The sequence below is a fragment of the Rathayibacter sp. AY1C4 genome, from assembly GCF_002932195.1.
Taxonomy (GTDB): Bacteria; Actinomycetota; Actinomycetes; order Actinomycetales; family Microbacteriaceae; genus Rathayibacter.
Map to the genome: position 1 here is coordinate 172,385 of NZ_PSWE01000001.1, position 84,898 is coordinate 257,282.

The following is an 84,898-nucleotide window of genomic DNA, read 5'->3' on the forward strand; positions in this document are numbered from 1 at the left end:
CCGTTGCGGACCTCGATGTCGATGTCGCCGTCGAGGTCGCAGATGTCGAGGAACTCCTCGATGTAGTCGGCGGCGACGTCGCCCTCGTCCTCGAGCTGCGAGAGCGTGGACTCGGGCGCCTCGTCGACGGCGGACGCGTCCACGTCCGCGGGTGCGGACGCGTCGTCGGTGATGGTCTGCATCGGATCGGTCATGGCGGCTCTACTTCTTTCCGGCTTGCTTCTTGGAGCGGTTCTTGCTCACGGGCTGCGTGCGCTGCACGGCCTTCTTCTCGACGAGGGTGACGTCGCCGGCGGCCGTGGTCTCCTCGACCAGCTTGCCCTTGCGGCGCAGGCGCTCCTCGCGGGCCTTGGCGGCCTCGCTGCCCGGGGTCGGCATGTTCCGGATGACGATGAACTGCTGGATCATCGTCCAGATGTTCGAGGTCAGCCAGTAGAACATGACGCCGAGGGGGAACGCGAAGCCCGAGAAGGCGAAGACGAGGGGGAGAATGTAGAGCAGGATCCGCTGCTGCTTGAACGTCGGCGAGGCCTTCGCCTCGGGCGACATGTTCTTCGAGACGATCTGCAGCTGCGTGATGAACTGCGACGCCGTCATCAGGACGACCATGATCACCGCGATGATGATGACCGGCTCCTGGCCGCCCTCGGCGAGTGCGCCCTGGATCGACTGGTGCAGCGGTGCGACGCCGAAGAGGTTCGCCTCGCCGAACTGGCGGGCGAGCGTCTCGTCGAGCGGGCCCACGCCCTTCTGGCTGTGCTGCGCCGCGTTCAGCACCGAGAACAGGCTGAAGAAGATCGGCATCTGGATCAGCAGGGGCAGGCAGGAGGCGAGCGGGTTGGTGCCCGTCTTCTTGTAGAGCTCCATGGTCTCGCGGGACATCGCCTCGCGGGACAGCTGGTCGCGCTTGCCCTTGTACTTGTCCTGGATCTTCTTGAGCTGGGGCGCGACCTCGAGCATCCGACGCTGGCTCTTGATCTGCTTGACGAAGATCGGGATGAGCGCGGCGCGGATGACGATGACCAGGCCGACGATCGAGAGGACCCAGGTGATTCCCGCGGCCGCCTCCATGCCGGTGAAGGTCAGCAGCTGGTGGAAGGCGACGAGGAGCAGCTCGACCACCCACTTGAGGGGCCAGAGGATCGTGCCGAGGAGGTCCATGGAGTGGGGTCAGTCCTTTCGAGGGCCCACGACGAACCCGGCTCGCGTCACGGCGAAGCGGGTCCGGCCGGAAGCCGGTCGGTGCAGGGGGATCGAGGTCGGGACGTCGTCGATGCCGCCGGCCGCCCACGGGTGGCAGCGGAGCAGACGGCGGGCCGCGAGGACGGAGCCGAGGACGAGCCCGTGGAACTGGACCGCCTGGAGCGCGTACGCGGAGCACGAGGGGTAGTAGCGGCAGACGTCCCCGTAGAGAGGGGACACGACCGCCCGGTAGACGATCAGGAGCAGGACGCCGATGTTCCGCGGCAGCAGGAGGATCGCCCACCCGAGCCGGGCGAACGGCGCCTCGCGGCGGGGGAGCACGGCGGTCACGAGGACGCCCCGCTCTTCCGCGCGGCTCGCGCCATCGCGGACCACACCTCGGAGCGCAGCTCCGACCAGGGGGCGTCGGCGCTGCCGGGCAGCGCGCGGACGACGACCTGGGTGCCGGGGTCGATCTCGGGGACGAGCTCGAACGCCACGGCCTTGAGCCGGCGGCGGACGGTGTTGCGCGTCACCGCGGTGCCGACCGTCTTGGCGACGATGAACCCGAACCGCGCCGGATCGCCCGCGGAGGACCGGCGGACATACGTGACGGTGTGCGGTCCTGTGGACCGCACACCGCGACGGACGACTGTCCGGTACTCGCCTCCGTGGACGATGCGATTGGCTCTGGCCAGCACCGCTGGTCGGTACCGCTCGCTGCTAGGCGGAGAGCTCGGTGCGCCCCTTGGCGCGGCGCGCGCTGAGGATGCCGCGGCCGGCACGGGTGCGCATGCGCAGACGGAAGCCGTGCACCTTGGCGCGACGACGGTTGTTCGGCTGGAAGGTTCGCTTGCTCATAATCAGATCTCCACGTACGTGTTCCGCGGCGCGAACCGGCACCACCCGCTCGGGCGGAGACTCGGATCCTCCGGGAAGAAGGGGTGCCCGGCTGCGGAATCCGCTCGGCCTGCGAGGGCCGCACGGACGACACCGGGCAGGCGTCAACTGATTTAAACTACGGCCTGTTCCGTCACCGGTCAAATGTGGACGGCGCGAAACCTCGATCATGCACACGGGACACGGGGTTCCGCGCATTGACACGCGGGTGTCGCTGTGGTGGATTTGTCTCCCGTCGGCTCCGTTCGTTACGGTGTTGAGCCGCAGTTATCCACAGGTGGGATCCGCGTCCTCCCGCGCCCGCACAGGCATCGCTCGAGGCCGGTGGACAACCCTGTGGAGAGAGCGGCACTCGAGACCCGGCTCCGCGCCCGGTCCGCGACGCCCCTGCAGCGGGCGGCGACGGGTCCGGCGGAGACGGCGATCCCGCAGCGACTTCACAGCGACAGCACCCAGGACCGGAGACAGATGGCAGACGACACGTCGATGGTCGACGCGTGGAACGTGATCCTCGGCGCACTGTCCCGGGACGAGCGGATCACCGCTCCCCTCTACGGGTTCGTCTCGCTCGTGGAGCCCAAGGGCATCATGGCGGGCACCTTCTACCTGGAGGTCCCGAACGAGTTCACCCGCGGGATGCTCGAGCAGCGCGTGCGCGTGCCCCTGCTCAGCGCGATCGGGACGCTCGACGACTCCTTCGGCGTCACGACGTTCGCCTTCGTGGTGAACCCCGACATCGAGCACGAGCCCCTCAGCTCCCCGTCGTCGCAGGAGTCGATGAACCCGTTCGAGCCGATCACCGCCTCCTCGGCGACGGTCGCGCCGACCCGCGGGGTCGAGGAGCTGCGGACCGTGCCGGCGACCGACACCCGGCTGAACCCGAAGTACAGCTTCGACAACTTCGTCATCGGAGGCTCCAACCGGTTCGCGCACGCCGCGGCCGTCGCGGTCGCCGAGGCTCCCGCCAAGGCCTACAACCCGCTCTTCGTCTACGGCGACTCCGGGCTCGGCAAGACGCACCTCCTCCACGCCATCGGCCACTACGCGATGAGCCTCTACCCGGGGATCCGCGTGCGGTACGTCTCGAGCGAGGAGTTCACGAACGACTTCATCAACTCGATCGCGAACAACCGGGGCAACGCCTTCCACGGCCGCTACCGCAACGTCGACATCCTCCTGATCGACGACATCCAGTTCCTGCAGGGGAAGGCGGAGACGCAGGAGGCGTTCTTCCACACCTTCAACCAGCTGCACGACCACAACAAGCAGGTCGTGATCACGTCCGATCTGCCGCCGAAGGCCCTGACGGGCTTCGAGGACCGGATGCGCTCGCGCTTCGAGTGGGGCCTCATCACCGATGTGCAGGCTCCCGACCTCGAGACCCGCATCGCGATCCTCCGCAAGAAGGCGGTCAGCGAGAAGCTGCTCGTGCCCGACGACATCCTCGAGTTCATGGCGTCGAAGGTGTCGAGCAACATCCGCGAGCTCGAGGGGACGCTCATCCGCGTCACCGCGTTCGCGAGCCTGAACCGCACGCCGGTCGACATGTCGCTCGTGCAGACCGTGCTGAAGGACCTGATCACGCTCGACGAGGACAACGTCATTTCGCCGGTCGACATCATCAACCACACCGCGGACTACTTCAAGCTCACGGTCGACGACCTCTACGGCTCGTCGCGCTCGCAGGCCGTCGCCACCGCGCGCCAGATCGCCATGTACCTGTGCCGCGAGCTGACGAACCTCTCGCTGCCCAAGATCGGCCAGCTGTTCGGCAACCGCGACCACACCACGGTCATGTACGCGAACAAGAAGATCTCGGAGCTCATGAAGGAGCGCCGCAGCATCTACAACCAGGTCACCGAGCTGACCACCCGCATCAAGACGAACCGCTAGTCGGTAGTCGTACGGTCCCCGGGACCACCTGTCCCGGGTGACGTGTCCGGGGGTCCATCGGCGTCCGTGCGCGGTGGTCGGGTAGTCGCTCCCCTCTCTTCGTGTGAGGGGAGGCGACGGGGATCGCGGCGCGAGCAGCAGGGCGTCGGTGTCGGCGCGCGTCGAGATCGGGCGAAGGCGCTGGCGGGGGTCTCGATACGGCTCGCTGGGGCTACTCGACCAGCATGAACCGCACGTGCTCAAGGGGTCCGGGTGAGCGGATGAGCGGCCGGCGTGCGATCGGACGGTGTCGATCCGCCGAGCGACGGCCAGGAGAGCAGCGCAGGGGAGAGGGAGCGCGCATCGTCTTCCGCGCCGCTCGGACGGCGCGAGCCGCGTTCGACAGTCTCCGTCGTGACCCGGAGACGTCGTCGACGGACTCCTCGACCCACTGCGCGGGCCTCGGACACGCCGCCTCGCGCGCCTCGGAGGGCCGATTTCCACAGTGTGAGGAACCTGTGGATAACTGTGGACAACCGCCTCGGGACTGTGCGCCGGGAGAGCCCGCCTGTGGAGGGCGACCGGTCGGCTCGGATCGCTCCACAGGGCGTCCACGGGCCCGCTCACACTCCCTCCACAGGGGCGGGTCCCTCCGATCCCACCCAGGAGTAGGGGTCCGAAGCGTTTTCCACAGTTTCCACACGTGTTAACACTGTTAACGCAGTTCTCTCTTTAATGAAGCCTCGACCGGCAACCTCTCCACAGCGGCTCGGGAGTGCTCGGCGGTCCACCCCCTTCCGAGCTCGTCGAGCCCGGCGGGTACGATGGGCGACGGTCTTCGTCCGCGACTCGTCAGGGGTGTACTCGTGAGGTTCCAAGCCAACCGCGATGTCTTCAGCGAGGCGGTGTCCTTCGCGGTCAAGCTGCTTCCGCAGCGCACGACCCTGCCGATCCTCTCCGGAGTCCTCATCGAGGCGACCTCCGAGGGTCTGACGCTGTCCTCCTTCGACTACGAGGTGTCCGCGCAGACGCAGATCGCGGCCGACGTGGAGGAGACGGGGACCGTGCTCGTCTCGGGCCGTCTGCTCGCCGACATCGCGAACCGCCTCCCCAACGCTCCCGTGCGCATCGCCACGGAGGAGTCGCGCGTCTCGGTCTCGGCCGGCTCGGCGCACTTCACGCTCCTGCAGATGCCCGTGGAGGAGTACCCGAGCATCCCCGAGATCGATGCCTCCACCGGCCTCGTCCCGGCCGACGCCTTCGCGGCCGCCGTCTCGCAGGTGGCGGTCGCCGCCTCCCGCGACGACGTGACCCCCGTCATCACCGGCGTGCAGCTCGAGATCACCGAGAACACGATCGGCCTCGTCGCGACGGACCGCTACCGCGTCGCCGTCCGCGAGATCGACTGGGACAACGGGGACAACCCCGCGCCCACCCAGCCGCTCACCGCCCTCGTGCCCGCGCGCACGCTGCAGGAGGTCGGCAAGACCTTCGGCCACTCCGGCACCGTCTCCGTCGCGATCACCAACCGCGACGAGCGCGAGCTGATCGCCTTCACCGCGGACCGCAAGACCGTCACGTCGCTGCTGATCAAGGGCAACTTCCCGCCCGTGAAGCGCCTCTTCCCCGCCTCCGTCGAGAACTACGCGGTCATGTCGACCAGCGACCTCATCGAGGCCACCCGCCGCGTCTCGCTCGTGCTCGAGCGAGAGGCGGCCCTCCGCTTCAGCTTCAGCAGCGACGGCCTCACCCTCGAGGCCATCGGCTCCGAGCAGGCGCAGGCGTCCGAGAGCATCGACGCGATCGTGACCGGCGACGACGTGGTCGTCTCGCTCAAGCCGCAGTTCCTGCTCGACGGCCTCGCCGCCGTCCACTCGGAGTTCGTGCGCATCGCGTTCACGAAGACCGAGAACCCCAACAAGCCCGGCCCCGTCCTGATCACCGCGCAGACCTCGCGGGAGCAGCCCGGCAGCGACAGCTACCGCTACCTGCTCCAGCCCAACCTGCTGCTGCGCTGACCACTCGCCGGATCGCAGAGCCGCGACCGCCCCGCTCCCGACGAGCGCCCGCCCGCCGGACAACGAATCCAGGAAGGTTCACCATGCACATCGGACTCGTCGGCCTCGGCAAGATGGGCGACAACATGCGCTCCCGCCTCCGCTCCAAGGGGCTCGAGGTCACCGGCTACGACCGCAATCCCGACGTCTCGGACGCGGCCTCTCTCGACGAGATGATCGCCGCACTCCCCTCGCCCCGCATCGTCTGGGTGATGGTGCCGGCCGGCGAGATCACCGACGCGGTCGTCAAGGACCTGTCGGAGAAGCTCAGCGAGGGCGACCTCGTCATCGACGGCGGCAACTCCCGCTTCACCGAGGACTTCAAGCACGACGCGCTGCTGAAGCCCAAGGGCATCCACTACATCGACGCGGGAGTCTCCGGCGGCGTCTGGGGACTCCAGAACGGCTACGGCCTGATGGTCGGCGGCCCGAAGGAGCTCGTCGAGTACGCCATGCCCGTCTTCGACGCGCTGCGCCCGGAGGGCCCCCGCGAGGAGGGCTTCGTCCACGTCGGCGAGGTCGGCGCCGGCCACTACGCGAAGATGGTCCACAACGGCATCGAGTACGCCCTGATGCAGGCGTTCGCCGAGGGCTACGAGCTGCTCGAGACCCGCAGCGACATCATCAAGGACGTCACCGGCACCTTCAAGGCCTGGCAGCGCGGCACGGTCGTGCGCTCCTGGCTGCTCGAGCTCCTCGTCCGCGCCCTCGAGCAGGACCCGGACTTCAAGAACATCGAGGGCTACGTGCAGGACTCGGGCGAGGGCCGCTGGACCATCGAGGAGGCCATCAACAACGCCGTCCCGGTGCCCACGATCAGCGCCTCGATCTTCGCCCGCTTCGTCTCCCGCCAGGAGGACTCCCCCGCGATGAAGGCCGTCGCAGCGCTCCGCAACCAGTTCGGCGGGCACTCCGTCAAGGCCGTCGACTGAGTGGGCTGGTGAGGACTGCCTCCGGCAGTCCTCACGGCGGTCGGCTTCCCGAGGGGGGCGCGTTCCGTAGAGCCGGTGACGGACGGCGGACTGCGGCCCGCCGCCCCCGTGAGGCAGGGATGCTCTCACGGAGGCGGCGGGCCTCCGGCCGCCTCCACCCTGCTACCGGCGTCGGGCGGCGAGCCTGCGGCCGCCTTCACGGGCAGGGACGGGGCTCGGCCGATCATGGTGAGCGAGTAGTGGCCCCGGAGGGGCGTATCGGGATCCGCGTCCCGGACGGTTCCGCCGCCGTGCCGGTCGAGTAGCCCGAAGGGGTGTGTCGAGACCGGGGGCGCAGGCCAGGCCGGCAGGGGGAGAGCGGGCCGCAGGCGCCGGAGCGGGTGGATCGGCCGATCGGGACGGGCGAGGAGCCCGCAGGGGTGCAGGGAAGGCCCGCGACGACGGGTGGAGGAGAGGAGCGCGACGTGCAGGTGACGCAGCTGGCGCTCAGCGACTTCCGGAACTACGAGTCGGTCGACGTCGATCTCGTGCCCGGACCGAACCTCTTCGTCGGCCGCAACGGCCAGGGCAAGACGAACCTCGTCGAGTCGCTCGGCTACCTCTCCACCCTGGGCTCGCACCGCGTGTCGAGCGACCAGGCGCTCATCCGCGCCGGCCGGGACAGTGCCGTGGTGCGCGCCCGCCTCCGCAACGGCGAGCGCGACCTGCTGGCCGAGGTGCAGATCAACCGCTCCTCCCCCAACCGCGCGCAGATCAACCGCGGCGGGATCAAGCCGCGCGAGCTCCCCCGCTTCTTCTCCAGCGTCCTCTTCGCGCCGGAGGACCTCCTCCTCATCCGCGGCGACCCGTCGGCCCGCCGCCGCTTCCTCGACCAGCTGGTGATCCTCCGCTCCCCGCGGATGAGCGCCGTCCAGGCCGACTACGAGCGGGTGCTGCGCCAGCGCAACTCGCTGCTCAAGTCCGCACGGGCGAGCGGCGTCCGCGACCCCTCGAAGCTCGGGACCCTCGACATCTGGGACGAGCGCCTGATCGCGCTCGGGACCGAGATCATGCAGTCGCGCCTCACCCTGGTGGAGGAGCTGAGCGGACCGGTGCGCGCCGCGTACGAGGCGGTCGCCGGTGCCGACCAGCGTCCGGTGCTCCGCTCCCGCCTGAGCATCGAGGGCGCGGTCGACGACGACGGCGAGCCCGTGGAGCAGCCGGGCGCCGCGTCACCGGCGGCGGGCGAGGGACTGGCGGAGGCGTTCGCGTCCGCGCTGGCCGGGGTGCGACGCCGCGAGCTCGACCGGGGCGTCTCCCTCGTCGGCCCGCACCGCGACGACGTGCAGTTCGAGCTGAACGCGCTGCCGGCCAAGGGCTACGCCAGCCACGGCGAGAGCTGGTCGTTCGCCCTGGCGCTGAAGCTGGGCGCCGCGGAGCTGCTCCGGCGCGACTCCCCCATGGGCGATCCGGTGCTGATGCTCGACGACGTCTTCGCCGAGCTGGACGCGCGCCGGCGCGAGCGCCTCGCCTCGGTGGTCGCCGACTACGAGCAGGTCCTGATCACCGCGGCCGTCTTCGACGACGTCCCGGAGGCGCTGGCCGCGCACACCGTGCGGATCGAGGCCGGCCGGATCGTCGGCACGGGCGCCACTGCCGCGCCGATCGCCGTGCCGGAGCCGATCGCACCCGACTCCGCCTCGTCCGATCCTGTGTCCTCCGACTCCCCTCCTCCCGGTCCCGAGTCCTCCCGCTCCTCTTCTCCCGATCCGGTCTCGTCCGTTTCCCCTTCTCCTGGCGCCGTCTCCTCCGCCGCGGCGTCCTCCGCGGAGCCCGCGTCCCCAGCGCCGGCGTCCACAGATCCCGCGTCCCCGGAGCCGCCCGCCCCGTCGGAGCCGTCCGATGGCTGACTCCCCCCGCCGCGGAGCCCCCGCACCCGACTCCGAGGCCGCCCGCGTCTACCGCCACCTCAAGGAGGTGTTCGGCGCCGACGGCCCGCGCCGCATCCGGAAGACCGTCGAGCGCGCCGAGCCCAAGGGCGACGCGATCCCGTTCGGCAAGGGCCGCGACCCGCACGACCTCGGCGACGTCCTCGACTCCCTCACCGTGAAGCTCGGCTGGACGGCACCGCTGGCGCAGGGCGACCTGATGTCGTCGTGGACGGCGATCGCCGGCGAGGAGACCGCGAAGCACTCAACTCCGGTGGGCGTCGTCGACGGCGTGCTGACGGTCGCGTGCGAGTCCACGGCGTGGTCGACCCAGCTCCGGCTGATGCGGATCGAGATCATGAACCACATCGCGGTGAACTTCCCCGACGCGGGCATCGCGTCGATCCGTTTCCAGGGCCCGGACGTCCCGAACTGGAAAAAGGGTCCCAGGTCGATTCCAGGGCGTGGTCCGCGCGACACCTACGGCTGAGGACGCATTTTCGGTCGACCGCCGATCTTTCGCGCCTCAGATCGCCGTCCAGCGCTTCGGATCGACCCGGCACGCGGTAGAATGGAGGGCCGCCGAACCGCAGTGACGCCGCCGCGCGGGCGATCTCCAGATCACCGTGCGCGTCGCGACGGACCGTCAGAGGAGAACTCCACAGCTATGACTCACGAGCCGAACGACTCCACGTCACCCGCAGCGAACGACCTGGACGCGAACGGCTCAGCAGCCCCCTCCGCTCCGCACGAGAGCATGTCGACCAAGTCGTCCGGTGACTACGGCGCGAACCAGATCCAGGTCCTCGAGGGCCTCGAGGCGGTCCGCAAGCGCCCCGGCATGTACATCGGATCCACGGGTCCGCGCGGTCTGCACCACCTGGTCTACGAGATCGTCGACAACGCCGTCGACGAGGCGCTCGCGGGCTACTGCGACAACATCGAGATCCTGATGCGCGCCGACGGAGGCGTCACCGTCTCCGACAACGGCCGCGGCATCCCGGTCGACATGCACCCGACCGAGGGCATCTCCACGGTCGAGCTGGTCCTCACCGTGCTGCACGCCGGCGGCAAGTTCGGCGGCGGCGGCTACGCGGTCTCCGGCGGCCTGCACGGCGTCGGCTCCTCCGTGGTCAACGCGCTGTCGACGCGACTCGACGTCGAGGTCAAGCGCCAGGGCGCCGTGTACCGGATGAGCTTCACCGACGGAGTGCCGGACGCCCCGCTCGAGAAGGGCGAGGCCAGCGACGAGACCGGCACGACGATCACCTTCTGGCCCAACGCCGGCATCTTCGAGACGGTCGAGTTCGACTACGAGACCCTGCGCGCGCGCTTCCAGCAGATGGCGTTCCTCAACAAGGGCCTGCGCATCGCGCTGACCGACCAGAACGAGGTCGAGTTCGAGGGGGAGGGCGAGAACGAGACCGAGGGCGACCGGACCGACGTCTTCCACTACGAGAAGGGCCTCGTCGACTACGTCGAGTACATCAACTCGCTGAAGAAGTCGGACCTCGTGCACTCCGAGATCATCGACTTCGAGTCCGAGGACACCGAGCGCCGCATCTCGCTCGAGGTCGCCATGCAGTGGACCACGGCCTACACCGAGAGCGTCCACACCTACGCGAACACCATCAACACCCACGAGGGCGGCACCCACGAGGAGGGCTTCCGCGCCGCGCTGACCACTCTGGTCAACCGCTACGCGCGCGCGAACAACCTGCTCAAGGAGAAGGACGAGAACCTCTCGGGCGACGACATCCGCGAGGGCCTCACCGCCGTCGTGTCGATCAAGCTCGGCGAGCCGCAGTTCGAGGGCCAGACCAAGACGAAGCTCGGCAACACCGAGGCGAAGGCGTTCGTGCAGCGCGTGGCCGGCGAGCAGCTGGCCGACTGGTTCGACCGCAACCCGAGCCAGGCCAAGGACATCATCCGCAAGGCGATCCAGGCGGCCTCGGCCCGCATGGCGGCGCGCAAGGCGCGCGAGACCGCCCGCCGCAAGGGCCTGCTCGAGGGCGGCGGCATGCCGGGCAAGCTCAAGGACTGCCAGTCCAAGGACCCGTCGATCTCCGAGATCTTCATCGTCGAGGGCGACTCGGCGGGAGGATCCGCGGTGCAGGGCCGCAATCCCGAGACGCAGGCGATCCTCCCCCTCCGCGGGAAGATCCTCAACGTCGAGAAGGCCCGGCTCGACCGCGCTCTCGGCAACAACGAGGTCCAGGCGATGATCACGGCGTTCGGCGCCGGCATCGGCGAGGACTTCAACCCCGACAAGGCGCGGTACCACAAGATCATCCTGATGGCCGACGCCGACGTCGACGGCCAGCACATCACGACGCTGCTGCTGACGCTCCTCTTCCGCTACATGCGCCCGCTGATCGACCTCGGCTACGTGTACCTCGCGCAGCCGCCGCTGTACCGCCTCAAGTGGTCGAACTCCCCGCACGAGTACGTCTACAGCGACCGCGAGCGCGACGCCCTGATCGCGCACGGCTCGGCGACCAACAAGCGCATGCCCAAGGAGAACGGCATCCAGCGCTACAAGGGCCTCGGCGAGATGGACTACAAGGAGCTGTGGGAGACCACGATGGACCCCGCCACGCGGACCCTCCTCCAGGTCACGCTCGACGACGCGGCCGCGGCCGACGAGATCTTCTCCACTCTCATGGGCGAGGACGTCGAGTCCCGCCGTTCCTTCATCCAGAAGAATGCGAAGGACGTGCGCTTTCTCGACATCTAGTGGTCGAGGAAGCGGACGTCCTTCGAAAGACGGCGGCCGGGCGGTCCAGTGGACCGTCCTCGCGACCACCTCGAACACGTGACGGCGGCCCTCGATGGGCCGCATCCTCGACCAGAACACGACAGAGGCCCTCACCGGCCCGCACACCGACGACACACCTGACACCCAGCGCGACCGCCGCCCCCGCTTCTCCGGGGCACGGACCCACCTGAGAGACCAGAGATCATGGCAGAAGAATCCACCACCCCCACCGGCCCGGACGAGAGCGACGACATCGTCACCGAGACCGGTGTGGTGATCCACGGTCACGACAAGATCGAGCCGGTCGACCTGCAGCTCGAGATGCAGCGCTCCTACCTCGACTACGCGATGAGCGTCATCGTCGGGCGAGCCCTGCCGGAGGTGCGCGACGGCCTGAAGCCCGTGCACCGCCGCGTGATCTACGCCATGTACGACGGCGGCTACCGTCCCGACAAGGCGTTCTCGAAGTGCTCGCGCGTCGTCGGCGACGTGATGGGCCAGTTCCACCCGCACGGCGACTCCGCGATCTACGACGCGCTGGTCCGCCTGGTGCAGCCGTGGAGCCTCCGCTACCCGCTCGCGCTCGGGCAGGGCAACTTCGGCTCCCCCGGCAACGACGGCGCCGCCGCCCCCCGGTACACCGAGACCAAGATGGCGCCGCTCGCGCTCGAGATGGTCCGCGACATCGACAAGAACACCGTCGACTTCCAGGACAACTACGACGGCCGCACGCGCGAGCCGGCGATCCTGCCGGCCCGGTTCCCGAACCTGCTCGTCAACGGCTCCGTCGGCATCGCGGTCGGCATGGCGACCAACATCCCGCCGCACAACCTGCGCGAGGTCGCCGCCGGCGCGAAGTGGGCGCTCGAGAACCCGGACGCGACGCGCGAGGAGCTCCTCGAGGCGCTGCTGCAGCGGATCAAGGGACCCGACTTCCCCACCGGTGCGCAGATCCTCGGCGTCCGCGGCATCCAGGACGCGTACCGCACCGGCCGCGGCTCGATCACGATGCGCGCCGTCGTCTCCATCGAGGAGATCCAGGGCCGCACCTGCCTCGTCGTCACCGAGCTGCCGTACCAGGTGAACCCGGACAACCTGGCGATCAAGATCGCCGAGCTGGTCAAGGACGGGCGCGTCTCGGGCATCGCGGACATCCGCGACGAGACCTCCGGTCGCACCGGCCAGCGCCTCGTCGTCGTCCTCAAGCGCGACGCCGTGGCGAAGGTGGTGCTGAACAACCTCTACAAGCACACGCCGCTTCAGGAGAACTTCGGCGCGAACATGCTCGCGATCGTCGACGGCATCCCGCGCACCCTCTCGCTCGACGGCTTCATCCGCGCCTGGGTCGACCACCAGGTCGAGGTCATCGTGCGCCGCACCCAGTACCTCCTCGACGAGGCGGAGGCGCGGATCCACATCCTGCGCGGCTACCTCAAGGCGCTCGACGCGCTCGACGAGGTCATCGCCCTCATCCGCCGCTCCCCCACCGTGGAGGAGGCGCGCGACGGTCTGATGGAGCTGCTCGACATCGACGAGGTGCAGTCCCGCGCCATCCTCGACATGCAGCTGCGCCGCCTCGCGGCCCTCGAGCGCCAGAAGATCATCGACGAGCACGACCGGATCCAGGCCGAGATCGAGGACTACAAGTCGATCCTCGCGAGCCCCGAGCGCCAGCGCACGATCATCTCGGACGAGCTCGACGAGATCGTCGACCGCTTCGGCGACGACCGCCGCACCGAGATCCTCTTCGGGTTCGACGGAGACATGAGCGTCGAGGACCTGATCCCCGAGGAGGAGATGGTCGTCACCGTCACCCGAGGCGGTTACCTCAAGCGCACCCGGAGCGACTCCTACCGGGCCCAGCACCGCGGCGGCCGCGGCGTGCGCGGCGCGCAGCTCAAGGCCGACGACATCGTCGAGCACTTCTTCGTCACCACCACGCACCACTGGCTGCTGTTCTTCACGAACACCGGTCGCGTGTACCGCGCCAAGACCTACGAGCTGCAGGAGGCCGGCCGCGACGCCAAGGGCCAGCACATCGCGAACCTGCTCGCGCTCGAGCCGGGGGAGCAGATCGCGCAGATCCTCGACATCCGCGACTACGAGGCGGCCCGCTACCTCGTGCTCGCCACGCGCGACGGCCTCGTGAAGAAGACGGCCCTCTCGGAGTACGACACGAACCGCTCCGGCGGCATCATCGCGATCAAGCTGCGCGACGGCGACGAGCTCGTCTCGGCGCTCCTGGTCGAGGAGGACAGCGACGTGCTGCTGGTCTCCCGCAAGGGCATGTCGATCCGCTTCACCGCGTCCGACGAGGCGCTGCGTCCGATGGGCCGCTCCACCTCCGGAGTCCGCGGCATGTCGTTCCGCGGAGAGGACCGCCTCCTCGACGCCAACGTCGTCAGCGACGAGGGCTTCGTGTTCGTGGTCACCGAGGGCGGCTACGCCAAGCGCACCGCGGTCGACCAGTACCGCCTCCAGGGACGCGGCGGGCTGGGCATCAAGGTGGCCAAGCTGGAGGAGAAGCGCGGCGACCTCGTGGGCGCCATCATCACCGGAGAGGACGACGAGGTGCTCGTCGTGCTCGCCAGCGGCAAGGTGGTACGCTCTGCGGTGGCCGAGGTACCGGCCAAGGGTCGCGACACCATGGGAGTCGTCTTCGCACGATTCGCTGAGGACGACCGCATCATCGCACTCGCCAAGAACACCGAACGCAATCTCGACGCCCAGGACGAGGATCCCGACGCCGCGGCGCCGGGCGAGTCCGCTCCGGTGTCGGAGGAGGATGGGTCCGTAGATGAGTAGCACCGTCGCCGAGAAGCTCGCCAGGAAGTCCGCGAAGAGCCCGGCGGCGAAGCAGGTCCGCCTGAAGCTCGTCTACGTCGACTTCTGGTCGGCCGTGAAGCTCTCGTTCCTGCTGGGCCTGACGCTCGCGATCATCACGATCGTCGTCGTCTACCTGGTCTACACGGTCCTGGCCCAGACGGGAGTGTTCGACGAGGTCAACGGCCTCGTGCAGGACATCGCCGGCGCCGAGGCGTTCGACCTCAACACGATCATCTCGCTGCCGCAGGTCATGGGCTTCGCGATCGTCGTCGCGGTGCTGAACACCATCGTCACCACCGCGCTCGGCGCGATCGTGGCGCTGCTGTACAACCTCAGCGTCAAGATCACCGGCGGCCTCCTGGTGGGCTTCACCAACCAGTAGGGCGCACGGTCCGGCCGATTGGGATTCCTGCTCGATGTCGGGTAGAGTCTCCTCTGGCCATTCCGGGGGTATAGCTCAGGCGGTTAGAGCGCTTCACTGATAATGAAGAGGTCCCAGGTTCAAGTCCTGGTACCCCCACCCGGTCCGAACGGCCCGTCACCTCGCGGTGGCGGGCCGTTCGACTCTCGGAGACGGATCGCCCCGTCTCCGGCCCGGGGCCTTAGCTCAGTTGGTAGAGCGCCTGCTTTGCAAGCAGGATGTCAGGAGTTCGAATCTCCTAGGCTCCACACTTCCTCCCCTCTCGCGGGTGCTCCCCCTTCGTCGGCCCTTCTGGTCCACCGGCCGACATCCGGGGTGGTCCCGCGTGTCGGCACTCTCGTCGGCGTGATCGCCGGCGGCCTCTCCTGTCGCGGACCGTGCGGTCCCCGCGATCGAGGTCGCCACTCGGACGGCCGAGTCGCCCGCTCAGCGGTCCACGCAGGCGAGGCCGAGGAACTGCTGGACCGAGAGGGTCTCGGACGTGCCGTCGCGGATGTCGCCGACGATGATCTCGCCGACGGAGAGCGTGTCGAACTGCTCGGCCGTGAAGACGACCGGGCGGGCGAGCACGGAGCGGTCGGTCGCGTAGGCGCCCAGCGCGAGGTCGACGCCGAGCGGGAACCGCTCGATCACTGTGTCGGCCGGCCAGACCGTGGATCCGGAGAGGTCGGTCGCGCCCAGCTGCGTGACCGGTGACGGGGAGACCCAGCGGGTGACCCTCCGCAGCCCGTCGCCGATGGTCAGGGGGGCGGAGTCGGAGGCGGCGAGGTCGAGGCCGTCGACGGACCCCGAGCACACGACGACGACCCCGAGGACCTCTCCTCGCTCGCCGCCCCGTCCGAGCCCGACCGCGGCCGTGGTCACCGGCTCCTCGGAGGCGCACCCCGAGAGCGCGAGGGCGCCGAGCAGAACGACGGTGCTCGCGAGCGCAGCGCGACGGTGCATGGGTCCTCCCGCGGCCACCCTACGCGGGCAGGGCGAGGGCCAGAGCGGCGAGAGCCTGCGGAAGGGAGGGAGCGCCCTCCGACCGGAAGACCACCTCTCCGGCCGTATCGCGCACGACGACGGTGGGGGTCGAGCGGATGCCGGCGGCCTCGGCCTCGATGGGGTGGAAGGCCACGTCGCGCTCGCGGATCTCGGCGGCGGGGACGAGCTCCGCGGCGCGCTCCAGCACCGAGCGCGCGGCATGGCAGGCGCCGCAGAAGGCGGAGGTGTAGAGCTCGACGATCACGACGAAGGGAACACCGGGGCGCGGCCGGGGATTCCCGGCCACCGTCAGCGGAGGAGCCAGGCCTCGTTCATTGTGAGGGCCGCGTCGACGAGCTCGACGCGCTCCAGCTCCTCGACGTCGCTCAGGGGGAACCAGGCGACGGCGTCCGTGGAGCCGTCCACCTCGTGCGTGAGCTCGCCGCCCACGATGCGGGCGCGGTACACGACGCGGATGGCGTGCAGGGGGCCGGCCTCGGGGTCGCTGCGGCGGTGCGCGGGGATCACGTGCGAGTCCACGCCGATGAGGGCCTCGAGCTCGGCACGGTAGCCCGTCTCCTCGAAGATCTCGCGGACCGCGGCGTCGGCCGGCGACTCGCCCTCGTCGATCCCGCCGCCCGGAAGCGTCCAGGCCGACCAGGGGCCCTGGCTCCAGTGCGCGAGCAGCATCCGCTCACCGTCGATGATCACGCCGTACGCGGCGACCCGGATGTCCACCGCAGAAGCCTAACCCGGGCATGCGAAGGAGCCGGACCCCCTGAGGGGCCCGGCTCCAGCGACGAGAAGGTCAGGAAGCGGTCGAGGCCGCGTTCTGCGCGGCGCTCTGCGGCTCGTCCTCGGCGACCCACAGCTCGTCGTCGGCGCGGAACGTCTGCCAGACGGCGTAGCCGATGCCGCCGACGGCGACCAGCGCGGCGCCGATCGCGAAGACCGTGCCGACCTTGCTCTTCTTCTTCGGCGGAGTGGTGAGCTCCTCCCAGCGCGCCTTCGAGATCTCGGCGAGCTTCGCGCGGTTCTTCGAGTCCTTGGCGGCCTCGAAGGCGGCGGCGGCCGTGCCGCCCACAGCGGCGAAGGTCGGGACGACCTTGTGCTTGTAGGCGTTGCGTGCCGAGGAGTACGTGCCCTCGACGGCCGAGACGCCGTTGTCGTAGACCGGCTTGACGCGCGAGTCGTACGTGTCCTTGACGAAGGGGACGAGCTCCTTCTTGGCGTACTTCGACGCGTGGCGGCGGCTCTTCTCGAGCACGGAGGCCGCGTGCGCCAGCACCTCCTGCTGCTCGCCCCAGACCGCCTCGGCGTTCTTGCGAAGACGCTTGAGGTCCTTCTTGTGCTTACGTGACAGACCCATGTTGGTCCTCCATCGGCTACGAGCAGCGAACGCCTCAATACTGCCACTCATCGATCGGCGTCCGCATCGCGCACCCAGCGCATTGACACCGGGCGTTGCAGGGGCCTACAGACGCGCTGTGCGAGAATCCGAGCATGCCTTTGCACACCGCAGTCGCGACGTTCCACACCAACAAGGGCGACATCGTCGTCAACCTCTACGGGAACCACGCTCCCAAGACGGTCCGCAACTTCGTCGGTCTCGCGACCGGCGACATCGAGTGGACCCACCCCGCCACGGGTGCGAAGACGAAGGAGCCGCTCTACAACGGCACCGTCTTCCACCGCATCATCCCCGACTTCATGCTCCAGGGCGGCGACCCGCTCGGGCAGGGCATCGGCGGCCCGGGCTACCAGTTCGACGACGAGATCAACTCGGAGCTCGACTTCACCCAGCCCTACATCCTCGCGATGGCGAACGCCGGCAAGCAGGCGGGCCGCGGCACCAACGGCTCGCAGTTCTTCATCACCGTGGCGCCGACGACCTGGCTCCAGGGCAAGCACACCATCTTCGGCGCCGTCGCCGACGAGGAGTCGAAGAAGCTCGTGCAGTCGCTCTCGGCGGTCCCCACCGACGGCCGTGACAAGCCGCTCGAGGACGTCGTGATCGAGAGCGTCGAGATCACCGAGGTCTAATCGCCTCATCCACCACTCATTCGAGGGCCGGGTCCGTCAGGGCCCGGCCCTCGTTCTCCCCGGAGGCACGTCCGTGACCCAGGTCCCGCCGAGCAGCACCTACTCCTGCTACCGACACCCCGACCGGCAGAGCTTCGTGCGCTGCCAGCGGTGCGGCCGCACCATCTGCGGCGAGTGCCAGACGCCGGCTCCGGTCGGCGTGATCTGCCCGGACGACATGGCGCAGCAGCGCGCCACCGCGCCGCGCACCCGCGGTCCCCTCCTCTCCCGCGTGCGGGCCATGACCCGTGCCGACCAGCCGACGGTGACCTACGCGATCATCGCGCTCTGCATCGTGCTGTGGATCGTCGAGATCCTCCCCTTCGTCGGCGGGCCGGCGGTCAACGCGCTCCTGTACGCCCCCGCCTACACGCTCCCCGGCTTCGGCGCCGGCTTCGAGCCGTGGCGGATGCTCACTTCGGTGTTCCTCCACAGCACGTCGCTCTTCATCGTCATCCCGTTCCACCTGGTGCTGAACATGTACACGCTGTGGGTGTTCGGCATGGTGCTCGAGCGCATGCTGGGCCGCGGGCGCTACCTCACCCTCTTCCTCCTGAGCGGTTTCGCCGGGTCGGTGGGCGTCCTGCTCCTCGCGAACCCGCTGACCCCGGTGATCGGCGCCTCCGGTGCGATCTTCGGGCTGATGGGCGCGTACCTGGTGATCCTCCGGCACCTGGGCGGTCAGGCGTCGCAGCTGCTGGTGCTGGTCGGACTGAACCTCGTCATCGGCTTCCTGCCCGGGATGAACGTGGCGTGGCAGGCGCACGTCGGCGGTCTGGTGGCCGGCGCGCTCATCGGGCTGGTCTTCACGAAGACCCGGCAGCGCGCCCAGCGGCGCACGCAGAACCTCCTCGTCGGGCTCATCGGAGTCGGACTGGTGGCGATCACCGCGGGCGCCTACGTCCTCGGCTGATCCCGTCCCCTCCCGCAGCGGCGGGTCCGGCAGTGCCTCGCGCACTCCCGGGCCCGCCGCTTCGTCGTTCCCGCGGTGACCGTCTCCACCGCTGTCCACAGGTGCTCTCAACAGGTGGGGAGGAAGTTATCCACAGAGTTGTTAACACTGGGGAGAACGTCCCGGGTGTCCTCCTCGGGAGGACGATCCGGGGACGGCGGCGCGTCCGAGAACCGGCGGGCTGGTGCCGATCGGGGCCCTCCGCGCCTCGAGCAGGCCAGCGCGGCGGGGACCGCGGAGTTCTCCACAGGGGATTCCACAGCTGGGGATAATTACAGCGGTGTAGTTCTCCGGCGGACGGCCACCAGGGCCGTCGCCTCACGGTCGTTGTCGCGGTGCAGCGAGGTGGCGAACCCGGCCGCCTGGAACGCCGAGGCACTCGCCGCGGCCTGATCCGCGCCGACCTCGATCACGACGACGCCGTGGGGTGCGAGCCACGCCCCCGCCTCCTGAGCGATACGGCGGTGCAGGGCGAGCCCATCCGACCCGCCGTCGAGCGTGAGCATCGGCTCGTGCACCCGGGCCTCCGGCGGCATGAGCGCGATCGCCGCGGTGGGGACGTAGGGGGCGTTGACGACCACGACGTCGATCCGCCCGCGCTCACTCCGGGGGAGCGCGTCGAAGAGGTCGCCCTCGTGGACGTCGCCGCGGCCTGCGAGCGTGCGGCGCGCGCAGGCGACGGCGGCGGGGGAGAGGTCGGCCGCGAGCAGGCGGACGTCCGGCCGCTCCTCCGCGATCGACCGGGCGAGCGCGCCGGATCCGCAGCAGAGGTCGAGCAACACCGCGCCGTCCGGGAGGACCTCCAGGGCGCAGTCGACCAGCCACTCGGTGCGCACGCGGGGCACGAAGACGCCGGGTGCGACGGGGACGCGCAGGCCGCGGAAGGCGACCCAGCCGAGGATCTGCTCGAGGGGCTCGCCCGTCTCGCGGCGACGGAGCAGCAGCTCGAGGTCGGAGGGGGAGTCGGCGGCCTCCTCGAGCAGGCCCGCCTCCTCCTCAGCGAAGACGCAGCCGGCGGTGCGCAGACGCTTCACCGACGACGAACGCCCCGTCGGCGGACCGGACGGGGCGTCGTTCACGACTGGGGGAGGCTCAGCGCCAGCGCGTCGTCATCAGGAAGCCGATGAACGCGATGCCGAAGCCGATCAGGATGTTGAGGTTGCCGAGATCGGGGATCGGCAGGGTGCCCTGGCTCACGTAGAAGACGATGATCCAGGCGAGTCCGAGCAACATGAAGCCGAACATCACCGGCTTGAACCAGACCGGATTCGGTGCGTTCTCGCCGGTCCGGGCCTCGTCGCGCTCGGGCTTCGGGCTCTTCGTCGCTCGTGCCATGCCGACCACTGTACCTGGCGGAGGCTCCGGGCCGGGAGCACCGGGGCTGCGCGGGTGCTGTGCGGACTCGCGGAGCGGCCGGTGCAGGCGCTCGAGTGGTCCCATCGGCCCTCCTCAGGCGGCGACTCGGGAGGGCTCTCCACAGGTCCGGATCATGCGCCACAGCCGGTCACGGCTCGCGCCTAGACTCGTCGCATGACCGCCCAGAACCCCGACGGGGCGGCTCTGCGGCCGCGAGCGAAGCGACGGAGGGCCCGCCCGGTCCGACGACTCTCGTTCTTCGGAGTCGTCGGCGAGCTCCTGATGACCGCCGGCGTCCTGGTCCTGCTCTTCCTGGCCTGGCAGCTCTGGTGGAACGACGCGGTGATCGCGGGCCGGCAGACGACGCAGGCGGCGGAGCTCCGCGAGACCTGGGGCGACTCCTCTCCGGCACCGCAGCCGACCGAGGCCGCCCCGACGGAGCCGGTCGTCGCGTCGGTCGCCGCCCTCGACACCTCCTTCGGCAACCTCTACATCCCGCGCTACGGCGAGGGGTGGGTGCGCACGATCGCCGAGGGCATCGACGCCGAGAACGTGCTCGACGAGGGGAGCATCGGCCACTACCCCGGGACGCAGATGCCCGGCCAGGCCGGCAACTTCGCGCTCGCCGCGCACCGCAGCGCGTACGGCGGAGGCATGCACCTGATCGACGAGCTCCAGCTCGGCGACCCGATCTACATCGAGACGGCGGACGGCTGGTACACCTACCGCTTCCGCAACCTCGAGTACGTCCAGCCCTCCGACGTCCAGGTGATCGACCCGGTCCCGTGGACTCCGGACGCGGCTCCGACCGACCGCCTGATCACGCTGACGAGCTGCAACCCGCTCTACTCGACGGCCGAGCGGATCATCGCGTACGGCGTCTTCGACTCGTTCCAGCCGCGGTCCGCGGGCGCCCCCGCCGAGATCGCCGCCTCGCTGGCTCAGGAGGGCTGACCGTGTACGCAGCGCTGTGGCGGCTTCTGCCCGGGCCGTGGTGGGTCCGGCTCCTGATCGTCCTCGTCCTCGTCGCGGCGGTCCTGGTCGCGCTCGACGAGTGGGTGTTCCCCTGGGTGCAGTCGCTCGTGCTCGACCGGAACGTGACCGTCGGCTCGTGACCGGCGGCGCGGCCCCGCGGATCCTGGTCGTCGACCACCACGACAGCTTCGTCTTCACGCTCGTCTCGTATCTCCGCGAGCTCGGTGCCGAGGTCGACGTGGTCGAGGGCGACGAGCTCGGGACCACGGCGCTCCTGGCTCGTGCGGAGGAGGCGGACGGAGTCCTGGTCTCACCCGGACCGGGCCGCCCCGAGGACGTCCCCGCGTCGACGGCGCTCGTGCAGCGGGCGGAGGCGACCGGGCGGCCGCTGCTCGGAGTCTGCCTCGGCCACCAGGTGCTCGCCCACGCTCTCGGCGCACGCGTCACGGAGGCGCCGGAGCTGCTGCACGGCCGGACGTCCGCGGTCCTCCACGACGGAGATCCGCTCTTCGACGGCCTGCCCTCCGGATTCGCCGCGATGCGGTACCACTCGCTCGCGGTCGACGGTGAGAGCCTTCCCGAGGAGCTGCGGGTGACGGCGCGGACACCGGAGGGAGTGGTCATGGCCGTCCGGCACCGGAGTGCTCCGCTCGTGGGCGTGCAGTTCCATCCGGAGTCGGTCCTCACCGAGGGCGGGCGGCGCCTTCTCGAGAACTGGCTGCGCGAGGTGACGTCGATCGGGTCGTCCGTATCGGCAGACGACACGCCCGGACTCTCGATCCCGGCTCGATGAATGGGAATTCGCCGGGCTTATCGGGCTCGTTATCGAGTCGAGAGCATTGAGAATGATCAGCGACCACCGTCCCCCGAACGGGGATGCCGCCCTGAGTGCGTTCTCACGTAGAAATCCGCCATCTGACGGCTAAATGACGGCGGGCGGAGGAGAACGCCGCGACAGGGTATGGGCGTGACCTTGTCCACCCCCTTGCGCACCCCCCGATCAGGTGGCGGGATTTGACGGGCTCCCGGCGGAGGATGCGGCTTCTTTTCCCTGCATAATCAGAGGGCGCCGACAGGGGGTCGGCGCCGCAGAAGAGAAGTCCGGGGGGACCTCATGGTCGCATCGATCTCCTGGGCTTTCTCGGGAATCCGAGAACTCGAGAATCTCGGACCGCGCATCGTCGTCAAACCCGGCACCGTTCCGAGCATCACCGGTTCGGGATTCGGCACCGCCGATCTGAGCGTCGTGCTGATGACGGTCTCGCCGTTGCGCGTCCTCCGCGGGACGTGGCCGGCCGACGACACCTCCTTCCTCACCTTCAGCTTCCTCATCGACGGCTTCGTGCGCATGGTCGCCCCGGACCGAACGGTGCTGCTGCGTCCGGGCTCGATCTCGTACCAGCAGGGGACGACGACTTTCACGACCGAGTCGACGACTCCGGCCACGATCCTCCACCTCTCGCTGCGCGCCGACGAGATGCGCCGCTACGGCTTCGACACGTCGGCCCTGGTCTACGCGCTCGATCCCGACGCCCGGTCCACCCGCGCCGCATACGCCTTCACGACCGCCTTCGCCCTCGCGGCGGAGTCCGGGACGGGGCTGCCCGGCGAGGGCGAGGTCACCGGCTTCGCCCACGTTGTCAAGCAGCTCCTCACCAGCGCGTTCCTCGCGGCGGCGAGCTCGCAGCCCGGCACCACGAGCGTCCGGGCCGCCACGCTCGGGCGCGCGCGCACGGTCATCGACCGGACGCACCGCACACCGCGCTGCACCCCGGAGGCGGTGGCCGACGCGGTCAACGTGTCCACCCGCTCCCTCCAGCGGCTCTTCGAGGACGCGGGCACCACGGTCGCGAGCGAGATCGAGCGCTCCCGGGTCGCCAGCGCCGTGGAGCTCCTGCGCCGCCGCCCGCGGGAGGTCCCGCTCGAGGCGATCGCCACCGCGTCCGGATTCTCCTCGGCGGACCACCTCCGCCGTGCGCTCAAGCGCCGCGAGGGGCTCACCCCGAGCGACATCCGCGGCAGGATCGCACGTCCCGCCGACGGATCGGCAGCCGGCGAGGTCGTGCGGCTCCAGCCCCCGCTCGCCGACGCGCGCCGGGCGTAGCCGTTCACCTCGGCGCCGTCGGCTCCGTGGAGCATCGACCCCGACGAGCAACGTCCCGACGAGCCCTTCTCGGCGCGCAGAGCAGCGGCCCGGCCTCCACCGGGCGCCGTCGGTCGACGCCGCAGCCGCAGCGGGCTGCAGGCCGGGTCAGCCCGCGCAGTATCCGAGCTGGACGGTCGATCCCTGCGGGACGTCGCCCGGAGCCAGGGACTGGGTCGTGATGGGCGGGTTCGCCCGGGTCGCGTCGCAGGTCTCGTCCGGGACCTCGACCCCCACGAGTTGCAGCTTCTCGGAGGCGAGGGTGGCCAGCGCGCTGCTGAGGGACGTCCCGACGAGGTCGGGGAGCGTGACCTGGCCGGAGGAGACGGTGAGGTCGACCGGCGTGCCCGGGGCGACCTGCTGGCCCGCTCCGGGGGAGGCGGAGAGCACGACGTCGCCCGGGACGGTCGGCGAGTTCTCGCGGGTCTGAGAGCCCTCGACGAAGCCGACGGCGGTGAGCGCGTCGATGGCCTCAGCGAGGCTCTGCCCGACGGTGTCCGGCACGGCGACGGGCTGCGGGCCCTGGGACACGACGATGCGGATGACCGTCTCGGGTGCGACGATCGTGCCCGAGCCCGGATCCGTGCGGATCACCTCGCCCTCGGGGACGGTCGAGCTGTACTCCGCGACTTGGCTCGGCACGAGGTCGAGCTCGGTCAGGGTCGACTGGGCGCTGTCGTAGGTGGTCTCGGTGAGGGTGGGGACCTCGCGCGACTGCGACGGGAGGGTCGACGCGGGCTGGAGCGTCAGCACCCAGATCACGAGTGCGGCGACGATCACGGCCAGCACGACGATCGAGGACCAGATCCAGAGGACCGGCGGGCGGCGCTGGGTGCGGACGATCGAGTTGTCCTCGGCCAGCTGGCGGAGGGCGAGCTCGGAGTCGTTGACTCCACCCTGGCTGCGGGCCGCGAAGAGCGAGGTGGTCAGCTCGTCGATCGGGCGGTGGTCGGGGAGGCGTCCGGCGGCGGCGTCGCGCAGGTCGTCGCGGAACTCCGCAGCTCCCTGGAAGCGCTCGTAGCGGTCCTTGGAGAGTGCTCGGGCGACGACCGCGTCGAGCGCCGGCGTGACGGCCGGGTTGATGGAGCTCGGCGCCGGCGGCGTCTCGCTGACGTGCTGGTAGGCGACGGCCACCGGGGTGTCGCCGCGGAAGGGCGCACGGCCGGTGAGGAGCTCGAAGAGCACGATGCCGGCGGAGTAGAGGTCGCTGCGGGCGTCGACCTGCTCGCCCTTCGCCTGCTCGGGGGAGAAGTAGGCCGCGGTGCCGAGGATCGCCGTGGTCTGAGCGACCGTGGCGGCGGAGTCGGAGACGGCGCGGGCGATCCCGAAGTCCATCACCTTCACCTGGCCCGACGGGGTCAGCATGATGTTGCCGGGCTTGATGTCGCGGTGGACGACGCCTGCGCGGTGCGAGTACTCGAGGGCGGTGAGGATGCCCTCCGTGATGCGGACGGCCTCGTCCACGTCGAGGGGGCCCTCGGCGATCAGGTCCTTGAGGAGGCGGCCCTCGATGTGCTCCATGACGATGAAGGGCCGGCGCGACTCGGCGCCGTTGTCGTCGAGCGAGACCTCCTCGCCCGCATCGAAGACCCGGACGATCGTGGGGTGCGACATGCGCGATGCGGACTGCGCCTCCTGGCGGAACCGCAGGCGGAAGGCGGAGTCGGAGGAGAGGGAGAGCTTCAGCTCCTTGATGGCGACGGTGCGGCCGAGCCGGGTGTCGGTGCCGAGGTACACCTCGGACATCCCGCCGCGGCCGAGCCGGGGCCCGACCTGGTACCGTCCCGCGATCAGGCGACCCTCATCCGTCACGCGCACGCTCCCGCCCTGTACTTCCGTGTGGTGCGGCCCCGAGGAGCCACGGCAAGTGTACCTATGGGCCCCTCGTGTTCCGGGCGGGGGCGCGACGCGACGGCCGCGAGGCGCCGGGCCGGAGCGGTGCCCCGGCCCGGCGCGCCGCCGCTACTCGGAGGGGGTGGGCGTCGAGGTGGCCTTCGAGGTGGGCGTCGGCGCCGGGGTCGGAGCCGGTTCCTCGACGGTGACGGAGAGGGTGGGCGAGGCCGCCGACTCCGACTCGCCGCAGAGCACGGTGTACGTGACGTCGATCGTGCCGGCCGTGGTGCCGGCCTGGATCGTCGCGGTCGTCGAGTTCGACGGGTTGGTGCTCGTCACGTTCGCGCCCTCACCAGTCGCGGTCACCCGGTAACCGCTCACGGAGGTTCCGCTCGGGCACTGGTTGTAGTTGCTCCAGGTGACGTTGAACGTCGCGCCCGCCTCGACGCTGGAGGCGGCGGGGGTGACGGTCGGCACGGCGGTCGGTGCGTCCGGGGTCGCGACCTCGGTGAAGACGGAGACCTCGATGGTCGTGCCCTTCACCACGTTCGCGGTGGGGTTCACGTCCTCGACGAGTCCGACCTGCTCGGCGGTGGGGGCGCTCGGGCCGTCCGCGCGGCGGACGCCCATGCCCAGGGCCTCGAGCTCGGTCTCGACGTCGTCGAAGGAGCGCCCGACGTAGTCGGCCTTGTCGATGACGACCGTGTTCGAGGTCGGCGTCGGCGTGGGACTCGGAGTCTCGGACGGCGTCGGCGACGGGGCAGTGCTGGTCGTCGCGGTGGGGGAGGCGGCCGGGTCGCTGCTCCCGCCGGTCGTCAGGGCGAAGATCGTGCCCGCGATGACGACGGCGAGGATCACGATGAGGGCGATCAGCGGCCAGGTCCAGGGGCTGCGCCTGCGCGGCTCCTCGGAGGCCTCGAGCGGCTCCTCGATCGGCACGAACGGAGCGGCGGCCGCGGCCGCGGGCGCGCCGGAGGGGAGCACCGTGGTCGCCTGCGTCGCGCCCTGGTTGGAGGGGAGGACCGTGGTCGCCTGCGTCGCGGGCAGGTCGCTGAGGACCGCGGGGACGGCCAGCGCCGCTCCGCGCACGTCGCCCGAGCGCAGCGCCTGGGCCGCCCGCGCGAGGTGCGCGGCGGTGGCGGGGCGGTCGGCCGGCTTTTTGGCGATGCAGGAGTAGACGAGATTGCGCACCGGCTCCGCGACCGTGACCGGCAGCTCCGGCGGGGTGTCGTTGATCTGCGCCATCGCGATGGCGACCTGCGACTCGCCCGTGAAGGGGCGGCGCCCGGCCAGGCACTCGTACGCGACGATGCCCAGCGAGTAGATGTCGGTGGCGGGGGAGGCGGGCTGGCCGCTCGCCTGCTCCGGGGACAGGTACTGGACCGTGCCCATGACCTGGCCGGTCGCCGTCAGCGGGACCTGGTCGGCGATGCGCGCGATGCCGAAGTCGGTGATCTTGACGCGGCCGTCCGGCGTGATGAGCAGGTTGCCCGGCTTCACGTCGCGGTGCACGAGGCCCGCGGCGTGCGCGGCGTGCAGGGCGAGCGCGGTCTGCGCGACGATGTCGAGGACCTTGTCGGTCGACAGGACGCGCTCGCGCTCGAGGACGGTCGAGAGCGCCTCGCCGGGGACGAGCTCCATGACCAGGTAGGCCGAGCCGTCCTCCTCGCCGTAGTCGTAGACGTTGGCGATGCCCTCGTGGTTGACCAGCGCCGCGTGGCGGGCCTCGGCGCGGAAGCGCTCGAGGAAGCCGGGGTCGCCGAGGTACTCGTCCTTCAGGATCTTGATCGCGATGGTGCGGCCGATGACGAGATCGGTCGCCTGCCACACCTCTCCCATGCCGCCGATGGCGATCCGGGACTGCAGCTCGTAGCGTCCCCCGAAGGTGAGGCCTGTCGTGGGTCTCATTTGTTCAGCACCGCCTCTAGTACCTGTTGTCCGATGGGTGCGGCGATCAGGTTGCCGTACCCGGTCTGGCCGAGCCCTCCACCGTTCTCCACGAGCACGGTGATGGCGTACTGCGGGTCGTCCGCAGGCGCGAAGCCGGTGAACCAGAGGGTGTACGGGTCGTCCCCGCCGTTCTCGGCGGTACCGGTCTTACCGGCCACAGTGACGCCCCCTATTGTTGCATTCGTCGCCGCGCCGCCCTGGACGCTGGCGACCATCATCGCCTTGACGGCGTCCGCGGTCTGCGTGCTCACCGCCCGGCCGAGCGACTTCTCCTGGAACTGCTGCAGCACGCTGAGGTCCTGCGAGCGGATCGAGTCGACCAGGTTCGGCTGCATCACCTCGCCGCCGTTCGCGATCGCCGCGGAGACCATGGCGATCTGCAGCGGCGTCGCACGCACCTCGTACTGTCCGAAGGCGGTGAGGGCCGTCTGGGCGTCGTCCGTCTTCGTCGGGTACGTGCTCGCCTCGACCGACATCGGGATCTCGAGCTCGGTGTCGAAGCCGAACTTCTCGGCCTGCGAGCGGATCGCGTCCGCTCCCAGCTGCACGCCCATCTCGGCCATCGGGACGTTGCAGGAGAGCGAGACGGCGGTGGCCAGCGTGACCGTCTCTCCGGAGCCGCAGAGACCGCCTCCGGAGTTGATCACCTGCGACGAGGAGCCGGGCAGCGTGTACGACTCGACGTTGGGGAAGCTCGAGTCGGCGGTGAAGCGGCCGGACTCGAGGGCGGCCGAGGCCACGACGAGCTTGAAGACGGAGCCGGGCGGGTTGAGCGAGCCGCCGATGGCCCGGTTCACGAGGGGCTCGGAGGAGTCGTCGTTCAGCGCCCGGTAGGCGGCGAGGACGTCGTCGGTGTCGTGGGAGGCCAGCGCGGTGGGGTCGAAGGTGGGCTTCGAGACCATCGCGAGGATGCGGCCGGTGGCCGGCTCGGTCACGACGACGGCCCCCGTGTAGTCGCCGAGCGCGTCGAAGGCGGCCTGCTGGGCGACCGGGTCGATCGAGAGCTCGACCGACGCGCCCTTCGGGTCCTGGCCCGTGACGAGGTTGTTGATCTCGTCGAAGAACTGCGAGTTCGAGGTGCCCGAGAGGTAGTCGTTGAGCGTGCGCTCGATGCCGGTGGTGCCCTGGTTCAGGGTGAAGTAGCCGGTCACGGCGGAGTAGAGCGGGCCGTTCGCGTACTGCCGCTGGAACTTGTAGAGGTCGTCCGACGGCGTCGAGGAGGCGATCGGCTGACCGCCGGCGAGGATCGCACCGCGCTCGGTCGAGAAGCTCTCGTAGAGGGTCCGCGTGTTGCGGCCGTCCTCGTCGAGGGAGTCGGCCTGGATCACCTGGATGGTGGTGGTGGAGAGGAAGAGGGCCACGAACATCGTCAGCACGACGAGGCTCACCCGTTTGAGTTCTCGGTTCATCGACGGATCACACCACCAGACGAGGCTGACTGCGGACTGTGTCGGACAGGCGCAGCAGCACCGCCACGATCATCCAGTTCGCCACGAGGGAGGAGCCGCCGGCGGCGAGGAACGGCGTGGTCAGGCCGGTCAGCGGGATGACGCGGGTGACGCCTCCGATGACGATGAAGCACTGCAGGGCGATCACGAACGAGAGGCCGACTCCCAGGAGGCGCCCGAAGTCGTCCTGCCCGGCGAAGCCGATGCGGAACCCGCGCGAGACCAGCAGGAGGTAGAGCCCGAAGATCGCGAAGAGCCCGGCGAGGCCCAGCTCCTCGCCCAGGCTGGCGATGATGTAGTCGGACTGCGGGACCGGCGTGAGATCCGGCATCCCCTGGCCGAGGCCCGTGCCGAGCAGCCCGCCGTGCGCGAGGCCGAAGAGGCCCTGCACGAGCTGGTAGCTGCCGCCCGGATCCGCCCCGTAGCGCTCGGCGCTGAAGGGCTCGAGCCAGTTGGCGAAGCGGTTGCCCACGTAGTCGAGCGTCTGGCTCGCCAGCAGCGCGCCGCCGAGGAACAGGCCGACGCCGATGAGGACCCAGCCGGTGCGCCCGGTCGCGACGTAGAGCATGACCAGGAACAGGCCGAAGTAGAGCAGCGCCGTCCCCAGGTCGCGCTGGAAGACGATGACGCCCATCGTGACCGCCCAGACCACCAGGATCGGGCCGAGGTCGCGCAGGCGCGGGAAGCGCATCCCGAGGACGGTGCGGCCCACCATCGAGAGGGAGTCGCGGTTGCGCACGAGGTAGCCGGCGAAGAAGACCGCGAGGGCGATCTTGGCGATCTCGCCGGGCTGGAAGCTCGCCACGTCGCCGATCCCGATCCACACGCGCGCGCCGCTGACCTCGCGGCCGATGAAGGGCAGGAGCGGCAGCAGGAGCAGCACGATCGCCGCGAACCCGGCGACGTAGGTGTAGCGGAACAGCACGCGGTGGTTGCGGATGACCAGCAGCACCACGATCGCCGCCACGACGGCCAGGGCGCTCCAGAAGATCTGCCGCACCGCCACCGACTCCCAGCCGGTCGCGCCGTCGGCGATGTCGATCCGGTAGATCTCGGCGACGCCCAGGCCGTTCAGCACGGTGGCGATCGGGAGGAGGAAGGGGTCGGCCGCCGGGGCCGCGAAGCGCAGCACGACGTGCACGGCGAGCACGAGCGCCGAGAGGCCGGCGCCCAGCGAGACCAGCGTGGTGTCGATCGAGCCGAGGGCGCCGAGCTGCACGAGCACGATCGCGCCGGCGTCGATCAGGCATGCGCCGATCAAGAGCAGGAGCTCGAGATTGCGCAGCTTCTGGCGGAAGAAGCCCTGCCGCTCGGGGGCGGGGCGGGCGGTGGCCGTGGCGGCGTCCGTCATGGTGCTCCGTTCGCGTCCGTGAGGCGCTCGACGATGTCGACCGCGCCGGCGTAGGAGTCGGCGCTGATCGTCTGCTCCAGCTGCTCGACGTCGTAGGCGCGGAGGGAGTCGAGCGGGATGCCCGTGTCCTCCTTCACCTCCGAGAGCGAGAGCGGGCCGACCGACTGCTGGATGCCCTGGTAGATGATCACGGTGTCCCCGTCGGTGCCGACGTAGAAGCGCGACTGCGTCCAGTCGTAGGCGAAGAGGATCCCGAGGAATCCGATGATGAGCACGAGGGACAGGCCGACGAGCCAGGTGATGCGGCGGCGCAGGTGCCGGCGGCGGTCCTCCTCGATCAGCTCGTCGAGGTAGTCCTCGGACGCGGGCTCGAAGTGGGTGGGGCCCTGCGCGGCGGGAGCCCGGGTGTGCAGGCGGAGGCCGGGGATCCGGACGCGGTTCTGCGAGTCGTCGGTGCTGAAAGGCGTGGGCGCGGCGGCGGATCCGACGACCACCGGCTCCTCCACGGGGGCGAGGATGCGCGCGGTGTCGCCCGCCCCGGGGATGTCGAGGACGACGACGGTGACGTTGTCCGGGGCGCCGTGCGAGAGGCTGTCGCGGATCAGGCGGTCGGCCACCTCCTGCGCGGTCTCGTCGCGGCTGAGCTCCTTGAGGATCTCGTCGTGCGGGACGACGCCGGAGAGGCCGTCGGAGCAGATCAGCCAGCGGTCGTGCGGCTCGGTCTCGAGCGTGAGCGTGTCGATCTCGGGGTTGGTGTGCACGTCGCCGAGGACCCGCATCAGGACGGAGCGGCGCGGATGCGTCATCGCCTCCTCCTCCGTGATGCGGCCGGAGTCGACCAGGCGCTGCACGAAGGTGTGGTCGGTCGTGACCTGCTCGAGCCGGCCGTCGCGGAGGACGTAGATGCGGGAGTCGCCGATGTGCGCGATCGCCACCGACTCGCCGACGCGGGCGATCGCGCTGACGGTGGTGCCCATGCCGGTGAGCTCGGGGTGGTCGACCACGGCGTCGGCCAGCAGGGTGTTGGCCGCCAGCAGGGTGCGCTTGAGCTCGTCCTCGGCCTCGTAGGTGGAGGCGTAGACGCGGTCCGCCTCCGCGATGCGCTTGATCGCGATGGAGGAGGCGACGTCGCCGCCCGCGTGGCCGCCCATGCCGTCGGCGACGACGAAGAGCTGCCGGCCCGCGTAGCCGGAGTCCTGGTTGTTCGAGCGGATCCTGCCGACGTGCGAGACGGCGGCGCTCTCGCGCACCGCGCCGTGGCCGGAGCCGCTCTCCGGAGTGGGGGCCACGCGCTACGACCGCCGCAGTTCGAAGGTGGTGGTGCCGACCTTCACGGGCGTGTCCAGCGGCACCTTGGTGGGTGCGCCGACGCGGCGGCCGTCGAGGAAGGTGCCGTTGGTGGAGTCGAGGTCCTGGATCATCCACTCGTCGTTCCAGAGGAGCAGGCGCGCGTGGTGGGTCGAGGTGTAGTCGTCGCGGATGACCAGCGTCGACTCCGCGGAGCGGCCGATCGTCAGCGGGTCGCCGGTCAGCTCGAGCTCGGTGCCCCGCTTGGGGCCCGAGGTGATCACGAGGCGCTGCGCCGTGTGGACCGTGGCGGCGCCTCCCTGCTCGGCGCGCTCGGCGGCGGCCTCTCGGCTCCTCCGGGCCGAGGGGGCCGACGGAGAGGCGGGCTGCGCGGGCGTGGGAGCCGCGGCGGCCGCGGCGACCACGGGCTGGGCCGCCGTCACGAACGGGGCCTCGGGGGACGCGGCCTGCGCGCCGGGCGGCAGCTTGCGCACGCGCTGCCCGAACAGGTCGGAGCGCAGCGCGTAGACGATGCCGAACACGAAGAACCACAGCAGCGCGAGGAACGCGATGCGCAGGAGGAAGAGAGTGAGCTCGCTCATAGCCGGTCGTCCCAGAATCCCTCGGAGCCGCGTCCGGCTGCCCTGCCGGACGACGGGCGGTCGGTGCGTGCGGGCGCGGAGCCCTGCACGACGCGGTAGACGATCGAGGTGCGCCCGATCGTGATGGTCTGCTCGGGGGCCAGGGGCGCCTGCGTGACGGGCCGGCCGTCGAGCTTGGAGCCGTTCGTGGACCCGAGGTCGTGCACCTGGGCGCGGGAGCCGTCCCAGAGGATCTCGACGTGCTTGCGGGACGTGCCCGAGTCGTCGACGGTGATGTCGGCGTCGCTGCCGCGGCCGATGACGGTGCGCGCCTTCGTGATCGGGTGGCGCCGGCCGTCGATGTCGAGGACGGGCGTGTAGGCGACGGTGCCCTTCACGCTGCGGGAGTCGACCTCGACCATGCCGTCGCTGAGCGCCGGATCGACGGCGAGGGAGATGTCGATCGGGCCGGGGAAGCGGAAGCCCTGCTTGGTGGCGTGCTCGGTGGCGACCGTGGTGAGCTCGTCGATCAGGGTGGCGCCGAGGCGCTGCATCCGGTCGAGGTCGGTCGCGGACATCCGCAGGACGAGGCTGTTGGGGACGAGGATGCGGTCGCGGCTGACCACGGCGGCGGAGGTGTCGAGCTCCCGGCGGAGGGCGGAGGCGAGCTCGACCGGCTGCAGACCCGACTTGAAGGTCCGCGCGAACGCGCCGTTGACGACGCGCTCGAGTCCCTTCTCGAAGTTGTCCAGTATGCCCACAGTCTTCCGATCTTCCGGTTCTTCGCCTTCTCGGCGGTCGCGCACGGATCGAGATGTCTGCGCGCCCGTCGCCGCTTCCTCTTCTTGGTCTGCGCCGCGCACGGCTACGGGCATGTTACTGGGATGGTCTGGATGCGCGATCCTCCGCGGTGGTTTCGCGGCCGGAGTGCCGTGTGCGCGCTCTCACCGGCACGGCCCGGTGGCGGCTCCCGGGGGAGCTCCGGCCCGGGGCGGCGGGTGCCGGTTCGGCTCCGGGGCCGGGGGATGCTACGATTTCTCGTCGGCGCTTCGGTGCCGCTGGTGAGCGCGAGTGGCGGAATAGGCAGACGCGCACGGTTCAGGTCCGTGTGCCCGAAAGGGCGTGGGGGTTCAACTCCCCCCTCGCGCACCAGAGTTCACGAGAACCGGAGTTCGAGAGAACCGGGTTCGAGAGAACCAGAGGAGAAGCCCCCGATCGGATGTCCGGTCGGGGGCTTCTCCCGTTCCCGGGTGCGGTGCGCCGCGGGGCGGGCTCCTGTCGTGTCGTTCTCGCGGGCGGCGTCCCGCGGAGGGGCGGTGTTCACCGGGAGGTCGGCGCGAGGTCGTCCGGCGCGGGCACGCTCGCGGGGTGATCGCCCTCCGTGCCGACGTGTCCGCCCTCGATACGCAGGCGCTGCCCGAGCTGCTCCGACGCCTCCGGCGGCACCGGAGCGTGCAGGTGGGGGAGTGCCAGTGGATCGCGGTGCTGCCCGGATCGGGCCCGGTGCTGCTGACGGCCGGCGACCGGCTCGTGCTCGACCTGCTGATCGAGCGGCGCGCGCTGCTCCCCGTGGTGATCGACGCGCTCGAGGCGGAGCTGCGCAGCGGCGGCTTCCGCGAGCGGATCGCGCTGAGCTGGAGCACGCCGGACACGGTGCCCGTGCTGCTGCGCTGACGGCTCGCGGTCAGCGGCGGGTGAGCTCCACGACCGGGATGATGCGGGCGGTGCGCTTCTCGTAGTCGAGGAAGCCGGCGGAGGCGGTGGTGAAGCGGGCCCAGCCGGCGTCGCGCTCCTCCCCGGCGAGGACGCGCGCCCGGACGTCGACGGTGCCGTCGTCGGGGGTCTCGATCGCCAGGTCCGGGTGGGCGATCATGTTGTGGAACCAGGCGGGGTGCTTGGGCGCACCGGCGGCGGACGCGGCGAGCAGCCAGACGTCCTCGGAGGGGTGCAGCGCCATCAGGGGAGTCACGCGCTCCTCACCGGAGCGGGCGCCGCGGTGGTGCACCAGCACGAGGCTCCTCCCGAAGCCGCCCGTGGTCACGGTCCCGCCGTTCGCGCGGAACTCCTCGATGATCGTGTCGTTCCAGTCGGCCATGCTCGTCCTCCTCGACGCGGTGCCGGCACTCGAGTGCCGGGGTCAGGCGCGGGCGCCCAGAGCGTCCTCGCGGCTGCTGCTCCCACCCGGCGGCTGTGCGCCCCCGGTGACGGCGGCGGGATCCGCCAGCGCCCGCCGCCAGGGTAGCTCCGCGGCGCCGACGAGTTCCAGCCTCGAGCGCAGGGCCGCGCGCTCGATCCGCACGCCGCGCGCGAGGTCGCTCAGGGCGCGGGCCGAGACGCGGGCGGCGAGGCGCTCGCGGTCGACGGTGAGCAGCGAGCCGAGGAAGCCGCCGAGCACGACCGCGGTGGGGTTGAAGAGGTTGATGTAGGTGGACAGGCCCTCCGAGAGCAGGTCGACCTGGCGGGCGACCTCGCCCAGGACGGCGGGGTCGCGGGAGGTGCCCAGGGCGATGTCGAGCTCGTCCTGGTCGAGGACGCGGGCGCCGAGGACGTCGAGGAGGGAGCGCATCCGGACCTCGGCCTCGAGGCAGCCGCGCCGGCCGCAGCCGCAGAGGCGGCCGTTCGTGGCGACGAGGGTGTGGCCCAGCTCGGCCGCGAACCCCGAGGAGCCCTGGAGCGGGACGCCGCCGATGATGACTCCTCCGCCGATGCCGCCCGCGCCGCCGGTGACGTAGACGACGTCGGCCACGCCGTGCGCGGCTCCGAAGAGGGACTCGCCGATGGCGCCGAGGGTCGCGTCGTTGCCGACGGCGACCGGGAGGTCGAGGGCGCGGCTCAGCTGGGTGGCGAGGTCGACGTCGCGCCAGCCCAGGTGCGGGGCGCGGTGGACGAAGCCGGAGTCGGCCTGGACGAGGCCGGGGACGGCGACGCCCGCGCCGACCAGCGTGCGGAGCGACTCCCGCTCGGAGCGGAAGCCCTCGACGATCCCGGTGACGACGCGGACCACCGTGGCCGGGCTCGCGGGCTTGGGGGTGTCGAAGCGGACGCGGCGCAGCAGCTCGCCGTGCAGCCCGACCAGGCCGACGATGATCGCATCGGTGTCGAGGTGGACGCCCACGGCCGCGAACCGGTCGCCGGGGACGACGGTGGCGCTGGGGCGGCCGATGCGGCCGTCCGGTGCGGTGGTCTCCTCCGCCACCCAGCCGAGCTCGCTCAGCTCGCCGACCAGGTTCGCGACGGCGGAGCGGTTCAGCCCGGTGAGGCGGCCGAGCTCGGCGCGGCTGGTGGGACCGGAGCGGTGCACCAGGGTCGCGAGGCTCGCGAGGTTCGTGCGGCGCAGCAGCGCGTTGCTGGAGGCTCCGACTGCTCCTGCCATGATCGCCTGCCTGTCGCTGGACCCCGACGGGTCTCGGATGCACTCGGGCGCGGCTCCCCCGAGGAGAAGCCGCGCCCGAGAACTGTAGAAGAGAAGGACGAGGAGCGCTGCTGGGCGGCGCCCGGCGTTCGCCTAGCGGCCGCCGGCGCGGCGCTTGTTGAAGATGTCGAACGCCACCGCGAGCAGGAGCACGAAGCCCTTGATCGCCATCTGCCAGGCCGCGTCGACCGAGAGGATGGACAGGCCCATGTTGAGCACGCCCATCACGAGTCCGCCGATGACGGCTCCGACGACGGTGCCCACGCCTCCCTGGACGGCGGCGCCGCCGATGAAGACCGCGGCGATCGCGTCCAGCTCGTAGTTCTGTCCGGCCGAGGCGACCGCACCGCCGGCGCGGGCGGTGCTGACGATGCCCGCGACTCCGGCCAGTGCGCCCATGTTGACGAAGATGAAGAAGTTGACCCACTTCGTCTTGACGCCGGACATCATCGCGGCGAACAGGTTGCCGCCCATCGCGTAGATGTGGCGGCCGAAGACCGTCCGGCCGAGCACGAAGCTGTAGGCGAGGATCAGCACGGCGAGCACGATCAGGATGATCGGGGTTCCGCTGTAGCCGGCGAGCAGCCAGGAGAGGGCCATGATCGCGATGACGGCGATGGCCGACTTCGCCACCAGCGAGCCGATGGGCTCGCGGGGCAGCTCGAGGCGGCGGAGGGTCGCACGGCTGCGGAGCTGCTGGGCCACGAGGACGACGCAGACGATCAGGCCGAGGACCAGGGTGAGCGCGTCGCGCCCGGCGATGCCGCCGAGGACGCCCGGGAGCCAGCCGGCGCCGATCGCGGTGAACTCGGTGGGGAGGCCGTTGATCGTTCCGCCGGTGAGGAGGACGAGGGTGAAGCCGCGGAAGATCAGCATGCCAGCGAGGGTCACGATGAATGCCGGTATGCCGACGAAGGCGACCCAGAAGCCCTGCCATGCTCCGACGGCGGCGCCGGTGACGAGGGCGACGACGACGGCCGCCCACCAGGGCAGGCCCCAGTTGTTCATCGCGATCGCCGAGATGGCGCCGACCATCGCCACGACCGAGCCGACCGAGAGGTCGATGTGGCCGGCGATGATGACCATCACCATGCCGATCGCGAGGATCAGCACGTAGGCGTTCTGCTGGATCAGGTTGTTGACGTTGCCGGGCAGGAGCAGGCGCCCGCCGGTCAGCACCTGGAAGAGCAGGATGATGATGGCCAGCGCGGCGAGGATGCCGTACTGCCGGAGGTTGATGTTCAGCCGGCGCGAGCGCTTGGGCGGGGTGGAGGGCGTGTTGGCGGGCGTGTCCGCCGGCGCTGTGGTGGTCGTGGCGCTCATCGGGCCTGTTCCTTTCCGGCGGTCATGTAGTGCATGAGGTGCTCCTGGGTGGCGTCGGCGCGATCGATCTCGCCCGTGATCCGTCCCTCGGAGATGGTGTAGATGCGGTCGGCGAGGCCGATCAGCTCGGGCAGCTCGGACGAGATGACGACGACCGCCTTGCCCTGGGCCGCGAGCTCGTTGATGATCCCGTAGATCTCGTACTTGGCTCCCACGTCGATGCCGCGGGTGGGCTCGTCGAGGATCAGCACGTCGGGACCGGAGAAGATCCACTTCGAGAGGACGACCTTCTGCTGGTTGCCGCCGGAGAGCTTCCCCGTGACGGCCGAGACGGTCGGCGCCTTGATGTTCATCTTCGATCGGTACGAGTCGGCGACCTTGTACTCGCGGTGCTTGTCGATCACGCCGAGCCGGGCCAGGCGCGAGAGCGCGGCGGCCGAGACGTTGACGGTGATGTCGCCGATGAGGTTGAGCCCGTAGCGCTTGCGGTCCTCGGTCGCGTAGGCGAGGCCGTTGCGGATCGCCTCGTCGACGGTGCGGGTCTGGATCTCCTCGCCGTCCTTGTAGACGCGGCCGGAGATGCCGGTGCCGTAGCTCCTCCCGAAGATGCTCATCGCGAGCTCGGTGCGTCCGGCGCCCATCAGGCCCGCGAAGCCGACGATCTCGCCGGCGCGGACGGTGAAGGAGGCGTCGTCGACGACCACGCGGTTGATGTCGACGGGGTGGTGGACCGTCCAGTTCTCGACGCGCAGCTTCTCCTCGCCGATCTGCGGGTCGCGCGGCGGGAACATGCTGTTGAGGTCGCGGCCGACCATCGCGCGGATGATCCGGCTCTCGGACGCCTCCTCGCCGGCCATCGGGAAGCTCTCGATGGTGCGGCCGTCGCGGATGATCGTGACGGTGTCCGCGATGGCGCGGATCTCCTTCAGCTTGTGGCTGATGATGATGCAGGTGATGCCCTGCTTGCGGAGCTGGTCGATCAGGCCGAGCAGGTGGTCGCTGTCCTCGTCGTTGAGGGCGGCGGTGGGCTCGTCGAGGATGAGGAGCTTCACCTCCTTGGCGAGGGCCTTGGCGATCTCGACGAGCTGCTGCTTGCCGACGCCGAGCTCGAGGATCTTGGTCGCGGGGCTCTCGGCGAGGCCGACGCGGGCGAGCAGCTTGGCCGCCTCCGCGTTGGTCGCGTTCCAGTTGATGACGCCGCGGGTCGACTTCTCGTTGCCGAGGAAGATGTTCTCGGCGATGGAGAGGTAGGGGCTGAGGGCGAGCTCCTGGTGGATGATCACGATGCCGTCGGCCTCGCTGTCGTTGATCGACCGGTACTGCGCCTCCTCGCCCTCGAACTCGATGGTGCCCTCGAAGCTGCCGTACGGGTACACGCCGGAGAGGACTTTCATCAGGGTCGACTTGCCGGCGCCGTTCTCGCCGCAGATGGCGTGGACCTCGCCGGGCTGGACCGAGAGCGAGACGCCGTCGAGGGCGCGGACGCCGCCGCCGAACTCCTTGACGATGTCGCGCATGATGAGGATGGGACTGGCCAACAGGGCCTCACTTCGTTGGGGGGAGTGGTGTGCGGACGGGGAGGCGGGGGCGGGGAGGATCGCTCCTCCCCGCCCCCGCCCGACGGATCAGAGTCCGACGTCGCCGGCCTTGAGGAAGCCGGAGTCGACGAGGACCGACTGCACGTCGTCCTTCGTGACGACCTGCGGCTCCAGCAGGTAGGACGGGACGACCTTCTCGCCGTTGTCGTAGGTCTCGGTGTCGTTGACCTCGGGCTCCTCGCCCGCGACGATCGACTGCACCATCTGGAAGACGCGGTCGCCGAGGGTGCGGGTGTCCTTCCAGACCGTCATGGACTGCTCGTCGGCGAGGATCGCCTTGACGTTGGCCTTGTCGGCGTCCTGGCCGGTGATGACCGGGTAGTCGGCGCCGGGGGTGTAGCCGGCCGACTTCAGCGAGGCCTCGATGCCGATGGCCAGGCTGTCGTTGGGGGAGAGCACGACGTCGACCTTCTGGCCGCCGGTGTAGAAGGACGAGAGGCGGTTGTCCATCTCGGACTGCGCCTTGTCGGAGGCCCAGCCCTGGATGCCGATCGAGGCCCAGTCGTCGTCCGACGCGGGCGACTTGCCCGAGGGGACGGTGAGCTTGCCGCTCTCGATGTAAGGCTGCAGGACGTCCCACGCGCCGGAGAAGAAGAACTTCGCGTTGTTGTCGTCGGGGCTGCCGGCGAAGGGCTCGAGGGTGAAGGGACCCGCGGCGTTCTTCAGGTCGAGGGTCGACTCGATGTACTGGCCCTGGAGCTGGCCGACCTTGTAGTTGTCGAAGGTCGCGTAGTAGTCGACGTCCGCGGTGCCGTTGATGAGACGGTCGTAGGCGATGACGGTGGCGTTCTGCTTCTTCGCCTCGGCGAGGACGGGCGCGAGCGCCTCGCCGTCGATCGCGGCGATGACCAGGATCTTGGAGCCGCCGGCGATCTGGTTCTGGATCTGCGAGATCTGCTGATCGGTCTTGTTGTCGGCGTACTGGAGGTCGACGGTGCAGCCGTCGCCCTCGAGCTGCGACTGGAGGCCTTCGCCGTCGTTGATCCAGCGCTCGAGGCTGCGCGTGGGCATCGAGATGCCGACGGTGCAGTCGCCTTCCGCGCCGGCGCCGGCAGCGGCGCCTCCGGAGTTGGCGGGGCTCGCGGAACAGGCCGCGAGGCCGAGGGAGATGATGCCGGCGGCGGCCAGCGTGGTGATGCCGCGGGAGAACTTCATGGAGTGCATTCCTCTCTGAAAGCAGTGTCCGAGGGAGAGGACGACAAGAGGCGTGCACGTGTGGCGCACGTCGTCGTGTCGTCGCCCGGGAGGGCGGGAGAGCCCCGAGGGGCTTTGTCCACGGAGAGAACATATTCCTTCGATCGGGGGGAGTAAAGCGCGGGCGGCGAATTTGTCCAGGCGATGCCGAAATGTGATCTTCGGGACGTCGACCCCCGCCGTTGCTGGGGGAGAACGCTCTCACCGCTCGGCTCCCGCCCGGCTCGCGCCCCTCCGCCGGGCGCCCGCCGCCGTCCGCGTGAGGGAAACGCGAGGACTCCGGGCCGGGCCGTAGGGGAACCGTGAGGACCGCTCCGAGGGGCCCCCGCGAGGTGTTGCATCGCTTCCTGTGCCGCTTCCCGGCAGGCGTCCGGTCCCGGGCGTCGTCCGCTCCCCGGATGGAGTCCTCCGTGCTCGACCTCGCCTACCTCCTCGGCGTGCTCGCCCTCTTCTCGCTCATCGCTCTCGCCGCGAAGGGGGTCGAGCGGCTGGGCGGACCGCCCCCCTCGGCGACCCGCGGGACCCGCGAGAAGGAGGCGGGCCGGTGATCGTCTTCGACGCCCTCGCGGCCGTGCTGGCGCTCGCCGCCGTCGTCTACCTCGTCGCGGCCCTGATCCGACCGGAGCGCTTCTGATGGATCCGCTCCTCGCCGTCCTCCAGGTCGCGACCGTCGGCCTGGCCGTCGCCCTCCTCCACCGCCCCCTCGGCGACCACATGTTCCGCGTCTACACCTCGACGCGCGACCTCGCCCTCGAGCGCGGCGTCTACCGCCTCATCGGCGTCGACTCCGCGGGCGAGCAGAGCTGGCGCGCCTACCTCCGGGCCGTGCTGGCCTTCTCGCTCGTCGGCGTGCTCCTGCTCTACGGGATGCAGCGCCTCCAGGCGGTCCTGCCCGGCTCCCTCGGCCTGCCCGCGGTGCCGGAGGGGCTGGCGTTCAACACCGCCGTCTCGTTCGTCACCAACACCAACTGGCAGTCCTACTCCCCGGAGGCGACCCTCGGCTTCGCGGTGCAGCTCGGCGGCCTCGCCGTGCAGAACTTCGTCTCGGCGGCCGTGGGCCTGGCCGTGGCGGTGGCGCTGATCCGCGGATTCGCGCGCCGCTCCTCCGGAACGCTCGGCAACTTCTGGGTCGACCTCGTGCGCGGCACGCTGCGCCTCCTGCTGCCCCTCGCGGTGGCGGCAGCGGTCGTGATGATCGCGGGCGGCGTGATCCAGAACCTGAACGGCCCGCTGACGGTGACCACGCTCACCGGCGGCGAGCAGAGCATCCCGGGCGGCGCGGTGGCCTCGCAGGAGGCGATCAAGCTGCTCGGCACCAACGGCGGCGGCTACTTCAACGCCAACTCCGCGCACCCGTTCGAGAACCCCTCGGCGTGGGTGTCGCTGCTGCAGATCGTGCTGATCCTCGCGATCCCGTTCTCGCTGCCGCGCACCTTCGGCCGGATGGTCGGCGACGTGCGGCAGGGCCGCGCGATCCTCGCGGCGATGGCGACGATCTTCGTCGTGTCGCTCGCGGCCCTCACCGCGCTGGAGGCGGCGGGCGGCGGATCCGCGGCGCAGGCCGCCGGAGCCGCGATGGAGGGCAAGGAGACGCGCTTCGGCATCGCCGGCTCCGCCCTCTACGCGACCGCCTCGACGCTCACCTCGACCGGCGCCGTCAACGCGATGCACGACTCCTTCACCGCGCTCGGCGGCATGCTGCCGATGCTCAACATGATGCTCGGCGAGGTCGCCCCCGGCGGCGTCGGCTCGGGCCTCTACGGGATGCTCGTGCTCGCGGTGCTGGCAGTGTTCGTCGGCGGGCTGCTGGTCGGCCGGACGCCCGAGTACCTGGGCAAGAAGCTCGGCCCGCGCGAGATCAAGCTCGCGAGCCTCTACATCCTCGTGACGCCGACGCTCGTGCTGGCCGGCACGGCCCTGAGCTTCGCGATCCCGGCGGTGCGGGAGGACGTGGAGAGCACGTCGATCCTGAACCCCGGGCTGCACGGGCTCTCGGAGGTGCTCTACGCCTTCACCTCCGCGTCCAACAACAACGGCTCGGCGTTCGCGGGGCTGACGGCGAACACGCCCTGGCTCAACACGGCGCTCGGCGTCGCGATGCTCCTCGGCCGCTTCCTCCCGATCCTGCTGGTGCTCGCCCTGGCCGGCTCGCTCGCGGCGCAGTCGCCGGTGCCCTCCAGCGCCGGCACGCTGCCCACCCACCGGCCGCAGTTCGTCGGCCTCCTCGTGGGCGTCACGGTCGTCGTGACCGCGCTCACCTACTTCCCCGTACTCGCGCTGGGCCCCCTGGCGGAAGGACTGCGACTCCGATGACCACTGCACTCACCGAGGCCCCCGCGGAACCCGCGCGCCCCACCCGCGCCGCCCTCGGGCCGCGCCAGCTCGCCGCCGCGCTCCCCGGAGCGCTGCGCAAGCTCGATCCGCGCCTGATGTGGCGCAACCCCGTGATGTTCATCGTCGAGGTCGGCGCGGTGCTGACCACGGTGCTGGCGATCGCTGAGCCGTTCCTCGGGGGGCCGGAGGAGTCGGGCGGATCGACGGTGCCCGTCACCTTCACGGCCGGCATCGCGATCTGGCTCTGGCTCACCGTGGTGTTCGCGAACCTCGCGGAGTCGGTGGCCGAGGGCCGCGGCAAGGCCCAGGCCGAGAGCCTGCGCGCCACCCGGACCAGCACTCCGGCCCGGCGCGTGGCCGACTACGACCCCGCGGACCCCTCCGCCCTGTCGGCCCGCCTGGTCGAGGTCTCCTCGGCCGAGCTGCAGCTGGGCGACGTGGTCGTGGCGGAGGCGGGCGACCTCGTCCCCGGCGACGGCGACATCGTCTGGGGCATCGCCTCCATCGACGAGTCGGCGATCACGGGCGAGTCGGCGCCGGTCGTCCGCGAGAGCGGGGGCGACCGCAGCGCGGTGACGGGCGGCACGCGAGTGCTCTCGGACCGGATCGTGGTGCGCATCACCTCGCGGCCGGGCGAGACCTTCGTCGACCGGATGATCGGCCTGGTCGAGGGCGCGTCGCGGCAGAAGACGCCGAACGAGATCGCGCTCGACATCCTCCTGGCGAGCCTCTCGATCGTGTTCGTCGTGGTCGTGCTGACCCTGAACCCGATCGCCTCGTTCGCGGGAGCCTCCGTGAGCGTCCCGGTGCTGGTCGCCCTGCTCGTCTGCCTCATCCCGACCACCATCGGCGCCCTCCTCTCGGCCATCGGCATCGCCGGCATGGACCGGCTCGTGCAGCGCAACGTGCTCGCGATGTCCGGCCGGGCCGTGGAGGCGGCGGGCGACGTCACGACGCTCCTGCTCGACAAGACGGGGACGATCACCTACGGCAACCGCCGGGCGGTGGCGTTCCTCCCGCTCGACGGAGTGGCGCAGGCCGCCCTCGTCGACGCGGCCGCCTCCTCGTCGCTCAGCGACCCGACGCCCGAGGGGAAGTCGATCGTCGACCTCGCGGGCGACTCGGGCCGCCCCGCCGTCGAGCCCGCTCAGGCCGCCGTGGTGCCGTTCACCGCGCAGACCCGGATGAGCGGGCTCGACCTCCCCGACGGCTCCTCCATCCGCAAGGGCGCCGGCTCGGCCGTGCGCGCCTGGGTGGAGGAGGAGGGGCCGCTGCCGTCCGCGGTCGCGGCGCGCCTCACGGTGCTCGTCGACGGCGTCTCGGAGAGCGGCGGCACGCCCCTGGTCGTCGCAGTGAAGGACGCCCACGGCGCCCGCCTGCTCGGCGTCGTGCACCTGAAGGACGTGGTGAAGGACGGGCTCGCCGAGCGCTTCTCGGAGCTGCGCGCGATGGGCATCCGCACCGTGATGATCACGGGCGACAACCCGCTGACCGCGAAGGCGATCGCGGCGGAGGCGGGAGTCGACGACTACCTCGCCGAGGCGACCCCCGAGGACAAGCTCGCCCTGATCCGGCGCGAGCAGGAGGGCGGCGCGCTGGTCGCGATGACCGGCGACGGCACCAACGACGCCCCGGCCCTCGCGCAGGCCGACGTGGGCGTGGCGATGAACACCGGCACCTCGGCGGCGAAGGAGGCGGGCAACATGGTCGACCTCGACTCCGACCCCACCAAGCTCATCGACATCGTGCGGATCGGCAAGCAGCTGCTGATCACCCGCGGCGCGCTCACCACGTTCTCGATCGCGAACGACGTGGCGAAGTACTTCGCGATCATCCCGGCGATGTTCGCGGGGGTCTTCCCCGGGCTCGCGGTGCTGAACGTGATGCAGCTGCACTCGCCGGCCTCGGCGATCCTCTCGGCGATCGTGTTCAACGCGCTGGTGATCGTCGTGCTGATCCCGCTCGCGCTGCGGGGAGTGGCGTACCGCCCGGTCGCCGCCTCGCGCATCCTCAGCCGCAACCTCCTGGTCTACGGGCTGGGCGGAGTGATCGCTCCGTTCCTCGGGATCAAGCTCGTCGACCTGATCGTCGCCGCGATCCCCGGCTTCTGACCCGCCCGTCCCGACCACCGAAGACAGAGAGAAGAGACCATGTTCCGTCCCTACGGTGTCGCGCTGCGCGCGATGATCGTGCTCACCGTGCTGCTGGGAGCGGCGTACCCGCTCGCGGTGCTCGGGATCGGGCAGCTCGCCCTGCCCGCCCAGGCGAACGGCTCGCTGCTGCGCCAGGACGGCGCGGTGATCGGCTCGTCGCTGATCGGCCAGTCGTTCACGGACGCCGACGGAGCGCCCCTGCCCGAGTGGTTCCAGTCGCGTCCCTCCGCCGCGGGCTACGACGCCGCGGCCTCGACCGGCAGCAACCTCGGCCCCGAGAACGCCGACCTGGTCGCGTCCGTCGAGGAGCGCCGGGCCGCGATCGCCGCCTTCGAGGGCGTCGACCCGGCCGCGGTGCCGGCCGATGCGCTGACCGCCTCCGCCTCGGGGCTCGACCCCGCGATCAGCCCCGCCTACGCGCAGCTGCAGGCGCCCCGCGTCGCCGCCGCCCGCGGGCTCGACGTGAGCGCCGTGCGCGCGCTGGTCGAGGAGCACACCGCGGGCCGCGAGCTCGGGTACCTCGGCGAGCCGACGGTGGACGTGCTCGAGCTCAACGCCGCTCTCGCGCGGCTGTGACCGCTCCGGTGGCGCCTCCGGCTCGTAGAATCGCGATCGGCTCGTCGCGACCGTCCGATCGAGCGGATCGACGCCGGTCCCGCGAGCCCGGGGCGCCCCGGAGCCGCGAGCACGAGGGGAGGCCGGGAGCATGACGAAGGGCCGCCTGCGCGTGCTCCTCGGAGCCGCGCCCGGAGTGGGCAAGACCTACACGATGCTCGAGGAGGGCCGCCGGCTCGCCGCCGAGGGCCGCGACGTCGTGGTGGCCGTGGTCGAGACGCACGGCCGCTCCGCCACCGCCGCGATGGTCGAGGGGCTGGAGGTCGTGCCGAGGAGGGCCGTCGAGCACCGCGGTGTGCTGCTCGACGAGATGGACCTCGACGCGGTGCTCGCCCGCCGGCCCGACGTCGCGCTGGTCGACGAGCTCGCGCACACCAACGCCCCCGGCTCCCGGCACGAGAAGCGCTGGGAGGACGTGCGGACGCTCCTCGACGCCGGCATCACCGTCTTCTCGACCGTGAACATCCAGCACATCGAGTCGCTCAACGACGTGGTGCACGCGATCACCGGAGCGCCGCAGCGCGAGACGATCCCGGACGCGGTCCTCCGCGCCGCCGATCAGATCGAGGTCGTCGACCTGGCGCCCCAGGCGCTGCGCGACCGCCTCGCCGACGGCCGGGTCTACCCGCCCGAGCGCATCGACGCGGCGCTGTCCAACTACTTCCGGCTCGGCAACCTGACCGCCCTGCGCGAGCTCGCGCTGCTCTGGCTCGCCGACGAGGTCGACAGCGCGCTCCGCGACTACCGCGTCGAGCACGGCATCGACAGCACCTGGGAGGCGCGCGAGCGCGTGGTCGTGACCCTCACCGGCGGCCCGGAGGGGGAGACCCTGCTGCGGCGCGGCGCGCGGATCGCGGCCCGCGCCTCCGGGGGCGACCTGCTCGCCGTGCACGTGGTGACCCCCGACGGCCTCCGCACTCCCCGGCCGCACGTGCTCGAGGCGCAGCGGGTGCTGGTCGAGAAGCTCGGCGGCAGCTACCACCAGGTGGTCGGCGAGGACGTGCCGCGCACGCTGGTCGAGTTCGCCCGCTCGGTGAACGCGACGCAGCTGGTGATCGGCGTGAGCAGGCGGAGCCGCCTCGCCTCGGCGCTGACGCCCGGCACGGCGTCGACGGTGATCCGCGAGTCCGGCAACATCGACGTGCACATCGTCAGCCACTCCGCCGCCGGGCGCACCGCGGTGCTGCCGAGGCTCGACGGGGCCCTGACGCTGCGGCGCCGCCTCCTGGGACTGGCCCTCGCCCTCGTGGGCGGCCCGCTGGTGACCTGGCTGCTCTCGAGCCTCCGCAGCGACGAGTCGATCACGAGCGACGTGCTCTCGTACCAGCTGCTGGTGGTGGTGGTCGCGCTGGTCGGCGGGCTCTGGCCGGCCCTCTTCGCGGCCGTGCTCTCGGGGCTGACCCTCGACTTCTTCTTCGTCGATCCGCTCTACACGATCACCGTCGACGAGCCTCTGCACGCGCTGGCGCTGGTGCTCTACGTGCTGAACGCGGCGCTCGTCAGCGCCGTGGTCGACCGCGCGGCCCGGCGGGCGCGGGCCGCCAAGCGGTCGGGGGCGGAGTCGGAGCTGCTGGCGACGATCGCGGGCGGCGTGATCCGCGGGCAGGGGGCGCTGCAGGCGATCCTCGAGCGCTCGCGCGAGGCGTTCGGGCTGACCGGCGTGCGGCTGCTGCGCGGCGGCGAGCTCGTCGCGGCCGACGGCGAGCCGCAGCCGGAGGGCGATCCCGCGCGCATCGCGGTGGGCGAGGGCGCGGTGCTCGAGCTGCACGGCCGCGAGCTGGAGGGGAGCGAGCGGCGGCTGCTCCAGGTCGTCGCCGCCCAGCTGGACTCGGTGCTCGAGAACGCGGCTCTCAGCGAGACGGCCAGCTCCCTCGCTCCGCTGGCCGAGACCGACCGGGTGCGCAGCGCCCTGCTCTCGGCCGTCAGCCACGACCTGCGCCGGCCCCTCGCCGCGGCCACCGCGGCCGTCAGCGGACTGCGCTCGCCCGAGGTGGTCTGGAGCGAGCGCGACCGGGAGGAGCTGCTCGCCACCGCCGACGAGAGCCTCACCGTGCTCGCCGCGCTGGTCACCGACCTGCTCGACGTGACGCGGCTGGAGGCGGGGGCGCTCGCCGTGGCGCTCGCTCCGCTCGACGCCGCCGACGTGGTGCTCCCCGCGCTCGACGAGCTCGGGCTCGGTCCCGGCGAGGTCGACCTCGACCTCGATCCGGAGGGCCCGGCGCTGCTCGCCGACGCCGTGCTGCTGCAGCGCGTCGTGGTCAACCTGCTCGCGAACGCCGTCCGCTACGCGCCGTCCGGCACCCGGGTGCGCGTGGCCGCCAGCGCCTTCGGCGGGAGCGCGCAGCTGCGGATCGTCGACCACGGCCCCGGGGTGCCCGAGGAGCGCCGCGCCGAGATCTTCGTGCCGTTCCAGCGACTCGGCGACGACGACAACCTCACGGGCCTGGGCCTCGGCCTCGCGCTCTCGAAGGGGTTCACGGAGGGGATGGGCGGCACGCTCGAGACGGAGGACACTCCGGGGGGCGGGCTGACGATGGTGGTGACGCTGCCGCTGGCGAAGGAGACTGCTGCCGCTGCTCCTGCGGCTCACGTCGCTCCTCCCGCCCCGCACGACGGCGGGTCGGGCACCGCTCCGCACGAGGACTCCGGAGGAGCCGCATGAAGATCCTGATCGCCGACGACGACCCGCAGATCCTGCGCGCCCTGCGCATCACCCTCACCGCCCGCGGATACGACGTGGTGACGGCCGGCGACGGCACCGAGGCGATCAACCGCGCGGTGGACGAGCATCCGGACCTCTACATGATCGACCTCGGCATGCCCCGGCTCGACGGGGTCGAGGTCATCCACGGACTGCGCGGCTGGACGAGCGCGCCGATCCTGGTGGTGTCGGGGCGGACGGGCGCGGCCGACAAGGTGGGCGCGCTCGACGCCGGCGCGGACGACTACGTGACCAAGCCGTTCTCGATGGACGAGGTGCTCGCGCGCATCCGAGCCCTCTCTCGGCGGGTGCAGCCGGCGGACGGCGAGCCGCTGGTCGTGATCGGCGAGGTGACCGTGGACCTGGTGGCCAAGAGCGCGACGCGGGACGGCGTCTCCGTGCGGCTGACTCCGACGGAGTGGCAGGTGCTCGAGATCCTCATCCGCAACGCCGGCAAGCTGGTCACCCGCCGCTCGCTGCTGGCCGAGATCTGGGGCCCCGCGCACGTCACCGACACCGGCTACCTGCGCCTCTACCTCGCGCAGCTGCGCAAGAAGCTCGAGCCCGACCCCGCGCATCCGCGCCACCTGCTGACCGAGGCGGGCATGGGCTACCGCTTCGTGCCCTGACCGGCCTGTGCTCGGCGGGGGAACCCCGGACCGTCGAGGGGGCCCGCTGGTCGTGGCTCCCGCGACGGTCCGGGATCGCCTCGGCGGAGGGGGGCAGGTCACCAGTCGTGGACGGTGCCGTCGGCGAGTCGGTTGAAGGGCAGGTACGCGCGCACGTAGGGGTACTTCCCGGCGGCGTCGACGTCGAGCTCCACGCCCAGACCGGGGGCGTCGCCCGGGTGCAACCGTCCCTCGCTCCAGGTGAACGACTGCTGGAAGACGCTGTCGGTCCGCTCGCCGTGCTTCATGTACTCCTGGATCCCGAAGTTGTGGATCGCCAGGCCCAGGTGCATCGCGGCCGCCATGCCCACCGGGGAGACGTCGGTGGGTCCGTGCATCCCGGACTTGATCTGGTACTGCGCGGCGTGGTCGAGGATCCTCCGGAGGTGGGAGACGCCTCCGGTGTGCGTGACCGCGCTCCGGATGTAGTCGATCAGCTGCTCGCGGATGAGGAGCTGGTAGTCCCAGACGGTGTTGAAGACCTCGCCGATCGCCAGGGGCGTGGTGGTGTGCTGCCGGACGAGGCGGAGGGCCTCCTGGTTCTCGGCGGGCGTGCAGTCCTCGAGCCAGAAGAGGTCGTACGGCTCGAGGGACTTGCCGAGGGCCGCGGCCTGGATCGGCGTCATCCGGTGGTGGCCGTCGTGGAGGAGGGGGAGCCCCGGTCCGAACTCGTTGCGGACGGCCTCGAAGACGCGGGGGACGTGGCGCAGGTAGGCGCGGGTGTCCCAGTCCTCCTCGGTCGGCAGGCCGCCGCGCTGCGCCGGCTCGTGGTCGTAGCGCACGCCGGCGTTGCCCTCGAGGACGGCGTTGGAGGCGATGCCGTAGATCGAGGTCAGTCCCGGCACCGCGGTCTGCACGCGGATCGCGCGGTACCCCTGCTCCTGGTGCTCGCGGATGCTGTCGAACAGCTCCGCGTCCGTCCGCCCGGACGCGTGGCCGTAGGCGAGCAGGCCGGTACGGGACGCGCCTCCGAGCAGCTGGTAGAGCGGCATGCCGGCGGCCTTGCCCTTGATGTCCCAGAGGGCGGTGTCGACCGCCGCGATCGCCGCCATCGTGACCGGCCCGCGGCGCCAGTAGGACGACCGGTAGAGGAACTGCCAGGTGTCCTCGATGCGCGAGGCGTCGCGACCGAGGAGCAGCGGCACGACGTGGTCGGCGAGATAGGAGACCACGGCGAGCTCGCGGCCGTTGAGGGTCGCGTCGCCGAGGCCGGTCAGCCCGTCGTCGGTCGTGAGCTTGAGGGTGACGAAGTTGCGGTCGGGACTGGTGACGACGACCTCGGCCTTGTCGATCTTCATGGGATGCCTTTCGTGGTGGGGGATCGGGTCAGGGGTTCCGGCCGGGAGCGCGGTCCATCGAGAACGCGGCGGTCGAGAGGCCGGGCGCCACGGGCGCGGCCTGACCCGTGCTCTCGCGGCGCTCGGCGATCTCGGCGACGATCTGCGCGTGCCGGCGGTCGGTCAGCGGGTAGAACGCCATGATCAGCACCGCGAGCAGGGCCGCGACGGCCGGGATGAGGCCGGCGGCGGCGCGGATGCCCCACTCGGCGTGCTCGCTCTGCTCCGCGGCCCCGGCCACGTAGCCGCCCCAGGCCAGCGCGTACGCGGCGAGGGCGCCTCCGACCGCCTGGCCGGTCTTGCGGGTGAAGGAGAACAGGGCGTAGATCGTGCCCTCGGAGCGGATGCCGGTCTTCCACTCCCCGTACTCGACGGTGTCGGCCTCGATCGCCCAGACGAGCATGTTGACGAGCTGGATGCCGACGTAGGCGAGGACCAGTCCGCCGAAGCCGACCGCCACCGCGTCGCCCGGGGCGAGGAAGACGACCGTCCCGCCGCTGATCAGGACCGCGACTCCGGCCATGTAGGCGTTGCGCTTGCCGAACCGCCGCACGATCGTCGGGACGAGGGCGGCCAGGCCGAAGGTCAGGGCGAGCTGGATCAGCGACATCGCGGCGTAGAGCTGGACCGATCCGAGCACGTCGCGCAGGTAGTAGAGCTGCACGGTCTGGAGCGCGAGCGTCCCGGTGAGGAACAGGAACGAGCTGAGGCAGAGGAAGAGCAGCGGCCGGTTGGAGCGGAGGGTCGTCATGCTCTGACGGAACGTGACGTGCGCGACGTCGCGCTGGACGCGCTCCTTCGCGGTCAGGATCGTGAAGAGGTAGAGCGCGGAGCCGACGACGACGAAGCTCAGCGTGACGATCGAGAAGAGCGACTGCAGATCGGCGCCGGGGACGACCAGCGGGGCCATGAAGGTGCCGAGCCCGGCCCCCACGATCGCGCCGCCGATGGCGCGGGCGCTGGCGAGCTTCGCGCGCTCGGTGCCGACCTGCGTCATCGCTCCGGCGAGTGAGCCGTAGGGGATGTTGACGAGGCTGTAGGCGAGGCCGAGCGCGGCATAGCTCAGGTAGGCGTAGAGCAGGGTTCCGCTCTCGCCGATCTGCGGGACGGAGAAGGTCGCGGCCGAGAGCAGCAGGAGCGGAACCGACCCGAACATCAGGAAGGGCCGGAACTTGCCGAAGCGCCTGCTGTAGGTGCGGTCCACGACCCGGCCGGCGAAGACGTCGGCGAACGCGTCGAAGATCCGCACGACGAGCAGCAGCGTGCCCGCCGCGGCCGCGGAGATCCCGGCGACGTCGGTGTAGTAGACGAGCAGGAACATCGTGGCGGTGGTGAAAGCGAGGTTGTTCGCCGTGTCGCCGGCGCCGTAGCCCACGATGCTCAGCTTCGAGAGCTTCTCAGCGGCGGGCGCTCCGGGCGCGGTGGTGCGGGGGGTCATGCGGGCTCCTTTACCCGGGCGCGGACCCGTCGGGGATCCGCGCCGCATCGAGACGGTGCGAGGGTGGCAATCGGTTGCCGACGGTGCCGGAAGGCACCGCGCGGAGAGGCAGGGTGGAGGTCTAGGCCGCCTGAGCGGCGACCGCGGCGACGAGGGCCGGGTCGTCGGCGAGGCGCGGTTCGACGAGCCGCAGCAGTGCCTCGACGGGTCGGGCGGAGCCGAGGGCGCGGTCGAGGGCGGGGCGCTGCGCGTCGGGCAGGCGGTCGCCCTGGAGCAGCAGTGCGATCCAGTCGGCGACGGCACGGAGGGAGGCGGCTCCGTCGTGTCCGCCCGCGCGCTCGGCGAGAAGCACGGGCGCGATCCGGATGCGGAGCTTGGCGGTCGCGTCGGCGCCGATCTGCTCGAGGCGGTGCTCGATCCGGGGGTTGCCGAAGCGCCCGAGGAGGGCGGCGCAGTAGGCGTCCGCGTCGAGACCGGCGGGGAGGCCGGCCGCCGCCTCCGCCCAGAACGCCTCGACGGCGCTCCGGCAGGCGGGGTTCGCGATCGCCTCCGCGACGGTGGCGAGGCCCCGCCGGCGGCCGGTGGCGGCGAGGAGCGTGTGCGCGCCGTTGAGCAGTCGCAGCTTGCGCCGCTCGAAGGGCTCGATGTCGTCCACGAAGCGGGCTCCGGCGCGCTCCCAGGCGGGTCGGCCGGCGGGGAAGCCGCCGCAGAGGACCCAGTCGCGGAACGGCTCGGTCACGACGGACGCGGCGTCGCTGATGCCGGTGAGCTCGGCCGCCGCCTCCCGGTCCGCCGCCGTGGCGGCCGGGGTGATCCGGTCGACGGAGGTCGCCACGAACGAGACGGTGCTGTCGATCCAGTCGGCGAGCGACGGGTCGAGCCGCTCGGCGAGCAGGAGCAGTCCACGGCGCACGAGAGGGCCGTTGCCGGAGAGGTTGTCGCAGGGGACGACGGCGAGCGGGCCGGAGCCGGCGTCGCGCCGGGCGGTGAGGCCGAGGAGGAGGCGGCCGAGCGCGGTCGTCGGCGCTCCTCCCGATCGGAGGGCGGCGAGGTCGCTCCGGACGGCGGGGTCGTCCAGGTCGGGGCCGCCGTCCGCGGCGAGACGGTACCCGGCCTCCGTGATCGTCAGCGTGACGATCGCCGTCGCCGGAGCCGCGACGAGCTCGACGAGACGCGCGACCTCCGCGCCGTCGACCGCCTCGACGATGCTGCCCACGACCGTCGCCGAGTCGCCCTCGGGTCCGCGCTCGATCAGCGTGAACAGGCCGTCCTGCGCGGCGAGCTCCTCGGCCGCGCGGGGGCTCCGGCCGGTGAATGCGGCGATGCCCCACTCGTGGTCGTCGTCGACGGCGTGCGTGTACCAGGCCTGATGCGCTCGGTGGAAGGCGCCGAGGCCGAGGTGGACGATGCGGACGGGAGCCGCCGGCAGGCCCGAGGACGCGCGATCGAGACCGCCTCCTCCGCCGTGCCCGCTCACAGCTTGAAGACCTTCCGCGGCTGGGCGTCGATGAGGTCCAGGATGACGGCGCTCGCCGTCTCGGAGTCGATGCGCCCCTCGGCGACCAGGCGCGCGAGGAACGCGGCGTCCAGCCTCCGCGCCATGTCGTGACGGGCCGGGATGGAGAGGAACGCGCGGGTGTCGTCGATGAAGCCGGAGCTCCGCGAGAAGCCGGCGGTCTCCGTCACGGCGGCGCGGAAGCGCAGCACCGCGTCGGGCGCGTCGAGGAACCACCACGGCGCTCCGAGGAACACCGACGGGTAGTAGCCGGCGAGGGGAGCGAGCTCGCGCGAGTGGGTGCTCTCGTCGATCCCGAAGAGGACGAGATGGAAGCCCGGCGCGTTGCCGAGCTCCTGCAGCAGCGGGCGGAGGGGCTCGGCGAACCGGGTCGCGACGGGGATGTCGTGGCCGGTGTCGGGACCGAAGCGCTCGAAGGTCGGCCGATCGTGGTTGCGCAGCACGCCGGCGTGGACGGTCATCACCAGGCCGTCGTCGACGCTCATGCGGGCGGACTGCAGCAGCAGGTGCGCGGCGAGGACGCGGCTGCCCTCGGCGTCGATCGTGCCGGCGCGGGCGCGGGCGAAGAGGGACTGCGCCTCGGCGGGGTCGAGGTCGACGGTCAGCGGCTCCAGCACTCCGTGGTCGGCGGAGACGGCGCCGTGGTCGAGGAAGTACCGGCGACGGGCGCGGAGGGCCTCGAGGAATCCGGGGAAGCTGGACTCCTTCGTTCCGGTGGCGGCGGCCAGGGCGGCGACGCGCTCGGGCCAGCCGGGGGTGGAGGGATCGAGGTAGGCGTCGGGGCGGAAGGTCGGAAGCACGCGGCCCGGGAACGCCGGATCCTCCGCCAGAGCCCGGTGGACGGCCAGGTCGTCCAGCGGATCGTCGGTCGTCGCCAGCACCTCGATCCCGAACCGCTCGAAGAGCGCCCGCGGGCGGAAGGCGTCGGACGCCAGCCGGGCCCCGATCGCCGCGAAGAGGGCGTCGGCGGTGGAGGCGTCGGGCTGCTCGGTGATGCCGAACTGCTCGGCGAGGATCGACTGGAGCCAGTAGCCCGAGGCGGTTCCCGCGAAGATCCGCCAGTGCGCGCAGAACGTGCGCCACACCTCCTCCGGGCCGGCGAGGCGCTCGCCTCCGGGGATGCCGAGATCGCCGAGGTCGATCCCGGCGGAGTGGAGCAGCCGGGTGACGTAGTGGTCGTGCCGGAGGAAGAGCTCGGACGCGTCGGCGAAGGGGCGGTCCTCGAGCAGGAGGCGCGGATCCACGTGCCCGTGCGGGGAGAGGATCGGCAGGTCGGCGACGCTCGAGTGGAGGTCGCGGGCGATCGCCCGGGTCGTCGGGTCGATCGGCAGGAGTCGGTCGGGATCGTTCAGCAGCTTCGTCGGCACGGGGCCATCCAAGTATGGGTACCGAGGAGTGTCAACCGATTGCCAGAGGTGTCGCACCGGATGGCGCGCCGGGCGCGGACCGGGGTCAGGAGTCGCGGCGGGGTCCCGTCGAGGCGCGCGGGACGAACTCCGTCGGCAGATCGTCGGCCCGCTCCGGAGGCTCCTCGTCGCCGAGTACCCGGCGGACCGCCCGCTCGCCCATCCGGCCCAGCGGTGCGCTGATGGTCGACAGCGGCGGCGAGGTGAAGTCGCTCCCGAAGATGTCGTCGAAGCCGATGATGCTGAGCTGCTCCGGGATCGCGACGCCCGACTCCTGAGCCGCGCGCATCAGTCCGATGGCGACCAGGTCGTTGTAGGCGATCACCGCGCCGACGCCGGAGGCGGTCACCCTCGCGAGCGCGCTCCTCCCGCCCTCGAGGGTCGAGACGCCCGGCCCGATCTCGACGACCGTCATGCCCCGCTGCGGAGCGCGGTCGAGGAGGAGCTCCCATCGCGCGGCGCTTATCCACGAGTCGGGCGGACCGGCGACGAAGGCGAGGGAGCGGTGGCCGAGGGCCGCGAGGTGGTCGAGCGCGGCGTCGATCCCGGGGGCGAGATCGGGCACGATCCCCGCGACGCCGGGGACCACGCGGTTGAGGACGACGACCGGGATGCGCCCGGCCAGCGCGATGATCTCCTCGTCGCTGAGGCGGGTGCTGACGAGGACGAGCCCGTCGGTGGAGGCGGCGATGCGGTCGGCCGCCTCGGCCTCGCGCTCCCCGGACTCCTGCGACTCGGCGAGGATCATCGTGAAGCCGCGGAGCGACGCCGCCCGCTCCGCTCCGCGCACGGCGGGGAAGAAGGCCGGGTTGGTGATGTCGGCCACCAGCAGCCCGAGGGTCGAGGTGCGGCCCGTCGGCAGCGCGCGCGCCATCGGGTTGAGCCGGTAGCCCAGCTCCTTCGCGGCGGCGCGGATCCGCTGCTCGGTCGCGGCGTTCAGCCGTCCGGGCGTGCTCAGCCCGCGGGAGACGGTGGAGGGGGCGACGCCGGCGAGTCGGGCGACGTCGTAGATCGTCGTCGCGGAGCGGCCGCGGCGTCTCGCGGCGGAGGGGCCGGTGGGCGCGTCTTCGCTGGGCACGATCGCGGTCTTCTCTCGAGGGGCACGGCGGCGGACGGGGCGCCGTCCGCCGCCCATGCTGCCACAGGGCCGAGAAGCCCGCCCGGCCCGTCGCTCGCGTCCGGGTCGGGCCGGATCGGGGAGCCCGCGCTCCGGGAGGCCGCCGTCGCCGGTCGGCCGCCCACCGCTCCGGCCCCTCCAGCGCGGGTCCGCGCGGCTCCGCCCCGTCAGCTCCGCTCCGGGAACGCCCCCTCCTCGCGGATGCGCTCGTTGAGCGCCGCCAGGAACACGCCCTCGTCGAGGTCGAGCGGTACCTCGCGTCCCGTCCAGCTCGAGTAGTGGATGGCGTTGGCGAGCCGGACCCCGAGGATCCCCTCCGCCCCGGGTGCGAGCAGCGGCGTGCCGTGCAGGATGCTGTCCGCGAAGTCCTGCAGGACGGCCGTGTGCTGCTCGCCCCAGACCGACGCCGACTCGATCCGCTCCGTCGTGGAGAGGCCCGCGGTGTCGTAGCGACCGCTGAGCAGGAGGCCCACGTCCTCGGCGCTGAGGGCGGCGCTGACCTCGCGCTCGGGGGCGTTCAGCCGGGTGATCGTCGCGACCCGGGAGTCGTCGACGACGATCCGGCCGCGGTCGCCGACGATCTCGAGGCGGTCGGTGCCGATCGGGTCGTGCGTCGTGGTGACCAGCACTCCGGTCGTGCCCCCGCCGAAGTCGGCGAGCACCGTCACCTCGTCCTCCACCGCGATGTCGCGGCACCGCCCGTAGCCGGCCTTGGCGACCACCGACTCCGGCACTCCGCACAGCCACTGCCACAGGTCGAGCTGGTGGGGCGCCTGGTTGACCAGGACGCCTCCGCCCTCGCCTCCCCAGGTCGCGCGCCACGCGCTCTGGTCGAAGTAGGCCTGCGGCCGCCACCAGGTCGTGATGATCCAGTTCGAGCGCAGGATCCGGCCGATCCCGCCCTCGTCGACGACCTCCTTGAGCCGGCGGTAGAGCGGGTTCGCCCGCTGGTTGAACATGATCGCGAAGCGCTGACCGGGACGGGCGGCGGCGGCCTCGTTCAGCTCCGCGACCTGCGCGGCGTAGACGCCCGCCGGCTTGTCGACCAGCACGTGCAGCCCGTGCTCGAGAGCGTCGATGCCGATCCCGGGGTGGAGGTAGTGCGGAGTGCAGACGACGACGGCGTCGACCTCCCCGCTCGCGAGGAGGGAGCGGTGGTCGGCGTGGAAGGACGCTCCGGGTGCGAGCGCGGCGGCCGCCGCCTCCCGGGCGGGGTCGACGTCGGCGACGGCGGTGACGACGAGGTCGCGCACTCTGCCGTCGGCGAGGAAGCGGGCGTAGGAGGAGCCCTGGGCGCCGAATCCGATGATGCCGAGGCGGACGGTGGTCATGGGAGGAGTCCTTCGTTCGGGGTGGAGTGGGGGATCCGCGCGGGCGCGCTCGGGGCGTAGGCGGCCTGGACGATCGCGAGCGACCTCGCCGCCTCGCGGGGCGAGATCCAGAAGGGCTCGTCCTCGCCGAGGCGGGCGTAGAAGTCGTGCACGAGCAGCTCGTGCGAGGCGCCCCAGTACGAGCGCCCGCCGGATCGGCGCTCCGTGTCCGGGACGACCTCGACGGATCCGTCGTCGCGCCGCACGGTGAGGGCACCGCGCAACGAGACGGTGGCGCGCTCGGTGCGCAGGCGGAGCTCGACCGGCTCGTCCCACGCGTTCGCCACGGTCGCGTAGAGGACGCTGCGCGCGCCGGAGGCGTGGGTGAGCACCAGGTCGGCGGTGTCCTCGACCTCGATCGGAAGCAGGCGCGTGGAGGCGGAGCCGCTCACCGCGACCACCTCGCCGAGGAGCCACTGCAGGAGGTCGACGGTGTGGATCGCCTGGTTCATCAGCATCCCGCCGCCGCCCTCGGCCCGCATCCCGCGCCAGGGGCGGTCGAGGTAGTAGCCGGGAGCGCGGTGCCAGAGCACGGTCGCGGCCGCACCTGTCACGGCACCCAGGGAGCCGGACGCCAGCAGCTCGCGGAGGCGCTGCACGGGCGGGTTGTAGCGGTTCTGGAAGCAGACGCCGATGCGCGCCCCGCCCCGCTCGGCCGCGGCGATCACCTGCTCGCCCTCGGCGACGGAGGAGGCGAGCGGCTTCTCGAGGAGCACCGCGACGCCGCGGTCCAGGGCCGCGACCGCCAGCGCGGCGTGCGTGCTGTGCGGAGTGCAGACGTGCACGACGTCGGGGCGGACGGAGTCGAGCATCCGGACCGCCTCGGGGAAGCCCGGCACCGCGTGCCTCTCGGCGGCCGCGGCGAGCCGGCCCGGGTCGGTGTCGCAGACCGCCACCAGCTCCGCGCCGGGTGCGGTGCCGATCGCCGCGAGGTGGACGGAGGAGATGTCGCCGCAGCCGATCACCGCCGCGCGGACGGTCATCGCAGGTCGATCCCGAGCGAGGAGGCGAGCCCCCGGAAGGCCCGAGCGGCCACTCCGAACGACTCGGGGCCGGAGAATCCGCCGAGGGCGTCCGTGATCGCGAGGTGCGGCTCCAGCGAGGCGACGCCCGTCCAGCCGTCGTCGCGCAGGGCGGTGAGCGTCTCGCGCAGCTGGCCGTCGCCCTCGCCGGCGGGCACCACGGTGCCGGTCGCGGCCACCGCGTCCTTCACCTGCAGGTAGTCGACGTAGGGCCGCAGCGCCGTCCAGCCGTCGTCGAAGGGCCGCACCCCGCACTGCACGAAGTTCGCGTTGTCCCAGGCGAGGCGCAGGGCGGGCGAGCCGACGGACTCGACCAGGTCGAGGATCCGCTCGGGGACGTCGCCGTAGATGTCCTTCTCGTTCTCGTGCAGCAGCACCACGCCCTCGCGCTCGGCGCGGTCGGCGAGCATGCGCATGCGCAGCAGGACGTCGTCGCGGATGCTCTCGACCGGCACTCCCTCGCCCCGGTAGAACGAGAAGACGCGGATGCTCGGCGTGCCGAGGGCGTGCGCGGCGCGGATGACGCGGTCGAGGCGCGCGACCTCGAGCTCGGGATCGAGGGCGACGTCGACCTTGCCGATGGGCGAGGCGACGGCCGAGACGGACTGGCCGCCGCGCTCGAGCACGGCGGCGAGGCGGGCGAGGCGCTCGTCGTCGAGGTCGACGACGTTCCGGCCCCAGGCGCTTCGCACCTCGATGCTGTGCGCGCCGAGCGCTCGGAGGACGGCGACCTGGACGACCGGGTCGGGGTCGATCTCGTCGCCGAAGCCGGAGAGGGTCCAGGGTGCGGGGTTCGCGGGTGCGGGGGTCGCGGGTGCGGTGGTCACGGTGCGTGCCTCGTTCTCGTCGTCGGGAACCGGCGGGCAGGAGCGCCGCCGTGCCACGACCATACGCGTATTGGCAACCGATTGACAAGATCGGAGGCGCGCCTCTACCGTCGGGGGCGTTCCGGGCCGCGGAGACGCCGGCCCCCACCGCGACCGGGAGGACTGCCGTGACCAGGATCGGCGTGCAGGCGATGATGCTGAAGGACGCGTTCGCCTCGGCGGGCGCCTTCGCGACGCTCCGGGAGGTCCGAGCGATCGGCTACCGGTCGGTGGAGATCTCGCAGATCCCGCTGACGGCGGCCACCGTGGCCGAGCTGCAGCGGGCGCGGGACGAGCTCGGCGTCGAGATCGCGGCGATCTCGGCGGGCCTGGCACCGGGGGACTCCCCGGGCGCCGCGCTCGAGGGCGGGCTCGCCGGGATCGTCTCCGACGCCCGCGCGCTCGGCACGCGCACGGTCCGGATCGGCATGCTGCCCGCCTCCGCGGCGGTCTCGCCGGCCGCTCTGCTCGACTTCGCCGACCGCTGCCAGGCCGCCGCGGCGAGGCTCCGCGACGACGGGCTGCGGCTGCTGCTCCACAACCACCACCACGAGTTCGCGCGGCACGGCGGCCGCCTCCTGCTCGACGTCGTCGCCGACCGGGCTCCGCTGCTGGGGCTCGAGCTCGACGTGCACTGGGTGCAGCGGGGCGGGCTCGATCCCGTGACGACGCTGCGCCGGTACGGGGAGCGCGTCGCCCTGGTGCACCTGAAGGACTACCGGGTCGGGCCGCCCGCCGACATGTCCGGCGGGTGGTCCGTGCACGCCTTCACCTCGAACGTGCAGTTCGCCGAGGTGGGGGAGGGAAACCTCGACTTCCCGGGGATCATCGGGACGAGCCTCGCGCTCGGCGTCGACCACCTCCTCGTCGAGCAGGACGAGCGCTACGGGCGGAGCGCGCTCGACTGCCTGCGGACCTCGCACGCGAACCTCGTCGCGATGGGCTTCTCGGACCTGTTCTGAGGAGCGGCCGAGGCTCCTCCCCAGGGATCGGAGCGGCCCGTTCTCCACCGCTCAGGGGCCCGGGTCCCCGCCGCGTCGGGCGCGACGGCATGCTCGACCCGTCGACGGAGGAGGTGGTGGCGGTGGTCGTTCCGGACAGTGTGCTCGGCGTGACGGCGCTCGTCGCGCTGGTGCTGTCCGGGGTGCTCCACGCCTCCGTGCGGGTCTGGGCGGCGGGGTCCCGCTGGACGACCGCACGGTCTCCGCGCGCCTGTTCAGGGCGGTCCTGGTGATCATCGCGCTCGACACGGCGTACCTCGTCGTGGCCGGCGAGGAGCTCTTCGCATCCGGGCGCAGCCCCGGAGAAGAAGCAGCCGGATCCGCCTCCGCTCCGCGGAGCGGAGGACAATGGAGGGACCCCCAGCGAAGGAGACCACCGTGGATCAGCCGCGCATGAACGTCGAGTCGTTCAACCTCGACCACCGCACCGTCGCAGCGCCGTACGTGCGCCTCGCCGACGCGAAGACGCTGCCCGGAGGCGACCACCTCGTCAAGTACGACGTGCGCTTCACCCAGCCCAACCGCGGGCACCTCGAAATGCCCACCGTGCACTCGCTCGAGCACCTGTTCGCCGAGAAGTCCCGCAACCACTCCGACCGCGTGATCGACTTCTCGCCGATGGGCTGCCAGACCGGCTTCTACCTGCTCCTCTCGGGCGAGCCCGAGCTCTCCGAGGTGCTCGGCCTGGTCGAGGCGACGCTCCAGGACATCACCGAGGCCGACGAGGTCCCGGCCGCCAACGAGACCCAGTGCGGCTGGGGCGCCAACCACTCCCTCGAGGGGGCGCAGGAGGCGGCGCGCACGTTCCTCGCGCACCGCTCGGAGTGGGAGACGGTCACCGCGTGAGCACGGCGATCGTCCTGGTCGCGATGGACGAGGAGGCCGCGCCGTTCCTCGCCGCCGCGTCCAGCGCCTCCGAGCCGCGCGCCGTCGGCAACGCGCTGCAGTGGGAGCTCGAGCTCGACTCCCGCGCGGTGCTGCTCGTCCGCACCGGCATCGGCCTCGTCAACGCGGCCGGCGGTCTCACCGCAGCGATCCTGCAGGAGGGCGGCTCCCGGCCGCTCGTGGTGAGCGCGGGGACCGCCGGCGGCCTGGGCGCCGACGTCCGCGTGGGCGAGGTCGTGATCGGCGCCGAGTACGTGCAGACCGACGCCGATGCGCGGGCGTTCGGCTACGCGCTCGGGCAGGTCCCGGGGATGCCCGCCCGCTACTCCGGGGACGACGCGGCGCTCGCCGCGGAGCTCGAGCTGCTGGAGGGGCCGCCGGTGCGCCGCGGCCTGATCGTCTCGAGCGACGTCTTCGTCTCGAGCGCCCACGTGGACCGCGTGCGGAACGACTTCCCCGGCGCGCTCGCCACCGACATGGAATCCGTCGCCCTCGCGCAGACGGCGCACGTGCACGGGCTGCCGTTCGTCTCGGTCCGCGGGATCTCGGACCTCTGCGCCCCCGGCGAGTTCGAGGCGCACGTCGACGACGCGGCCGATCGCTCCGTCGCCGTGGTGCGGGCGCTGCTGCGCGGGCTCGGCGACCGGGACTAATGGACGGGCGGCCCTCCGCGACAGCGCGGAAGGGCCGCCCGGCGGTCAGTCGTTGCCGACGTGCTGGTCGCCGGCCTCCTGGGCCTTGTCGACCTGGCCGGCGAACTTCCCGCCGGTCGCGGAGTCGGCGGCGTCGCCCGCCTTGTCGAGTCCCTTGTCGGTCAGCTCCTCGCCCTTGTCGCTGTTCACGGCGTTCTTCGCCTTGTCCGCGAGTCCTCCGAGATCCACCATGGGGTCGTTCCTTCCGTCGATGAGCGCCCGTCGAGCAACGGGCCGCCGCCAGTCTCCGCCGCTCGGCGAGGATCTGCGCGGGGTTGCGTCTCACGGCCGCGCCGAGGACGATGCGCCTCCGGCCCGGCCCGTCAGCCCGCTGCGCCGAGCCCCGTCACCGCACCGGCGATCGCCGTCGTCTCCTCGCCGTCCGGCCAGCGCAGCCGCACGCCCGGCTCCGTGACGACGCTCCCCACCGCGGCCGTCGCGGTCCAGGGTGTGCCCATCCTCGACTCCCCCCGCCGGTCGGCGGTGATCATCGCGAAGCCGGGGAAGCAGCCGAGCCAGTCGGCGGTGCCGGCCGCCTCGGGGACGGGGACCGCCGCGAGGTCGATCACCGCTCCTCCTCCGCTGGCCTCGGCGAGCATGCCGACCGTCCCCACCAGCCCGGCCATGCTCACGTCCTTCGCCGCCCTCGGCCGCGCGAGTCCGACGGAGGCGGCCATCGCCCGGAGCTCCTCCGCGCGCCGGGACGACGTCGAGTCCCACTGGGCGCCCGCGAAGCCGGGCCGCCAGCCGCCGCCGAGGTCGGCCGTCAGCGAGAGCTCGTCGCCCGGAGCGGCCGCGCCCGGCACCGGCGCCGCGGTACGGCCGAGACCGGTGACGCTCAGGGCCGCCGGCACTCCGAGCTGGGTGTGCCCGCCGAGCACGGGGACGCCCCAGGCGGCGGAGGCGGCCCGCAGACCGCTCACGATGCGCGCGGCGGCGGCCGCGTCGCGAGCGCCGATCGCGTCCATCAGCCCGATGCCGGTCGCGCCCATCGCGGTGAGGTCGTTGACGTTGACCAGCACCGAGCACCACCCCGCCCACTCCGGGTGGCGCTCAACCATGGACGGGACGATCGCGTCGCAGACGGCGATCAGGTCGCTGCCCGGGACCGGTGCTCCGTCGTCGCCGACGAAGCCGGCCCCACCGAGGCCCCCCTCGGCCGCCAGCGGAGCCAGAAGGGCGCCGAGGGCCGCCTTGGCCGCGGTGGCCGCCCGGTCGAGCCGGTCGACCGGCCAGCGCATCCGGGCGTGCTCGACTCGGGCGACGGTGCTCGTGCCGATCCTCCGCCAGCCGAGCCGCCGGAACAGCACCTCGTTGCGCAGCTGCACCGAGGCCTCGAAGCGGAGCACCCCGCGCGCCTCCGCCTCCGCGCAGGCCGCGCGCACGAGGGCGGCACCGATCCCGGAGCCGCCCCGCGCCTCGCGCGCCACCACCAGGCGGCTGCCGGTCCACCAGCCCAGATCGCGTCCGCCGCCGACAGGCGCGATCCGGACCCCGCCGAGCACCGCGCCGTCCGGAGCCACCGCGACGAGCACCACCGAGCGCGGATCGTCGTCGGCGTCGTCGTGGTCGTCGCCCGCGAACAGCCCCTGCTCGGCGACGAAGACCTCGCGCCGCAGGGCCCGGTGCGCGGCGAGCTCGCGCTCCTCCGCCCGCACCACCGTGAACGCAGGCGCGACCCGAACACCCTCGAGGATCGAGAGCTCCACCATCAGGCGCCGGCCGTCTTCAGGACGCCGCAGGCCCCGCACGCCGCGCAGCCCGCACTCTGCCCGCTGCTCAGCATCCCGGCCTCGATCAGGAGCGCGGCGACCTCGGCGCTGACCCGCTCCAGCAGTGACCCGGCCGGCGGGAGCACGTGGTCGACCTCGGTCGCCAGGGTCCCGCGCAGCGGACGGAAGGGCACCACGAAGGGGTAGACCCCCATCCCGATCAGCTCGCGGGCGCTCGTGACCAGCTCGTCCGGGTCCTCGCCGAGGCCCACCAGGAGGTAGGTCGAGACCTGGTTGCGGCCGAAGATCCGCACTGCCTCGCGCCACGCCCAGCGGTACTCGTCCAGGCTGACCCGCGCCTTGCCCGGGGTCCAGCGCTGCCGCACCGCGTCGTCCATCGACTCCACGTGGATGCCGATCGAGACGGCGCCCGCGTCCTTCAGCGCCTGCAGCGCCGAGACGTCGGAGGGCGGCTCGCACTGCACCTGGATCGGCAGCCCGGGGACCGCCGCGAGCACCGCGCGGACGCAGCGCGCGAGGTGGGCCGCTCCGCGGTCGCGGCCCTTGGAGGTGCCGGTGGTCATCACCATCTGGCGCACGCCGTCGAGGCGGACCGCCGCCTCCGCGACCTCGGCGAGCTGGGCCGGGGTCTTGACCGCGATGGTCGCACCGGCTTCGAGCGAGGCCTCGATCGCGCAGAAGCGGCAGCGCTCCGCCTCGTCATAGCGCATGCAGGTCTGGACGACGGTGGTCGCGAGGATGTCACGGCCGTGCAGCCGGGCGATCTTCTCGTAGGAGACGCCGTCGGCGGTGTCGAGATCGTAGAAGCGCGGGCGGCGGACGGCAGTCACGTCCAGGCCGATGTCGGCGCCCTCGAGCAGGAGGCGGTTCCCGCTCACCACGTAGGGGCTGTCGGGGTTCACCGGGATCGCGGCGCCCAGGCCGCCGAGCATCACGTGCCCGTCGTCGCTCGGGCCGGCGCCGGCCTCGCGGTGCACCGGTGCCTCGACGCGGATGCCCTGCAGGGCGATGTCGACGCGAGTGCGGAGGGCGGAGGGGCCGGTGCGGCGGATCCCGGTCGAGTGCGCCCCGCCCGGGGAGTGCGCCCCGCCGACCGGGTGCGGGCCGGCGGCCGGGTGCGCCGCACCGGTTGCCGGCGGCGAGGACGCGGGGGAGGGACTGCGGAGATCGGTCACGAGGACTCCTTCGTGGCACCGCGGAGCGGGCCGGACGGGCCGCGCACAGCGGCGGCCGGGATGTCGGTGCGGTCGTCTCACCCCCCAGTCAAGGCGCCTCGTGTTTCGCCCTCGTGACGGGAGGAACGCGGTCTCGTTACGGATCCGCCGTCACGGGAGCTTCTTCCGGTGGAAACCACTCCGAAACATCCCGGCCGTTGACTGGACGCGTTCCACTCCGCACCACTGCTCCACCCCGGCGGACGTCGTCCCGCGTCGTCTCAGCGCATCCCGCCGGAGCCATGCACTCGCACGCCGCTTCGGCGGACCGACACCAGGAGGAACCATGTCCGTCTCCCAGGAGATCGAAGACCAGGTCAGCGCCAACATCGAGATGTCGCGCTCCGAGATCGCCCACCCGGCGCTCCCGAAGGGCAGCAACCTCTACGGCTCCACCAAGGTCTTCCCCGACTACCAGGCCGAGCCCGGGGAGTCGTACCTGACCCTCGTGCACGGCATCGCCCACGAGTCCTCGGTCAGCTTCGTCGCAGTGCTCCAGGCCACCCGCGCGGCGCGGAAGGGCTACGAGTCCGCGCTCTACTTCTACGGGCCCGGCACCATCAACGCGATGGCCACCCGCGGCTTCCCGACGGTCGGCGACTCCGGATTCCCCGGCGAGCAGAACCTCAACAACGCCATCGAGACCTTCATCCAGGAGGGGAACCGCGTCTTCGTCTGCCGGTTCGGCATGGCGCTCCACGGCCTCCGCGAGGAGGACCTGATCGAGGGCTGCATCCCCTGCCACCCGCTCGACGTGCAGGACGCGCTCATCCACTACGCCCGCAAGGGCGCGATCATCAACTCCACCTACAACCTGTAGGCGATCGCGATGACCCTCGTCGGATCGGTCGCGGCGAACTTCACCCGCGACCTGGATCAGAACTACGCGCTCATCGCCTCCCTGGCCGAGGAGGCCCGCGAGAGGGGAGTGCGCTTCCTGGTGCTCCCCGAGGCCGCGATCGGCGGCTACCTCTCCTCGCTCGGCAACCACGGCGACACGGTCGCCACCACCCGCCGCTCCCTCCCGCCGGCGGTGCGCCTGGACGGGCCGGAGCTGCGGCGGGTGCAGGAGATCGTCGGCGACCTGGTGGTGGCGATCGGCTTCTGCGAGCTCGACGACGACGGCGAGACCCGCTACAACGCGGCCGCGCTCCTGGACGGCGGGCAGGTCTACGGCAGCTACCGGAAGGTGCACCAGCCGCTGGGCGAGCACCTCTCGTACTCGCCGGGCCCGGGCTACGGCACCTTCGAGACGCCGGTCGGCCGGGTGGGCCTGCAGATCTGCTACGACAAGGCGTTCCCCGAGGCGGCGCGGTCGATGGCGCTGGACGGCGCCGAGATCATCGCCTCGCTCTCGGCGTGGCCGGCCGCTCGGACGGCGACGGCCGAGAACCTGCAGGAGGACCGCTGGACGTACCGGTTCAATCAGTTCGACATCGCCCGCGCCCTCGACAATCAGGTGTTCTGGCTCGCCTCGAACCAGTCGGGGACCTTCGGCTCGCTCCGCTACGTCGGGAACGCGAAGGTCGTCGATCCCGGCGGCAACGTGCTCGCGACGACGCTGCTCGGAGCAGGCATGGCCGTCGCCGACATCGACGTGCGCGGCGCCTTCGAGGCGATGCGCGGCGGGATGTTCCACCTGCGCGACCGGCGGCCCGACGCCTACGACATCGACCGGGTCTGGAACGGAGGACTCGTCCATGCCTGAGATGACCTTCCACGTCCGCTGGCCGGACGGCTCGGAGGAGCGCTGCTACTCGCCGAGCCTGGTCGTGCACGAGTTCCTCGGGACCGGGACCGCCTACTCGCTCGAGGACTTCGTCGCCCGTTCGAGTGAGGCGCTGCGCATCGCGTCGGACCGGGTGCGGGAGCGGTTCGGGTTCGCCTGCACCTCCGCGATGCAGCAGGAGTCCGACATCCTCCGCACGGCGCAGCGCTTCGAGGGCGGCACGGTCAGGGTGCTCGCGATGGAGCCGCCCGCTCCGGCCGGGCAGCGGGTGCGGCCGTGAGCGCCGCTATCGAGCCCGGGCGCCACGTCGAGGTCGCGGTGGTCGGAGGCGGGCAGGCCGGGCTCTCGATCAGCCGGCACCTGGTCGACGACGGCATCGAGCACGTCGTGCTCGAGCGCGCGACCATCGGCCACGACTGGATCGACCGCCGCTGGGACGCCTTCACCCTCGTCACGCCGAACTGGCAGTGCCGCCTCCCCGGGTACCCCTACGACGGGCCGGACCCGGACGGATTCATGACGCGCGACGAGGTGCACGCGTGGGTGCGCCGCTACGCGCAGAGCTTCGACGCCCCCGTGGTCGAGGGCGTGGAGGTGAGCCGGCTCCGCGAGCGCGCCGGGGGAGGTTTCGAGCTGATCACGAGCGCGGGCGCGATCACGGCCGACCAGGTCGTCGTGGCGACCGGCGGCTACCACCGCCCGGTCCTCCCCGCCGTCGCCGCGCGGCTGCCGTCGGACGTGCTGCAGCTCCACTCCGCCGACTACCGCTCGCCGGAGGCGCTCCCGCCCGGCGGCGTGCTCGTCGTCGGCTCCGGGCAGTCGGGCGCGCAGATCGCCGAGGACCTCTTCCTCGCCGGGCGCGAGGTCCACCTCGCCCTCGGCAGCGCGCCGCGGGTGGCGCGCTTCTACCGGGGCCGCGACTGCGTCGCCTGGCTCCAGGACATGGGCGTGTACGACGTGCCCGTCCACGCGCAGGTCGGCGGGCTCACCAAGCGGGAGTCGACCAACCACTACGTGACGGGGCGCGGGGGCGGGCGGGACATCGACCTGCGCGCCTTCGCCCGCGACGGGATGCACCTCTACGGCCGACTGGCCGGGGTGGAGGGGTCCCGGCTGCGCTTCGCCCCCACGGCGGAGGCGTCGCTCGACTACGCGGACTCGGTCGCGGAGTCGATCAAGGACGACATCGACCGCTACATCGCGGCGCACGGCATCGACGCTCCCGAGGAGGACCGCTGCCGTCCGGTCTGGCGGCCGGAGTCCGAGGCGACCGGGCTCGACCTCGCGCGCATCGGCAGCGTCGTCTGGGCGGTCGGGTTCCGCTCCGACTATCGCTGGGTCGAGATCGGCGTGTTCGACGGCGCCGGCCATCCCACCCACCAGCGCGGAGTGACGAGCGTGCCGGGCCTGTCGTTCCTCGGGCTGCCGTGGCTGCACACCTGGGGGTCCGGCCGCTTCGAGGCGATCGCCCGCGATGCGGGGCACCTGGCGGAGGAGGTCCGGCGAGTGCGCGAGGCGGGGCGCTTCGCTCGGGAGCGCGAGCCGGATCTCGCCGGATAGCCTCCTCGCATGACGGAGACGGTGATGGGTGCGGTTGCAGCGCACTTCGGTCGCGACATCGACCGCACCCTCGCCAAGCTCGCCGGCATCATCGCTCACGCCCGCGAGCGCTCGGTCGACCTGCTCGTGCTCCCGGACGCGACCCTCGGCGGCTACCTGCTCGACCTCCAGCACCCCGGGCCGGACCTGCCGCCGAGCCTCGAGCTCGATGGGCCGGAGGTCGCCCGCGTGGCCGAGCTGGCGGGCGATCTCACCGTGTGCTTCGGGATCGCGGAGCGCGCGCTCGAGGGCGGTCGCGAGGTCCGCTACGACACCGCGGTCTGCGTGCACGGCGGGCGCGTGATCGGCACGCACCGCAAGGTCCACCTGCCGCTGGGCGAGTCCGAGGCGTACCTGCCGGGTCGCGGCTTCGCCGCCTTCGACTCGCCGATCGGGAGGATGGGGATGCTGATCGACTTCGACAAGACCTTCCCGGAGTCCTCGCGCTCGCTGGCCCTCGACGGCGCGGAGGTGCTGGCCTGCCTCAGCGCGTGGCCCGCGAGCGTGACCGACCGCTCCGATCGGATCCGCAACGACCGCCAGGCCCACCTGTTCGATCTCTACGACTGCGCCCGCGCCGCCGAGAACCAGGTCTACCTCGTCTCCTCGAACCAGACCGGCGTGCTCGGCGGCCTGCGGTTCCTCGGGCAGGCGAAGGTCGTGGATCCGGCGGGAGAGATCATCGCGAAGACCTGGGCGAAGGGCGGGCTCGCGCTCGCCTCCGCTGACGTCGCCGGCTCCGTCGCCCGCGCCCGCCGCACGATGCACCACCTCCGCGACCGCGCGGAGCACGCCTACCGGAGCTGAGATGCGGATCTGCCTGCTGACCTACTCCACCCGGCCGCGCGGCGGGGTGGTGCACACCCTCGCCCTCGCCGAGGCGCTCGCGCGCGCCGGACACGACGTCACGGTGCGCACGCTCGCCCGGGGCGGCGACGACTCCTTCTTCCGCCCCGTCGATCCGTGCGTGACCGTGCGGGTGGTGCCCTTTCCGCACCGCGAGGGCGAGCCGGTCGGCGCCCGCATCGTCCGGTCCATCGCCGCGATGGCCGAGGCCCTGCGGGGCGAGGACGCCCCGGTCGTCCACGCGCAGGACTGCATCTCGGCCAACGCGGCGCTCGCCGCCGGACTCGCGCCGATCCGCACGATCCACCACCTGGACGACTTCACCACCCCGGAGCTGCGCGCCTGCCACGACCGCGCCGTCCGGCTCCCCCTGACCCGGCTGTGCGTGTCCGCTGCGGTCGCCGAGGAGGTGCGCGCCGGCTGGGGGCTGCTGCCCGACGTGATCCCGAACGGTGTCGACGCGGCGCGGTTCGCGGCCGCCGTCGACGATCCGCTGACCGGGGGGTGGCGGGCCGAGCTCGGCCCGTACCTCCTCGCCCTCGGCGGCATCGAGCCGCGGAAGGGCAGCATCGAGCTGCTCGAGGCGTGGGCTCTGCTACGCGAGCGCGGCCACGACGTCGCGCTGGTGTTCGGCGGCGGCGAGACCCTGTTCGACTACCGCGAGTACCGGGCTGCCTTCGACCGGAGGGCGGCCGAGCTCGGGATCGCTCCGGTGATCCTCGGCACCGTTCCGGAGGAGAGGCTCGCTCCGCTCGTCGCCGGCGCCTCCGCGCTGGGCTTCGTCTCGGTGAAGGAGGGGTTCGGGCTGGCGGCGATGGAGGCGCTCGCCGCGGGGGTGCCGGTCGTGGCGCGGGAGCTGCCGGTGATCCACGAGGTGTTCGGGGACGCGGTCCGCTACGGGCGGGACCCCGCCTCCTTCGCCGACGCGCTGGAGGAGGCCCTGACGCTGCCCTCGCCGGACGGCCGGGCCCTGGCCGCCTCGCACTCCTGGGACGACGTCGCGGCCGCGCATCTGCGGTTCTACGAGCGGGTGCTCGACGGCTCGGTTCAGAGCTCAGGAGGAACTCCTCCGGACGGGCCGGGATCCGCGCGAGCAGGCGTGCCCGGATGACTCCGTCCTGCCGCCTGGACACGATCGGGCGCCGCCGGTGACCCGCCGGTCGATCTCGCGCATCGTCACCGGTCTCGCCGACGCCGATCCCGACCGGATCGTCGCCGTGGCCGACGAGGGCGCGCTGACGGCGGGGGAGCTCGACCGCGAGAGCACCCGCCTCGCCCGCGCCTACCGCGATCTCGGCGTCCGGACCGACGACCTCGTCACCGTCTCGCTCTCGAACTCGCTGGACGCGCTCGTCGTCTGCGCGGCGGTCTGGAAGGCGGGCGCCGTGCCGCAGCCGGTCTCGACCGGGCTGTCGGCGGCGGAGCGCGCCGAGGTGGAGCGGATCGCGCGGCCGGCGCTCGTCATCGGCGCGCCCTCCTCCTCCGCTGTCCCGTGGCGCGCGGGCGACTGGCGGCCCGGGCCGGAGGTGCCGGCCGGCTCGCTCGAGGACCGGTGGGCCTCGTCCTGGAAGGCGCCCACCTCCTCCGGCAGCACGGGGCGGCCGAAGGTGGTGCTGGCCGCGGGCCCGGCGCTGCTGGATCCGGACGCGCCGGTCGCGCCGTTCCTGCCGCGCGAGGGCGTGCAGCTGGTGAGCGGCCCGCTGATGCACTCGGCGACCTTCACCTACGCCTTCCGCGGGCTGATGACCGGGCAGCGCCTGGTGCTGCTGCCGCGGTTCGACGCCGCCCGGGTCCTCGCGGCGATCGAGGAGCACCGCGTCACCTGGACCCTGCTCGTCCCGACCACGATCCGCCGCCTGCTGGCTGCGCCCGAGCGGTCGGGGGCGGACGTGTCCTCGCTCGCGACGGTGCTGCACCTCGGAGCGCCCTGCGCGCCCGCCGACAAGCGGGCGCTGATCGGCTGGCTCGGCCCGGAGCGGGTGGTCGAGGTCTATGCGGGCAGCGAGTCGAACGGACTGACGATGATCACGGGCCGGGAGTGGCTGGAGCACCCGGGCAGTGTCGGACGGCCGATCAGCGGGACGACCCTGCGCATCCTGCGGGAGGACGGCACGGAGGCTCCGACCGGCGAGCTCGGCCGCATCTGGCTGCACCGCGGCGAGGCCCCCGCCTACCGCTACCTCGGCGCGGGCTCGCGGCGGACGGAGGAGGGCTGGGACACCCTCGGCGACGTCGGCCGCGTCGACGGGGACGGGTGGCTCTGGGTGGTCGACCGCGCCGACGATCTGATCCTCCGGGGCGGAGTGAGCGTCTGGCCGGCCGAGGTCGAGCGGGTGCTGGAGGCCCTGCCCGGAGTCCGCGGGGCGGTCGCCTTCGGCGTGCCGGACACGGAGCTGGGGCAGGCGGTGGAGGCGGTCGTCGACGTGGGCGACGCGGGCGTGGACCCGGCCGGTCTGCTCGCTCGGGCGAACGCCGAGCTGGGCGCTGAGCGGCGCCTCCGGGCCCTCCGGATCGTGCACGAGCCCGTTCGAAGCGACGCGGGCAAGGTCCGTCGCTCCGCGCTCGCCCCCGTGGCGCAGACGCTCGGGACCCACCGTTCCGCCGGCACCCCGGATGGGCCAGAGTAGGCCCTGCGCCCCCGCGCACCGACCCCAGGGAGACCCGATGAAGTACATGCTGATCATGCGCGCGACCGATGCGGCGAAGGAGGCCTACGCCTCGATCCCGTTCGACGAGATCATCACCCGGATGGGGCAGTACAACGAGGCGATGATCGAGGCGGGCGTGCTGCTCTCGGGCGACGGCCTGGCCGACGACGTCGCCTCCTCCGGCTTCGTGGTCGACTTCTCCTCCGAGCCGCCGACCGTCGTCGACGGCGCCTACGGCCCGACCGAGTCGCTCTTCAACGGCTTCTGGATCATCGGGGTCGACTCCAAGGAGCAGGCCCGCGAGTGGGCGCTGCGCTGCCCCCTGGTGCCCGGCAACCGCCTCGAAGTGCGCCGGATCACCGACGAGAGCGACTTCGCGGAGTTCGCCGACAACGAGTACGTGCAGAAGGAGGCCGGCTGGCGCGAGGACGAGGCGGCCCGCGCCTCCGGGGACTGACGCGGCGGCGGGCGTCACGCCTCCGTGACGACGCCCGCCTCGACGTGCCAGTGCCGCGTCAGCTGCACCGTCTCGAGCATCCGCCGGTCGTGGGTGACCAGCAGCAGGGTGCCCTCGTACGCCTCGAGCGCCTCCTCCAGCTGCTCGATGGCGACGAGGTCGAGGTGGTTGGTCGGCTCGTCGAGCACCAGGAGGTTCGTGCCGCGGGCCTGGAGGAGCGCCAGGGCGGCCCGGGTCCGCTCGCCCGGCGAGAGCTCGCCGACGCGGCGGCCGACGTGGTCGGCCTTCAGCCCGAACTTCGCCAGCAGCGTGCGGACCTCGGCGGTCGGCCACTCGGGCACCAGCGCCTCGAACGCGTCCGCGAGCGGCACGTCGGCGGCGAGCATCCCGCGGGCCTGATCGATCTCGCCGATCGCCACGCTCGCTCCGAGAGAGGCGCCGCCCTCCTCCGGCTCGGCGCGGCCGAGGAGGAGCGACAGCAGCGTCGACTTGCCGGCGCCGTTGGGCCCGGTGATGCCGATCCGGTCGCCCGCGTCGACCTGGAGCGACACCGGCCCGAGCGTGAAGGCGCCGCGGCGGGCGACCGCGCCGTTCAGCGTCGAGACGACCGAGCTCGAGCGCGGGGCGCTGCCGATCGTGAAGGCGAGCTGCCACTCCTTGCGCGGCTCCTCGACCTCCTCGAGCCGCGCGATCCGGCTCTCCATCTGGCGCACCTTCTGCGCCTGCTTCTCGCTCGACTCCGCCGAGGCCTTGCGACGGATCTTGTCGTTGTCGGGGGCCTTCTTCATCGCGTTGCGCACGCCCTGGCTCGACCACTCCCGCTGGGTGCGGGCGCGGGAGACCAGGTCGGCCTTCTGCTCGGCGAAGTCCTCGTACTTCTCGCGGCGCTGGCGGCGCGCGGTCTCGCGCTCCTCCAGGAACGCGTCGTAGCCGCCTCCGTAGACCCGGTTGGTGCCCTGCGCGAGATCGAGCTCCAGCACGCGGGTGACGCTGCGGGCGAGGAACTCGCGATCGTGGCTCACGAGGACCGCGCCGCCGCGGAGCCCGCGGACGAAGGCCTCCAGGCGCTCCAGGCCGTCGAGGTCGAGGTCGTTGGTCGGCTCGTCGAGCAGCACCACGTCGAAGCGCGAGAGCAGCAGCGCCGCGAGGCCGACCCGCGCCGCCTGCCCGCCGGAGAGGGAGGTCATCGTCGAGGAGGCGGCCGCGGCGCCGAGCGACAGGCCCAGGTCGGCCAGGACGACCGGGGTGCGCTCGTCGAGGTCGGCCGCGCCGCTCGCGAGCCAGCGGTCGAGCGCGAGGGCGTAGCGGTCGGCGATCGAGCCGTCGGGATCGGGATCGGCCAGGGCGGAGGCGGCGGTGTCGAGCTCGGCGGAGGCCTCGGCGCAGCCGGTGCGGCGCGCGATGTAGCCGGCGACGGTCTCGCCCTCGCGGCGCTCGTGCTCCTGCGGCAGCCAGCCGACGAAGGCGTCGCCCGGCGAGAGAACGACGGAGCCCCCGAGCGGAGCCGTCTCGCCCGCGAGGATGCGCAGGAGAGTCGACTTGCCGGCTCCGTTCGCCCCCACGACGCCCACCACGTCCCCGGGGGCGACCGTCAGGTCGAGTCCGTCGAACAGGGTGCGGTGCGCATAGCCTCCGGAGAGGCCCTTGGCGACGAGGGTGGCGGTCACCGGTCCAGCGTAGGCGCGGGCGACTCGCTAGACGGCCTGGTGATCAGCCGGTCTAGGATGTGCGGATGAGCGACACGAGCCTGCGGAGCGGCGCCGGGTACTGGTACCCGGACGAGTCGTCCACCCGGCGTGCGGTCGAGGTGCTGAGCGCCATGCGCACGTACCGCGTCTCCGAGGTCTCCATGCGCCGCCGCACGCGCGAGCGGATGGCGATGGGCGAGACGGACCTGATCGCCATCCAGTACCTGCTCCGCCAGCAGCGCAAGGGCGAGCTGGTGACCGGCAAGGATCTGGCCTCGCACCTCTCCATCTCGTCCGCGTCGACCACGGTCCTCATCGACCGCCTGGTCCGCAGCGGCCACCTCGTGCGCAAGCCCAACCCGACCGACCGGCGCGGGATCGTCGTGGAGGCGACCGTCGACAGCGACGACGAGGTGCGCGCCACGCTCCAGGAGATGCACCGCCGGATGCTCGAGATCGCCGAGGACCTGGACGCCCCCGAGGCCGAGGTCGTCGTCAACTTCCTCCGCCGGATGAGCGCGGCCGTCGACGAGATCGACGCGGAGCACGGCGACGGGCACGATACGGACGAAGCCGACCCGGCGGAACCCTCCGCGGCGAAATAGCTAGACTGACTAGTAATAAGCCGAGGGGCCTATAGTCTGGCGGCATGGGTCAATTCCTCTACGGCACTCCTCCCGCCGTCATCGAGATCGAGGACCGGACCCTGGCCCACCTCCAGATCGTGATCTACGCGAAGTTCCGCCGCGACGAGCGCTTCAGCCTCACCCTCGACTCGATGCCCGAGGGCGCGCGGGGCCGCCACTCCTTCTGGATGAACCCGAACATCGCCCTGCAGTTCCACTTCGCGGGGAGCCGGCAGCCGACGATCAACCCGACCTGGGTCGAGCTCCTGATGGACGCGGCGAACAGCGGCGGCGGGCTGCGACTGCTCCCCGAGCCCCCGTCCTGACCCGGTCCCGGCGGGGCCGACCCGGCCCGGACGACCGCGGAGCTCCCTGCACGACGGTGGATCCGCAGCACCGGCCTCCTGCGACAGCGCACGTGCCCCCGGCCGCCCCGTCTCCTAGGGTGGAGCGGGCGCCGCGGGGCGCGCGGAGGGCAGGGGACATGCGCAGGACGGTCATCGGAGCGACGGCACTGGCCGGGGTGCTCGCGCTCGCGGGGTGCTCGGCGCCCGCTCCGGCTCCGACGGTCACGGTCACCGTGTTCGCCACGGCGACGCCGACTCCGGTGCCGGACCCGACCGTCACGGCGGCGCTCCCGCAGGCGACGGCCACGGTCTTCGCACCGGTCCCCGAGGCGACGGTCACCTTCACGCCGAACGCGACGCCGGACATCCCCGAGACCGCCTTCGCGGTCGACAACGGCGCGGTCCCCGGGGCGAACGGCGAGCCGACCCGCGACGGGGAGGGGGACATCGTGAGCTACACCGTGGTGCAGGGCGACACGTTCTTCGACATCGCGCAGCGCTTCGGGATCCCGGTGCAGCAGCTGCTCCGGATGAACCCGACGATCGCCGGAGCCGGCGAGGCGGTCTACATCAATGCAGTCATCAACCTCGACGCGAGCACGCTGGGCTGAGCGGAGCGGCGAGCCGCGGAGGCGGTCGCCCGGAGCGACCCGGCTACTGCGACTTCGGCAGGACGTGGAACGCGACGGCCAGCGATCCCGAGATCATCAGGATGCCGCCGACGAAGAGGAATCCGGCGATGTCGGGCAGCAGGAACGAGTTGCCGAGAACGAGGATCCCGCCGAGGAACAGCACGAACGAGAGGACGACGCCCAGACCAGTCATGCCCTCATCGTACGCAGGTCACGGGAGCAGGAGGTCCGCGAGCTCCTCGGCACCGGACACGAGCGCGATCGTCCCGACCGCCTCGAGCGGCGATCCGTAGCCCCACTCGACCATGATCGTCGGCACGCCGTGGGCGGCGGCGCCCTGCACGTCGTGCTCGCGGTCGCCCACCATCACCGGCGCCGAGAGGTCGACGCCGAGCTCGAGGAGCCGGCGCAGCGCCTCCTCCACGACGTCGGCCTTGGCGCTGCGGACCTCGTCCTCGGAGGCGCCGCAGATCACCGTGAAGTACTGCGCCAGTCCGTAGTGCTCGAGGATGCGCGTGGCCGCCGACTCCGGCTTGGAGGTCGCGAGCGAGAGCGGCACGCCGGCCTCGGCGATGCGCGCCAGCACCTCGGGCAGCCCCGGGTAGACCGAGGAGTCGAACAGCCCGCCCGCGTTGTAGCGGCGGCGGTAGACCACGAGCGCGGCCTGCGCCTCCTCGACGGTCATCCCGCCGAGCTCGCGGAACGCCTCGAGCAGCGGAGGGCCGACGTAGGCCAGCAGCTCGGCCGGAGCGGGCACGGGGCGGCCCAGCTCGACGAAGGTCTCGACGAGGGTGCCGGTGATGCCGGGGGCGGAGTCGGTGATCGTGCCGTCGAGGTCGAACAGGATGCAGGACCAGGTGCCGGCTCGCGCGTCGAGGCCGGTGGCGGCGAGGGTCGTGTCGGACATGGCGGGCTCCTGACCTCGGAGGACGGGGTGACGCCGGCGCTGCCCCGCCGGGGGCCACACTCTACGGCCGTTCGGCGTCCAGAGCCCGTTCGACGAACGAACGAGTGACGACCTGGGCGATCGAGCCGGGGTCGAGCTGCACGGCGACGAAGTCGGCGGTGCGGATCAGCGCGAAGGCCTCGCGTCCGGGGAGGACCAGCATCTGCACCCGCGGATGCTGCTGCCGGGGGACCGCGGTGCGCACCTCGTCCGTGGAGGTGAACAGCGGCAGGACCTGCTCCCCGGTGGTCGTCGCGACGGTGCGGACGTGCGGCACGCCTCCGGGCTGGGAGCCCGTGACGTCGACCACGAGGGAGCCGTCGAGGCAGGCCTCGAGCAGCCGGTCGACGGCCTCGGCGGTGGGAGCGGCGACGAGCGCCTCCAGTGCTTCCCGAGCCTCCGCATTGCGGTACGGACCGGGTCGCGCCGGGCGTGGAGGGGGTCCGCCTCGTCGTGCCATGACTCCACGCTAACGAAGACCGGGGCGTGATCGGAATCGCCGGGACCGGTTCCCGGGAATGCGCGCGATCGGTGTCCGGAATCGTTACGGCCGTCTGCGGACACCGTGTCCTCTATTCGACGGCTGGTGGCGAACAGCTCGATTCAGCCGTGATTGCCTCCGCTTATCCTGAACATTCCCCTCGACATGGCGCGAGAAAGGGACGAATGGCGCCATTCATGGCGCACTCGATTGTGAAAGGGGGTAATGTCTCTCCCGGTCCGGGTCGAGACAGTCCGGTCCCGCGAACTCCAGGAGGAAAAGTGGCCCAGAAGATCACGCTTGTCGACGATATCGACGGAACCCTTATCGATTCCGGTGACGGCGGTACCGTCCGCTTCAGCATCGAGGGCGCCAACTACGAGATCGATCTCGGCCCCGACAACATCGCCGAGCTCCACTCGGCGCTCGAGAAGTTCGTCTCGAGCGCCCGCCGCGTCGGCTCGCGCCCCGCGGCCGCCACGAGCGTCGCGACCGCCTCCAAGAGCGACCCCAAGCAGCTCAAGGCCATCCGCGAGTGGGCGAACGCCAACGGCCACCCCGTCTCCGACCGCGGACGCATCCCCTCCGAGGTCCAGGCCGCCTACCAGGCCGCCCACAAGTAGCGGCCGCCGGGCTCTCGGCCCGGTGAGACGCCGCATTCCCGGGCCTCGCGCCCGGTGAGCGGAAGGCCCCCGTGATCCGATCGCGGGGGCCTTCGCCGTGCCTGTCGCCGTGCCTGTCAGAACAGGCGCGTGTGGGAGTCGTCGGTGCCGCGCATGGCCTCGTAGTCGAGCACCACACAGCGGATTCCGCGGTCCTCGGCGAGAGTCCGCGCCTGCGGCTTGATCTCCTGAGCGGCGAAGACTCCCGTCACCGGGAAGAGGTGCGGATCGCGATTCATCAGCTCGAGATAGCGGGTGAGCTGCTCGACTCCGTCGATCTCGCCGCGGCGCTTGATCTCGACGGCGACGGCGGCTCCCGAGGAATCGCGGGCGAGGATGTCGACCGGGCCGATCGCGGTCATGTACTCGCGCCGGACGAGAGTGTGCCCCTCTCCGAGGAGGCCGATCTGCTCGGCGAGAAGGCGCTGGAGATGCGACTCCACTCCGTCCTTCACGAGTCCCGGATCGACGCCGAGCTCGTGCGCCGAATCGTGCAGCACCTCGTGGATCGAGACGACGAGAGCGTCGCCGGTCTTGCGGTGCGCGACGGTCCACTGCTGCGTCACTCCCGCGGCGCGCGCCTCCTCGTCGGGCTCGCCCGTGATCAGCGTGCAGGGAGGGCTCATCCAGTTCAGCGGCTTGTAGGAGCCGCCGTCGGAGTGGATGAGGACGCTCCCGTCGGCCTTGACGAGCAGGAGGCGGGTGGCGAGCGGGAGGTGGGCGCTGAGACGGCCGGTGTAGTCGACGGAGCAGCGCGCGATGACGAGACGCACCCGTCGAGGATAGACGGCGCGGCTCCGGCGGGCTCCCGGCTCAGCGCGCGGCGACGGGAGGCCGGCGGCCGAGCGGAGGAGCGGGCGGCGGCACCGAGAGCGAGGCGCGCAGCGCGACCGCGAACTCGGCCGGCGCCTCCGCCCACGGGTGGTGGCCGCTCGACTCGATGACGGCCAGGCTCGCCTGCGGCAGGAGCGCGGTGAGCGCCTCCAGAGCGGCGACGCCCGTCACCGGATCGTCCTCGCCGCCGAGGACGACCGCGGGGCAGTCGAGGCGCTGCAGAGCGTCGCGGATCGCCGCGGTGTCGTCGGAGCCGGCGGGAGTCGTGTGACCGGCAGCCCGGTCGTCGATCCCGAGCCAGGCGGTGCCGGGGGCGATCAGGAGCAGGTGGGCGACGCGCTCGGGCGCGTCCACGGCGGCGAGCAGGACGGCGCGGCAGCCGGAGTCGTGCGCGGCGAGATCGAGCTCGTCGACGCCGAGGTGACGGCGCAGGTCCTCCACGTCGGCGGCCGTCGTGGCCGGGGGAGCGGGAGGCAGCTCCGCGGAGTCGCCCACTCCGCGCGGGTGCAGCACGAGGACGCGGCGCGTGCAGGCGATCGAGGCGAACGAGCCGAGGTAGGAGGGGTGGCGCTCCGGCTCACCGGGGACGACCACCAGGGGCCGCCCCTGACCGGCTCCGTGCTCGTCGACGTGGAGCAGGGCGCCGTCGCGCGCTCGGTACCGCATCCGCTCCCCCTCCGCCGCCGTCCTGGGAAGCCTAGGGGGAGGCGCGCCGGGGCGCCCGGGCCCCACGGGGGCTTGCGGAGGCGCGTGGAGCGGGGCGGTCAGCTCCGTCGGCTGCGGGCGGCGGGGGAGGCGAGCCCGGCGACGACCACCAGGGCCAGCACCAGGAAGAGGGCGTTCAGCAGGCCGTAGTGCTCGCCGAGGAAGCCGATCGCCGGCGGTCCGACCAGGAACGCGACGTAGCCGAGCATCGCCACCGCGCTGACACGGGCGGCCGAGTGCGGCCCCTCCGCCGCGGCCGACATGCCCACCGGGAAGCCGAGCGAGCAGCCCAGACCCCAGGCGACCGCGCCGACGACGACGAGCGCGTCGACCGGGGCGAGGATGAACAGCAGGATGCCGACGATCGCGAGCCCGGCGGAGGCGCGCAGCACCGGGACGCGGCCGAAGCGGTCGAGCACGGGCCCGCCGATCACGCGTCCGACGGTCATGGCGGCGACGAACACGCCGAACACGACGGCGGCGGTCGTCTTGTCGGTGCCGTGGCCGTCGACCATCGCCAGGGTCAGCCAGTCGTTCGCGGAGCCCTCGGCGAAGGCCATGCCCAGCATGATCAGGCCGATGAGGACGAGGCGGCCGTCGCGCCAGACGCCGAGGGAGGCGGCGACGCGCTCGCGGACCGGCGGCTTCACGGTGGTCGCCGCGCCGGAGGTGTCGAGCTCCTCGCGGACCGGGACGAAGCGGATCGCGATCACCGCGGTCACCGCGATCACCACGGCGATCGCGCCGAGGTGGACGGCGACGGGCACGGCCAGGGCGGAGGCGCCCGCGCCGATCAGCGCGCCGGCCACGGTGCCGAGGCTGAAGAAGGCGTGGAACAGCGGCAGGAGCGTCTTGCCGAAGGCCTTCTCGTTGGCCGCTCCCTCGACGTTCATCATCACGTCGACCGCACCGTTGCCGAAGCCGAGCATCGCCATGCCGGCGAAGGCGGCGGGGAGGACGCCGATGACGTCGGCCGAGACGCCCAGCACCGCGAGCCCCGCCGCCGAGACGGTGAGGCCGAGCGCCATGCCGCGCCGGGCGCCGATCGCGCCCATGACCGGCGTCGAGAACGCGAGTCCGACGATCGCGCCGATCGACATCGAGAGGATCAGCAGGCCCACTCCGGCGGTCGAGAGCTGGAGCTCGTCGCGGATGGCGGGGGTGCGCGAGACCCAGGTGGCGATCGAGATCCCGCTGAGGACGAAGATCGTGAAGACGGCGTTGCGCCAGGCGACCAGCTGCGGGCGCGTGAGCGCGGACGTCGAGGTCATGGCGGTTCTCCTGGTGCGGGCGGGATCCGGACACCGGATCGAGAGGCACGGTCGAATCGATTCGAAGCGAGCCGGTCTAAGCTATCCGGAACCCCGGGGACGGTCAACCGATGACGAGCGCGCCGCCCCCACGAGGAGGAACGTGGAACCCCGCAAGAGCCCCCGGCCGACGCTCGCCCGCGTCGCGAGCCGGGCCGGAGTGTCCCCCTCCACCGCCTCGCTGGTCTTCAGCGGCTCCGGCCCCGTCTCGGAGGCCACGAAGGAGCGGGTGCTGCGCGCGGCGTCCGAGCTCGACTACGCCGGCCCCGACCCGCGGGCGCGCTCGCTCCGCCGCGGCCGCTCGGGGATCGTGGGGGTCGTCGTGGACGAGCGGATGCTGCACGCGTTCCGCGACCCGATCAAGATCGCCATGCTCGACGGGATCGCCGACGTGCTCGGCGGGGTCGACGCCGGGATCCTGCTGCTCACCGAGACCGGCGACGGCGCGGGCCTGCTGGCGACGGCCCCGGTCGACGCGATGATCCTGGTCGGCTGCAGCCCGTCGGTCGACGACTCCGTCGCCGTGCTGCGCCGCCGGGGGGTGCCGGTCGTCGTGGTCGAGGGCCTCTCGGAGCTGGGCGGCGCCGTGATCTCGCTCGACAACCGCGAGGCCAGCCGCACCCTCGCGGAGCACCTGCGCGAGCTCGGCCACGAGCGGGTCGCGGTGGTCGCGCTCCCGTTCGCGAAGGACCGCCGCCGCGGCGCGATCCCGCCCGGCTGGCGCTCGAGCCCCAGCATCACTCCGGTCGACCGCCTCCTCGGCGTGCAGGACGTCTTCCCGGAGGCGTCGGTCGTCGCCGCCGCGGCGAGCTCCGTCGACGAGGGCGTCGCCGCGGGCCGCACGCTGCTCGAGGGGGCGGAGCCGCCGACCGCGGTCGTCGCGCAGAGCGATCTGCTGGCCGCGGGCGTGATCCTCGCGGCGGAGGAGCGCGGGCTGCGCGTGCCCGAGGACCTCTCGGTGGTCGGCTTCGACGGCGTGCAGGTGCCCGGTCTCGCGGCCGAGTACGACCTCACGACGATGGCCCAGCCCGCGGTCGAGAAGGGCCGTGCGGCGGGACGGGCCGCGGTCGCGCTCCTGGCCGACGAGGAGGCGGAGGCGGTCTGCTTCCACGCCGTCTTCCACCGCGGGAACACCAGCGCACCGCCGCGCTGACCGGAGTTGTCCACAGGCTTCTCCACAGGGGAGGAGTGCGGTCAGCGGAGCCAGACGTCGCTGCGGACCCGGAGCCCGAGGGTGACCGCGCGGGCGCCGAGGAAGCCGACGGCGAAGGCGAGCCAGAGCGCGAGGAGGCGCCATTCGGTGGGCGCGGCGGGGGCGAGCAGGGCGAGCGGGACGAAGACGGCGAGGTTCGCGAGGCCGCTGAGCGCCAGGTAGCGGCCGTCGCCGGCGCCGATCAGCACGCCGTCGAGCACGAAGACGTAGCCGCCGAGCGGAGCGGTGAGGCCCACGACGGCGATCGCCGCGGGCAGCAGCCGCAGCACCTCCGGGTCGCTCGAGAAGACGTACGGCAGGACACCGCTCAGACCGGTGACCAGCGCTCCGAGCACTGCACCCGCACCGATTCCCCAGGTCACACAGCGTTTCGTGACGGCTCGGGCCTGCTCGGCGTCGCCCGCGCCGAGGAGGCGGCCCAGCAGAGCCTGCGCGGCGATCGCCACCGCGTCGAGGGCGAAGGCGACCGTCGAGAACAGCGTCATCGCCACCTGGAAGGCGCCCAACTCCTCCGCCCCTAGCGAGGTGGCGGTCGCGACCGCGAGCAGGATCGCCGCGCGGAGGCTCGCTGTGCGCAGCAGCATCCAGCCGCCGGATCCCGCGGAGGAGGCCAGGCCCGCGAGGTGCGGCCGCAGCGGCGCGCCGACCCTCCGGGCGAGCCGCAGCGCGACTCCCGCGTAGGCCGCGAGCATGGCCCACTGCGCGATCACCGTCCCCAGTGCGGAGCCGGTTATCCCCAGGCCGGCCGGGTAGATCAGCACGGCGTTGAGAGCGGCGTTGAGAGCGAATCCGCCGGCGGCGATCACCAGCGGAGTGCGGGTGTCCTGGAAGCCGCGGAGGAGCCCGGTGAGCGCGAAGACGCCGAGCATGGCGGGGATCCCGGCCATGCTCACCGCCAGGTACCGCACGCCCGCCTCGGCCACCGCCGGCTCCGCGCCGAAGAGCGCCACGACGGCCGGAGCGGTCAGCGCGCCCACCACGGCGATGCCGGCGCCGAGGAGCAGGGCCAGCCAGCCGCCGTCGATCCCGGCCGCCACGGCCCTCCGCTCGTCGCCCTCGCCGAGGGCCCGGCCGACCCGCGGAGTGGTGCTGTACGCGAGGAAGACCATCAGGCCGACGATCGTCTGCAGCACCGTGCCGCCCAGCGCGAGCCCGGCGAGCGGGACGGCGCCGAGATGGCCGACCAGGGCGGAGTCGGTGAGCAGGAAGAGCGGCTCGGCGACCAGCGAGCCCAGCGCCGGGACGGCGAGCCGGAGGATGCTGCGGTCGAGGGCGGAGGTCACCGCTCGACGCTAGCGGCTGCCGGAGCTCCGGGACGGGCGTACCGTGGGCGGGATGCAGCGCTTCGGGATCGGGCTGGCGGCCGTGGGTCGGCCGGCGTACATCACGGCAGGGCGCGACGACGACCTCGGCCCCGCGGCCGAGCGGAGCGTCGACGCGCTGCGGGAGCGCACGCACCTGCTGCTCGACGCGGCGTGGGACGCCGGCGTCCGCTTCCTCGACGCCGCGCGCTCCTACGGGCGGGCGGAGGAGTTCCTCGGCGGCTGGCTCGCCCGGCATCCGGAGCGGCGGGCGGCGCTCACGATCGAGTCGAAGTGGGGCTACGAGTACGTCGGCGGGTGGGCGATGGATGCGCCGGTGCACGAGCGCAAGGAGCACTCGGTCGCGATGCTCGACCGCCAGTGGCCGCTCACGCTCGACGCGCTCGGCTCGGCGCCCGACTCCTACCTCGTCCACTCGATCACTCCCGAGAGCCCGGCCCTCACCGACCGCCCGCTGCTGGACCGACTGCGCGGCCTCGTCGGCTCCGGAGTGCGCGTCGGCCTCTCCACCAGCGGACCCGAGCAGGCGCGCGTGATCGAACTCGCCCGCGCGATCCCGGAGTCGCCGTTCAGCGCGGTCCAGAGCACCTGGAACCCGCTCGAGCAGTCCGCGGGCCGGGCGCTCGCCGCCGCGCACGACGACGGCTGGCTGGTGGTGGTCAAGGAGGCCCTCGCCAACGGGAGGCTCGTGGCGCACCCGATCGAGCACGCCGGCGCCGCGCCGGACGCCGTCGCCCTGGGGGCCGTCCTCGCGCAGCCCTGGGCCGACGTCGTGCTGAGCGGCGCGGCGACTCCGGAGCAGCTGCGGGCCAACCTGCGCGCGCAGCCCCGGGAGCTCCCGGACCTCCCGGCGCTCGCCGTGGATCCGGCCCACTACTGGGCCGAGCGCTCCGCTCTCGACTGGACCTGAGAGCACTCGAACGAAGTGAGGCGTGCGCTCCGGCGCCGCACGGGATAGCGTTCCTCTCAGCGCCCCGTCTGCCCTCTCTGCGAGGGCTGGCGCGCGGATCGGCCCTCGTGATATCCCCGAGGGGATCCGCCCCGGCCCGCCACCCCTCTTCGAGTGCTGGCGAATCGAGCTTCCGGTTCTCAGGCGATCCGCAGGTTACGGGCGGGGCGACGGCAGTGCCAGAGGAAGCGGGGCGCGCGGGCTTAACGGGGGGTGACGCATCGGCGGGCTATTGCCGGGGAGGCCGGACGGCCGTGGTCCGAGGAGTCGATCCGGATGGCGCACTCGAGGAGCTCGGCGCTCCTCCACAGGGCGCGGATCAGCGCGGGCATCCCCGGGAACGATCGTCACGATCCCGAGCCCTCAGGACTCGGAGCCCCGCCGCACGCGGAGCCGCGTCTCCTCGAGGTCGAGCAGCGACTGGGCGTCGCGGAGGATGCGCTGCGGGTAGGCGCGGCGCGAGCGCGCGTCCAGCAGCGCCTCCCGCTCGGCCGCGACCACGGCGAGCCGCAGGGCCCGGTAGAGGCGGTGCGGAGTGTCCGCGACCGACCGCTCCGTGCCGCGCGAGCGCTCCCAGGCGGCCTCGGAGCGGAGGAACGACGTCTGGCGCACCCGCTCCAGGACGTCCGGAGCGACGTCGTCGGCGCCCTCGACGGCGTCGCCCGGGTGCTCCAGCACCGAGAGGCCCTTCTCGGTGATCTCGTCGAGCAGACCCGCGAGTGCGCGCTGGTCCTCGGGCACGTCGATCCCGCGGATGCCCAGCGCCCGGATCAGCAGCGGCAGCGTGCTGCCCTGGATCAGCAGGGTCGCGACGGCCACGGTGAAGGCGATCAGCACGAGCTGCGGACGGTACGGGATGTCCTCGGGCAGCGACTGCGCGGCCGCGAGGGTCACCACTCCGCGCATCCCGGACCAGCCGAGCACCAGACCGCCGCGCCAGCCGATGCCGTTGCGGCTGAAGTGCCGGTAGTCGCTGCGCCGCAGCAGGTAGCGCCGCTTCGCCCGGCCGCGCTCCTCCTTCGGCAGCTCCTGCGCCTCGGGCGACTCGAGCAGCTCCTTCTGCTCGCGGGCCCGGCGCTCGGCCCGGCGGGTCTGCCAGCGCTCGCCGAGGAGGACCGGCCCGACCCAGAGGAAGCGCACGACGATCAGCCCGACCACCGCGATCAGCCCGATCCCGACCGCTCCGGGCACGGAGAGGCGCGCGCTGTCGGCGTCGTGGATCAGCGAGCGGATCTCGAGCCCGATCAGCAGGAACACGCCGTTCTCGAGCAGGAACTGCACGGTCCGCCAGTTGATCCGGTCGTTCACCCGCGACTGCGCGGTGAAGGCGCGGGAGGAGGCGTGTCCGGTGTGCAGGCCGGCGACGACCACGGCGAGCACGCCCGAGGCGCCCAGGCCCTCGGCGGGGATGAACGCGACGAAGGGGACGATGAAGGAGAGGACGGTGTTGAGCACCGGGTCCTCGAGCCGCGAGCGGACGAAGACGGTGACGACGCTGGCCACGAACCCGACCACGACGGCCACGACGACCGCGTAGAGGAAGTCGCCGATCGCGGCCCACGGCGTCGCGAGCGTCCCCGCGGCGGCGGCGAGGGCCGAGCGGAGGAGGACCAGCGCGGTCGCGTCGTTGATCAGCCCCTCGCCCTCGAGCAGGGTGAGCAGCCGCGGCGGGAGGCCGAGCCGCCGGCCGACCGAGGTCGCGGCGACGGCGTCGGGCGGGCTGATGATCGCGCCCACGGCGATCGCCAGGCCCAGCCCGAGCTCGGGGAGGAGGAGGAAGAGGAGCGCGCCGACGCCGGCCGCCGAGATCAGCACCAGCACGACCGACAGGCCGGTGATGGTGGTCAGATTCCGGCGGAAGTCGATGAACGGGACGCTGAGCGCCGCCGCGTACAGCAGTGGCGGCAGCACGCCGTCGAGCACCCACTCGTGCGGGACGACCACCTCCGGCACCCCGGGGATGTACGAGAGGCCGACGCCGGCGAGCACGAGGACGATCGGGGCGGCGACGCCGAGGCGCCGCGAGAAGACGGCGACCGCGACGAGGACCGAGACGCCGACGATCGCGGCGATGCCCAGCTCCATCAGCGGAGGCTCTCGAGGGCGCAGAAGGGCATGGTCTCGTCTCCAGGGGGTGGCGGGCGATCGCCCGGGACGAGTCTGCGCCTCTCGGCGGATGCGGGGCAGGGGGTTGCGAGCACCCGGCGTCCCGCGCCGGGGTCAGCCGTCGTCGCGAGCGGCGCGGCGGTCGAGCAGGCGGGCGAGTCCGAGGAGGAGCGCCATGGCGCCGAGCGCCGCGACGGCCAGGGCGAGCGCGGCGCCGGGCTCGAGCGTGATCCCGCGCTCGACGACCTGCGCGCGCAGCACCGGGTCGGCCGAGACGACGAGCAGGCCGATCGAGGCGGCGGCGAGGACGAGTCCGTAGAGGACGGCGCCGACGCGGATCCGCGGACGGCCGGATCCGCGTCGCGCGAGTCGAGCGGCGCGAGGGGCACCAGGGCCCAGAGCCAGAGGTAGAGGAGCGCGCCGC

General features: G+C 72.1%; 82 protein-coding genes, 3 tRNA genes and 1 pseudogene (1 of these 86 only partly in view). 42 read left to right on the forward strand and 44 right to left on the reverse strand.

Features of this window, described 5'->3' with window-relative positions:
• The 5 genes in view from C5C99_RS00745 to rpmH are tightly spaced (at most 22 nt apart) and all read right to left on the reverse strand, a layout consistent with a single transcriptional unit that may run on beyond the window.
• A protein-coding gene (locus tag C5C99_RS00745) for a R3H domain-containing nucleic acid-binding protein (protein WP_244229531.1) crosses the window boundary here: on the reverse strand, positions 1 to 194 show its start. Its footprint begins 355 nt before the window's first position; only the first 194 of its 549 coding nucleotides appear in the window; its start codon is at positions 192 to 194; the stop codon falls past the left edge of the window.
• Positions 195 to 201: 7 nt separating this feature from the next.
• Positions 202 to 1,161 carry a membrane protein insertase YidC gene (gene yidC / locus C5C99_RS00750; protein ID WP_104222681.1) on the reverse strand — a complete coding sequence of 320 codons (960 nt, stop codon included), beginning with the start codon at positions 1,159 to 1,161 and terminating at the stop codon, positions 202 to 204.
• A 9-nt stretch (positions 1,162 to 1,170) separates the two neighbouring features.
• Positions 1,171 to 1,533 (reverse strand): membrane protein insertion efficiency factor YidD, encoded by a 363-nt coding sequence (gene yidD, locus C5C99_RS00755; RefSeq protein ID WP_374953717.1) that lies wholly within the window; start codon positions 1,531 to 1,533, stop codon positions 1,171 to 1,173.
• Entirely contained in the window at positions 1,530 to 1,883 is a 354-nt protein-coding gene (rnpA, locus tag C5C99_RS00760; protein WP_104222680.1) for a ribonuclease P protein component, read from the reverse strand. The genes yidD and rnpA overlap by 4 nt, the downstream gene beginning before the upstream one ends.
• Positions 1,884 to 1,905: 22 nt before the next feature.
• Positions 1,906 to 2,043 (reverse strand): 50S ribosomal protein L34, encoded by a 138-nt coding sequence (gene rpmH / locus C5C99_RS00765; protein WP_055784512.1) that lies wholly within the window; start codon positions 2,041 to 2,043, stop codon positions 1,906 to 1,908.
• A 627-nt stretch (positions 2,044 to 2,670) separates the two neighbouring features.
• On the opposite strand from rpmH, the gene dnaA reads away from it, so the two are divergent.
• The 10 genes and pseudogenes from dnaA to C5C99_RS00815 all read left to right on the forward strand — a co-directional run bounded on the left by dnaA (position 2,671) and on the right by C5C99_RS00815 (position 15,103).
• Positions 2,671 to 3,975, forward strand: coding sequence for a chromosomal replication initiator protein DnaA (gene dnaA, locus C5C99_RS00770; protein WP_374952921.1), 1,305 nt, complete (start codon positions 2,671 to 2,673; stop codon positions 3,973 to 3,975).
• Between the two features lie 845 nt (positions 3,976 to 4,820).
• On the forward strand, positions 4,821 to 5,972 hold the full coding sequence (gene dnaN / locus C5C99_RS00775) for a DNA polymerase III subunit beta (RefSeq protein ID WP_104222678.1): 1,152 nt from the start codon (positions 4,821 to 4,823) through the stop codon (positions 5,970 to 5,972).
• 83 nt (positions 5,973 to 6,055) lie between these two features.
• On the forward strand, positions 6,056 to 6,943 hold the full coding sequence (gene gnd, locus C5C99_RS00780) for a phosphogluconate dehydrogenase (NAD(+)-dependent, decarboxylating) (RefSeq protein WP_104222677.1): 888 nt from the start codon (positions 6,056 to 6,058) through the stop codon (positions 6,941 to 6,943).
• Between the two features lie 464 nt (positions 6,944 to 7,407).
• Positions 7,408 to 8,562 (forward strand): annotated as a pseudogene (gene recF / locus C5C99_RS00785) (DNA replication/repair protein RecF); the annotation flags it as partial.
• A gap of 262 nt (positions 8,563 to 8,824) precedes the next feature.
• Complete coding sequence (locus C5C99_RS00790; RefSeq protein WP_104237766.1) at positions 8,825 to 9,340, forward strand: DUF721 domain-containing protein; 516 nt, start codon at positions 8,825 to 8,827, stop codon at positions 9,338 to 9,340.
• A gap of 267 nt (positions 9,341 to 9,607) precedes the next feature.
• Positions 9,608 to 11,587, forward strand: a complete 1,980-nt coding sequence (gyrB, locus tag C5C99_RS00795; protein ID WP_208543372.1) for a DNA topoisomerase (ATP-hydrolyzing) subunit B — start codon at positions 9,608 to 9,610, stop codon at positions 11,585 to 11,587.
• A 225-nt stretch (positions 11,588 to 11,812) separates the two neighbouring features.
• On the forward strand, positions 11,813 to 14,413 hold the full coding sequence (gyrA, locus tag C5C99_RS00800) for a DNA gyrase subunit A (RefSeq protein ID WP_104339444.1): 2,601 nt from the start codon (positions 11,813 to 11,815) through the stop codon (positions 14,411 to 14,413).
• Positions 14,406 to 14,816 carry a DUF3566 domain-containing protein gene (locus C5C99_RS00805; protein WP_104222673.1) on the forward strand — a complete coding sequence of 137 codons (411 nt, stop codon included), beginning with the start codon at positions 14,406 to 14,408 and terminating at the stop codon, positions 14,814 to 14,816. Before gyrA ends, C5C99_RS00805 begins: the two co-directional genes overlap by 8 nt.
• 64 nt (positions 14,817 to 14,880) lie before the next feature.
• Positions 14,881 to 14,954 (forward strand) — tRNA-Ile (locus C5C99_RS00810).
• Between the two features lie 76 nt (positions 14,955 to 15,030).
• Positions 15,031 to 15,103 (forward strand) — tRNA-Ala (locus C5C99_RS00815).
• A 178-nt stretch (positions 15,104 to 15,281) separates the two neighbouring features.
• Here C5C99_RS00815 and C5C99_RS00820 read toward each other — a convergent pair.
• The 4 genes from C5C99_RS00820 to C5C99_RS00835 form a co-directional block, all read right to left on the reverse strand.
• Entirely contained in the window at positions 15,282 to 15,800 is a 519-nt protein-coding gene (locus C5C99_RS00820; protein ID WP_104222672.1) for a hypothetical protein, read from the reverse strand.
• 19 nt (positions 15,801 to 15,819) lie between these two features.
• Entirely contained in the window at positions 15,820 to 16,128 is a 309-nt protein-coding gene (locus tag C5C99_RS00825; RefSeq protein WP_258063577.1) for a thioredoxin family protein, read from the reverse strand.
• Between the two features lie 2 nt (positions 16,129 to 16,130).
• On the reverse strand, positions 16,131 to 16,559 hold the full coding sequence (locus C5C99_RS00830) for an NUDIX hydrolase (RefSeq protein WP_104339445.1): 429 nt from the start codon (positions 16,557 to 16,559) through the stop codon (positions 16,131 to 16,133).
• A 70-nt stretch (positions 16,560 to 16,629) separates the two neighbouring features.
• Positions 16,630 to 17,190 (reverse strand): hypothetical protein, encoded by a 561-nt coding sequence (locus tag C5C99_RS00835; RefSeq protein WP_104232995.1) that lies wholly within the window; start codon positions 17,188 to 17,190, stop codon positions 16,630 to 16,632.
• Positions 17,191 to 17,324: 134 nt separating this feature from the next.
• On the opposite strand from C5C99_RS00835, the gene C5C99_RS00840 reads away from it, so the two are divergent.
• Positions 17,325 to 17,864 carry a peptidylprolyl isomerase gene (locus tag C5C99_RS00840; protein ID WP_104222669.1) on the forward strand — a complete coding sequence of 180 codons (540 nt, stop codon included), beginning with the start codon at positions 17,325 to 17,327 and terminating at the stop codon, positions 17,862 to 17,864.
• A 73-nt stretch (positions 17,865 to 17,937) separates the two neighbouring features.
• Complete coding sequence (locus tag C5C99_RS00845; protein ID WP_104222668.1) at positions 17,938 to 18,816, forward strand: rhomboid family intramembrane serine protease; 879 nt, start codon at positions 17,938 to 17,940, stop codon at positions 18,814 to 18,816.
• A 311-nt stretch (positions 18,817 to 19,127) separates the two neighbouring features.
• Here the strand turns inward: C5C99_RS00845 and C5C99_RS00850 are convergent, their stop codons facing one another.
• Complete coding sequence (locus C5C99_RS00850) at positions 19,128 to 19,889, reverse strand: putative protein N(5)-glutamine methyltransferase (RefSeq protein WP_104339446.1); 762 nt, start codon at positions 19,887 to 19,889, stop codon at positions 19,128 to 19,130.
• 58 nt (positions 19,890 to 19,947) lie between these two features.
• Positions 19,948 to 20,190 carry a cell division protein CrgA gene (locus C5C99_RS00855; protein ID WP_104222667.1) on the reverse strand — a complete coding sequence of 81 codons (243 nt, stop codon included), beginning with the start codon at positions 20,188 to 20,190 and terminating at the stop codon, positions 19,948 to 19,950.
• A 195-nt stretch (positions 20,191 to 20,385) separates the two neighbouring features.
• On the opposite strand from C5C99_RS00855, the gene C5C99_RS00860 reads away from it, so the two are divergent.
• From C5C99_RS00860 to C5C99_RS00870, 4 genes are all read left to right on the forward strand, one after another.
• The gene (locus tag C5C99_RS00860) at positions 20,386 to 21,165 is read left to right on the forward strand and encodes a class E sortase (RefSeq protein ID WP_104338964.1); all 780 of its coding nucleotides are present in this window, start codon (positions 20,386 to 20,388) and stop codon (positions 21,163 to 21,165) included.
• Between the two features lie 2 nt (positions 21,166 to 21,167).
• Positions 21,168 to 21,326 carry a hypothetical protein gene (locus tag C5C99_RS16945; protein WP_167299010.1) on the forward strand — a complete coding sequence of 53 codons (159 nt, stop codon included), beginning with the start codon at positions 21,168 to 21,170 and terminating at the stop codon, positions 21,324 to 21,326.
• Positions 21,323 to 21,979 (forward strand): aminodeoxychorismate/anthranilate synthase component II, encoded by a 657-nt coding sequence (locus tag C5C99_RS00865; protein WP_104339447.1) that lies wholly within the window; start codon positions 21,323 to 21,325, stop codon positions 21,977 to 21,979. The genes C5C99_RS16945 and C5C99_RS00865 overlap by 4 nt, the downstream gene beginning before the upstream one ends.
• A gap of 321 nt (positions 21,980 to 22,300) precedes the next feature.
• A complete protein-coding gene (locus C5C99_RS00870) occupies positions 22,301 to 23,290 on the forward strand; it encodes a helix-turn-helix domain-containing protein (protein ID WP_104339448.1) in 990 nt (329 codons plus the stop codon).
• 147 nt (positions 23,291 to 23,437) lie between these two features.
• Here C5C99_RS00870 and pknB read toward each other — a convergent pair whose 3' ends face one another.
• From pknB to C5C99_RS00905, 7 genes are all read right to left on the reverse strand, one after another.
• Positions 23,438 to 25,141, reverse strand: a complete 1,704-nt coding sequence (pknB, locus tag C5C99_RS00875) for a Stk1 family PASTA domain-containing Ser/Thr kinase (protein ID WP_104222663.1) — start codon at positions 25,139 to 25,141, stop codon at positions 23,438 to 23,440.
• 150 nt (positions 25,142 to 25,291) lie between these two features.
• Positions 25,292 to 27,070, reverse strand: coding sequence for a protein kinase (locus C5C99_RS00880; RefSeq protein WP_104339449.1), 1,779 nt, complete (start codon positions 27,068 to 27,070; stop codon positions 25,292 to 25,294).
• On the reverse strand, positions 27,067 to 28,521 hold the full coding sequence (locus C5C99_RS00885) for a penicillin-binding protein 2 (protein ID WP_104232999.1): 1,455 nt from the start codon (positions 28,519 to 28,521) through the stop codon (positions 27,067 to 27,069). Before C5C99_RS00885 ends, C5C99_RS00880 begins: the two co-directional genes overlap by 4 nt.
• Positions 28,522 to 28,528: 7 nt before the next feature.
• Positions 28,529 to 29,911, reverse strand: a complete 1,383-nt coding sequence (locus C5C99_RS00890) for an FtsW/RodA/SpoVE family cell cycle protein (protein WP_104291953.1) — start codon at positions 29,909 to 29,911, stop codon at positions 28,529 to 28,531.
• Positions 29,908 to 31,200, reverse strand: a complete 1,293-nt coding sequence (locus C5C99_RS00895) for a Stp1/IreP family PP2C-type Ser/Thr phosphatase (protein ID WP_258063578.1) — start codon at positions 31,198 to 31,200, stop codon at positions 29,908 to 29,910. Before C5C99_RS00895 ends, C5C99_RS00890 begins: the two co-directional genes overlap by 4 nt.
• Before the next feature lie 3 nt (positions 31,201 to 31,203).
• A complete protein-coding gene (locus tag C5C99_RS00900) occupies positions 31,204 to 31,800 on the reverse strand; it encodes an FHA domain-containing protein (RefSeq protein ID WP_104222659.1) in 597 nt (198 codons plus the stop codon).
• On the reverse strand, positions 31,797 to 32,540 hold the full coding sequence (locus tag C5C99_RS00905; RefSeq protein WP_104225775.1) for a DUF3662 and FHA domain-containing protein: 744 nt from the start codon (positions 32,538 to 32,540) through the stop codon (positions 31,797 to 31,799). Before C5C99_RS00905 ends, C5C99_RS00900 begins: the two co-directional genes overlap by 4 nt.
• 304 nt (positions 32,541 to 32,844) lie before the next feature.
• Between C5C99_RS00905 and C5C99_RS00910 the strand changes: the two genes are divergently transcribed.
• Both C5C99_RS00910 and C5C99_RS00915 read left to right on the forward strand, forming a co-directional pair.
• A tRNA-Leu gene (locus C5C99_RS00910) sits at positions 32,845 to 32,931 on the forward strand.
• Positions 32,932 to 33,147: 216 nt separating this feature from the next.
• Positions 33,148 to 33,453: a hypothetical protein gene (locus tag C5C99_RS00915; protein ID WP_104250258.1), complete on the forward strand. Its 306-nt coding sequence runs from the start codon at positions 33,148 to 33,150 to the stop codon at positions 33,451 to 33,453.
• Between the two features lie 10 nt (positions 33,454 to 33,463).
• Here C5C99_RS00915 and C5C99_RS00920 read toward each other — a convergent pair whose 3' ends face one another.
• From C5C99_RS00920 to chvE, 5 genes are all read right to left on the reverse strand, one after another.
• Entirely contained in the window at positions 33,464 to 33,874 is a 411-nt protein-coding gene (locus C5C99_RS00920) for a nitroreductase/quinone reductase family protein (RefSeq protein ID WP_104339450.1), read from the reverse strand.
• Between the two features lie 42 nt (positions 33,875 to 33,916).
• The gene (locus C5C99_RS00925; protein WP_104222655.1) at positions 33,917 to 35,152 is read right to left on the reverse strand and encodes an ROK family transcriptional regulator; all 1,236 of its coding nucleotides are present in this window, start codon (positions 35,150 to 35,152) and stop codon (positions 33,917 to 33,919) included.
• A gap of 132 nt (positions 35,153 to 35,284) precedes the next feature.
• On the reverse strand, positions 35,285 to 36,514 hold the full coding sequence (gene mmsB / locus C5C99_RS00930; RefSeq protein WP_104222654.1) for a multiple monosaccharide ABC transporter permease: 1,230 nt from the start codon (positions 36,512 to 36,514) through the stop codon (positions 35,285 to 35,287).
• On the reverse strand, positions 36,511 to 38,031 hold the full coding sequence (gene mmsA, locus C5C99_RS00935) for a multiple monosaccharide ABC transporter ATP-binding protein (RefSeq protein ID WP_104222653.1): 1,521 nt from the start codon (positions 38,029 to 38,031) through the stop codon (positions 36,511 to 36,513). The genes mmsB and mmsA overlap by 4 nt, the downstream gene beginning before the upstream one ends.
• Before the next feature lie 108 nt (positions 38,032 to 38,139).
• Positions 38,140 to 39,267, reverse strand: a complete 1,128-nt coding sequence (gene chvE, locus C5C99_RS00940; RefSeq protein ID WP_374952918.1) for a multiple monosaccharide ABC transporter substrate-binding protein — start codon at positions 39,265 to 39,267, stop codon at positions 38,140 to 38,142.
• Between the two features lie 437 nt (positions 39,268 to 39,704).
• Between chvE and C5C99_RS16950 the strand changes: the two genes are divergently transcribed.
• From C5C99_RS16950 to C5C99_RS00970, 7 genes are all read left to right on the forward strand, one after another.
• Positions 39,705 to 39,854, forward strand: coding sequence for a hypothetical protein (locus C5C99_RS16950; RefSeq protein ID WP_167299012.1), 150 nt, complete (start codon positions 39,705 to 39,707; stop codon positions 39,852 to 39,854).
• Positions 39,851 to 39,940, forward strand: coding sequence for a K(+)-transporting ATPase subunit F (gene kdpF, locus C5C99_RS00945; protein ID WP_068209492.1), 90 nt, complete (start codon positions 39,851 to 39,853; stop codon positions 39,938 to 39,940). The genes C5C99_RS16950 and kdpF overlap by 4 nt, the downstream gene beginning before the upstream one ends.
• Positions 39,940 to 41,619 (forward strand): potassium-transporting ATPase subunit KdpA, encoded by a 1,680-nt coding sequence (gene kdpA / locus C5C99_RS00950; RefSeq protein ID WP_104268826.1) that lies wholly within the window; start codon positions 39,940 to 39,942, stop codon positions 41,617 to 41,619. Before kdpF ends, kdpA begins: the two co-directional genes overlap by 1 nt.
• Complete coding sequence (gene kdpB / locus C5C99_RS00955) at positions 41,616 to 43,751, forward strand: potassium-transporting ATPase subunit KdpB (RefSeq protein WP_104247546.1); 2,136 nt, start codon at positions 41,616 to 41,618, stop codon at positions 43,749 to 43,751. The genes kdpA and kdpB overlap by 4 nt, the downstream gene beginning before the upstream one ends.
• Positions 43,752 to 43,790: 39 nt before the next feature.
• Positions 43,791 to 44,369, forward strand: a complete 579-nt coding sequence (kdpC, locus tag C5C99_RS00960) for a K(+)-transporting ATPase subunit C (protein WP_104225770.1) — start codon at positions 43,791 to 43,793, stop codon at positions 44,367 to 44,369.
• A gap of 130 nt (positions 44,370 to 44,499) precedes the next feature.
• Positions 44,500 to 47,070 (forward strand): ATP-binding protein, encoded by a 2,571-nt coding sequence (locus C5C99_RS00965; RefSeq protein WP_104339451.1) that lies wholly within the window; start codon positions 44,500 to 44,502, stop codon positions 47,068 to 47,070.
• Positions 47,067 to 47,738, forward strand: a complete 672-nt coding sequence (locus C5C99_RS00970) for a response regulator (RefSeq protein ID WP_104222647.1) — start codon at positions 47,067 to 47,069, stop codon at positions 47,736 to 47,738. The genes C5C99_RS00965 and C5C99_RS00970 overlap by 4 nt, the downstream gene beginning before the upstream one ends.
• A 98-nt stretch (positions 47,739 to 47,836) precedes the next feature.
• Here C5C99_RS00970 and manD read toward each other — a convergent pair whose 3' ends face one another.
• The 8 genes from manD to C5C99_RS01010 all read right to left on the reverse strand — a co-directional run bounded on the left by manD (position 47,837) and on the right by C5C99_RS01010 (position 57,810).
• Positions 47,837 to 49,075 (reverse strand): D-mannonate dehydratase ManD, encoded by a 1,239-nt coding sequence (gene manD / locus C5C99_RS00975; RefSeq protein WP_104222646.1) that lies wholly within the window; start codon positions 49,073 to 49,075, stop codon positions 47,837 to 47,839.
• A gap of 28 nt (positions 49,076 to 49,103) precedes the next feature.
• Positions 49,104 to 50,552: a glucuronide transporter gene (gene uidB, locus C5C99_RS00980; protein WP_104225767.1), complete on the reverse strand. Its 1,449-nt coding sequence runs from the start codon at positions 50,550 to 50,552 to the stop codon at positions 49,104 to 49,106.
• 121 nt (positions 50,553 to 50,673) lie between these two features.
• Positions 50,674 to 52,029 (reverse strand): mannitol dehydrogenase family protein, encoded by a 1,356-nt coding sequence (locus tag C5C99_RS00985; protein ID WP_181074518.1) that lies wholly within the window; start codon positions 52,027 to 52,029, stop codon positions 50,674 to 50,676.
• Positions 52,026 to 53,435, reverse strand: coding sequence for a glucuronate isomerase (gene uxaC, locus C5C99_RS00990; protein ID WP_104339452.1), 1,410 nt, complete (start codon positions 53,433 to 53,435; stop codon positions 52,026 to 52,028). The genes C5C99_RS00985 and uxaC overlap by 4 nt, the downstream gene beginning before the upstream one ends.
• A gap of 85 nt (positions 53,436 to 53,520) precedes the next feature.
• Positions 53,521 to 54,552 carry a LacI family DNA-binding transcriptional regulator gene (locus tag C5C99_RS00995; protein WP_181074519.1) on the reverse strand — a complete coding sequence of 344 codons (1,032 nt, stop codon included), beginning with the start codon at positions 54,550 to 54,552 and terminating at the stop codon, positions 53,521 to 53,523.
• 206 nt (positions 54,553 to 54,758) lie between these two features.
• A complete protein-coding gene (locus C5C99_RS01000) occupies positions 54,759 to 55,922 on the reverse strand; it encodes a Gfo/Idh/MocA family protein (RefSeq protein WP_104225764.1) in 1,164 nt (387 codons plus the stop codon).
• Positions 55,919 to 56,944 (reverse strand): Gfo/Idh/MocA family protein, encoded by a 1,026-nt coding sequence (locus C5C99_RS01005; RefSeq protein WP_104247552.1) that lies wholly within the window; start codon positions 56,942 to 56,944, stop codon positions 55,919 to 55,921. The genes C5C99_RS01000 and C5C99_RS01005 overlap by 4 nt, the downstream gene beginning before the upstream one ends.
• Positions 56,941 to 57,810, reverse strand: a complete 870-nt coding sequence (locus C5C99_RS01010) for a sugar phosphate isomerase/epimerase (protein WP_258063579.1) — start codon at positions 57,808 to 57,810, stop codon at positions 56,941 to 56,943. Before C5C99_RS01010 ends, C5C99_RS01005 begins: the two co-directional genes overlap by 4 nt.
• Before the next feature lie 167 nt (positions 57,811 to 57,977).
• Between C5C99_RS01010 and C5C99_RS01015 the strand changes: the two genes are divergently transcribed.
• From C5C99_RS01015 to mtnN, 3 genes are all read left to right on the forward strand, one after another.
• Positions 57,978 to 58,811, forward strand: a complete 834-nt coding sequence (locus C5C99_RS01015) for a sugar phosphate isomerase/epimerase (protein WP_258063580.1) — start codon at positions 57,978 to 57,980, stop codon at positions 58,809 to 58,811.
• Between the two features lie 387 nt (positions 58,812 to 59,198).
• A complete protein-coding gene (locus tag C5C99_RS01025; protein ID WP_308470742.1) occupies positions 59,199 to 59,696 on the forward strand; it encodes an S-ribosylhomocysteine lyase in 498 nt (165 codons plus the stop codon).
• A complete protein-coding gene (mtnN, locus tag C5C99_RS01030) occupies positions 59,693 to 60,388 on the forward strand; it encodes a 5'-methylthioadenosine/S-adenosylhomocysteine nucleosidase (RefSeq protein ID WP_258063331.1) in 696 nt (231 codons plus the stop codon). The genes C5C99_RS01025 and mtnN overlap by 4 nt, the downstream gene beginning before the upstream one ends.
• 45 nt (positions 60,389 to 60,433) lie before the next feature.
• Here the strand turns inward: mtnN and C5C99_RS01035 are convergent, their stop codons facing one another.
• The 3 genes from C5C99_RS01035 to C5C99_RS01045 all read right to left on the reverse strand — a co-directional run bounded on the left by C5C99_RS01035 (position 60,434) and on the right by C5C99_RS01045 (position 63,335).
• Positions 60,434 to 60,619: an antitoxin gene (locus C5C99_RS01035; RefSeq protein ID WP_104222638.1), complete on the reverse strand. Its 186-nt coding sequence runs from the start codon at positions 60,617 to 60,619 to the stop codon at positions 60,434 to 60,436.
• 131 nt (positions 60,620 to 60,750) lie between these two features.
• Positions 60,751 to 62,139: an MSMEG_0567/sll0787 family protein gene (locus C5C99_RS01040; RefSeq protein ID WP_104250269.1), complete on the reverse strand. Its 1,389-nt coding sequence runs from the start codon at positions 62,137 to 62,139 to the stop codon at positions 60,751 to 60,753.
• On the reverse strand, positions 62,139 to 63,335 hold the full coding sequence (locus C5C99_RS01045; protein ID WP_258063581.1) for an MSMEG_0568 family radical SAM protein: 1,197 nt from the start codon (positions 63,333 to 63,335) through the stop codon (positions 62,139 to 62,141). The genes C5C99_RS01040 and C5C99_RS01045 overlap by 1 nt, the downstream gene beginning before the upstream one ends.
• Positions 63,336 to 63,660: 325 nt before the next feature.
• Between C5C99_RS01045 and C5C99_RS01050 the strand changes: the two genes are divergently transcribed.
• Genes C5C99_RS01050 through C5C99_RS01085 form a run of 8 tightly spaced genes read left to right on the forward strand, consistent with a single transcriptional unit; the run spans position 63,661 to position 70,653 of the window.
• Positions 63,661 to 64,194 carry an MSMEG_0572/Sll0783 family nitrogen starvation response protein gene (locus C5C99_RS01050; protein ID WP_104222636.1) on the forward strand — a complete coding sequence of 178 codons (534 nt, stop codon included), beginning with the start codon at positions 63,661 to 63,663 and terminating at the stop codon, positions 64,192 to 64,194.
• A gap of 9 nt (positions 64,195 to 64,203) precedes the next feature.
• The gene (locus C5C99_RS01055; protein WP_104222635.1) at positions 64,204 to 65,082 is read left to right on the forward strand and encodes a carbon-nitrogen hydrolase family protein; all 879 of its coding nucleotides are present in this window, start codon (positions 64,204 to 64,206) and stop codon (positions 65,080 to 65,082) included.
• Positions 65,075 to 65,383 (forward strand): MSMEG_0570 family nitrogen starvation response protein, encoded by a 309-nt coding sequence (locus tag C5C99_RS01060; RefSeq protein ID WP_104222634.1) that lies wholly within the window; start codon positions 65,075 to 65,077, stop codon positions 65,381 to 65,383. Before C5C99_RS01055 ends, C5C99_RS01060 begins: the two co-directional genes overlap by 8 nt.
• Complete coding sequence (locus tag C5C99_RS01065) at positions 65,380 to 66,663, forward strand: MSMEG_0569 family flavin-dependent oxidoreductase (protein WP_219812201.1); 1,284 nt, start codon at positions 65,380 to 65,382, stop codon at positions 66,661 to 66,663. Before C5C99_RS01060 ends, C5C99_RS01065 begins: the two co-directional genes overlap by 4 nt.
• Before the next feature lie 9 nt (positions 66,664 to 66,672).
• Positions 66,673 to 67,509: a carbon-nitrogen hydrolase family protein gene (locus C5C99_RS01070; RefSeq protein ID WP_104222633.1), complete on the forward strand. Its 837-nt coding sequence runs from the start codon at positions 66,673 to 66,675 to the stop codon at positions 67,507 to 67,509.
• Position 67,510: 1 nt separating this feature from the next.
• The gene (locus C5C99_RS01075) at positions 67,511 to 68,659 is read left to right on the forward strand and encodes an MSMEG_0565 family glycosyltransferase (RefSeq protein WP_104222632.1); all 1,149 of its coding nucleotides are present in this window, start codon (positions 67,511 to 67,513) and stop codon (positions 68,657 to 68,659) included.
• A gap of 37 nt (positions 68,660 to 68,696) precedes the next feature.
• A complete protein-coding gene (locus C5C99_RS01080) occupies positions 68,697 to 70,175 on the forward strand; it encodes an AMP-binding protein (protein ID WP_104288521.1) in 1,479 nt (492 codons plus the stop codon).
• Between the two features lie 37 nt (positions 70,176 to 70,212).
• Positions 70,213 to 70,653 (forward strand): YciI family protein, encoded by a 441-nt coding sequence (locus C5C99_RS01085; RefSeq protein ID WP_104222630.1) that lies wholly within the window; start codon positions 70,213 to 70,215, stop codon positions 70,651 to 70,653.
• A 14-nt stretch (positions 70,654 to 70,667) separates the two neighbouring features.
• On the opposite strand, the gene C5C99_RS01090 is transcribed toward C5C99_RS01085, so the two are convergent.
• Entirely contained in the window at positions 70,668 to 72,320 is a 1,653-nt protein-coding gene (locus C5C99_RS01090; RefSeq protein ID WP_104339454.1) for an ABC-F family ATP-binding cassette domain-containing protein, read from the reverse strand.
• Positions 72,321 to 72,385: 65 nt separating this feature from the next.
• Here C5C99_RS01090 and C5C99_RS01095 point away from each other — a divergent pair, with 65 nt between their 5' ends.
• The 3 genes from C5C99_RS01095 to C5C99_RS01105 all read left to right on the forward strand — a co-directional run bounded on the left by C5C99_RS01095 (position 72,386) and on the right by C5C99_RS01105 (position 73,925).
• A complete protein-coding gene (locus C5C99_RS01095) occupies positions 72,386 to 72,946 on the forward strand; it encodes a MarR family winged helix-turn-helix transcriptional regulator (RefSeq protein ID WP_104256423.1) in 561 nt (186 codons plus the stop codon).
• Positions 72,947 to 72,990: 44 nt separating this feature from the next.
• Positions 72,991 to 73,293 carry an ATP-dependent DNA ligase gene (locus C5C99_RS01100; protein ID WP_104225758.1) on the forward strand — a complete coding sequence of 101 codons (303 nt, stop codon included), beginning with the start codon at positions 72,991 to 72,993 and terminating at the stop codon, positions 73,291 to 73,293.
• Positions 73,294 to 73,451: 158 nt separating this feature from the next.
• Positions 73,452 to 73,925 carry a LysM domain-containing protein gene (locus tag C5C99_RS01105; protein ID WP_104222627.1) on the forward strand — a complete coding sequence of 158 codons (474 nt, stop codon included), beginning with the start codon at positions 73,452 to 73,454 and terminating at the stop codon, positions 73,923 to 73,925.
• A 43-nt stretch (positions 73,926 to 73,968) separates the two neighbouring features.
• Here C5C99_RS01105 and C5C99_RS16955 read toward each other — a convergent pair whose 3' ends face one another.
• The 3 genes from C5C99_RS16955 to C5C99_RS01115 all read right to left on the reverse strand — a co-directional run bounded on the left by C5C99_RS16955 (position 73,969) and on the right by C5C99_RS01115 (position 75,352).
• Entirely contained in the window at positions 73,969 to 74,139 is a 171-nt protein-coding gene (locus C5C99_RS16955) for a hypothetical protein (protein WP_159911733.1), read from the reverse strand.
• Between the two features lie 18 nt (positions 74,140 to 74,157).
• Positions 74,158 to 74,853 (reverse strand): HAD hydrolase-like protein, encoded by a 696-nt coding sequence (locus C5C99_RS01110; protein ID WP_104247563.1) that lies wholly within the window; start codon positions 74,851 to 74,853, stop codon positions 74,158 to 74,160.
• A gap of 61 nt (positions 74,854 to 74,914) precedes the next feature.
• The gene (locus C5C99_RS01115) at positions 74,915 to 75,352 is read right to left on the reverse strand and encodes an SseB family protein (protein ID WP_104339455.1); all 438 of its coding nucleotides are present in this window, start codon (positions 75,350 to 75,352) and stop codon (positions 74,915 to 74,917) included.
• A 302-nt stretch (positions 75,353 to 75,654) separates the two neighbouring features.
• Here C5C99_RS01115 and C5C99_RS01120 point away from each other — a divergent pair, with 302 nt between their 5' ends.
• Positions 75,655 to 75,996, forward strand: a complete 342-nt coding sequence (locus tag C5C99_RS01120) for an Lsr2 family protein (RefSeq protein WP_104222624.1) — start codon at positions 75,655 to 75,657, stop codon at positions 75,994 to 75,996.
• Between the two features lie 116 nt (positions 75,997 to 76,112).
• On the opposite strand, the gene nucS is transcribed toward C5C99_RS01120, so the two are convergent.
• From nucS to C5C99_RS01135, 3 genes are all read right to left on the reverse strand, one after another.
• The gene (gene nucS / locus C5C99_RS01125; RefSeq protein WP_104222623.1) at positions 76,113 to 76,808 is read right to left on the reverse strand and encodes an endonuclease NucS; all 696 of its coding nucleotides are present in this window, start codon (positions 76,806 to 76,808) and stop codon (positions 76,113 to 76,115) included.
• Positions 76,809 to 76,848: 40 nt separating this feature from the next.
• Positions 76,849 to 77,535 (reverse strand): alpha/beta fold hydrolase, encoded by a 687-nt coding sequence (locus tag C5C99_RS01130; RefSeq protein ID WP_104225756.1) that lies wholly within the window; start codon positions 77,533 to 77,535, stop codon positions 76,849 to 76,851.
• Between the two features lie 98 nt (positions 77,536 to 77,633).
• Complete coding sequence (locus C5C99_RS01135) at positions 77,634 to 78,845, reverse strand: MFS transporter (RefSeq protein ID WP_104225755.1); 1,212 nt, start codon at positions 78,843 to 78,845, stop codon at positions 77,634 to 77,636.
• Between the two features lie 142 nt (positions 78,846 to 78,987).
• Between C5C99_RS01135 and C5C99_RS01140 the strand changes: the two genes are divergently transcribed.
• Positions 78,988 to 80,037, forward strand: coding sequence for a LacI family DNA-binding transcriptional regulator (locus C5C99_RS01140; protein ID WP_258059316.1), 1,050 nt, complete (start codon positions 78,988 to 78,990; stop codon positions 80,035 to 80,037).
• Between the two features lie 41 nt (positions 80,038 to 80,078).
• Here the strand turns inward: C5C99_RS01140 and C5C99_RS01145 are convergent, their stop codons facing one another.
• On the reverse strand, positions 80,079 to 81,380 hold the full coding sequence (locus tag C5C99_RS01145; protein ID WP_104309328.1) for an MATE family efflux transporter: 1,302 nt from the start codon (positions 81,378 to 81,380) through the stop codon (positions 80,079 to 80,081).
• 52 nt (positions 81,381 to 81,432) lie between these two features.
• Here C5C99_RS01145 and C5C99_RS01150 point away from each other — a divergent pair, with 52 nt between their 5' ends.
• Positions 81,433 to 82,329, forward strand: coding sequence for an aldo/keto reductase (locus tag C5C99_RS01150; RefSeq protein WP_104339456.1), 897 nt, complete (start codon positions 81,433 to 81,435; stop codon positions 82,327 to 82,329).
• A 402-nt stretch (positions 82,330 to 82,731) separates the two neighbouring features.
• On the opposite strand, the gene C5C99_RS01155 is transcribed toward C5C99_RS01150, so the two are convergent.
• Together C5C99_RS01155 and C5C99_RS16960 are read right to left on the reverse strand one after the other, a co-directional pair.
• A complete protein-coding gene (locus C5C99_RS01155; RefSeq protein WP_104308164.1) occupies positions 82,732 to 84,453 on the reverse strand; it encodes a sodium:proton antiporter in 1,722 nt (573 codons plus the stop codon).
• Positions 84,454 to 84,588: 135 nt separating this feature from the next.
• A partial coding sequence (locus C5C99_RS16960; RefSeq protein ID WP_181074520.1) for a hypothetical protein occupies positions 84,589 to 84,898 on the reverse strand: 310 nt, incomplete at its 5' end.

Coding starts and splice junctions, on each gene's coding strand:
- C5C99_RS00885 (WP_104232999.1), bottom strand. CDS start 28,521: ATGAACCGAGAACTCAAACGGGTGAGCCTCGTCGTGCTGACGATGTTC.
- gyrA (WP_104339444.1), top strand. CDS start 11,813: ATGGCAGAAGAATCCACCACCCCCACCGGCCCGGACGAGAGCGACGAC.
- C5C99_RS01005 (WP_104247552.1), bottom strand. CDS start 56,944: ATGACCGTCCGCGCGGCGGTGATCGGCTGCGGCGACATCTCCTCCGTC.
- C5C99_RS01135 (WP_104225755.1), bottom strand. CDS start 78,845: ATGACCTCGACGTCCGCGCTCACGCGCCCGCAGCTGGTCGCCTGGCGC.
- C5C99_RS01155 (WP_104308164.1), bottom strand. CDS start 84,453: ATGGAGCTGGGCATCGCCGCGATCGTCGGCGTCTCGGTCCTCGTCGCG.
- gnd (WP_104222677.1), top strand. CDS start 6,056: ATGCACATCGGACTCGTCGGCCTCGGCAAGATGGGCGACAACATGCGC.
- C5C99_RS00840 (WP_104222669.1), top strand. CDS start 17,325: ATGCCTTTGCACACCGCAGTCGCGACGTTCCACACCAACAAGGGCGAC.
- C5C99_RS01040 (WP_104250269.1), bottom strand. CDS start 62,139: ATGGTGGAGCTCTCGATCCTCGAGGGTGTTCGGGTCGCGCCTGCGTTC.
- manD (WP_104222646.1), bottom strand. CDS start 49,075: ATGAAGATCGACAAGGCCGAGGTCGTCGTCACCAGTCCCGACCGCAAC.
- C5C99_RS16955 (WP_159911733.1), bottom strand. CDS start 74,139: ATGACTGGTCTGGGCGTCGTCCTCTCGTTCGTGCTGTTCCTCGGCGGG.
- C5C99_RS00890 (WP_104291953.1), bottom strand. CDS start 29,911: ATGACGGACGCCGCCACGGCCACCGCCCGCCCCGCCCCCGAGCGGCAG.
- mmsA (WP_104222653.1), bottom strand. CDS start 38,031: ATGCGCGACATCGTCAAGGAGTTCGGCGGCGGCGTCCGCGCCCTCGAC.
- C5C99_RS00855 (WP_104222667.1), bottom strand. CDS start 20,190: ATGGCACGAGCGACGAAGAGCCCGAAGCCCGAGCGCGACGAGGCCCGG.
- C5C99_RS16950 (WP_167299012.1), top strand. CDS start 39,705: ATGGAGTCCTCCGTGCTCGACCTCGCCTACCTCCTCGGCGTGCTCGCC.
- C5C99_RS01025 (WP_308470742.1), top strand. CDS start 59,199: ATGGAGGGACCCCCAGCGAAGGAGACCACCGTGGATCAGCCGCGCATG.
- kdpB (WP_104247546.1), top strand. CDS start 41,616: ATGACCACTGCACTCACCGAGGCCCCCGCGGAACCCGCGCGCCCCACC.
- C5C99_RS01055 (WP_104222635.1), top strand. CDS start 64,204: ATGACCCTCGTCGGATCGGTCGCGGCGAACTTCACCCGCGACCTGGAT.
- C5C99_RS00835 (WP_104232995.1), bottom strand. CDS start 17,190: ATGGGTCTGTCACGTAAGCACAAGAAGGACCTCAAGCGTCTTCGCAAG.
- C5C99_RS01070 (WP_104222633.1), top strand. CDS start 66,673: ATGACGGAGACGGTGATGGGTGCGGTTGCAGCGCACTTCGGTCGCGAC.
- C5C99_RS01115 (WP_104339455.1), bottom strand. CDS start 75,352: ATGGCACGACGAGGCGGACCCCCTCCACGCCCGGCGCGACCCGGTCCG.
- C5C99_RS01060 (WP_104222634.1), top strand. CDS start 65,075: ATGCCTGAGATGACCTTCCACGTCCGCTGGCCGGACGGCTCGGAGGAG.
- C5C99_RS01075 (WP_104222632.1), top strand. CDS start 67,511: ATGCGGATCTGCCTGCTGACCTACTCCACCCGGCCGCGCGGCGGGGTG.
- chvE (WP_374952918.1), bottom strand. CDS start 39,267: ATGAAGTTCTCCCGCGGCATCACCACGCTGGCCGCCGCCGGCATCATC.
- C5C99_RS00860 (WP_104338964.1), top strand. CDS start 20,386: ATGACCGCCCAGAACCCCGACGGGGCGGCTCTGCGGCCGCGAGCGAAG.
- C5C99_RS00965 (WP_104339451.1), top strand. CDS start 44,500: ATGACGAAGGGCCGCCTGCGCGTGCTCCTCGGAGCCGCGCCCGGAGTG.
- C5C99_RS00925 (WP_104222655.1), bottom strand. CDS start 35,152: ATGGCAGGAGCAGTCGGAGCCTCCAGCAACGCGCTGCTGCGCCGCACG.
- mmsB (WP_104222654.1), bottom strand. CDS start 36,514: ATGAGCGCCACGACCACCACAGCGCCGGCGGACACGCCCGCCAACACG.
- C5C99_RS00900 (WP_104222659.1), bottom strand. CDS start 31,800: ATGAGCGAGCTCACTCTCTTCCTCCTGCGCATCGCGTTCCTCGCGCTG.
- C5C99_RS00880 (WP_104339449.1), bottom strand. CDS start 27,070: ATGAGACCCACGACAGGCCTCACCTTCGGGGGACGCTACGAGCTGCAG.
- C5C99_RS01130 (WP_104225756.1), bottom strand. CDS start 77,535: ATGCGGTACCGAGCGCGCGACGGCGCCCTGCTCCACGTCGACGAGCAC.
- uidB (WP_104225767.1), bottom strand. CDS start 50,552: ATGACCCCCCGCACCACCGCGCCCGGAGCGCCCGCCGCTGAGAAGCTC.
- C5C99_RS01035 (WP_104222638.1), bottom strand. CDS start 60,619: ATGGTGGATCTCGGAGGACTCGCGGACAAGGCGAAGAACGCCGTGAAC.
- C5C99_RS01000 (WP_104225764.1), bottom strand. CDS start 55,922: ATGACCACCGTCCGCCTCGGCATCATCGGATTCGGCGCCCAGGGCTCC.
- C5C99_RS00790 (WP_104237766.1), top strand. CDS start 8,825: ATGGCTGACTCCCCCCGCCGCGGAGCCCCCGCACCCGACTCCGAGGCC.
- dnaA (WP_374952921.1), top strand. CDS start 2,671: ATGGCGGGCACCTTCTACCTGGAGGTCCCGAACGAGTTCACCCGCGGG.
- yidC (WP_104222681.1), bottom strand. CDS start 1,161: ATGGACCTCCTCGGCACGATCCTCTGGCCCCTCAAGTGGGTGGTCGAG.
- kdpA (WP_104268826.1), top strand. CDS start 39,940: ATGGATCCGCTCCTCGCCGTCCTCCAGGTCGCGACCGTCGGCCTGGCC.
- C5C99_RS01110 (WP_104247563.1), bottom strand. CDS start 74,853: ATGTCCGACACGACCCTCGCCGCCACCGGCCTCGACGCGCGAGCCGGC.
- gyrB (WP_208543372.1), top strand. CDS start 9,608: ATGTCGACCAAGTCGTCCGGTGACTACGGCGCGAACCAGATCCAGGTC.
- C5C99_RS01095 (WP_104256423.1), top strand. CDS start 72,386: ATGAGCGACACGAGCCTGCGGAGCGGCGCCGGGTACTGGTACCCGGAC.
- C5C99_RS00920 (WP_104339450.1), bottom strand. CDS start 33,874: ATGGCCGACTGGAACGACACGATCATCGAGGAGTTCCGCGCGAACGGC.
- C5C99_RS01085 (WP_104222630.1), top strand. CDS start 70,213: ATGAAGTACATGCTGATCATGCGCGCGACCGATGCGGCGAAGGAGGCC.
- kdpC (WP_104225770.1), top strand. CDS start 43,791: ATGTTCCGTCCCTACGGTGTCGCGCTGCGCGCGATGATCGTGCTCACC.
- C5C99_RS01050 (WP_104222636.1), top strand. CDS start 63,661: ATGTCCGTCTCCCAGGAGATCGAAGACCAGGTCAGCGCCAACATCGAG.
- C5C99_RS00870 (WP_104339448.1), top strand. CDS start 22,301: ATGGTCGCATCGATCTCCTGGGCTTTCTCGGGAATCCGAGAACTCGAG.
- C5C99_RS00805 (WP_104222673.1), top strand. CDS start 14,406: ATGAGTAGCACCGTCGCCGAGAAGCTCGCCAGGAAGTCCGCGAAGAGC.
- C5C99_RS01100 (WP_104225758.1), top strand. CDS start 72,991: ATGGGTCAATTCCTCTACGGCACTCCTCCCGCCGTCATCGAGATCGAG.
- rpmH (WP_055784512.1), bottom strand. CDS start 2,043: ATGAGCAAGCGAACCTTCCAGCCGAACAACCGTCGTCGCGCCAAGGTG.
- C5C99_RS01150 (WP_104339456.1), top strand. CDS start 81,433: ATGCAGCGCTTCGGGATCGGGCTGGCGGCCGTGGGTCGGCCGGCGTAC.
- C5C99_RS01105 (WP_104222627.1), top strand. CDS start 73,452: ATGCGCAGGACGGTCATCGGAGCGACGGCACTGGCCGGGGTGCTCGCG.
- C5C99_RS00970 (WP_104222647.1), top strand. CDS start 47,067: ATGAAGATCCTGATCGCCGACGACGACCCGCAGATCCTGCGCGCCCTG.
- C5C99_RS00820 (WP_104222672.1), bottom strand. CDS start 15,800: ATGCACCGTCGCGCTGCGCTCGCGAGCACCGTCGTTCTGCTCGGCGCC.